We start from the raw sequence: 109614 nt of genomic DNA on the forward strand, positions 1-109614 counted from the left end.
TTCAGATGGATAAAGCCGCGCTTTTCACTCTCCTCGTAGGCGATGTTCATGGCTTCGAATAGCGTCTTGATGCCGTTACTGGCGCTCCACAGTGCGACGGCAAGGCCGAACATGAAGCCGAAGCTGAGCGCGCCAGTCTTCTGAGCGGCCAAGGACGCAAGCTGAGATCTGATAATGTCCAGACCGTCCGAAGGCAGTACGCCGCCAAGGAACGCAATGTGCTCAGCGATGGTCTGAGGATCGGCGACAAAACCGTAGATGGACACGAACGCGGCAAGCGCGGGAAAGAGCGCAAGGAGCAGATAGAATGCGGCCCCGGCCGCGATCAGCATAACACGGTCCTCGTTTACTTCAGCAAAGACCCGCCACAGCACGTCTTTCCAGCCCCGGCTGGGAATCTGTGAGGGCCATTCGGCATCGCGTCCGCGGCCCTCCCGCTCGGCCCGCCGCTCAAGCTGCACTTGATCTTCGTAAGCGTCGTCGGTTGTTTTTTTCGACATGGCTGCCGGCCCGGAGCATCTTCTTCGCGGGCAAACGTATGAAAGCGCCAAAGGATGCAGGTGCAGACCTGCGCCCGCAAACAAACATCCGCCGTCTGCAGAAACACTGCGCCACCCCATGCGACGAGTTCATGTGATAGCGATACTGCCCTGCCCAGGACCTCAGTGGCTGTTCCAGCGACCAATCAGAATAACCAGCTTTCTACCATCTCAGCCAATCGTGGTGGTCGGCTGATTGCGTTTTAACTTTGGCGCGGCCGGCCGGCGGGGATTCTGGGCGTGGGCGGTCGGGAGCTGGTGCCTCTTGGCGTCCAGCCGCTCCAGCATGCAACCGACGATAGCCTGAAAGCCGGGCTCCATGGCCTCTTGGCAATCGATCTCCCGATCCGCGTATTCGCCCTGTCGTCTTGGCGGTCTGATCATCCAGGCGTCCTCATAGATATCCCTCGCCGTCGGACTCGCGTCGCCGGATCAAGCCAGGCGATGCGCCCTCACTATCCAAAGCGAAGCCCATTCGCCTCCTGTGTATTTCAACCAGCTCGCGGTCGCATTCGGGCACGCAGCGGTCGCTGCAACCGACATTCACAACTACCTGTGCGAAAGCGACGGCGAGCGCCCACCACGCGGTTGACCCGCAGACATCACCGCTGGACGTTGTTCCTTGGTCTTCCCCAGCGCGCCAATTCGAAAAACGACCGGACGTCTATTTCGCCGTGGGCATTGTTGGCCGCCAGGGAGCAACCGGATCGGAGGCCAGGCGGTGTCACGATTGGCGGGAGGCATCGTTCTCGCAGAGAATTCTTTTAGGTGGAAGGGCTGGTCTCGCCGCCGGCGACTTTGGCGAGCAGCATCCCCAAGGTCAGGCGCGCTCGTTCATGGCTGCGCCGACAAAAATATTCTCAAGAAGCTCGACAGATACAGACGCCAAGTATCAGAGCAGGATGCGATCCTCGATAGCGAAATGCCTGGCGGAGCGGGAAGTGAATTGAACCAGGGGTTGACCCCACGAAGTCAGAGTGACGTGCAGCGAGACGTCTCAAGGGAACCTTTCCGGCGTTGTGCGCTTGTTGAGCATGCGTTTCACAACCCCGTGAGCGACAACAAAAAACGCTGGAACCAAAAGGAAATCCGCCATGGCGAAAGAAAAGACATTGGATGATCTCTTCCTCGATACGCTCAAAGATATCTATTACGCGGAAAAGAAGATCCTGAAGGCGCTTCCCAAGATGGCGCGCGCCGCCTGATCGGCCGATCTGAAGGCAGCCTTCGAGAAGCACAAGGACGAAACCGACGGTCATGTCGAGCGCCTGCAGCAGGTTTTCGAGCTCCTTGGCAAGCGGGCACAGGGCAAGACGTGTCCCGCGATCGACGGCATCATCGAGGAGGGCGAGGAGATTATGGAGGAGTTCAAGGGAACTCCCGCACTGGACGCCGGTCTGATCTCCGCTGCCCAGGCTGTCGAGCACTACGAGATCACCCGCTATGGCACGCTGAAGCGCTGGGCCGAGGTTTTGGGCATGAGCGACGCCGCCAAGCTGATCGAACAGACGCTCGGCGAAGAGTCTATGACAGACGAGGCGCTCACCGGATTGGCGGACGCCTCGGCCAACGAAATGGCCAAGGCCGCCTGATCACACACCAGCCACCCCAACTGTGTTGGGGTGGCTATTTTACTTCCAACATCCGTCTTTCGATAGGAGGCAATCATGGGTCGTGGCATTCTACTCTGGCTGCTCGGAGTTCCTATTCCGATCATCATCCTTCTCGCGCTGTTCATGCGGTAGGAGGAATCCATGGCATCAACCATCCTGGCGACCGACGGTGCCGCGCCGGTCGAGTCCTCGTCATCCGCAGTCAACTGGGGACCGATCATCGCCGGCGCCTTCGCTGCCTCGACCCTGACGTTCATCCTGATGCTTCTCGGGTCCGGCCTCGGGCTCACGATGGTGTCTCCATGGTCCAACGAAAGCGCCAGCGTCACCACCTTCGCTGTGTCCACTGCGATCTGGCTGGTCATCGTGCAATGGTTGTCATCCGGGCTCGGGGGTTACCTCACCGGGCGCCTTCGCACCAAATGGGTCGGCATTCATACGGACGAGACGTTCTTCCGGGATACCGCGCACGGATTCATGGCCTGGGCGCTGGCGACGCTTCTGGTCGTGTTCGTGCTCGGTTCGGCGCTGTCCGCGGCAATCGGCACCGGCGTCAAGGCGGCCTCGACAGTGGCCTCGGGAGCAGCAATGGGTGCCTCGGCAGGGGCGACCGCAAACGCCGGGAACGACGGAGGCAGCGGCGCGGCGTCGTATTTCGTCGATGCGCTGTTCCGCCCGAACGATCCTTCCAGGCTGGCGGCGCCGGGCGCGGAGGGCGATGCGACAGCAGCCGCACAAGCCTCCCGCATCCTCATTACGAGTGCAGCGGCCGGCGAAGTCTCGGCCGACGACAAGACTTATCTGGGCCAACTCGTGGCCGCTCGCACTGGCTTGTCGCAAGCGGATGCTACTGCCCGGGTTGATGCGGTGCTTGCTCAGGTCGAGGCGGCCAAAGTCCAAGCACAGGAAGCAGCCGACCCAGCTAGAAAAGCCGGCGCCAGCTTCGCGCTGGTTGGCGCGCTTTCTCTCATGATCGGTGCGTTCATCGCCAGCGCAGCGGCAGCGTTAGGCGGCAAGCAGCGCGACCACGAAGAAGACGCGCTCCATCTCACAGCCACTCGAAGCTGAAGACGTCTACTCCAGGCCGACCGAGAGGATCGGCCGGACTCCATTCTCCCGCCGCGTTCCCTTGTTTTTGTGCAACGCAGCAACGATATTGCTGCACGTGCGTTGCACGGATGGCCGTCCATTCCGGGCGTCACAACAGGGACGGCTCCATTGCGAAAAATCTCTGATACCATCGCCCGCCTTGCCGCGCTGCAGGCGCGACTTGCCGCACATCCCGCCGACCTCGGTGCGTCAGACCACCTCCGGACGCTGGCCGACTTCGGTATCAATCCTGGCGGGTTGGAAGCGAAGTTCTACATTCCCAATGACCTATCCAAGGGCACCCCGCTCGTCGTCGTGCTGCATGGCTGCACCCAGAACGCGGCCGGCTATGACCATCATTCCGGCTGGTCCCAACTCGCCGACGAGGCTGGCTTCGCGCTGCTCTTTCCCGAACAGCAACGCGGCAACAATCCGAACCTCTGTTTCAACTGGTTCCAGCCTGGCGACACCAAACGTGGTTCGGGCGAGGCGCTTTCGATTCGCCAGATGATCGAGACGATGGTCGTCACCCACGGTCTCGACCGAAGGCGAATCTTCATCACCGGCCTCTCGGCCGGAGGCGCAATGGCAGCGGCCATGCTTGCGACCTATCCGGAAGTGTTTGCCGGCGGTGCGTTAATTGCCGGCCTGCCCTACGGCAGCGCAACGACAATCCCGGAGGCCTTCGATCGCATGCGCGGCCACGGCGGTCCTTCGGAACAGGATCTGCAACGGGCCCTCCGCGGCGCATCGGATCATCGGGGACCGTGGCCGAGGATTTCGATTTGGCACGGTGCCGCTGACCACACGGTTTCGCCTTCCAACGCGGAAGCGATCGCAGGCCAGTGGCGGGGAGTCCACCGGCTTGAGAAAGCGCCGACGCGTCGGGAAGCTGCCGGACCGCACGCAAAGCAGGTCTGGCGTAACGGGGCGGGAGATGCCTTGATCGAAATCAACATGATCGCCGGGATGGGCCACGGCACGCCGCTCGGCAACGGCCTCGGCGCTCCGGGGCCTTATATGCTTGATGTCGGCATCGCCTCCACACGCGAGATCGCGCAGTTTTGGGGGATCGCGGCAACCGAGGATAGCGCCTCCCGGAAATCGAGGCCGCAATTGCCCGCCAGCCAACGGCAACTACCCCAGTCACCGGCGCCAAGTATACAAAATGCGAAGACGAAGCCCCCGCAGCCGACTACCATCCATCAATCGCGCCAGCCCGGCGTGAAGAAGATCATTGAAGATGCCCTGCGGGCGGCGGGCCTGATGCGCTAGGCGGACGGCGCGAATCGCTCGCCGACTGTCTCGCCGGCCCCGCGAAGGTCAAGCGGCTCCGACCAGGCAAGGGAACGCGTCGTTCTTTGGAATCGGTGACCGCTTTTCATTGAGCGGTCGCCATGCACCTCGTCCAGATCCTGCTTCCCCGCGCGGACAACACCGGTCGCCCATTTGGCTGGGAAGATTTCGACCGTGTGAAGGAAGACCTGGCCAGCCGTTTCGACGGCGTCACAGCCTACCTGCAGGCGCCCGCGGAAGGTTAGTGGCAGGATGGCGAGCAGTCCAGCACAGATGAAATCGTCATCTTCGAAGTGATGGTGGATGATGTCGATCTGCCGGACTGGCGCAAACGGCGCGCCGAGCTAGAACGGCGGTTCCGGTAGGACACGGTGATCGCCCGCTACATGCCAATGGCGCTCGTATAGAGCGCCGATATCATGCCATCAACGTCAATCCGCAAGACCGAGTACGATCCGGAGACAAGGGTTCTCTCGGTGTGGTTCGTCGCGAGCGGCACGCGTTATGACTACGAGGCTGTGCCGCCGGAGACCTATGCGGCGTTCCGAAACGCCTTCGTAAAGGGCCGGTTCTTCAACGACCACTTTCGCGACCGTTGCCGGCACCGCCCCATTGCCGAAGCATAGCGAGCGTTGCCTGCACGCGGAGACTCATGCGCCGGTTTCGGAGTTTGACGCGCCGGCTGGCTTTGATTCCGGGGAGCCCTTGTGGCGTAGGAAAATCGACAGCAGGACCAGGACGGCCGTCGACATGAATTCCGACTGCCAGTTCTGAAAGGACTCGAACCATAGCTGGGCGTCGAGAAGATAGTCTCCCAGGGATTGAACCTCGCCGCCGTGCCAAAGCGCCTCCTCGTTCGCGGCCGCCAGGCTCGCCCACCAATGCAAGGCAAATGAGATGATGAACAGCAGGGCCAGCGCCAAGCCCAGCGAGTATGAATAGAGCCACGACAGGATCGGGTTGCGCCTGCGGGTGGCGGTCGGAAGTTCGTCCTCGGGCCGGTTGGGATCATCGGGATCACGAGACTCGGCGGAACCGCGCTGGAACAGCATTGCAGTCAGCATGACATAGGCCGACATCTGCAGGAATTCGCTTTCCCAGTTCTCGAACAGCGCCGAGAGGAAGTCGCCGCTCGCAAGATAGGAGAGCAGCCCAATCGATGCCGAACCGTGGTTCTGAAGCTCTTCATTGTAGGCCGTATGACCCGACCAGATCATGCCAGTCGCACTGAACAAGAACATCGCCACCAGGGCGATCGTCAGTCCATTGTCCCGGAAAAAGCTTTTCATGGTCGTCTCCCTCGGCAGCTCCGGCTAACGCCAGTTCTCCAGAACCTCTTCGATCATCACCGCCTCGACTTGCTCGCTGAAGCGAGAGCGGTAGAGCTCCAACGGTGCCTCATGCGTCTGGTCAACCGAACTGCAGATGGCATCGGTCGCAAGGACGACACGAAAACCACGGTCGATGGCGCCGAGGACCGTGGCAAGCACGCAGACGTCGGTTTCGCCGCCGGTGATGACCAGCGTGTCGATCCCTGACCCATTGAGCATCGCGTCGAGCCGGCCTTCAGTCCACGGCGAATAGACATGCTTGTCGAGCGTTCTTGCCGGCGGCACGAACCGCGCCAGAGAAGGCATCAGATCGACGAGGCCGGCATCGATGTTGGCAAGGGTGACCTCGGCCCAACGCTGATAATACCGCGCCCACATGCCCGGTCCTTCGCCAGGCCGAGCGGCCGGAACAAAACGTGTGAACAGCGTTTGCTGCGGATGTCTTGCGGTCAATTCCTCGATGACCGGCAGCACGTTTTGCGCCCACGGCACGGCCCAAGGCCCGCCCGGCGCGAACAGGCGCTGCATGTCAACGCAAAGATGTAGGGAATTCTCACCAAGCGGACCGTGTACCAGGCCTAGGGCGGCCATGATCAGCCGCGGCCGCGGTGGGGTGATGCATAGTCTCTATCTGAGCGCGGGCGTAGCCCGGGAGGTCCCGCCGTAGCCTCGCATCTCTGCCAATCCGCCTTTAGCCGTTGCCGGTTCATGGTCTTGTCAGGCGGGCCGCTTGCGCCTCCTGCACGTCGATGGCGTACAGCAGTTCGCCGTTCTCGTCGCGCAGGCGCACGAGCCAACCTGAAAGATCGTCCGTGCCCGGCTAAAGGTCGACCAGAATATCGATAGCGCATCGAACCGCTTCCTCCCGCGCAGCCTCTAAACTTGGCATCCTGGAGGGAAGAACCTGACGGCCGCGTCCGCCGATACTCGAAGATATAGAGCCCGCCGTTTTCGTCATTCGCCGCTGTGACGGCGACTTCGTCAAAATTGCCATTGCTTCGGGCATCATAGTCGTTCACAGCCAAATCGAAGGTCGCGATCTGGACCAGGATCGCCTTCGCTCGATTATTAGCGGCCTCGTTGTTTCCGCCGTCAACGCGTGCCAGGTCGACGGCAACGCAGTCACCGCCTTCGCCGCAGAAGATCACGCGCAGGATGGGCTGTCCGGTCGGGGCGGTTGCCTGGGTAACTTCGGTTCGAATGATCTGCATGAGAAACTCCGTCACCATCGCTAGAGTTTGACGGCCATTTCCCGGCTCCAGAGACGCAGCTTGCGGCAGCCCTCGATAAAACCGGTAATCGCCTTGGGATCATCGAGACCAATCATGCCTTCATCGGCTTCCGGATCGACGCCGGCCTTCTGCAGCAGCGGGACGGCGCCCGACGTGAAGCCGATGAATTTGCAATGAGCAAAAGCGTCGGCAACGAAATCGCGCGCGGCGGCCTCGCCCGTCAGGCGCTCCGCTCCTTCCTCGGAGAGGATCAGCGCTACTGCGTCGAACAGGACCGATGGCCCGCCGTCGATCATGTGCTTTGCAGCGATGAGACTTCCATCCGCCGCCTCGACGCCGCCCACCTTGGGCGCTATGACCTCCATCACTGCGCCTTCCTTCTCGATCGCTGCCTGGAGGTTCTTCAGCAGCGCTGCATCGGCGCCGGGACTGACAAGCACACCGACCTTGCGGCCAGCAAAACTGTCAGGCCCGTTCCGGATGATGCTGAGCGCCGGCGATGGTTCGAGATCGTCCCTCGGCGCGACCGCCGCATCCGCGGGCTTGGGCAATTGCTTCATGCCAAGCTTGTCAGCGACAGTTTCTGCCAAGCCTTCATCAATGTTGAGGAGATGCGACACCATGCGCTCGCGGATAACCGTTGTCTCGACCTTGGAGAGCTCGAAGGACAGCGCCATGGCGATATGCTTCTGCTCAGGCGCGGTCTGACTGTTGAAGAACTGTCGCGCCTGGCTGTAGTGGTCGGCGAAGCTCTCTGCGCGCAGACGGACTTTCTGGCCTTCCTCCGCCTCGGCGAACGACCGGAAACCGTGCTGCGGCGATTCCCGCGGGCCTTCGCCGAATGAATTCGGCTGGTAGTTCACGCGGCCGACCGGATTGCGCATCGCCATGAGGCCATCCTGCTGGAAGTGGTGGAACGGGCATTTGGGTGCGTTGATCGGGATATGGGTGAAATTGGGGCTGCCGAGACGCTTCAGTTGCGTGTCCAGGTAGGAGAAGTTTCGACCCTGCAGCAGGGGATCGTTGGAAAAGTCGACGCCGGGCGGTACGTTCTGCGTCATGAACGCGACCTGCTCGGTTTCGGCGAAGAAATTGTCGGGCATACGATCGAGCACCAAGCGGCCGACCGGGACCGGCGCGAGGATTTCTTCCGGAATGATCTTGGTCGGATCCAGAACGTCGAAGTCAAAACTGTCCGCGAAGTCCTGATCGAAGAGCTGGAGGTTGAGCTCCCATTCCGGGAAATCACCAGACTGGATGGCATTCCAGAGGTCGCGTCGATGAAAATCGGGGTCAGCGCCGTTGATCTTGACCGCTTCGTTCCAAACGACCGACTGCATGCCGAGCTTCGGCTTCCAGATGAATTTGACGAAGGTGGATTCGTCCTTCGCATTGACCAGCCGGAACGTGTGAACGCCGAATCCCTGCATGAACCGGAAGGACCGAGGTATCGCCCGATCCGACATGACCCACATAACCATATGCATCGATTCGGGCGTCAGGCTGATGAAGTCCCAGAAATTGTCGTGTGCCGATTGCGCCTGCGGGAAGGCACGATCAGGCTCCGGCTTCACTGAATGAATGACGTCGGGAAACTTGATTGCGTCCTGAATAAAGAAAACTGGGATGTTGTTGCCGACGAGATCCCAATTGCCTTCGTTGGTGTAGAATTTGACGGCGAACCCACGCACGTCCCGCGCCAGGTCGAACGAGCCTTTCGAACCGGCCACCGTGGAGAACCGCACGAAGGCCGGCGTCTTCTCGCCGGCACGCTGGAAGATATCCGCGCGAGTGTAAGCCGCTAGCGATTCATAGGTCTCGAAGAAGCCGTGCGCGCCATAGCCGCGTGCATGCACGACGCGCTCGGGAATGCGCTCGTGATCGAAATGAAAAATCTTCTCACGGAAGTGGAAGTCTTCGATTAGTGACGGTCCGCGCTGGCCAATCCTTAAAGTATTCTGGTCATCGGCCACTGGGCCGCCTTGGGCGGTCGTCAGGATCTCGCTGTCGCCTTCGGCGATCTGGTGAAGCTCGCCTCCGTTCCCCCGCACGAGCTTTTGATCATGGATCGTCGCGGGCTTGCCCGACGACTGTCTGGTTGTCTTGGCCATGCTTGAATTCCTTGAAAAGGAGGGGGCGGCTTCAGGTCTCCCTCAATGCTGGGACACCCACTTAAGTTCCTGGTGGGTGTCACGTGGCCCGCATTTCGAAGAATAGCACTCGGCTGCCGGAACATCGGGCCCGCGCTCCGCCAGAGGCGCGGGCTTTTTCGTTGTCTGGGGGAACACGATCTCGCGACGATCGTTCGGGTCGCCAACAGAGCGCCATACCGTCAGATCGAGGACAGGAAATGCGGGAAAGACAAGGCTTAACCCATCAAGAAAAATACGATAGGCAGGAGCGCACGTCGGATGCTGCAAGGGCATTAACAGACATTGAGCGCGCAGCACGAGATGCAAAGACTGCTCGGCTGCGAGAGCAACGACTTAAGGCTGAAACCGCTCCTCCTGCTGCATTGGTAGCGAAACCGAAGAAAAACCGACAAGGCAACAACTAAGTAGTCACCCGGATGCGGCGGATTTCGTGTTCCGTTGTGAGCGTCCTTTTTTGAGCGTTCTCCGACATTGTCAAAGGTAAGCAGGTGGCCGTCGAGCGCAGGAAGGTGCGGGCATGAAGGTCTGCGCCGTTTCCCAAGCCGCCGAAGCCAGAACCCGCTCCAGGGGCCACGCCTGAGATTTGCAACGGTGGTCAAGCTGTTGACGGCTCGGCATGTCATCGACCTCGTGGCCCGCATGCACGGCTGCACGTATGCCATGCACGGCTGCACGTATACCGAGATGAGAGGACCGTCGCGTCAGTATAGTATCGTGGCAACGCGAGACGCGGCCATGTGCGCCGTGATGGTGCTGAAGCCGAGCTTGCCTAGGGGGCAGATAGGGTTGCCGTTCAATCGTGATCCGTCGACGGTGCAACATGCGCTCAGGAAGCGGGGATGCTTTGACCGACCCGCGCGTCCAAGCCCTATGTGATGAGCTCGGCATCAAGATTGTCGACCGGCATCGCTATCCGGAGCCGGGAGAGGCGCGCGCGGTCGAGACGCTGGCTCGCATCATACGCCGGCACGGGGAAGGGCACTTGCGCCTGGTGCTTTCGACCTTGGCCGAGACCGACAACAACAAGGGCCAACTAGACGAGGTTCTATTTTGGGCCGCATCCGACATGGTGCGGGCGTGCCCTGAGATACTCGAGCGCCGCGCCGGCGACTGGCTGACGATGTGGGATTGGCAGCCGCTGGCGTAATTTGGCGCCAGAGACTCCCTCGTGCTTAGCTTCTTGATCAGCCGCCGCTGCCTCCAATTCAAGCCGCGCCAAATGGGCTTTGATCTCCTCAGGCTCGGCGTGCTCCAGCCCGACGACATTGTTTCTCGTTTCCTTCAATGCAACGATGATCTCGTCGAGCTTCGCATGGATGGCAGCGGTGTCGCGGTAACCCTGGATCAGTACGACCCCGGTAATCACTATCGCAGCTACAGAAAGCGCATAGGTGATTACGTTTGTGAGCCCGAAAGGAACCATCGCAGTGCACGCTATCATCGCGACGATCAGCACATAAAAACCGGGCGGACGGGATAGAAAGTCGGCGATCACAAAGAGAAATCGGTTCATGCGAATCCCCAATAAACCACGTAATCCCGATTGGGGCGGCATTTCGGGTGATCGTCAATGGCGCAAATCACGCAGCTTGATTGCGCCGCCTCGCCTCTTGCTGGCATCGGCGCTCATTGCGCTTGGCAGCCCAAGAGAAGTCGTCATGTTCCGATGAAAGGATCTTGGCGAACGCGCCGTCGGCGATCCACGAATTCAGGCTGTCCCGTTCGCCCGCATCTTCCGTGATCGTAGCCGAAACATCCCTAATTTCATGATGCAACAGCCTGATTTCGGCGCTGATCGCGATTTGCTGCAAAGCCCGGTTTTTTCTATCCCGTCCGGTGTTCGGGTGGATGCCCTCCACCTTGAAGCACCAGGTGCGGAATGACCTGCCGCCGACCTTGGATCTGGCCCGGGCGAGGACGCTCGGCGTTCCTTCTCATTGCCAACGGCGAGCAGCCATTCGTTGCAGCGCCTCGAGCTCGCTGATCTCTTGTCCCGATGGCAGGGTGCCGATCCGGTTCCAGAACGCCCTTCGCTCCTACGCTAGCGGGTCTGCCTTAGGGTCGAGCTTGTCGCCCACCTCTTTGCACCACCCGAGCTTATCGGTGTATGTGTGAACATAGGGCGGCTGCTGGGCCGGCCGGCCGACATGTTCATGGCTGGCGCGCTCGATCTCGGCCGCGCGGATGAAGCGCTCCGCGATTTCACCGAAGTTCATGGCGCGCCTCTTTTTCCTGGCTGTTCTGCTCCTCGCCGCCGTCCGTCCGGTTGATTGTCACCGTGCACGTAATCAGGGTGTTCCAGTCCGGGCCGTGTTCAATGACGTTATGGAGCTCGGAAATTTCTTCCAAAAAGTGCTCGATCGTGATGGGGCCGTTCTGGTGGTCGTAGACGAGAACAGCTTTCCAGCGCTTGTCGCCATGAAGCGATACGACGTTACTCATGCCGAATTTCTCCTGCGGTCATCGAACAAATCCGGCTGGATGCTCGCGGGCCAAATGCCTTGACCACCCGCTCGTATAGCATACCGACAAATGCAAATATTGGTGGCACGATGCCGCGCAGATCCTGGGCAATGAACTGCAGCTCGCCGAGCGGGCAAACGGCAGCGGGAAGCGCAGAAGCGGAAGGCCGCATGACCCGAGCTGAGATCAAAGCCGAGCTAGAATGGCTGCTGGAGTCGTACGAAAGCCTTAGCGCGTCAGAGGAAGGTGAGCGGGCCGTTGGTGCCGCAGAACGGGCTGAATACGACGAGCAGAGAACCCGCGCCAAAGCGGCCATCTCGGCAGCAAGCATAACCCCCGAGCGAAAGACCGTGGGGCGGGATGGGCAATACGGCTCATCTCGCCTGCGAGTTTGAATAGACGGCGGAAAATCAAACGGAAATCAAAGCATGGCCACCAACCAGCGCGGCGGCCGGCGCACAGGGGCTGGAAGGCCATCAGGAGCGCGCTCGCGGGCAAGGAAGCAGGCCAAGGCCACACTCTCCGATCTCGCCCGCAAACACACCGCTTCGGCTCTGAAGGTATTGAGGGCATCGAGCGGGAGTTCTTTGACCCCGGCGACAGCGGCAACATTTTTGCCCCGGATGCGTCTCGACCATCATAGACGGGCTGCCGCTGATCGGCGCGATGTATGGCCTGCCCGATATTCTGGTCGTCTGATGGCCCGGTTTTATGACGAGATGCATCAGGAGTTCGCGAGCGAGATGCTCGGCGAGTTCAAGCAGGCGTTGTCATGCTAACCAGCACGGTCACAGCGCCGCCAGATCCGTCGACGCCATGGATACCGGGCGAGCCAGTGACGACGGTCTATCCACTCGATGCGGTGATGCGCCGCGTGTCTCAGAAATACGTCGACGGCACCCTCACTGTGGCGACCGACAACCAGATCACTTTCGCAGTACCCTCGATCGTCTCCGCCATGACGGACACACTCGTCATCGACGGCGTCGAGTTGGTCATGAAGGACCTACGGCCGATCCCGCCGGCCGGGACGCCGGTCGCGTATATCGCTTTCGTGGCGGGTTAGCCGCGGAGCGATATCCCAGAAAAGAGCGACGCCAGCGACGACCGCATGTGAGACTTGGCAACAGCGATGTCCCCTTCGAAACCGGAAAAATCGATCTCCATATGATCGAACGTGGACAGTGCCCGCTCTTCCATGTCAGCCAATGCCCGATCTGGGTCATCCGATTGCTCAGCAACCATTGATGCAATTGCCATGAGTGCGATGCGAAGCACCACAAGCTCCGTCGAATGATGGGCCAAGACATCCATACCAGTCTCCTTTTAAGGTCCGGAACGAATGCTCAAACGCCTATCCCCCCGTGATCGTTTCGAACAGCTTGTCTCGACCTATGAGCCGATGCTGCGGACCGCGTTTTTCGAGGCGATCGACGACATCCGCTCCAACATCGTTCTGCGCCGTGTGGTGGAGAGCTTGGAGCGCGGCGACGTCAAGGACGCCATTGCAGCCATGAACCTCGACGAGGCCGCGTTTCGGCCGCTGGAAGAAGCCATCCGGCAGGCCTACAACGGCGGCGGTGTCGCCACGGTCGAACAGATGCCGGCGCTGCGCGATCCGAGCGGCCTTCAGGTCGTTCTTCGTGGGGATGCGCGCAATCTTACGGCTGAGACCTGGTTGCGCGAGCACTCGGCGCAACTGGTCACCAACATTGTTGCTGATCAACAAGTTGCGATCCGTGCCGCTTTTTCTAAGGGCCTTGCCCGTGGCGCCAATCCAACGAGGGCCGCATTGGAGGTAGTAGGCCGCGTCAACAGGGTGACTGGCCGCGGAGGAGGTAGGGTGATCGGGCTCACCACAGTTCAGAGCGACTATGTTGCCCGAGCCCGCGATGAACTGCTTTCCGGCGAGCCCGACCAGTTGCGGGCCTATCTGAATCGGAAGCGACGCGACAAACGTTTCGACCGCACGATCACAGCTGCGATCCGAGATGGTAAACCAATCCCTACCAACTTGGTGGCGCGGATCATTGGCCGATATTCCGACAGCCTTTTGAAGCTCCGCGCCGACACGATTGGACTGCACGAGACGTTTGCCCCGCTTGGAGCTTCGAAAGACATCGCATTTCAGCAGGCGATCGCCAAGGGCGCGGTGAGGGCGGAAGCCATCACGAAGAGCTGGAAACACACGCCGCAGGATCATCCTCGCGTTCAGAGGGTGGTCGATGCCGATAATTCTCGCTTGGACCGGTTCATAGTCATCGTCTTCGTCCGCCATCGTCCCTCCGTATCGGACAGCGGCGCTCGGAATTCACAACGATGCAACCACTGCCTTGTCTTCGCGTTTAGCCGCCTTCAATCCTGGCGAGCGACAAAGATGCCGGCGTTTATTCCGATTACAATCTACCTGAATGACAGATCGATGCTGATTGCGTCGATCCCCGATGCTGAGACGGCGCTTCAGCAACCATGGCCATTCATGGACAAGCCATCCCGACTTGAAGCAATTCGAATGATCGAGGAATGCCTGGCTGGACACTGCACCCAACAAGCCGCGTTCGATGCCTTCAAGGCGGCCGCAAGTGAACAGGGGCTTCTTAAGCGAAAGCCTCCAAGCATAGGCCTCAGGAAATTCGACGGGGTTGCCGAAGACCTGCTGTGAGGTGATGCTGCCTCGCGACCTTAAACCGCTGACAGGCCTCCTGAGCGGACTTGGTCAGCCGCACGGACCACCCGCCAAATCGAGGAATGGCGGGTGGTCCTTTATCAGCGCAGGAAGGGACTTAGCTGCGCAGATCTCAGTTCGTCGCTCCGTCCAATCGTCAAGTCCGGTCGTTCCTAGAACGATCCCTAACTAACGATTATTCCAATCGCAAGGAATGTGATCGAAACTGTGAAGACCGGAGCGAGTAACCAGCGAGCTTGGTGGACACTATTTTCCATGGGCTCCTTCCCGCGAACTTGCAGGGATCAACGACTATGCGCAGCGGCGGTTCCGGGTGGCGCTATGTCCGGCCTATTATGCCAAAACAGGCGAGACCTAGGTCCTGTCGTGCATCAGCCTGAGGGACTTTTGGGGAACAAATGCAGCTGGCTGGGGTTTGTTAAGTCTGGCGCGAAGACGCGTTCAGCGGAACAGAGCTACACAAAGGAGGCACTTATGAGAATGCATCTTTCCACTGCAGCCGCGGGATTTCTGCTGCTGGCGGGCCTCGGTGCCGCTGCCGCTCAGGACGTAGTCATCGAGCCTGAACAGGAGACGGTCATTAGGGAATACGTGAAAAAGCAGCCGCTCGCATCGGTGAAAATCCCTGGAGTGGAGCTCAATATCGGCTCAACCCTGCCCGAGACTGTCGAACTTCATGAAGTCCCCAACACCAAATACCGCACCGTTGTCGTCGACAACCGGACCGTTGTCGTTGACCCAGGCACACGCAAGATCATCAAGATCATCGAATGACGTAAGCGACTGGGAGGACCGCCCGCCGTGCCGAAAGGGTGCGGCGGGCTTTTCTCTTTCTGGAGGAACGCGATCTGGGGACAATGGTTCGGGTTGCCAACAAGGCGCCGTATCGCCGGATGAGGACAAGCCCGTGCCTTCGTTGTTGGTCCGATTGCCCCAGCGCTACGACACAGAGAAGACACCTTTAGATAAGACTAAGCCAGCAGGCCATTATTGAGGATGCTCTTATGAACCCGACCGAATTGCAGGCGATTAGCGATACGCTGATGCGGGTAGTGACGCCAGAGATGACACCAAAACAGCTCCTAAAGGCTGCAAAAAAGGAGCATCCGGACGCGTCAAAAAAGGACATCGCTCGCGCTGCGTTCTTCTCGATCATTGCGAACGCTGACCAAGCCATTGGCAAATCGAGGAACTTGCAGGCTTTTGCGTTGGCAGAGCGGACACAACAATCTGATTAAGATTGATGGTCGACATGCGTGGCCCTGTTGGTCAAAATTTAACGCTTGGTACCCGGAGTTCCGAAAGCGACCAGAAGCCGACATTTACTGTTCTGCCTCCTATAGCCCTGCGAGGGCATGGGCAGAAGCCGAGACGGCGAAGACTGTCGAGATCAGCTTGGATTGCCAATGCCGCATATCGAAGAGCGCGAACTGTGCAGCCAGGCGAATGGCCCAGAAAGCGGCTCCGAAAAACAGAAGTGGCGGCCAAATTAGCCCCCGGTACCAAAGCCAAAGCAATGTTGCGCCGTAAGACACAAAGGTGAACGTCAGCATGACATTCAGAGTTTGAGTGATTGCTGCGTTTAGGTTGCCCGAACCCTTCAGCCGGGCCGGCCATCCGAAAAGCCGCCAAAATCCTAGATGGAAGGCGGCGAAGGCAAGATCGAGCACAGCAGCGAGCATCAGCATGCGGAAACAATACCGCTAGAAACGTCCGCTCTCCACCCCGACACAGGGACACTCTGGCAATCGCCGGTATGGGTACCAAGCGTTGGATTTTGACCACTAGGTCCCAAACATTCCTGACCCTTGACGGAACCATTCCGTGACCTGCGAGTTGCGGCTCGGGCGGGGTTGGGACATGCAGACATGGCAAAGCGTGACGCAGCGGGCCATAAGACCCTTGCCGATGCCGTTCGCGAATTGATCGGCACCGAAGACAATCGTCGTAACGTACATAAGCTGCTTGGGCTGGAGGTCGAACCAGAACTGCCGCCAACTCTAGCTTCATTGCTTGAGGCGATTGGTAAGGCTGGTCGGGACGAAACCCCCTAGCTGCATGGGTCATCTGGCCGACCTTTAAATTGCCGTGCTGGGAACCAACGGGGCCACAATTCCGCGCCGAACCAAGGCGTGAACGTCATGCCGTCCACCTCGATAAGCAAAACGGAATACGATCCGGATCGTAGGACCCTTTCGGTGTGGTTCGTGGCCAGCGGCAAATGCTACCAGTTTGAGGATGTGCCGCCGGAGACCTTCGCCGAGTTCCGAGCCGCATTCGCCAAGGGCCGCTTCTTCAACGAGCGCATCCGCAATCGATTCCGGTACCGCCTGGTCGGGACCGCCAACAATTCTGGATGACCCCAGCCGTATGCGAAAGCCAACTCACCTATCCATCGAGCTTCAACGGCTCATGGTCGGGGAGATAATGATGCAGCACCTCGCCAAGGTTTCGCTTGTCGAACGTTTGGCCACACACGGGGCAGAACTCGAAATGCTCTGCTTCGTCCTTCGCAGGCGGCCCGTGGCGCTTGCCCTTGATCCGGTTGCGGGGTTGTTGGTTCTATCTCGGCCCACGTTGATCGTCCCGAACTGTGATAGGGACGGCCCGACAGCCGCTGCGGGGTAGGCAACCGACCGTCGGGCCTAACCGGCGGGGGTATGGGCCGTGTCCGCCGGCTGGGACGAATAATATGCCGTTTCATGCATCATTACTAATTTAGTAAAATGGTCACGTTCCGTTCCCCTAGCCGCCAGATCGGACGGACCTAAACTCGAATTCGTGCGTAAACCAGTGAGTGCCGGGCCCGGCCGGCTTGAGTTCATTCCTCCGATGATGCCTACCTTGGTCGCCAAGCCGCCCCAAGGCGACGACTGGATGCATGAAGCCAAATTCGACGGCTACCGCTCCCAAATCATCATCGACGCCGGCGGTGTGCGGATCTTCACCCGCCGCGGCCTAGACTGGACATCGAAGTACCGCGATCTAGCTGCGGCGGCGCGACGCTGGACGTCGAGAATGCCATCATCGACGGCGAAGTCGTCGTCTTGAATGACGCTGGCCTTTCGGATTTTGCCGCGCTGCGCAAGGCAATCACGAGGCGCCAGCACGACCTCTATTTCGTCGCGTTCGATCTGCTGCATCTTAACGGCCACGACTTGCGCGACATGGCACTTGAGGATCGGCGGGAAATCCTGGCCGGCCTTATAGGGTCTGATAGTCGAATCCGGTTCAGCGAGACGATGCCAAGCGAGGCTAATGCGATCTATCATCTGATCGACGCGGCCGGCCTGGAGGGGATGGTATCGAAGCGCCGAGACAGCAAATATCGCAGCGGCCCGACCACCAATTGGCTGAAGACAAAATCCTTCACCGAAAGCGAGTTTGAACTCCTCGGCGTCGAACGCGAGAGGGGCAAGCCGGCGTTTGCTCTGATGGCTGAGCCAGGCACCCGGAAATATGTCGGCAGTGCGTTCGTGAGCGTCAACCGCGAGATGCGGGAGCGGTTGTGGAAGCGCGTGCAGGAACATGCCGGGCCACCGCCCAAGGATATGCCAAAGCGGCCGGCAACGCACTGGGTCAAGCCGGGGCATCAAGGCCCGCGTGAAGCATCTAAGGTGCGAGGAGGATCTTCGGCACGCATCGCTGCAGGATTTCCGGGAAGAGGATTGAAGGCCGCGCCAGATTGAGCGAGGCCGGACTCGCGAAATTCGCAATAAAGCGTACAATCCCAACGTCGTCCGTACCGAATAGAGGCATTGCGGACGCTTGGGAGATGGCAGTGCTTCCGCCCAAGAGGCAGGAGGGCTGAGATGGCGAAACCCCAGGCAGGCGCCCAGGTATCGGTTTTTGACTGCGATATCCTGCGCAGCGCCTTCATAAAAACCGTGATCGAAGAGAAGATCCCTGAAGACAAATGGCGGTCGGTTGCCGCGCTTTTGATCAGCGACTTTACCGGGAGCGATGACGTCGATCCTGACTTGCTGGAATGGATCGTGCGCAAGTAGCCAGAGCTACCCAGCCGTTAGTCTTTTGTCGCCTGCCACGCTCGTTGCTATGCCTTTTTGGGTACTAGAAAGCCAAAGGCAAAGTGAGACGCCTCTACCTGGATTTTCGCGAGGTCGCTAGCAGCCACCCGGATTTCATCGGCAGTCACCTCAAAGAATTGGTGTGTTGCATTTTGCCGGTTGACTGAGAGTTTCTGCCAAGCCTTCTTTTCTCCGAGGTATACGCTCCACGGACCATGAACGACACGATTGCGAAACGTGTTGAGTTCGCGCATCTGCTGGACGAGGCGATCGCGCTCGGCAAGGTCATTCGGTTCGGTGGTGTGTTGGTCGATGATCTGACCATACAGAGTGATTTTGTTATTCAAGTTGTTCGCTTTCCGCAGCTTCGGTTGGTCGGCGCCAAGCGCGGACAGCCAACGATCGATATGGAATTCCAGAAATCCAAACTGCATTATCAAGCGCCCTATCGGCTCGTAAAAATCGCTGTCGTAGCGCTCGATCATCTCCGATACGGATTTTGGACGTTCCATTATCGTGCTCACACTGACGAAAAACGCAACGAGCCGATGAAGCGGATACTTCAAGACGCCGCGCCGTTGCCGCACACGATAGCGAGAAGGTCGCAAAGAGTCCGGCCGAAAGAAATGAGGCCCCTGAGCTAATATCAACCCAATGTCAAAGAGTGGGGGTCCCCTATTGCCGACGCCCTCGTTTTCAGGATTATATTCCTCCCCGTTGCGGCGAGCCCTTCAACGGAGATCGCCATGCCCAAAAAGACCCTCGCCGACACCCTGGCCGCCCGCGAAACCATCTATGTCAATTGCGGACACCCGATGTGCTGCAAATCGATGAAGCTGGATATCCAGGCGCTGATTGACAGGCTCGGCCGTGACCACGGCTCGATGCATGACGACCTGGTCGGGCTCTTTATCTGCTCAAATTGCAAGGCTGCCGGTGGTGATCGACGGCAGGTGTTCTTCTACGAAGGCCAGCAGCGGGCGCGCAATCGCGACTGGAAGCCAACTTTCGAACGAGGGGGCTGAAAGTGGCCGGCGCCACTTGGGGGGGCGTTGGGGTAGATTGCCTTGTCGGGCGCCGGCCTAGCGGATTGGCGTCCGCCGCCTTGATACTACCGAGCTTGGGGAGATCCGAGTAATCCCGTGATCGCGGAAGTCATTGTGGAGGAACTCAGTCCAAATGGTCGCGTTATGCTACCTAAGGATTTTTTCCGATGGCTGACGATAGGGACAGAACACCCAGCGGGGCCCCTGACGACTCTGTCGTTCAGCGCTTGGTTAAAGAGGCGAATATAACCGAAGAGCAGGCTCGCGAGCTTATCGCTCTTCTGGGGTCCGACTGGCCGTCACTTATGCGGGAAGCCCGATTTCTAACTCGAAAACGCTAGTCGCCTCGAAAACGCTAGTCGCAGTGAGTTACGGCAATGGACCCGTGGCAAATCGATAACGTGGACGTAGAGAGGTCGCGGTTGCAGGTTGATGCCACGCGGGCTACGATTGCGGAGATGCGATCCGTCATGGAGGAGAGCCGGCGCATTCTCGCTCGATCCCAAAATCTTTTGCGCCGCCTGGTCTTCATTTCCGCAACCTCACACCGGCGCCGCCGCCGTTCTCGGGGATGAACTCGACGCCGGCCCATTCGAGCGCTGCCTGAAGGTCAAGCAGAGTGCGGTCATACGGCGCCCGCTTCCCAGCTTCAAAATTGTCAAGATCGCCGCCCGCCATTCTTCGCGGATGCAATGCGCGGTCAATGCCGATCGACAAGGTGGTTGAGAACTTCATGGAGTTTCTCGAAGCACCGGCAGAGCGTCACTGACGGGCGGCAAACTCTGCCGCTGCTAGCCCGCTGCCTTCAAGGTGGCGGGCTTTTTGTCGCTGAGGAACCATACGCGGCGGCGGCCGTTGAGCCCCCACCCAAAAGGGAGATCATCACAATGGCCGACGACCCAAACGAAGACGCAAAGCCGACGGAGACGCAGCGCGAAGCGCAGGAGGCCTTGGAGAAGCAAGTTGCGCAACTGAAACGCGAGATCAACAAGATCAATCGGACGCTCGCGGAGCACGCTGAAGAGGTGGTCGAGGAAGCTACTGGTTGGTATGAGGGCGCGGCCGATAGCGTGTCTCGGACAACGCAAGCACTTCGCAAAAGGGCGTCTACTGCTTCCGGTGTCGTTCAAGAAAATCCTGGCACGCTATCGTCCGCCTTCATGCTGGGCGCGGCTGTAGGCTTGCTGTTGGGCCTTGTTCTTGTGGCCGGCGACCAGCGCCGGGAGCGCTGGTTCTAACACGCCCAAATGAGCCCAGAGACTCCGCTGCCCTCACGGTGGCGGTCTATGGGCGGGATCAAATTCCGAATATTGCAGCTAGATAGTCCCCATGCAGGATCAAAGCCGCGCCCGCCGCAATGGATAGGGCAGAAAGCAAACCGCAAGCGATGCTGCCCCAGTTCGTGATGTCCAACGCCCTTTGGAAGGGTGGAGGATCGATCCACTTCTCAGCGTCCATAGCATATCGTATCGTGCCGAGGACGCGTAATTGAACGAGTGCATCGACCAGTTGATCCAAGCGAAGAAACCCTATGCCAGCGCCAGCAGAAGGCCAGCCACGAAGCACCAGACCGGGGCTTTGAGTGCTTCCAGCGTCGCAGGTTGGCTGGCTGGATTGTTCAGCAACGAAAACATGCCGAACAGCGCACCAGAATGGACTAGCACCAGCGACGCGGTCAACCAACGACCTCACTCGGCGGCAACCTGGAAAGTCGCGCGCTGAGACGTTTTGAGATCGTGGTAAACTAATGCAGCCCCGCTATCGCTGTCCATCATCGGCGTTTTAGAGTGCTCAGTTTCGTCATGTAAGAAATCCCGCGTTGATTCCCCGGCGGGATTGTCGCACGGACCTGCCGACAGTCGCAGGAAAAAAATGGGCACCGCAATTGGCACCGGCGAAGGCGCGCTCTCTAGGAACATGGCGGGAACAAATTGGCTGATCCGTGTTGCAATCGTGTTGCATGGACAGAAAGGGACGGGGCGGGACATGCCCGGAATGCAAGGGTTTGCGCGCTACAGGGCAGGAAAACCCATGCAACACGTTTCGGTCGCGATTGTTCTGCATAAGGGGCTGATTTAATTGCGGAAACTGTTGGCTGGGGAACCTGGATTCGAACCAGGACTAACGGAGTCAGAGTCCGTGGGTCTACCGTTAACCTATTCCCCAGCAGGCGCGGCTGTTGAAAACCACGCGGCAGGGCGACGATGGCGCCGCGCGTGCCTTGTAGCCGCCGTCGGAAAATAGTCAAGCCTGCCGAAGGCATTTCAATCGGCACGTTTCATAAGGGCGTGGTTCAAAGCCGCCCCTCAATTCTCCCTTCGCCCGAGCTGCGAGTGCTCGAAATACAGCACGACGCCGAGCGCCATCACCAGCGGGATGATCAGGTAGAACAGCCGGAACACCAGCAGTGCTGCCAGCACGCCGACCGGGTCCATATGCGACAGGCCGGTCAGGAAGACGACCTCGAACACGCCGAGCCCGCCCGGCGCATGCGAGATCTGGGCGACCGAGAACGACATCAGGAAGACGCCGAGCACGACGAGGTATCCGGGATTGCCAGCTTCGGGCAGGGCGAAGAAGATGATCGCCGCCGCCGCCAGCAGCTCGATCGGGCCGATCAGCAATTGCCGCGCGACGATCGGCAGAGCCGGATAATGGACCTGGAACCTTCCGATCTTCAGCGGCCTGAGATGCAGCCAGCTGCCGAAGACATAGGCCGCCACCACGAGCAGCATCGCGAGCCCCGCCGCCTGCGAAAGCCGATGATGCGGCGTGCCGGAAAAACGGTCGACGATCTCCGGTGCGAGCACCAGCACGATGCCTGAAACCAACACCGTCGACAGCACGAAGGTGATCCAGCAGATCGCCACCAGAATGCCGACGTCCTGTCCGGTCAGCCCCCTGGTTCCGTAAGCGCGGTAGCGGATCACCGCGCCTGAAAAAACCGAGCCGCCGATATTGTGCGACAGCGCGTAGGTGGTGAAGGAGCACAGGGTGACGAACAGCCACGACACTTTCTTGCCGATATGCAGGAGCGCGATATGATCGTAGCCGGCCAGCGACGCATAGGCGATGACTGAGCTCAAAGCGGCGAGCACCCAGCCGCGGGCAGGGATGGCGACGATGCCGTCCCAGACGTCGTCGAGCGAGATGCCACGCAGTTCGTGCAGCAGCAGCCATAGCGAGAAGACGACCGCCGCAACGCCGACGACCGGCCAGAAATAACGCCTCCAGTTCATGGCGTGACGATCATGCGTTGCAGCCCCGTTGCCCGTTCGGTTCGCGTCAGGAACTCTGCCCGCGATTTCGAATGTTTCATCCCCGCCATTTCAGAAATGCCTTATCGAAGCCGGCTATTCAACTGCGAAGGCGCGTTGCTGCGGGAGAAGGAAAGGCTGGCGATCCTTCGCGCCCCCCTCTGTCCTGCCGGACATCTCCCCCACAAGGAGGGAGATTGGCAGTTTTGGCGCTCCGCCCGTTTCTGCGACGGTAGGGATTGGCGAAAGCGGCGGTGACGGCCGATCTCCCCCAAGTGGGGGAGATGCCAAGTTTTGGCAAAGAGGGCAGGACAGAGGGGGGCGCTGTCCCGCCATCATCGGGACGAGCGGAGCGGCGAGACAATGCCAGCGACAAATTCGACCCCTGCGCTCTTGGTGATCCGGCCCGGCGCTGCTAGTCTGGCGGCAACTTGGAACACGTGAAAGCGCCTGCTGCGTCCGGTCTCCGGTTCGCGCGGCGCGGAAGGAACTGAAGTGGAAGACCACGACACCGGCGCCGGCGCGCCGGAAGTGGGCGTGTCCAGGGCTTCGCCGCCGCCTTCGGGTCAGGCAAGCCCACCCGCCGGCCGGCACAATGGCCGCCCGGTGCAGCCTTGGTCCGGTCACGGACAGGCAGGCGACGCGTCCCAGCATCAGAATGGCCAGAAGGCCAAGACCAGGAAGCGGCGCAAACGCCGGCGCGGCCGCAAGGTTTTTGCGCGCGACGACGCTCGCCTCGCTGCGGCCGGAGTGGCGTCTGCTGCTGTCAGCGCTCCGGCCAGCCGCCCGCCCGCGGCGATCGTCGCGGCCTTGCCGTCGGTTGCGCCAGGCCGGCCGGAGCCGGCTGCTCGCCGCCCGCCGCTGCAGGAACTGCCGGTGTTTGCGGCACTCGATCTTGGCACCAACAATTGCCGGCTGCTGGTGGCGGTGCCGACGCGCCACGGCCAGTTCCGCGTCATCGACGCTTTCTCGCGCATCGTCAGGCTGGGCGAGGGCCTCACCGCCAATGGCCGGCTCGGGCAGCCGGCGATGGACCGTGCGGTCGAGGCGCTGAAGATCTGCGGTGACAAATTGCGCAACCGCAAGATCAGGAAGGCCCGGCTGATCGCCACCGAAGCCTGCCGCACGGCCGCCAACGGCGCCGAGTTCCTCGACCGCGTCGAGCGCGAGGCGGGGTTGAAACTCGAGATCATCGACCGCCAGACCGAGGCGCGGCTGGCGGTGTCGGGCTGCGGCTCGCTGGTCGACCGCGACACGCAAGGCGTCGTCCTGTTCGATATCGGCGGCGGCTCCTCGGAAATCGCGCTGATCGATCTCACCGGCCACCGCTCGCCGAGGCTCGCCAACCACATCGTCTCCTGGACGTCGCTGCCGGTCGGCGTCGTCTCGCTGGCCGAGCGCTTCGGCGGCCGCGCCGTCACCCGTGAGATCTTTGCCGCCATGGTCGAGGATGTGGCTGTGCGCCTGCACGCCTTCGACGGGCGCGACCGGCTGAGCCATGTGCTCGCCAGCCCGAAATTCCACTTGCTCGGCACCTCGGGCACGGTGACGACGCTGGCCGGCGTCCACCTCGACCTGGACCGGTACGACCGCCGCCGCGTCGACGGGCTGTGGATGGATCGCGACAGCGTCGACCGCATGGTCGAAAAACTGGTCGGCTGGGATTTTCAGCAGCGCGTCGCCAATCCTTGCATCGGCGCCGATCGCGCCGATCTGGTGCTGGCCGGCTGCGCCATCCTGGAAGCGATCCGCGCGGTGTGGCCGTCGGAGCGGCTGCGCGTCGCCGACCGCGGCCTGCGCGAGGGCATATTGAGCGAATTGATGGCCGACGACGGTGTCTGGCGCAACAATGGGCGGGGCAGAGCATGATCCCGAAAAGTGGCAGCCGGTTTTCGGAAAAGATCATGCTCAGACCAGAATGCATGATCCCGAACCGCAGAACCGCGTCAGCGAAAAGTGGCAACCGGTTTTCGGAAAATATCATGCTCAAACAAGAAGTCAGGCAATGACCAGGAAACCGGAAAAACCAGGCTCTGCCGGCATTCGCGTGCTGAAGACGCGGATCAAGAAGAAAAGCGGCCTGAAGGAATCGTCGCGCCGCTGGCTGCAGCGCCACATCAACGACCCCTATGTCCAGCGTTCCAAGGCCGACGGCTACCGCTCGCGCGCGGCCTACAAGCTGATCGAGATCGACGACAAGCACCATCTGCTCAAGCCCGGCATGAAAGTCATCGACCTTGGCGCGGCACCCGGCGGCTGGTGCCAGGTCGCCGCCGCGCGCACGAAATCGACGGCCGAACACCCGCATGTCGTCGGCATCGACTATCTGGAAATGGACGCGGTGCCCGGCGCGCCGGTGCTGTTGATGGATTTTCTCGACCCGCAGGCGCCGCAAAAGCTCGCCGAAACGCTCGGCGGCCAACCGGACATCGTTTTGTCCGACATGGCCGCACCCACCACCGGCCATCGCCGGACCGATCACATCCGCACCATGTATCTGTGCGAGGTGGCCGCCGATTTCGCCCTCTCGGTGCTGAAGCCGGGCGGCCATTTCCTCGCCAAGACTTTCCAGGGCGGCGCCGAGAACGAATTGCTCGCCAGGCTCAAGCAGAATTTCCGCTCGGTCCACCACGTCAAACCGCCGGCCTCGCGCGACGAGTCGGTGGAGCTTTATCTGCTGGCGAAGGATTTTAAGGGTTAGCGTCCTTTCCTTCTCCCCTTGTGGGAGAAGGTGGCCGAGCGAAGCTCGATGGGATGAGGGGTGCTCCAGCTTGACGCAAACTCTCGTATACATCGGCAAAATCACCAACGCCTCATTCCGTCCAACATCCTCAACCGTCTCGGCGCTGCGCGCCGATCCACCTTCTCCCACAAGGGGAGAAGGGAGAGAGCCTACGATCCCGGTGGACCCACTCCCATCGTCGTGGGCGCCGTCAGCCCGCCATGTCCCGATACGGTTGCCGGCATCGGGCGCCAGCCGCATGAATGACAGCGATGCGGCGGCCGACACCGCCGCGACGATGAAGAACGCGATGTGGAAGTCGCTCAGCGTCAGCACCCCGCCATGGATTGTCGCCAAGACTTCCAGAATGCCGCCGGCCAGCGCCACGCCGAGCGCGATCGACAGTTGCTGGAACACTGCGGCGATCGGCGTCGCCCTGCTGGTGTCGGCGGTCGAAATCTCGGCATAGGCTAGCGCGTTGATGCCGGTGAAGAACATCGAGCGGATGAAGCCGCCGGCGAGCAAGGCGGCGAGGATCAGCAGATATGGCGTCTCGGGCGTCAGCAGGCCGTTGATGGCAATCGACGCCGCCGCGATCAGCGAGCCGAAGATCAGCACGCGGCGGAAGCCGGCGACCCGGAAGATCAGCGCGGTGACGAATTTCATGCCGATGGCGCCGATCGCCGCCACGAAGGTGATCATTCCCGACTGGAACGGCGTCAGCCCGAAGCCGATCTGGAACATCAGCGGCAAAAGGAAGGGTACGGCGCCGATGCCGATGCGGAACAGCCCGCCGCCGAGGACCGAGGCGCGGAACACCTGGTTGCGGAACAGTTCGAGCGCCAGCAGCGGATTTTTGGCGCGGCGCGCATGCAGGAGGTAAAGCACGGCAGAAACCAGCCCGACAGCCACGGTGAGGAAGCCGGCAATCGGCGGCAAGGCCGGCAGGCTGACCACCGACAGGCCGAAAACGATGCCCGATGCCGCCAGGCCGCTCAGCACGAAGCCGATGAAATCGAGCGGCGGCGTTGGCGCCGCTTCGGTCTCCGGCAGGAAGCGCGTGGCCAGCCAGATGCCGATCAGCCCGATCGGCACATTGATCAGGAAGATCCAGTGCCAGCTGAAATAGTTGGTGATGAAACCGCCGACCGGCGGCCCGACGAGCGGCCCGACCAATGCCGGAACGGTCAGCCACGACATCGCGGCGACGAGCTCGCTCTTCGGCGTGGCGCGCACCAGCACCAGCCGTCCCACCGGCGTCATCATGGCGCCGCCAATGCCTTGCAGGAAGCGTGAGACGACGAAGGCCGGCAGCGAATTCGACACCGCGCAAGCGACCGATCCGACGATGAACACGGCAATCGCGGCGCGAAACACGGTCTTGGCGCCAAAATGATCGGCCATCCAGCCGCTGATCGGAATGAACACCGCCAGCGACACCAGATAGGCGGTCAGCGCCAGCTTGAGCGCCACCGGGCTGGTCTGGAGGTCGACGGCGATCGCCGGCAGCGACGTTGCGATAACGGTCGAATCCATGTTTTCCATGAAAAGGGCGACCGCCAGGATAAGCGGAATGGTGCGGTTCATGGAGCGCGTCCGGATTCGATTGTTGCCGACCGGGCAAGCCGACAGGCAGGGCGGTTACCACGGGTTGCGTTGGATGTCGCCTTAACTTGCTGTCACATTTGAGCGACCTGGCAGCGGGCATGCCCAACAAAACTCCGGAGCAGCGCCGTCGGCGAGGCGGCCGCTTCGGCTTTCGCCAATCACCAGCGGTGAATGCCGGTCGCCATCCGTCACCGCGAAAGGCATTAAGCTGAGTTCGCGGCCCTGTCGTGCACAAGCAATCGGCTTTTCAACGGCGACGGGACGTGTTACGAGCCAGCGCCAATCCTGAAAGGGAAGAAGACGAGTCGGCGCTGTCCATCCGGTCCAGCGCTTTTCATGCATTCCGAGGGCTGGCCATGGCAAAGATTATCGAAACGTCCACGGGCGCATTGGCGCTGACCTTTGACGATGTGCTGCTGCAGCCGGGTCATTCCGAGGTCATGCCCGGCGAAACCGATATCGGCACCCGCATTGCCGGCGACATCGACCTCAACGTGCCGATCCTCTCCGCCGCCATGGATACCGTCACCGAGGCGCGTCTTGCCATCGCCATGGCCCAGGCCGGCGGCATCGGCGTCATCCACCGCAATTTCTCGCCTGCCGAACAGGCCGAGCAGGTGCGGCAAGTCAAAAAGTTCGAATCCGGCATGGTGGTGAACCCCGTCACCATCGGCCCCGATGCGACGCTCGCCGACGCCCTGGGGCTGATGCGCAACTACAGCATCTCGGGCATTCCGGTGGTCGAGAATGGCGGCGCTGGCGGGCACACGGTCGGACGGCTGGTCGGCATCCTGACCAACCGCGACGTGCGCTTCGCCTCCGACCCGGCCCAGAAAGTCTACGAGCTGATGACCCGTGAGAACCTGATCACGGTCAAGGAAAATGTCGATCAGGACGAGGCCAAGCGGCTCCTGCACCAGCACCGCATCGAGAAGCTGGTCGTGGTCGATAGCGGCGGCAATTGCGTCGGATTGATCACCGTCAAGGACATCGAGAAGTCGCAGCTCAACCCGCACGCCACCAAGGACGTGCAGGGGCGCTTGCGCGCGGCGGCCGCCACCAGCGTCGGCGATGACGGTTTTGAGCGCGCCGAGCGGCTCATCGATGCCGGCGTCGACCTTTTGGTGATCGATACCGCGCATGGTCACTCGCAACGCGTGCTCGATGCGGTGACGCGGGCCAAGAAACTGTCCAATTCGGTCCGCATCCTGGCCGGCAACGTCGCCACTTCAGAAGGCACGCTGGCGCTGATCGATGCCGGCGCCGATGCCGTCAAGGTCGGCATCGGGCCGGGTTCCATCTGCACCACCCGCATCGTCGCCGGCGTCGGCATGCCGCAGCTTTCCGCGATCATGTCGGCGGTCGAGACGGCGCAGAAATCGGGCGTCTCGGTCATCGCCGATGGCGGCATAAAATATTCCGGCGATCTCGCCAAGGCGCTCGCCGCCGGCGCCAGTGCCGCCATGATCGGGTCGCTGCTGGCCGGCACCGACGAGAGCCCGGGCGAAGTCTATCTGCACCAGGGCCGCTCGTTCAAAGCCTATCGCGGCATGGGCTCGGTCGGCGCCATGGCGCGTGGCTCCGCCGACCGCTATTTCCAGGCCGAGGTTCGCGACACGCTGAAACTGGTGCCGGAAGGCATCGAAGGCCAGGTGCCTTACAAAGGACCTGTGTCCGGCGTGCTGCACCAGCTTGCCGGCGGCCTGAAAGCCGCTATGGGTTATGTCGGCGGGCGCGACCTTGCCGATTTCCGCGACCGCGCCACGTTTGTACGCATATCCAACGCCGGACTTCGTGAAAGCCACGCCCATGACGTCACGATCACCCGCGAAAGCCCGAATTACCCCGGCGGAGCCTAACCAGTTCGCACGAAGCCTGACGGCAATGATGCTGCGGCTGTCGCGCCACGCTGCCGCGCTCTGTTTTGTCTGCGCGGGGGTTTTCGTCGCCATGACCGCGATGGAGTTCCTCTATTTCCGCCAGCTGAGCGGCGGCCTGCCGTCGCTCGATTTGCGCTTTGCCGGGTTCACCCCGGACGAGGGCATGGCCTGGCTGACGGCACTCGGGCGTCGCGGCAGCGAGATCATCCTGGTCTGGCATTACCTGACCTTCGACCTGCTATTTCCGGCGCTGCTGTCGCTCACATTGGTCAGCCTGATCCTTGCCGCCGGGCGGCGGCTGAAGAACTTCCGGGCTCTGTCGGCCCAGCTTCAGTCGCTGTTCGCGCTCGTCCTGGTGCTGCCCTACACGCTTGCCGATTATGCGCAGAACATCGCGGTGGCCCGCATGCTCTCCGATTTCCTGTCGGCCAATCCGGACTCGCTGTCCTTCGCCTCGGCGCTGATCGTCATCAAATTCGCGCTTCTGGCGATACCCGTGATCGTCATCGCGGTATTTCACCTGGCCGCTCAGAAACAGCGCTGACTGCCCTTCTCCCCTTTGTGGGAGAAGGTGGCCGAGCCCACGGGTCATGCCTTTGGCAAGCCCGAGGACAGGCTCAACTCGGTCGGATGAGACACATCGCCCGGCGCCGGGCGCCATCGTAGATGAAAGGTGCGCGGGCGCTTTCTCTGATATATCGGCTTTGAAATCGAGCCCTTGGCCCAAGCCGCTATCCGATTGAAATGAAACAGAGTTTGAAGTTACTTTCATGGCAGGGGTGTTGGAAGGATCGCGGCCATTAAATCGTTAAAATCATTCAATATTTTAACGCGGCGTTTCTTCCAGAACCCCTCATCCGTCTCGGCGCTAACGCGCCGATCCACCTTCTCCGCAAGGGGAGAAGGACGTCGCAGACGCTACAAATCGAACAGCGCGATCTTGCGCTTGTCGAACTTGATGGCGAGCTCGCCGCGCACCAGTTTGAGCGCCGCCTCGCCGAACACGGCGCGTCGCCAGCCTTGCAAGGCCGGCACGTCGGCGTCCTCGCCCTCGGCGGCGATGCGGTCGATGTCGTCGCTCGAGGCCAGCACCTTCGAAGCGACGCCCTCCTTTTCGGCGACGATCCGCAACAGCACTCTCAGCAGTTCCGCGGCGGCATTGGAGCCTTCGGGCGGCTGAAAACTCTTCGGCAGCTTCGGCATCTCTTCCCTGGGCAAGGCAAGCGCGCTGTTGACCGCGCCAAGCAGCGCCGTTGCCGTCGCCGAGCGTTCCCAGCCTTTCGGCGTGGTGCGCAGCTTGCCGAGTGCTGCCGCATCGCGCGGCGCCTGCTGCGCCACCTCATAGATGGCGTCGTCCTTGAGCACCCGGCCGCGCGGCACGTCGCGTTCGCGCGCCTCACGCTCGCGCCATGCCGCCACCGCTTGCACGATCGCCAGTTCCTGCGGCTTGCGCAGCCGCATCTTCAGCCGCTTCCAGGCGTCCTCCGGATGCGGATCGTAGGTTTCGCGGGCGGTCAGCACGTCCATCTCCTCGTTCAGCCAGTGGGCGCGGTTTTCCCGCACCAGCTCCGCGCTGAGGTGCTGGTAGACCTCGATCAGATGGGTGACGTCGGCAAGCGCGTAGTCGAGCTGTTTTTCGGAAAGCGGCCGATGGCGCCAGTCGGTGAAACGTGAGGACTTGTCGAGCCGGGCGCCGGTGACCTTCTGGACGAGTTGGTCATAGGAGACGCTGTCGCCGAAGCCGCAAACCATCGCCGCCACCTGGGTGTCGAACACAGGATGCGGCACCAGATCGCCGAGATGAACGATGATTTCGATGTCCTGGCGCGCCGCATGGAAGACTTTGACGACCGCCTCGTTGGCCATCAGCCTGAAGAACGGCTTCAGGTCGATATCGGGTGACAGCGGGTCGATCAGCGCCGTCACCCCGGGTGCTGCCATCTGGATCAGGCAGAGAATCGGCCAAAAGGTCGTCTCCCGAATGAATTCGGTGTCGACGGTGACGAAATCCGACTTTTCGAACGCGGCGAGAGCGGTCTCGAGTTCTTTTTGGGTGGTGATGACGTGCATCAAATCGCTTTTGGCAAAGTGTAAGGTCTCCTTCAATTTCAGCCGCGCGGGCTTTCGTCAAGCCGCTGTCCGGGTTTCAAGACCTGGCGGGCCGTCATCATTGCCTGGCAGGCCCGTCGGAATCATCGTTGCGCTTGGCCAGCCGGGCGAACACCGTCGATGTGCGCAAAAGGCCGATGAAACGGCTGCGATGGCCGGCCGGCACGCCCGATCGCACCTGCATCCGGTACAGGATGACCACGACGAAGATGGCGTAGACGGTGGCGGTGAACACGAACAGCGCGCTTGGCCCGAAATACTGCATCGCCGTCGAGGCGGCGAACGGCCCGCCAATGGCGCCGAAGGAATAGAACAGCATCAGCGCCGCGTTGATCAGCACGAACTCGCCCTTGTCGGCGCGGTCGTTGGAGTGCGCCGCCGACAGCGAATAGAGCGGCATGGCGAAGCAGCCGAAGATGAAGACGATCACGAAGTTGAGGGACGGATCGCTGCGCGCCCAGAACACCAGCGCCAGCGACGCCAGCAGCGCGCAGCACGTCGTTATCAGCAGCACCGAACGCCGGTCCCAGCGGTCGGACAGATAGCCGAGCGGATACTGGATGATGGCGCCGCCGAATATGCCGACGCTGACGAAGGTGACGACGTCGGTGACCGACATGCCGATCTGTTCGGCATAGACCGGCGACAAAGTGCGAAAAGCGCTGTTGGTGACGCCGACGGCAATGCAGCCGAAGCAGCCGAGCGGCGAGATCCGCCAGACGCGGGCGAGGTCGAGCTTGACGTCTTCGGGCGGGGTCGGGTTGGAGCGATCGCCGAGCGACACCGGCACCAGCGAGAGCGTGATCATGATCGACATGACGGCGAAGATGGCGAAACCGCCGGCGCCAACGATCGGGATCAGGAACTGTGCGCCGGTGACCGAACCGATGTCGACCATCCGGTAGATGGCCAGCACCCGCGCGCGGTCCTTGTTGGCGGCCCCGGAATTGAGCCAGGCTTCCATGATGGTGAACAGGCCGGCGAAGCAGAAGCCGCCGGCGAGACGCAACGCGCACCACATGACCGGGTCGACGACCAGCACCAAAAGCAATGTCCCGGCCGAAGCGATCGCCGCCAGCGCGGAAAACGCGCGGACATGGCCGACGGCCTTCATGATGTGGGTGACGGCGAGGCAGCCGAGCAGGAAGCCGGCGAAATAGAACGTCCCCATCAGCCCGATGGTCGAGGCCGAAAACCCCTCCTGCGCCCCGCGCAATGCGATCAAGGTGCTCTGCAGGCCGTTGCCGCCGAGCAGGATGCCGGCGGCAATAAGGAGCGGGATCAGCGGGCGCATGGAGGACATGAAGGAGGGCCTGTCGTTGATCCTTCTTGAACCATCGCCCACGCCAATGCCAGCGGCAATTGCCGGCGGTTAGCAGGCCAGCGCCGGCTATCAACGTATCAGTTTGATTTTAGCTGGGAATCCTTCGCGCTGCCGATGGCGCACTCGGGTGGCTTGCCGCCCTATCGAAGAATTCTGTTTTTCATCAGCCATTTGACGGAGCGGGGCCACGCGTAATTCGCACCCATGCGCAGGTCGGTAAACCCCTGCGAAACAGGTTGCCCGGTATCAGCGTCGAGGATGCGAATGAACATCGTATGCTCTGTTCGGCTGACGCGCGTTACGACGCCCAGCAAGGCAAGAGACGCGCCGTGCTCTTTGGCGATCTTGCTTTCACAGCCGCCGCAATTGCGCAATCCGTGCGGCGCCACCGCCTGCTCATCCCCGGCTGGCACATCAAGCACTGTAAAGCGCCCTGACTGGGAGAGCATGTCCTTCGCCATTTGTGCCGACTCGGACAGATAGCGCCTATCATGTTCATCCGGCGGAATTATGCCTGCGCCAGCGCTCTTGTCTTCCAATTCGAAAGGAAACACCTCGATGGACATCGGCTTTGTCTGTGCGTGTGCAAATGCGCAGGTGCCGACAAGCAGCATCACCAGGACAGTCAATGTGCGAATGCGCATGGTAGTCCTCCCGCCAATGTGACGGCCATTGTACACGGCTCGGCCACGCTGATCACGATCAGGCGGAGGAAATTCTACACTTTGACTGTGGTGCGGAGTTTTCACACAGCCACGGACGAATGCCGAAGTTCGAATCAAGATGCTGCCCGGGCGACGCCTGCCTTGACAAAGGCGGCCTCTCATGTGCTTTTCGCGCAAATTTTCGGGCCGGGCCATCATGCCTTGGCCGCAATCAGACATCCGGACTTATCCATGACAATGCATCGTTACCGCAGCCATACCTGTGCCCAGTTGAGGAAAAGCGACGTCGGCTCTTCCGTTCGCCTTTCGGGCTGGGTGCATCGCGTACGCGATCATGGCGGCCTGCTGTTCATTGATTTGCGCGACCACTATGGCCTGACGCAGATCGTCGCCGACCCGGATTCGCCGGCTTTCAAGATTGCCGAGACCGTGCGCGGCGAATGGGTCGTCCGCGTCGACGGCGAGGTCAAGGCTCGTCTGGCCGAGACCGCGAACGCCAATTTGCCGACCGGCGAAATCGAGGTTTTCGCGCGCGAGATCGAAGTGCTGTCGGCGGCCAAGGAACTGCCGCTGCCGGTGTTCGGCGAGCCGGACTATCCCGAGGACATCCGTCTCAAATACCGCTTCCTCGATTTGCGCCGCGACACGCTGCACAAGAACATCGTGGCGCGCACGAAGATCATTGCCGAGATGCGCAAGCGCATGGGCGAGGTCGGCTTCACCGAATTCTCGACGCCGATCCTGACCGCTTCGTCGCCCGAAGGCGCGCGTGATTTCCTGGTGCCGTCACGTATCCATCCCGGCACCTTTTACGCGCTGCCGCAGGCGCCGCAGATATACAAGCAATTGATCATGGTGTCGGGCTTCGACCGTTACTTCCAGATAGCGCCTTGCTTCCGCGACGAGGACCCGCGCGCCGACCGGCTGCCGGGCGAATTCTACCAACTCGACCTGGAAATGAGCTTCGTCGAGCAGGACGACATTCTGGCGACCATGGAGCCGGTGATGCGGGGCGTGTTCGAGTCCTTTGCCGCCGGCAAGCCGGTGACGCAGGAGTTTCCGCGCATCGCCTATGACGTCGCCATGCGCAAATACGGCACCGACAAGCCGGACCTGCGCAACCCGATCGAGATGCAGGCGGTCTCCGAACATTTCCGCGAGTCCGGCTTCAAGGTGTTCGCCAACATCCTTGCCAACGACCCGAAGGCCGAGGTCTGGGCCATTCCGGCCAGGACCGGCGGTTCACGCGCTTTCTGCGACCGGATGAATTCCTGGGCGCAAGGCGAAGGCCAGCCGGGCCTCGGCTACATCTTCTGGCGCAAGGAGGGCGAGAAGCTCGAAGGCGCCGGTCCGCTCGCCAAGAACATCGGCGAGGAGCGCACCGAGTCAATCCGCCTCCAACTCGGGCTTGCCGATGGTGACGCCGCCTTCTTCGTCGCCGGCGACCCGAAAAAGTTCGTCTCGTTCGCGGGCGCGGCACGCACCCGCGCCGGCGAGGAGCTGAACCTGGTCGATCGCGACCGTTTCGAACTATGCTGGATCGTCGACTTTCCCTTCTTCGAATGGAACGAAGACGAGAAAAAAATCGATTTCGCCCACAACCCGTTCTCGATGCCGCAGGGCGGCATCGATGCGCTCAACGGTGAGGATCTGCTCGGCATCAAAGCGTTCCAGTATGACATGGTCTGCAATGGTTTCGAGATCGCTAGCGGAGGCATCCGCAACCATCTGCCGGAAACCATGGTCAAGGCATTCGAGACTGTCGGGCTCAATCGCGAGACGGTCGAGGAGCGCTTCGGCGGCCTCTACCGCGCCTTCCAGTACGGCGCACCGCCGCATGGCGGCATGGCGGCCGGCATCGACCGCGTCGTCATGCTGCTGGTCGGTGCCAGGAACCTTCGTGAAGTGACGATGTTCCCGATGAACCAGCAGGCCTATGATCTGTTGATGAGCGCGCCGTCGGAAGCCAGCCCGCAACAGCTTCGCGAATTGTCGCTGCGCGTCGCAGTGACCAAGAAAGAGGGTTAAAAACGTCCCGCAACCGACTCTAAACGCTGTCGTTTTGCGCTGCCCTCATCCGCCTGACGGCACCTTCTCCCCGTATAGTGACGGGGAGAAGGACAGATGGCCGCGACGTTGGCACCCGTCTTGCAACGCTGCCAGTTGGCGAAATCATTTGTGACGGTGTCTTTTTCCCCGTCACTATCCGGGGAGAAATGCCCGGCAGGGCAGTGAGGGGCGGCGCTGACGCTCCGAGGCCCCCGCCCCAATCAGTCTTCGTTCGCCTTGACCGTCACGCCAAGCGTCTTCGTCAGGTCCGCCGGGTTGGACATGGCGCCTGCCATGATCAGCGCGAACGGCACCGCTGCCGGCGGCTCGGCCAGGATCTCAATGCTCTGCGGATCGTCGAGATATTTGCCGACCGCAGCCGACACCTGCGCCGTCAATTCCGGATTGTTGAGCTGCGCCATGCCGAAAGGCACGACCGCCTTGGCCTGGTTGGCGACGTCCTTGCCGGACATGCCTTGCTGCTTGCCGACATAGTCCAGCACCTTGTTGGTCAGAGAATCGTCGTCAAAGCGGATCGAAGCGCTGTTGAACGAAAGCTGCTGCAAAACGCCAAGCATGGCCATGCCTTGCGCCGAATTGTCGGCGCCTTCGGGCTGCGCCGCCATCTTCTTCTGCATCTCCTGTAACGACTTGATGACGTCGAGCGTGTAGCCGCCGAAACCGAAGGTCATGCCGAGCGTTCCGGCATTGTCGACGGAGATGTCGTATTTCGACAGCTCCATCTTGCCGTCCGCAGGCTGCCAGGTGCCCTCCATGGCAAGGTTTCCGGTGATGTTCTGGTAGCCGAGCGCGTTGATCACGTCCTTGGACTTCGGGTCCTCGACCAGCGTCAGGTCGGCATTGAACTTTTCCGTGGTGCCGGAAAACGCCATCGCCTTGCCGTCGGCTGGCGGGGTGATTTCGATGGCGAGCCCGTCCATCGAGAAGGCGGTCTTGTCGGCGACCTTGACCGTCATGTTGTCGAGCTCGGCCGATTCATACATCATCATTGAACCGAGCGGGCCTGTGGCGCCGTCGGCCGGAACCGTCATGTCGTGGATGATGAAGGGGCTGAGGTCGAGCGTGACGCCGTTTTCGCTGTGCTGGAATGCCGAAGTCGAGACGGTTTCGATTTCATAACCGCCATTGGCTTCGGTCACGCCTTCGAGCTTGATGTCGCCGATCTTGAGCGCTTCCTTTTCGGCCGCCGGTTTGAGGGCCACGCCCTGCAGCACCATGCTGGAGGCATCGCCCGTCACCCCGGTCCAGGAGATGTCGACGCCCTGCGCGGCGAGAGCCGCCTTCAGCCGGTCGGCGACCGCCGCATCTTGCGCGAGGGCCGCATTCAGCGGCAGCGTCAGCAGCAAGGTCGAAAAAGCGAGTCTGTTGAGTGTCGAGCGTCTGATCGTCATCGCGGTTCCCTGAGAGTGTGCTGAAGATTTTTCAATTTGTTGCGCCGTCACCCTTCCGTGACGAACTGGACGGGAAAAAGGCGTTCCGCCGCACAATGGTGGAAAACCACGGCGAAAGGCAAATCCGATCCATTGTCATAGAAGCGGGATGTAACCGAGTGATGTTGCTGGCATCCGGTTCGTATTGCGCAAGAGGCTGCCCCATTCAGGCGCCTCTTGCCGCGAATCACCCGCTCGGCTAGTCCCAACCTATGGGAAAAAGGCTTTTGCCGCCTGGCGATGGCGGTGGCGACAACATCGAGCCGGTCGATCTGAAGAAAGCGCTGGAAGAGCGCTATCTCGCCTATGCGCTGTCGACCATCATGCACCGGGCGCTGCCGGATGTGCGCGACGGGCTGAAGCCGGTCCATCGCCGCATCATGCATGCCATGCGGTTGCTCAGGCTCAACCCCGACCAGGGCTTCGCCAAATGCGCCCGCATCGTCGGCGAGGTGATGGGCAAGTTCCATCCGCATGGCGACCAGTCGATCTACGACGCGCTGGTGCGGCTGGCGCAGGATTTTTCGATGCGCTATCCCCTGGTCGACGGCCAGGGCAATTTCGGCAATATCGATGGCGATAACGCTGCCGCCATGCGCTACACCGAAGCGCGCATGACCGACGTGGCGACCGAGCTGCTGTCCGGCATCACCGAGAATGCGGTCGACTACCGGCCGACCTACAATGAGGAGGACGAGGAGCCGGTCGTGCTGCCCGGCGCCTTCCCCAACCTGCTCGCCAACGGCTCGTCCGGCATTGCCGTCGGCATGGCGACCTCGATCCCGCCGCACAATGCCGCCGAGCTTTGCGACGCCGCCCTGCATCTGATCGAGCAACCCGATGCGCCGGTGACGACGTTGATGGATTTCGTCCAAGGCCCGGATTTCCCGACCGGCGGCATCATCATCGACAGCCGCGCCTCGATCCTCGAAGCCTACGAGACCGGTCGCGGTGGTTTCCGCGTCAGGGCGAAATGGAGCCAGGAGGACCAGGGCAGGGGCACCTGGAGCATCGTCGTCACCGAAATCCCCTATGGAGTCCAGAAGGCGCGGCTGATCGAAAAGATCGCCGAGCTGCTGATGGCGCGCAAATTGCCGCTGCTCGAGGACATCCGCGACGAGAGCGCCGAAGACGTCCGCGTAGTGCTGGTGCCGAAGAGCCGTTCGGTCGATCCCGGCATCCTGATGGAATCGCTGTTCAAGCTGACCGAGCTCGAAAGCCGCTTTCCGCTCAACATGAACGTCCTGTCGCGCGGCAAGATACCCAACGTGCTGTCGCTGAAAGGCGTGCTCAAGGAATGGCTGGAGCACCGCCGCGAGGTGCTGATCCGCCGCTCCAGGCATCGCCTCGGCGAGATCGAAAGGCGGCTGGAGATCCTCGCCGGCTATCTGATCGCCTATCTCAACATCGACGAGGTGATCAGGATCATCCGCGAGGAGGACGAGCCCAAGCAAGTGATGATGGCGCGCTGGTCGCTCACCGACAATCAGGCCGAAGCCATCCTCAACATGCGGCTGCGTGCCCTGCGCAAGCTCGAGGAATTCGAGATCCGCAAGGAATTCGACGGTCTCACCACCGAGAAGAAGCAGATCGAGGCGCTGCTCGCGTCCGACGCCCGGCAGTGGTCGATGATCAAGTGGGAGGTCTCCAGCATCCGCGAGAAATTCGGACCGGAAACCGCGCTCGGCAAGCGCCGCACCCAGTTCGCCGACGCCCCCGAACATGACCTGACCGACATTGCCCATGCCATGATCGAGCGCGAGCCGGTCACCGTGGTCGTTTCGGAAAAGGGCTGGCTCAGGGCGATGAAAGGTCATCTGACCGACCATTCGTTGCTGACCTTCAAGGAGGGCGACAGCCTCAAGCTCGCCTTCCACGCCCAGACCACCGACAAAGTGCTGGTCTTCACCACCGGCGGCAAGTTCTACACGATCGGCGCCGACCGGCTGCCGGGCGGGCGCGGCCATGGCGAACCGATCCGCATCATCGTCGACATGGACAACGACCAGGACATCGTCACCGCCTTTGTCCATGATCCCAAGCGCAAGCTGCTGTTGGTGTCGCACGACGGTAACGGCTTCATCGTGCCGGAAGAGGAAGTCGTCGCCAACACCCGCAAGGGCAAGCAGGTGATGAATGTCAAGGCGCCCGACGAGGCCCAACGCTGTATGCCGGTCGCCGGTGACCATCTCGCCATCGTCGGCGAGAACCGCAAGATGCTGATCTTCCCGCTCGCCGAAATCCCCGAGATGGGGCGCGGCAAGGGCGTTCGCCTGCAGAAATACAAGGATGGCGGCGTCCTCGACCTCAAGACCTTCACGCTCGCAAGCGGTCTCTCCTGGCAGGATTCTGCCGACCGCACCTTCACCAAATCACGTGAAGAGCTGGTCGAATGGATCGGCGCCCGGGCCTCGGCTGGACGCATGGTGCCGAAGGGATTCCCGAGGACGGGGAAATTCGGGTAGTTGCTAATCTCCCCCTAGAGGGGGAGATGTCGCCGAAGGCGACAGAGTGGGTCGTCGCGCGTGAAGCTCCAGCCTCCTCTGTTAGGGTCGCGTCTGAACGTTCCGACCCCCTCTGGCCTGCCGGCCATCTCCCCCTCAAGGGAGGAGATTAGCAGCTCCATCCAAACATTTGGAATGTCGTCACGATTGCTGCACTATGTCGGTGCATAAGCATCGCTACATTAGGCGCGGACACACGCGTTTGGGAGAAATGGGCATTTGAAAGAAGCCAGGGTTCGGAAACCGGAAGGGCAGCAACGCCTGTTCGGCCTGTCGACGCCGGTCAGATCCGCAGTCATTCCGCCGCTGTCCGCGGCGCGGTGGCTGCTGGTGCTGATCGTTGCCGCCGGGGTCTATTTCTTTCATGGTTTCCTGGTCCCGGTGCTGGCTGCTCTGGTCATCGCCTTTGCCAGCTGGCCGCTCTATCGGCGGTTGCTTGCTGCCGTCGGCGGCAACCGCACGGTCGCCGCGACATTGGCGATCCTGTTCATCCTCGCCTTCCTGGTGGTGCCGATCGCGCTCGCCGGCGCCTACGCCAGCAACGAAGTCCGCGAATGGGTTGGCTGGGCGATCGAGACCAACCGCCATGGTGCGGTGACGCCGCACTGGATCGCCACGCTGCCGGTGGTCGGCGACTGGCTGAACGAGCAGTGGACGCGCAATCTCGGCCATCCCGGCGGCATCGGCGAGCTGATCCAGCTGATCAGCGGCGCCAACATCGGCAGCATCTACCGCGGCGTGCTGGCCGCCGGCGGCAGCGCCTTCGGCCTTCTGCTGGCGCTGCTGTTCATGATGATCGCGCTGTTCTTTGCCTATCGCGACGGCGAGCATTTCGCCGGGCAGGTCGACCGTCTCGGCGAACGCATCCTGCCGACCAGGTGGGAGCGGATTTCACGCGTCGTGCCGGCGACGATTTCCTCGACGGTGACCGGCATGACCATTATCGCCATCGGCGAGGGGGTGGTGCTGGGCGTGGCCTACTGGCTGGCCGGCGTGCCGTCGCCGGTGACGCTCGGCGCCCTGACCGGCATCATGGCGCTGATCCCCGGCGGCGCACCGCTGTCCTTCACGCTTGTTTCGATCTATCTCGCCGCCAGCGGCTCGCCGATGGCCGGTTTGGCGCTGTTCATCTGGGGAAGCGTCGAACTGTTCATCGTCGACAAGACATTGCGGCCGAAGCTGGTCGGCGGCCCGATAAAGCTGCCGTTCCTGCCGACCTTTTTCGGCCTGGTCGGCGGCGTCAAGACGATGGGCTTTCTTGGCCTGTTCATCGGTCCGGTGCTGATGGCGTTGCTGGTCGCGATCTGGCGCGAATGGCTGCGCGAGGTGGAATTGGCCGACGAGCTTGCCCCCGCAGCGCCGGCGGAACTCGAAGGGGCGCCGCCGCAAATCGAAATCGTTGCCGAGAAGAAGTCTCAGGCCGGGTGACGGACTGCAAGGCTGGCGCGGCGTTTTCGCCCCTCACGCAGCTGCCATAGCGAATGGGCGACCAGCGTGACGATCAGGATCGCACCGCCGATCAGGCTGTTGCGCGACGGCATCTCGGCAAAGATCATCCACATCCAGACCGGCGCCAGCACGGTTTCGAGCAGATAGAACATCGCCACTTCCGGTCCCGAAATATATTTCGGTCCGTTGGCGAGGCAGAAGAACGAGATCGGCATGATGACGGCGCCGTTGAAGATGATCCACCACGGCGCGTTCACCTGGAACCCTTCGCCCGAAACCATGAACACCGCGATGGCCAGGGGCAGGATCACGCCGATCAGCGAAGTGAACCCCATGTCCTTGCCGCTGGCGCGCGAGATGGTGATGGCCAGCGCAATGAAGAAAGCCGAGCACAACGCCATGAGATCACCGAACAGGTGGCCGGTGCCGATCGAATCGCCGACGATGATCGCGACGCCGACGATCATGACCAGCATCGCCATCACGGTGACCAGTCGCGGCTGCTCCTTCAGGAACAGCCAGGACAGCAGCGCCGCGAACACGGCGTTGAAGGCCAGGATGAAGACCAGATTGGCGGTCGTGGTGTGATAGATACTGATGACGAAGGTAACCGAGGTCAGGCCGTAGCACAGGGCGACGACGAGCCCTGACCAGCCGGGGATGAGCTGCGGCGCGTTACGGCTCAGCGAGCGCCACACGGCCCAGATGATCAGCGCCGCGACCAGGGTGGTGCCGGTGCGCAGCAGGAGGATCGTCCATGCGCCGCCGTCGGCGAGCCGGATCAATGGAATGTCGATGGTCAGCGTCAGCCCGCCGATGGCGGTGATGAGAAGGCCTTTTTGATGATCGTTGTGGGACGACATGGCAGTTCCCGCAATGAATTTGGAGGCAGGCGCAAAATTGGCCCAGCGTCTGGCGTTTCAGCCACGCAGCCGAAAACCAGAAGCATCCTCCCTTGAAGCAGTTTAAGGATGGTTGGCGAAAGAGCGGATCAGCGCGAAACCGCTTCGTGGTCGTAGCGTTCCCAGCCTTTCGGGCCGAGATGCTCCTGCGGCATGAAGCGCATCTTATAGTTCATCTTGCGCGAGCCGTTGACCCAGTAGCCAAGATAGACATGGGGCAAGCCCATCGCCCTGGCGCGAGCGATGTGGTCGAGGATCATGAAGGTGCCGAGCGAGCGGTCCTCGAAGTCCGGGTTGAAGTAGGAATAGACCATCGACAGGCCATCGGCCATCTTGTCGGTGAGGGCGACTGCGATCAGCTCGCCCTGGCCCTTGCCGGTAATAAAGCTGTCGGGGCCGCGGCGCCGGTATTCGATGACCTTGGTGTCGACATGCGTGTCCTCGACCATCATGGCGTAGTCGAGCACCGTCATGTCGGACATGCCGCCGCGGCGATGGCGAGCATCGAGATAGCTGCGGAACAGCGAATACTGCTCGGTCGACGGTTGCGCGTCGTGCATCGCGCCGATGAGGTCTGAATTGTGCTGTATCACCCGCTTCATATTGCGGCTGGCAGTGAATTCCTGCGCCAGGATGCGCACCGAAACGCAGGCGCGGCAGGTCTCGCAGGCCGGCCGGTAAGCGATGTTCTGCGATCGCCGGAAGCCGCCTTGCGTCAACAGGTCGTTCATCTCCGATGCCTTGTCGCCGACCAGATGCGTGAACACCTTGCGCTCGAACTGGCCCTCAAGATACGGGCATGGCGACGGCGCGGTCAGGAAGAACTGCGGCGACTGGGTTGGATGCTGCGTCATCGACCCTTGGAAACACTCCTGCGAATCATCATACCTTTGGCGCGCACGGCGAAAAATTCAACAGGATTGTGAAAGCGTGGCTACCGGACGCCTTCACTTTGCACATAAATGCTCGCTGGGGCTGGTGAAAAGCTGTTTCAGCGGTCACTGCGGCTGACCACCGTGCCGAGCAGCAGGTCGTGCAGCGTGCGCTTGCGGTCGGCAAACAGCGACACCAGAAGGACCAGCGGCGTCAGGATGACGTTGCCGGCCCAGAACAGAACCGAATGCACCACCGCCGTCAGCCCGTCGATGCGGGTGCCGTCCAGACGGTCGAGCCGGATCCCCATCATCTTCATGCCCGTCGTGGCCTGGTCGGCGCTGCCGAGCGTGTTCCAGATGTAAAGGATGGCGACGGCCGGCACGAGGATGGAAAACAGCATCCAGCCAAGGCCAAGCGTCAAAATCCCGAGGAAGAACACCAGGATCGCGAACGGAATGGTGAGCAGCGCGACGATGCAATAATCGATGATGAAGGCGAGGACACGCCGCGTGCGCACGCCATCATAGGCCCTGACATCATCGAGCCTGCTGATTTCGCCGTCGAGAACGCGCGCGTTCATGTCATTTCCTCGCAATCAGGCCCGGCATAGGGTGCGGGCCGCCTGGTGTTGAAATGGTGAAGTCCTGCGGCGGAATCAAGATCGAGCCTTTTTTCGGCCCTGCTACCGGGCAACGCCGAATGTAGACTGGATCGGTTGAATTTGCAGCACGGATGACGTTAGTTTGCTGCAGCGCAACAAACACGGCAAATGCGCCCAAGGGGCGAGGGACAGGGCCAATATGGACTACGACATGCTGGTCATCGGCAGCGGGCCCTCAGGGCGCCGCGCCGCGGTGCAGTCGGCCAAGCTCGGCAAATCCGTGCTGGTGGCCGACAGGGGCCGGCGCCTTGGCGGCGTGTCCGTGCATACCGGCACCATTCCGTCGAAGACCTTGCGGGAAACCGTGCTCAACCTCTCGGGCTGGCGCGAGCGCGGCTTCTACGGGCGCGGCTACCGGGTCAAGCAGGATATATCGGTCGGTGATCTGATCGAACGCCTGCACAAAACGCTCGATCACGAGGTCGAGGTGCTGCAGCACCAGTTCATGCGCAACACGGTCAAGAGCGCGCGCGCCACAGTCAAGTTTCTCGGTCCCAACAGAGCCAGCCTGACGACGGATACCGGCGACTACAGCGAGGTCGGTTTTGCGCATGCGCTGATCGCGGTCGGCACCCGCCCGCACCGGCCGCGCGACGTGCCCTTCGACAAGATCCGTGTCTTCGACAGCGACGAAATGCTGGAACTCGAGCGCCTGCCGCGGACGCTGACGGTGATCGGCGCCGGCGTCATCGGCGTCGAATACGCGACGATCTTTTCGGCGCTCGACGTGCCGGTGACGCTGGTCGAGCCGCGCGACAGCATCCTCGATTTCGTCGACCGTGAGATCGTCGACGATTTCATCCATCAGATGCGCGACCGCGGCATGACGATCCGGCTCGGCAGTGCGATCAAGGAGATCGCCTCGAAACCAGACTATGCCGAGGTGACGCTTGCCGACGGCCGCAGCATACGCTCGGAGATGGTGCTTTATGCGGCGGGGCGCACTGGCAATGTCGGCGCGCTCGGCCTCGATGTGGTCGGCATCGAGGCCGACTCCCGGGGCCGCATCAAGGTCGACCCGCAGAGCTTCCGGACCAGTGCGCCGAACATCTATGCCGCCGGTGACGTCATCGGCTTTCCGAGCCTCGCCTCGACCTCGATGGAGCAGGGCAGGGTGGCCGCCTGCCATGCCTTCGGCGTGCCGTTGCCACCGCCGCCGGAAACCTTTCCCTACGGCATCTACGCCGTGCCGGAAATCTCGACCGTCGGCCAGTCCGAGGAGCAGGTGCGCGAGGGCGGCGGCGCCTATGAGGTCGGCGTGGCGCGCTTCCGCGAAACCTCGCGCGGCCATATTATGGGCGTCAACACCGGCTTCCTGAAGCTTCTGTTCTCGATCGAAACGCGCCGGCTGCTCGGCGCGCATATCGTCGGCGAGGGCGCAACCGAACTGATCCACATCGGCCAGGCGGTGATCAATCTCGGTGGCACCGTCGATTTTTTCGTAAACAACACCTTCAACTATCCGACGCTGGCCGAAGCCTACAAGATCGCCGGGCTGGATGCCTGGAACCGGATGGGCCGGGCATAGGGCGACGGGCTCATCAATTCGCCAGCGCGATGGCGGCTGCCGGGCCCGCCAGCCACTGCCTGACGATTTCAGCATCCCGGTCGCCGATTTCATGGCCGGAGGCGATGGTGTGGGCCTCGACCGCGGCGCCATGCGATTCGAGCAATGCGACCAACGCCGGGGCGAAGGGCGCGTAGGTCAGGTCATCTGCGCCGGCGATGATCAGCACGCGCGCTTTGGACAGATCGGCCGGGGGCACGTCGTCGAGCACCGGCATCGGGCGCAGCAACGCTGCCCGTTCGATGCGGCCGGAATGCAGCAGCATCACGCTCGAAACCAGATTGGCGCCGTTTGAATAGCCGAGGAAACTCGTCCGGGCGAGATCGAGACCGTGGCGCTTCGCGGCCGCGGTGATGAAGCCGGCGAAAGCGTCCGCCTCGGTGCGGATGCTCTCCTGTTCGAAGCGCGTCGGCGTGATCCGCGCGAACCAGCGGAAACCGTCCTCCTGGGCGATACGGCCGCGCACCGCCACCAGCACGGCGCGCGGTGCGATTTGCCGCGCCAGCGCCACCAGCGTCGTCTCGTCGACGCCGGACCCGTGCAGCAGGAAAAGGCATTCGCCGCTCGCATCCACGGGCCGGTAAAGGCGGTAGAAAAACGGCAGGTCGCGCCGCAAAAAGCCGTCTTCCTGAGGTTTTTCGGCCATATTGCATCCTATTGATTTCGTGTGGTTTTTATTCATTTGCCGGCTTCAAAACGGAATATTTTCGAGCTCCTTCAAAGTTGATTGAACCGGGCGCATTTCAGTCCGTTTGTTTGCCGATATGCTCCTGCGGGAGGAATCGAAGCGGTGCGTCCGGCGGTCGCATCGATCGCGGCATGAACAACCAGCTTTGAGGCCTTTTATCGATGACCATGCCAATTTCACCGGATCGCGGGCCGCGTATCCCGGATCGCGATACGCGCATCGATGTGTTCCGCGCTCTCGCTCTGCTGATCATATTCGTCGACCATGTCCCGGGCACGGTTTTCGAGACTCTGACCTACAAGAATTTCGGCTTTTCGGATGCCGCCGAGGCCTTCGTGCTGATCTCCGGCATGTCCGTCGCGCTCGCCTACGGCTCAAAATTCCAGTCCGGAGACCGGCTCCTGGCGACACTGAAATTGTGGCGCCGCGCCGGAGTGCTCTATGTTGCCCACATCGTCACGACGATGGCGGTGCTGGCCATCTTCTGCGCGGCGGCGATGTTCGCGAAGCGGCCGGACATGCTGACGCTGATCAACATCGAGCCGTTGATCTGGGACCCGCAACATGTGCTGATCGGCATCGTCACGCTTGGCCATCAGCTTGGCTACAACAACATCCTGCCGGTCTATGCGGTGCTGCTGCTGATGGCGCCAACCTTCCTGCTGTTCATCAGCTACCGGCCTTTCACGGCGCTCGCCCTGTCCGGAACTCTGTGGCTGGTTGCCGGGATCTACCAGATCGCCCCGCCAAATTATCCGGAGCCGGGCTTCTGGTTCCTCAATCCGCTGTCGTGGCAGTTCCTCTTCAACATCGGCCTGGCGAGCATGCTGCACATCCGGCGCGGCGGCGTCATTCCGGTCAATCGCTGGCTGGTCGGCGCGTCGGCGGCCTATGTCGCGACGGCGTTGGTCTGGGTGCACAGCCCGCTATGGGGGCACGTGTCGTGGCTGAACCTGCCGGTGGTGCTGACCGGCTTCGACAAGACCTTCCTGTCGCTGCCGAGGCTGCTGCACATCCTGGCGGTGAGCTATCTGATTGTGGCGTTTCCTTCTGTCTCCAACCTGTTCCGCACCAGCCGCGACCATCCGCTCGCCATATTGGGCAAGCGATCGCTGCCGGTTTTCATCACCGGCACGGTGATTGCCATGGCGGCGCAGGTGATGAAACTGATCAACCCGGGCGGATTTGCCTATGACAGCCTGCTGATCGCCGCCGGCATCGCCGTGCAGTTCGCGCTCGCCTATTATCTCGAATGGCTGTCTTCTATTGGCGGCAACAGCAAGCCGGTCCGCAGCCAGGCGCCGCCGATCCATGCATCCTTCGGCGTGGGGACCATGGCGGCAGGCGTTAATAGGTAGACGCCAGGCTCAGGCTGCCTTGGGCGGCGGTCCCGAAGATGCCCTGACGACAAGCTCGACGCCAAGCGTCTCGCGCCGCACCGTGCCGTCGAAATCGAGGATCGTTCGCGCCGCCCGGCGGCCGATCTCGGCGATTGGCTGCGCGACCGTGGTCAGCGGAGGATCGCAAAGTGCGGCGTCAGGCACGCCGTCGAAGCCGACGACGGAGACGTCGCCGGGAACCGCAATGCCACGCGCGGCCAACCATTCGATCGCGACCATGGCGATCCGGTCCGACATCGCCAGGATGGCGGTCGGCTGCGCTGCCGAGGCGAAGATCGTTTCGAGGCCGGCCCTTGTGCTGGCTTCGTCGTTTTCGGTCTCGTATACCGGTATCCCGGCGGTATCGACGCCATACCGGGAAAACGCCTCGAAATAGCCGACGAGGCGATCGCGCGTGCCGGTGTAAAGGGCCGTCCGGACCTTCTCCGGCGAGACAAGGCCGGTGCTGCCGTCGGCGAAGGGCAGCGCCAGCACGGCAAAGCGCCGATGGCCAAGCTCGGCGAGATGCTGCGCCGCCAGGCGGGCGCCGGCGACATTGTCGACGCCGATTGCCGAAACGGTGTCGTCGTCGAAGCCGAGCTCAAGCGCGACAAAGGGGAGTTTGCGTTCGCGCGTCAGTTCGACAAGCCGTGAACCGCCCTCGATGCAGAACAGGATGAAGCCGTCGACGAGCGCGCTCTGGATGTTCCAGGCAAGTTTTTCCTGGTTGCCGGCCGATACCAGCGCTATTCCCGCGCCGGTGGCGTCACAGGCCTCGGAAATGCCGGCCATCATCGCGCGGGCAAAGGGATCGTCGAAGAAATAGGACAGCGGCTCGGTCGTGGCGACGCCGATCGCGTTGACCTTGCCGGCGCGCAGCAGCCGACCCTTCGGGTCGGGACCGGCATAGCCCATCGCCTCGGCCGCCGCCTTGACCCGTTCGCGGACTTCCTCGCGCACGATCTCGGGACGGCTGAACACGTTGGAGGCGGTGCCGTGCGACACCCCGGCGGCCTTGGCGATGTCGGCCAGCCGGATGGGTCTAGTATTGCTTTCGCTGGATGATGCCATTTTTCTGCTCCAGCCTGCTATCTAGCACCTTTGTTGGATCGATTCAAATTTTGCTTGACATCAGCGCGGTCCAAGCCTACTTTTGAATCGATCCAATTGAGTATCGTCATTGGATCGATTCAGCAAGGAGCGAGCCATGCACCCCGTCAATTATTTGTTCGAAGACATCTATCGCAACGACTGGAGCATAATTTCGAAGCCGGAGACCCGGACGCGTCGAGGCAGCGCCGGCTGGATCCGCGATCTGCAATTTCTCGTGGAGCGCAAGCGGAGCTGATCGGCAGCGCTTTTTTCATGCCTGTCGATTGGATCGATTCAAACCTCAAGTCGAAGAGGAAACCAAGCCATGCACCCGATCAACCATCTGTTCGAAGAGATCTATCGCAACTATTGGGGCATCTCGCCGGCCATCGACAGGCCGGAGCGGCGGCGCCTGGCCAAGCCGGCGGCACGCAATCGCGACCTGCCGGTCCGGCCCGAGCGCCGGCAAGAGTGGCCATCGTCTGACTAACCGTCGTTTGGCGGAAGCCGAATCCGGCCGCCTCAGGAGCGCGGGCGCCTCAGCGCCGAGGCCGCAACGGCCAGCCAGCCGGCGATGAGCAAGGTGCCGCCGATCGGCGCCGACATCGAAAAAAGCCGCGAGCCGAGGAAGTCGCGGGCAAGGAGATCGCCGCAGAACAAGACAAGCCCGACGAGAAGAATAAGGCTTGCGGTTCGCATGATCCGGTTTGCGCCAACGAGGCCGACGGCAAGGAAGACCGGTGCATGCATGAGCAGGAAGGTCGCGACCGTGCCGACGAAAGCGCCGCCCAGATGTGCCGCCGCGGCAGAAAGCGCCACACCGGCCGCGCCGCACAGGCCGCCGGCGAAAACAAGGATGCGGCCGATGCCGCTTGCTGGGTGGTCGGCTGTGCTCATGGCTTGGACTCCGTGAAGTGGCCCGCAAACGGTGTCAGGATTTGCCCGCCTGCACCAGCATGTCGCGTGCGCGGCGCGACTGGACCAGCCAGTTATACGCCGCTCCGCCCGCCATCAGCACGGATGTGCCGAGAAACACCGTGCGCATGCCGAAATGACCGCCGACGAAGCCGCCGAGCAGCGGGCCGGCAACCTGTCCGACATACTGCGCCGAGATCGACAGACCGAGCACATTGCCGCCGACGCCGTCCGGAACATTATGGCGGATGACACTGGTGATGCAGGGCAAGAGGCCGCCAAGCGCCAGTCCCATCAGGAAACGCAGGCCGACGAGCTGCCAGCCCTGGGTGACGAAAGCCTGCGGGATCAGCAGCAGCGCCGAAACGGCAAGCGCCGCGATGATGACGTTCCAGTGGCCAACGCGGTCGGCGAGCCTGCCGAGACGCGAGGCCGACAGGATGGCGCCAAGTGCCGCCGCCGACATGACCACGCCGGACATCAGCGTGACCCGGCTTTGGTCCTCGATGATCTGTTGCACATAGACAGCGATGATCGGCTCGATCGACATGGTGGCGAAACTCAGCAGCGTGCCGGTCACCAGCATGGCGACGATCGGGCGCTTGTCCGGGACTTGCGACCAGCCGCCTTTCGGCTTCTCGGTCGATGCCGATTTGTCGGTTTCCGGGCGAGGGTTCTCCTTGATGAGAAAGGTCGTTGCCAGGAACGCCAGGAAAATCATGCCGCCGGCGACCAGGAAGGTGGCGCGGATGCCGATCAAGGGCGGCAGCGCGCCGCCGAGCAGGGGACCGACGAGGGCGCCGCCGGTGATGCCGGCCGACAGCACGCCGAGCGCCCAGCCCGACCGCTCCTTCGGCGTCTGCATGGCGACGAGAATGGTCGAGCCCGAGGAATAGCCACCGGCGAAACCGATCAGCAGGCGTAGCAGCACCAATTGCCAGACGGTCTCCACCATGCCGGTCAGCGACATGCAGACGGCCATGCCGAAACTGGCGCGCACCAGCATCAGCTTGCGGCCGTAGCGGTCGCCAAGCCGTCCCCACAGCGGCGCGACCAGCGCGGCGGCGAAGAAGGTCGCGCCATAGGCGATGCCGGACCACTGCACAACAGCCGCGTGGCCCTCGGCGCCCAGCTGCTCGACGTAAAGCGGCAGGAAGGGCAACAGCAGCGTCATGGCGACAAGCGTGCTGAACGAGCCGGCAAAGCACACGGCGAGATTGCGGCGCCAATGGATATTGTGGGCGCCTTGGGTGGCAGGGTCTTGCGGCATGTCTGTCCTGTCCGGCAGTCTCTCGACGGCATCATTGCACAAGAACTGGCGCAGCCTGCCTGCCAGGGGACTAGCCAGCGTCGCGGGGTGATTGCGGTGGCAACCACTTTCGCACTCGCTTCGCGAGCGGCGATGGCGTAAGAGCGGCGATGGAAAACAACCGATTTGAAACACCCGTGACCGTCAAGGGCGCGGCGGGAACCACTCAGCTCTTGCGCACGGCTCGCGAGGCTTCCGACTACCTCCTCAACAACTGGCCCGGCAAGCGCAGTCCAAAGCATCGCGAAGCGCTGCAGGCCTGCCATGATGCGCTGGCCGGCGACAAACCGGCAATGATCGCAAGGCGTGCCTTCATCGCCGCCGCCCGCGAAGTGAACGTTTTCGTCAGCGACAAGGCGCCGGTCTGAAGACGCAGCGAAATCTGATCTGATCCGCCTCGCGGGCCGGGTGCGCTTTTACTAAGGGGCAATCGCTTCAGCTTGCGCTGCCCCTCTTGCCCTGCCCGTCCTCCGCAGCAGCTGCGCTGCAGCTGCGGAGGGTGGACCGGGCATTTCCCACCGGACGGGAGAAAGCGGCCTGCACCAAGGGTTTCGCCAATCTCCGGCGTTGCAGAAAGCGCGCCAAAGTTGCGGCCAGTTCCCTTCTCGCCGTCACTATGAAGCGATTGCCCTGCAGTTTACTCTGCGGTTTCCGTTTCGGTCTCGGACGTGGTCTCGTCTTCCGGCTTCGAACGTTCCTTGGCTGCAACCTTGGCCGCTTGCTTTTCCGCCTTCTTGGCAGCCTTCTGCCGGTCGCGTTCCTTGCGTTCCTGGCCGTAATTCGGTGCTCGCGCCATATCTCTTCCTTTCGCAATCCAAAGGGTTATTAGCCCTGCCTAGGAGCATTGGGCTCCAAACACAACACCGCAAAGAGCGATCGGCTCCATAGACAGCCGGCAGGCCGGCTGAACACGGTTCCGTGGCTTGCAAGATAGCCGGCACAATGGTGTAGGAGGCACCGGGGGGCAAATCACAAGCCGACTTTTCACCAAGTGACCGATGGCCACCCTTCAAAGAAACGCACAGAAGCTATTCTACTATGCGCGCAATGCCGTGCGCGATATTGCACCGCAGGCGCTGTTCCGCCGCAGGCTCGCCGGGCTGCTCGATCAGGCCAGGCTTTCGGACGGATCGGTCCGCGCGCGTCTCAACTACTACAACAGATTGCAGGACGCTTTCGCGCCGAGCGGCGGGGCCGTGCCGGTCAGCCGGCTACCGAGAGGCCGGAGCATGTATTACTACGATCTGAAGGAATTTACCCGCTACTTCGATCCCGATTTGCGCATCGACCTCGAATTCGGCGACGTCGCCGACGTGCCTGCGATGCCGTCGATCGTCAAGGATCGGCCGATCGCCGGCGACAACAGCAACGGGGTCCTGTTCAAGCTCAACAAGTTCCGCCACTTCCACATGCCCGCCGACGATGTAGCCTTCGCGGACAAGCTTCCGGTTGCGGTGTGGCGCGGCGAGCTCAACAATCCGATAAGGACCTTGCTTCTGGACGCTGCGCGCGATCTGCCCTTTTGCGATGTCGGAACGCCCAAACCGACGGCAGCGCCGGAATATCGCAAGCCTTATCTGAGCATCGACCAGCAGCGGCGCTGTCGCTACATCATTTCGCTCGAAGGCAACGATGTGGCGACCAACTTGAAATGGGTCATGAGTTCGAATTCGCTGTGCCTGATGCCGCCGCCGACATATGAGACATGGTTCGCCGAAAGCGAACTCGTGGCTGGTGTTCACTATGTGCCGCTCGAACCTGATTTCACGGATCTTGCCGAGCGGGTGCAATATCTCGAACGCCATCCGACTGAGGCCGAACGCATCGTTGCCGCCGCCAACGCCTATTGCCGCAAGTTCGCCGACGAGCGGGCCGAGCAGGCGATCTGCTTGCTCGTGCTCTACAAATATTTCGTGCTCAGCGGCCAGATCGAGCCTGATCCCGAGGTCTGGCGTTTTATCTCAGGCTAAGCCCACGGCGACCTTCGACCTGATCCGTTGTCAGATATCTTCTCGGTCAAGAACCAGATCGGCCGGACCAAACCGGTCTTTTGCCGTGAATTGCTGGTGCCAATACGGGTAGAGAACCGGCGGGCGGCTCACAGTGTCGAGGCGTGCGCGCTCATCGCTGGTCAGCACCAGGCTGGCTGCGGCGATATTGTCCTTGAACTGCGCTTCGGTCCGTCCGCCGATCACCAGCGAACTGACCGCGGGCCGGCCGAGCAGCCAGGCAAGCGCCACCTGCGCCGCCGAGACGCCATGGTTCTCGCCGATATGGGCAAGCGCGTCGACGATCCGCCACAGCCGGTCCTCGTCACGGATTGGCGGTTCGGTCCAGCCGCTGAGCTGGCGCGCGGTGGCCTGGTCGCGGTGGTATTTGCCGGACAGCAATCCACCGGCGAGCGGGCTCCACACCAGCACGCCAAGCCCCTGGTCGACCGAGATCGGCAGCAGTTCATATTCGGCTTCGCGCGCTTCCAGCGTGTAGTGGATCTGCTGGGTGACGAAACGCGGCTGGTGCTGGCGGTCGCTGACCCCCAGCGCCTTCATCACCTGCCAGCCGGAATAGTTGGAACAGCCGACATAGCGGACCTTGCCCTGGCTGACGAGTGTGTCGAGCGCGGCGATGGTCTCTTCGAGCGGCGTCGTGCCGTCCCATTCGTGCAGGAAATAGATGTCAATGACGTCGGTCCTGAGGCGTTTCAGGCTCTTCTCGCACTCGCGGATCAGATGGTAGCGCGACAGGCCCTCATCGTTGGGGCCGTCGCCGATCCGCATGCGCGCCTTGGAGGCGATCAGCACATCGCCCTTGCGTTTGCCGCCGAGCGCTTCGCCGATGATCTCTTCCGAAAGCCCGTTCGAATAGACATTGGCGGTGTCGATGAGATTGATGCCGGCGTCGATGCAGAGGTCGATCATCCGGCGTGCCTCGTCGAGATCGGTCTTGCCGACCGCCGAGAATGCGCCGGCGCCGCCAAAAGTCATGGTGCCCATGGTCAGCGTCGAAACCTTCAGCCCGGAACGGCCGAGTGTGCGGTATTCCATGTCAGATCCTCGCGATTGCGTTGAAAAGAGTGTTTTGAAGGTTGCTCGGGGAAACCTGGCATTTGTGGGACAATTCGAGCCGCTTGTCGTGTGTGCCAGGAGGCTGATCGATCCCATCTCGCGGAGTTGGGCGACCGGCGTGCGGGCCGGCTGCAATAAAACCGTCATTGCCGGCCTATATGCAAGTCGGCTCAAGGTGTCCGATCTCGGCCGGCAGGCCGAGGCCGACGCGGGCGTGCACGCGGAGCAGCATAAATGACCGAAGCAAAACAGAATTCTCCCGCCAGGGACTGGCTGGAAGCGGAACTCGCCGACACGCTCGACGAGGACTACGAGCTGGAGATGTCGGAACCGGCGCTGTCGCTGGAAATCGCCAGGATCTACAAGAACGCGCATCCGCCCTCGATGGATCGCCTGCAATATTTTCGCGACCTGATCACGCTGCAATCCGAATTGATCAAGCTGCAGTCCTGGGTGGCTTACACCAGGAAGAAGCTGGTGGTGGTTTTCGAGGGCCGCGATTCGGCCGGCAAGGGGGGCGTCATCAAGCGCATCACCCAGCGGCTCAATCCGCGCATCTGCCGCGTCGTCGCACTTCCGGCGCCGACCGAGCGCGAGAAATCGCAATGGTATTTTCAGCGCTACGTGCCGCATCTGCCGGCAGGCGGCGAGATCGTGCTGTTCGACCGCTCCTGGTATAACCGCTCCGGCGTCGAACGTGTGATGGGCTTCGCCGAGCCGGACCAGGTCGAGGAGTTTTTTCGCGACGTGCCGGAGTTCGAGCGCATGCTGGTCCGCTCCGGCATCACCCTGGTCAAATACTGGTTCTCCATCACCGACGAGGAGCAGCAGATGCGTTTCCAGATGCGCATCCATGATCCGATGAAGCAGTGGAAGCTGTCGCCGATGGACCTGCAGTCGCGCGTGCGCTGGGAACAGTATACCAAGGCCAAGGAAGAGACCTTCGCCCGCACCAACATTCCCGAAGCCCCCTGGTTCATCGTCGAGGGCAACGACAAGAAGCGGGCGCGGCTGAACTGCATCGATCATCTCCTCAAGCAGATGCCTTATGAGGAAGTGCCGCACGAAGAGATCACGCTGCCCGATCGCGTCTTCAATCCAGAATACGAGCGCCAGGTGCTGCCGCGCGAGCTGTATGTTCCGGAGAAGTATTGATTCATGGCCCCCTTCTCCCCGTCACTATACGGGGAGAAGGTGCCGGCAGGCGGATGAGGGGCTGCGCCAACCTCGACAATTTACCCCCCAATGTCACTGCATGGGGACAAAAATTATTCTGATGCATATTGCGAGAGGGCGTATTGTCCAGCAGCTTAACCTTTCATCGATTGCGCCGCCCCTCATTGCCCTGCCGGGCATTTCTCCCCGTATGGTGACGGGGAGAAAGGGGCCTGCACCGAGGCTTTCGCCAACAGAGCAGACGAAACGTCCTAATCGCGCTCGATGGTGACATGCATGGCATTCGGCGTGCCCACCTGCTCGCTGCAGCGGTAGCCGAGTTTGACCATATCGATGCCGGCAAAAAGGTTTTCGCCTGAGCCGAGCAGCATCGGCGATATCGCCAGATGCATGTCGTCGATGAGCTTTTCCCTCAGATATTGCCGGATCGTGGCGACGCCGCCGCCGAGCCGGACATCCTTGCCGTCAGCCGCGGCTTTTGCCTTTTCCAGCGCCGAGTGAATGCCGTCGGTCACGAAATGGAAAGTCGTGCCGCCCTCCATGACGATAGGATCCCGCGGATGGTGGGTGAGCACGAAGACCGGCACATGGTAGGGCGGATTGTCTCCCCACCAGCCCTTCCAGGTGTCATCGGGCCAAGCGCCGCGGATCGGTCCGAACATGTTGCGGCCCATGATCCACCCGCCGATGTTTTCGAAGCTGCGCGTTACGAACGCGCCGTCGGTATCCGTGGTCCCGTCATCTTCGCCGGACATGTTGCGGAAGGTTCTGGTCCCGAACATCCATGTGTGCAGGGCTTCCCCGCCGACGCCCAGCGGTTCTTTCAGGTCCTGGTCGAGACCGGCGCCGAAGCCGTCGATAGATACGGTGAAAGCGTTGACGCGAAGCTTTGACATGAGGACCTCCCTCTAATCCAGTTGTGAAATGCAAGCAGTTGTTTTTAGCCAGACTGATTGCATTTTACAAGCGGTATTTCGCCGCGGAGCATAAGCGGCTCGTTTGGCTCGCATCAGGGTCACCGCAAAGAGGGGTGGTTGCAACAGCAGCTACATGCGCCGCGACGCCTCGAGTATGCGCTCGACAGCTAGGCGGAGCGGAGCGCCGCTATGATCATCTCGGCTAGGATAGGCTCGATCCGGCGGACTGCCATCAGAATACGCGCACGGCCGATTGTTCGATCTCGGCCTTCAACATAGGATGAAGGCTGTCACGCGTGGTGATGTCGATTTCCGTTGACATCTTCTCTTCCAGAAATTGCTTGATCCCGACCATGTCGATCAGAGAAAAGCGCCGCGCCGGATCATAGTCGATGAACAGATCAAGATCGCTGTCCCGCTGCGCATCGTCCCGCGCTGCCGACCCGAACAGATACAGCGAAGTCGCGCCCATGCCTTTGATGGCATCTGCGTTTCTCTGCAACCGTTCGAGGACCTCGTTCCTGCTCATGAGCCGATTCTATCGGATTGCAGCAAAATTCCAAAACGATGCGAGTGCCTACCCCTTAAGCATCGCCGCCACTTCAGGCGCGAAATAGGTGAGAATGCCGTCGCAGCCGGCGCGCTTGAAGGCGAGCAGCGATTCCAGCATTGCCTTGTCGCCGTCGATCCAGCCATTGGCGGCGGCCGCCTTGATCATCGAATACTCGCCCGACACCTGATAGGCGAAGGTCGGCATGCGGAATTCGTCCTTCAGCCTGCGGATGATGTCGAGATAGGGCAGGCCGGGCTTGACCATCAGCATGTCGGCGCCCTCGGCGAGGTCCTGCTCGGCCTCGCGCACGGCCTCGTCGGAATTGGCGTGGTCGAGATAGTAGGTCTTCTTGTCGCCCTTGAGCAGGCCGGCAGTGCCGACCGCCTCGCGATAGGGCCCGTAGAAGGCGGAGGCGAATTTCGTCGCGTAGGACATGATCGCCACATCCTGAAAACCATTGGCGTCGAGCCCATCGCGGATGGCGCCGATACGGCCATCCATCATGTCGGAAGGGGCAATGATGTCGGCGCCGGCCGAAGCCTGGATGACGGCAGCCGCCGTGACCTGCTCCACGGTCTGGTCGTTGACGATGATGCCGTCGCGCAGGATGCCGTCATGGCCGTGCGAGGTGAAGGGATCGAGCGCCGCATCGGTGATGATGCCGATCTCGGGCACTGCGCGCTTGATGGCGCGCGTGGCGCGGTTGATGACGTTTTCCGGATCGAGGATGTGCGAGCCGGTCTGGTCGCGCAGGCCGAGCTCGACATTGGGGAAGGTGGCGATCGCCGGAATGCCGAGCTTTGCCGCGCGCTCGGCCTCCTTGACGGCAAGGTCGAGCGACAGGCGGAAGACACCAGGCATGGCGGCGATCGGTTCGCGGATATTGTTCCCATCGACGACGAAGATCGGCCAGATCAGATCGTCGACGCAGAGCCGGTTCTCCTGCACGAGGCGGCGCGACCAGTCGGCCTTGCGCATGCGGCGCAAACGGCGACTGCCGGTGATCTCGTCGACGCTGCGCGCGCCGGCAGGCTTTGCTGGGGTGAATCTGTTCATCGCCAAACTCCGGATTGGCGGCTTTTAACACGAGCCTCCGCCGCTGACCAATGCGGCACGATAGTGCCAGGCACAAGCTGGATACCGGTATACGAGTTCCTGACCGTTGTTGCCGGACAGGATTGCGGCTTGGCATTGACGCAGCCATGCGCCACGCTTTAGCACATCAGTCCCGGCGGCATTGGGCGAGGGATTCTTTAGGCGATGGATTTTGGCGGCGGCAACGAGATCCGCTTCGAACGACTGGGCAGCGTCGGCGTCGTCACGCTGACGCGGCCGCAGGCGCTCAATGCCGTCACCCATCGCATGGTCAAGGCGCTCGACAAGGCGCTGCGCGCCTGGGAGCGCGACGACGGCGTCGATGTTGTCGTCGTCAAGGCCGAGGGCAGGGCGTTTTCGGCCGGCGGCGACATCCTCCACATCTACGAGGCCGGCCGGGTGGGAAAGCCGCCGGTCGATTACTTCGCCGACGAATACCGGCTGAACGCCCGCATCGCGCGGTTCGAAAAACCCTATGTCGCGCTGATCGACGGCATCGTCATGGGCGGCGGCGTCGGCATCTCGTTCCACGGCTCGCATCGGCTGCTGACCGAGAACGCCCAGTTCGCCATGCCGGAAGTCGGCATCGGCTTTTTCCCGGATGTCGGCGCCAGTCATCTGTTGCCGAGCCTCGGTGGCAGCTTCGGCATGTATCTGGCCCTGACCGGAATCCGCATCCGCTATGGCGACGCTTTGTGGTCGGGCCTGGCGACGAACACGATCAAGGCGCAGGACCAGGCCGGCTTTCTCGACCGGCTGGTTGCGACAGGCGACCCTGAAGCGGCGCTGCGCGGCTTTTCCGTCCCGGCCCGGCGCGAAACGGACAGTCCGACACTGGAAGCCATCGCCCGCCATTTCGCGCAGCCGTCGCTGAGCGACATCATCGGCAGCCTGGAGCGCGCCGCACCCGCAGACGCGTTCGCGGCAAAGACGCTGGCGACGATCCGCACCCGCTCGCCGACCAGCCTGCATGTTGCCTGGCGCGAGATCAGCGCCGGGCTGACGCTGTCGATGGACGAGTGCATGCGGATGGAGTTCCGCATCCTCAACCGCATGCTTGCCGGCCACGATTTCTACGAAGGCATCCGCGCCGCCATCATCGACAAGGGCTCGTCGCCGCAATGGCGGCCGCCAGGCATCGACGACGTCAGTGCTGCCGACGTCGATGCCTATTTCGCTCCGCTCGGCGAACGGGAACTCAAGCTGTGAGCGAGGTCACGTCGAGACGCGTCGTGCTCCAGCCCTCGACGGTCGAGGTCATCTTCGCCTGGTTTCAGCGCGTCATCTCAGCCTACTGTCTGTTGTTCGGGATTTTGTACTGGATCCGGCTGATCGGCTTCTATCCCGGCTCGTTGTGGCGCTTCGACCTGATGCCGGTGCATTGGCAGGTGGCGGCGGTGACGCTCGCCGTCTTCTTTCCCTTCGCCGCCGCCGGTCTGTGGATGCTGGCCTCCTGGGGGCCGGTGATCTGGTTCATCTGCGCGGCGACCGAGACCGTCATGCATGCCGGCTTTCCCGAACTCTTCGGTCACCGGCCGCTGATCCTCGCCTCGCATGCGGCGGTGGCGCTGCTCTACATCGTCTTTCGCGTGGTGATCTGGATGCAGAAGCGCCGGAGCCGGCAATAGAGCATCGGACCGATGCTCTACAAGAATAGCCCACGCCTGCGGTTGGACGGGGCAAATTACCGTCCGCAATCATTGGCTAAATCTTTAGGTTAATCATCCTTGTTGGGGTGACCCTTCGTTAAGCCTCTTTCGAAACCTATTACCGGTAAGCTCTTGTTAGCCCTAGCGTTTAAGTCGAATTTTATGAGTATTCGATAGTGTCGCGATCAAGGTGAAAAACAAAAAATCACCAGGCGACAAACGAGAGGCAAAGACAATGATCAATTCCCGTCCGGCGGCGAAGACCGCCAACGTATCCGATGACCGCCGCGAGGCGATCCGTTCGCTGTACATGGAATCGCTGCAGCTGGTGGAACGGCTGCACCGCCGCCTGCTTGACGTCATCAAGGACGAGTTCGACCGCAACGGCCGTTCCGATATCAACGCCATCCAGGCGCTGCTGCTCTTCAACATCGGCAATTCGGAGCTGACCGCCGGCGAGCTGCGCTCGCGCGGCTATTATCTCGGCTCGAACGTCTCCTACAATCTGAAGAAGCTGGTCGATCTCGGCTTCATCAACCACCAGCGCTCGCGCATCGACCGCCGTTCGGTGCGGGTCTCGCTGACGCCGAAGGGCAGTGAGGTGGCGGAAGTCGTCGCCGGCCTCTACGAGCGCCATGTCGGCTCGATCGAGCAGGTCGGCGGCATCAACACGGAAGAATTCAAGCAGATGAACCGCGCCTTGCAGCGCCTCGACCGCTTCTGGAACGACACCATCGCCTATCGCATGTAAAGCATGTCCATCGCATGCAACCGCGCCACGGGGGCGGTCGGGGGAGTGATCCAAAAGACCGGTGCCGAAAAGCATCGGTCTTTGCGTTTCGTGAGGCCAGCCGATCCAAATCGCGGTCAGGGTCACGTTGCCGCCATATTCCCGGTGGAAGCGAGAACGCGGGTGATGTTGCGGCGCGAGCCAAACCGTCTCCCCGCCAACCGCCTCAGTGAAGGCGCATCGCGCCCGGCGCGTTCTCGCACAGAAGCGATTGGGGCATGGTTGGCTAATTGTTAAGGGCGCCAACCTTAGAGTGGGCCGGGCCTAGCATGCGGGCGGATCGCCCGGTGAAAAAACTGTTACAGGACTATCTGGAGCGTACATGAGAACCAGTCGCCGTTTCTTCCTTTCCGGAGCCTCCGCGTTGGCCGCGACGATGGTTGCCGGTGGCGCCAGCGCGCAGGACGTGATCGCGGACATCCTGAAATCCTCGGGCCGCGGCAACTGGAACGACCAGTTCGACGCCCGCGCCAGCGAGGGCGGCAAGGTGGCCTCGACGCTGCCGATCGTCAGCCTGCAGACCGTTGCGTACACCGAGCAGGCGATCGCGCAGTATCAGAACATCGTCGCGCAGGGCGGCTGGGAGCGGGTCCCGGACACCAAGAAGTTGCAACTCGGCGTCATCGATCCCGACGTGGTGCCATTGCGCAGGCGCTTGATGATTTCGGGCGACCTGGCGCAGAGCGCCGGCCTTTCAGAGGCCTTCGATTCCTATGTCGATGCGGCGGTCAAGCGCTTCCAGGCGCGTCATGGCCTGCCTTCCGACGGGACCCTGGGCCAATATAGCTATGCGGCGATGAATGTCTCGGCGCAGGTCCGGCTTGGCCAGCTGCAGACCAATCTGCAGCGGCTGAACGAACGCGCCGGTACGCTGGGCAACCGCTATGTATTGGTCGATATCCCTGGCGCCCAGATCGAAGCGGTCGAGAACGACCGCGTCGTGCTGCGCCACACCGCCGTTGTCGGCAAGATCGATCGCCAGACGCCGATCGTCGATTCCAAGATCAACGAGATCATCGTCAATCCTTACTGGAACGCGCCGGTCTCGATCGTGCGCAAGGACATCATTCCGCTGATGCGGAAGGACCCTAACTATCTTAAGGACAGCAAGATCCGGCTGTTCGCACCGGATGGCAGCGAGGTCGATCCACTGACCGTCGACTGGTCGACCGACGACGCGGAGAAATACCGCTTTCGCCAGGATCCGGGCGCCGGCAATGCGATGGCCTCGGTCAAGATCAATTTCCCGAGTCCGGACGGCGTCTACATGCACGACACGCCGCAGCAGAGCCTGTTCGGCAAAATGATGCGCTTCGATTCCTCGGGCTGCGTGCGCGTCCAGAACGTGCGCGACCTCGTCACCTGGATCCTGCGCGACACGCCGGGCTGGAGCCGCCAGCATTTCGAGGCGTCGATCAAGAGCGGCGAGAACATCCCGGTGCAGGTCACCAATCCGGTGCCGGTCTTTTTCCTCTACATCTCGGCCTGGTCGACGGGGCCTGGCGTCGTGCAGTTCCGCGACGACATCTACGGGCTCGACGGAGCCAACGAGCTGCAGATCACCTCTGCACTCTAAGCCCCTGATGTTCTTGAGTTGATGAAAGGCCGCCATCGAGGCGGCCTTTTTGACGTGCGCCAGGCGTGGCGCGTGGTGCGCGAGCACCGTTTGGCCGGGATGATAGCCGATCAATGACTTGGAGGTGAAAGTCCTCTGCTGGCCCTGGTGGCGTCGCGAAGCATTGCTGAACGGCCGGCAGGCGAGGAAATAGGTGGCTCTTCGCCTCGCTGCCGCAATCCGACCAGCAAATTTCGCGCCGCAAACGTGGCGGGGCGAAAGCAACTGTGTTAATGGCGCGGCAGACCCCCGGACGACAAGGATCTCAAGCATGGCAACAGCAGCGGCAGTGTCGAACAAATTCGAACCCTTCTTCGAAACCACGCTTGCCGATGCCGATCCGGAGATTTTCGGCGCGATCCGCAACGAACTCGGCCGCCAGCGCCACGAGATCGAGCTGATCGCTTCGGAAAACATTGTCTCCCGCGCCGTGCTGGAAGCGCAGGGGTCGGTCATGACCAACAAATACGCCGAGGGCTATCCCGGCAAGCGCTACTATGGCGGCTGCCAGTTCGTCGACGTGGCCGAGGAACTGGCCATCGAGCGCGCCAAAAAGCTGTTCGGCTGCAACTTCGCCAATGTCCAGCCGAATTCCGGCAGCCAGATGAACCAGGCGGTCTTTTTGGCGCTGCTGCAGCCCGGCGACACCTTCATGGGGCTCGACCTGAATTCCGGTGGCCACCTGACGCACGGTTCGCCGGTCAACATGAGCGGCAAATGGTTCAAGGTCGTTTCCTACGGCGTCCGCAGGGACGATCACCTGCTCGACATGGACGCGATCGAGAAGACCGCCCACGAGACCAGGCCGAAGCTGATCCTGGCCGGCGGCACCGCCTATTCGCGCGTCTGGGACTGGAAGCGTTTTCGCGAGATCGCCGACTCGATCGGCGCCTATCTGATGGTCGACATGGCCCACATCGCCGGCCTGGTCGCCGGCGGCGTGCATCCGTCGCCGCTGCCATACGCCCATGTGGTCACCACCACCACGCACAAGTCGCTGCGTGGCCCGCGCGGCGGCATGATCCTGTGCAATGACGAGGACATCGCCAAGAAGATGAACTCGGCGGTGTTTCCAGGCCTGCAGGGTGGTCCATTGATGCACGTCATCGCCGCCAAAGCGGTGGCCTTCGGCGAAGCGCTGAAGCCAAGCTTCAAGATCTATGCCGAGAGCGTTGCCGCCAACGCCAAGGCGCTGGCCTCCAGCTTGCAGGAGACCGGTCTCGACATCGTCTCCGGTGGCACCGACAACCATCTTATGCTGGTTGACCTCAGGCCGAAGAACGCCACCGGCAAGCGTGCCGAGGCAGCGCTTGGCCGCGCCAACATCACCTGCAACAAGAACGGCATCCCTTTCGATCCCGAAAAGCCGTTCGTCACCTCGGGCGTGCGCCTAGGCACGCCGGCCGGCACCACGCGCGGTTTCGGCCAGGCCGAGTTCCGCGAGATCGGCAAGCTGTTCGCCGAGGTGCTGGACGGGCTCAAGGCCGCGAATTCCGATGAGGGCAATGCAGCCGTCGAAGCAGCGGTGAAGGCGAAGGTGGCCGCGTTGACGGATCGTTTTCCGCTCTATCCCTATCTCGGTTGAGCTCACGCAAGCTGTCGTCCTCGGTTGAGCTCACGCAAGCTGTCGTCCCTTATCGCCGGACGAGAAGCACTTTTTCAGCGGGGACGGAGTCCGGACAGGAGCCTTGACGATGATGCAGATTTTCCGTGTCGCTGGCTTTGGCGCGCTTGGCGTGTTGTTGGTCACATTGACCACCTTGCCGTCCGCCGCCCAGGCACAGTCTGCGCCCACCCCAGCCGCACCGAAGACCGAAACCTTCGGCAACTGGTCCACCACGGTGGACGAGATCGATACCGGTGGGAATCTGCGCAAGACCTGCGTCGCCTCGACCGCCTTCCTCGACGCGAGCGGTACCAGCGGCACGCTCACGCTTGCCATCTCGAACGGTGATGCACTGCCGCCCAATGGCTATCCGACCCTCGTCATCGCCATGAAGAACAAGGACTTGCCGACTGGCGAGAACATTCCGGCGGTGTTCGGCGATGGCGACGGCAAGGTCAAGGCGACCGTCGATGCCATGGCCGGTGGCGGCGGAAAATGGATGTTGAACAACAAGCCCGAGATCAGCCTGGCACTGCTGCGTGCCATGCGCCGCGCCAGCGCGCTCGACGTCATATTCGCCGACACGCCGGTCGCGACCGTATCGATGGACGGCTTCACCAAGGCCTATCGCAGCCTCGGCGTGTCATGTGGGTTCCCGACTGCTGACGTCGCGCCGTAATCGGCCGGTATTGCCGTTGATGCTGGCAATTTTCCCCGCGCCTCGCTATCTCTGAGGCGCGATCCGATACTTTGCCATCGCGGCAAAAACCTCTAAGCCTTCGCTCCACGAGAATCGCGAACACAAGGCTGCCCATGCGCTGTCCCTACTGCCAGTCCGAAGATACGCAGGTGAAGGATTCGCGCCCCGCCGAAGACGGCGCGGCGATCCGCAGGCGGCGCGTCTGCCCCGATTGCGGCGGCCGCTTCACCACCTTCGAACGTGTGCAGTTGCGCGACCTCGTGGTGGTGAAGAAATCCGGACGCAAGGTGCCGTTCGACCGCGACAAGCTGCTGCGCTCGGTCGAGATCGCCGTGCGCAAGCGCAATGTCGATCCCGAGCGCATCGACCGCGCGGTGACCGGCATCGTGCGCCAGCTCGAAAGCTCCGGCGAGACCGAGGTCGCCTCGGGCGAGGTCGGCCGCCTGGTGATGGAGGCACTGAAGTCGCTCGACGACGTCGCCTATGTCCGCTTCGCCTCGGTCTATCGCAATTTCCGCGAGGCCAAGGATTTTCACGACGTGCTGGGTGAACTGAAAGGTGACGAGCTCAAGGAAGAGGACGCCGGCTGAGCATGGCAAGGCGCAGCCAAGCCGAGCAAGAGGTTCTTGATCGCCGCTTCATGGCGGCGGCACTGAGGCTGTCGCGGAAAAACGCCGGACGGACCTCGACCAACCCTTCCGTCGGCACGCTGATCGTGCGCGACGACGGCACCGGGCCGATGATCGTGGGCACCGGCGTCACCGCTGTCGGCGGCCGGCCACATGCCGAGACCGAGGCGCTGGCGGAGGCCGGCGAGCTCGCACGCGGCGCCACCGCCTATGTCACATTGGAGCCCTGCGCCCACCATGGCCGCACCCCGCCTTGCGCCAGTGCACTGGTCAATGCCGGCGTCGCGCGGGTGGTTGGGGCTGCGAGCGACCCCGATCCACGCGTGTCCGGCAACGGCTATGCGATCCTGCGTGCCGCCGGTGTCGAAGTGGTCGAAAAGGTGCTGGTGGCAGAAGCCGCCGAGCAGATGGCCGGCTATCTCATTCGATCCCTAAAAAAACGTCCGGAAGTAATCCTGAAACTTGCGCTTTCCAGCGACGGCAAGATCGGCATGGGAGGCGCGGGGCAGGTCTCGATCACCGGCGACATCGCCCGGCGCGAAGTCTATCTGATGCGCGCCGAAGCCGACGGCGTACTGATCGGCATCGGCACGGCGCTGGAGGACGATCCGGCGCTGACGGTGCGGTTGCCGGGGCTGGAGAACCGCTCGCCGGCGCGCATCGTACTCGACCGCCAGATCAGGCTGCCGGAAACGTCGAAACTGGTCGCCGGCGTCGACCGGGTTCCGCTCTATGTCGCCGCCTGTGCCGAAGCCGATCCGCATCGGCGCGCCGCGCTCGAACGCGCCGGCGTGCGCTTCATCGGCACCGAGACGTATGAAGGCGATATTGCGCTGCCGGAGTTGCTCGAGGATCTGGCCGCACTCGGCATGGCGAGCGTGCTGGTCGAGGGCGGCGCCAAGGTGGCCAAGGCCTTCCTCGCCGAAGGGCTGGTCGACCGCATCGTGCTGTTCCAGGGGCAGGAGCCGATCGGCAGGAGCGGCATTGCATCGCCCATCGACGCCGACCATATCCCGGCAGGATTTCGCAAATTGCGCGACATGCGTTTCGGCGAAGACAGCTACGCCGAGTGGATAAGACCATGATCCCGAAAAGTGGAGCCGGTTTTTGGACAAGAACATGGTCAAACTGAAAGACATGATCCCGAAAAGTGGGAACCGGTTTTCGGAAAAGATCATGGCCAACCAAGAAGCCAGAGTCTGATGTTTACCGGGATTGTCACTGATGTCGGCACCGTCGCTGCCGTCAAGCCGCTGAAAGAGGGCGTCGGCTTGCGCATCGACACCACCTATGACCCGCAGACGATCGCCATTGGGGCTTCGATTTCCTGCGGCGGCGTCTGCCTGACGGTGACGGCGCTGCCGCAAAGCGGCGCCAACGCGCGCTGGTTCGAGGTCGAGGCCTGGGAAGAGGCACTCAGGCTGACGACGGCCATGGGCTGGAAATCCGGCACCAGGATCAATCTGGAGCGGCCGCTGAAGATCGGCGACGAACTCGGTGGCCACATCGTTTCAGGCCATGTCGACGGCATGGCCGAGATCGTTGCGCGCAAGGAGGAGGGCGATGCCGTGCGCTTTACGCTGGAAGCGCCGCGCCGCCTGGCCAAATTCATCGCACCCAAGGGCTCGGTCGCGCTCGACGGCACCTCGCTTACCGTCAACAAGGTCGACGGCACACGCTTCGACGTGCTCTTGATCCATCACTCGCTGACCGTGACCACCTGGGGCGAACGTCAGGTCGGCGACCGCGTCAATCTGGAGATCGACACCATGGCCCGCTACGCGGCCCGCCTGGCGGAGGCCGCGAAAGAGGGGCTTTGATGGTCCTGCCGGAGAGCGGCGTGGATTCATACGGTTGTCCGAACAGGACGAGCACCTCGGATCTGATTGGCGCCTTGTTCCGTTTGGCGTTGCCCCTCACCCGCCTGCCGGCGACCTCTCCCCGTAAACGGGGCGAGGGGCGATTTCATCGATGGTTTCGCCAATCACCAGCGTTGCAAGAAGTGCGCCGGCGATGCGGCCTGCCTCTTTCGCCCCGTTTACGGGGAGAAATGCCCGGCAGGGCAATGAGGGGCAGCGCCGGCTTCGGAGGAAACCAATAATCAGGCACGTCCACATCTCCACCAATCTTCTGCTTGCGATCAAACCGGCTTCGGCCTAAGTCACCGGCGATCCCGGAGACATCTATGGCTGGCACATCCCAACACGGCAAAGCGTTCATTCGCCCGAAGAAGAAGGCCCACCTTCTTGTCATCGAGGCACGCTTCCATGACGACCTTGCCGACGCGCTGCTCGAAGGCGCGACAAGCGCGCTCGAGGAAGCTGGCGCGACATACGACGTCGTCACCGTTCCGGGCTCGCTCGAAATTCCCGCAGTGATTTCCTTCGCCCTCGACGGCGCCGCCGAAGGCGGGTCGAGCTATGACGGCTTTGTCGCCCTCGGCACCATCGTGCGCGGCGACACCTATCATTTCGACATCGTCGCAAATGAATCGAGCCGTGCCCTGATGGACCTGTCCGTCCAGGAAGCGGTCTGCATCGGCAACGGCATCCTGACCACCGAAAATGACGAGCAGGCCTGGACGCGGGCCAGGCGTTCGGAAGGCGACAAGGGTGGCTTTGCCGCGCGTGCGGCGCTGACCATGATTGCCCTCAAGCAACAGTTGGGAGAGCGATCGTGAGCGAGCCCGCATCGCCCGGCCAGCCCGCGGTGCGCCACGCCAACAAGCGCGGTGCAGCCCGTCTGGCCGCCGTGCAGGCGCTCTACCAGATGGATGTGGCCGGCAGCGGCGTCTTCGAGATCACCGCCGAATATGAGGCGTTCAGGCTCGGCAAGGAAGTCGACGGCGCGCTCTATCGCGAGGCCGACGCGCAATGGTTTCGCGCCATCCTCGCCGGCGTCGTCGAGAACCAGAAGACCATCGACCCGATCATCCGCCAGGCGCTGACCGAGGACTGGCCGTTGTCCAGGCTCGATTCGACGCTGCGCGCCATATTGCGCGCCGGCGTCTACGAACTGATGAAGCGCGAGGACGTGCCGGTGGCTGTCATCGTCTCGGAATATGTCGATATCGCCAAGGCGTTTTACGAAGAAGATGAGCCGAAGCTGGTCAACGCAGTGCTCGATCGCGTGTCGCGCCGGGTGCGCGGCGAAGGGCGTGGCAAGGACGCTTCATGACGGCCGTCGCTATCGCCGAGGCCGGCAGGGAAGCGCGCCGCACGGCGCTCATCCTTGCCGCTTCGCAGGCGATCATCGGCTCGGCCGCACCTATCGCCATTTCCGTGGGTGGATTGGCCGGATATTATCTGCTCGGCTCCGACAAGTCGCTGGCGACGGCGCCGATCACCGGCTTCAACGTCGGCGTGGCGCTCGGCGCCCTGCCGGCCGCAGCCATCATCCGCCGGCTCGGCCAGCGCGACGGCTTCATGACCGGGACGATCGTCACTGCGCTCGGCGGTCTGGTCGCCACGCTGGCGCTATTTTACGCCAGCTTCTGGCTGTTCGCCTTCGGCCTGCTGGTGATCGGCATCGGCGGTGCCTTCGTCCAGCAATTCCGCTTCGCCGCCGCCGACAACGCACCGGCTGAATTCAAGGCGCGCGCCATCTCCTTCGTGCTGGCCGGCGGCATCGTCACCGCCATTCTCGGGCCGCAGATCGTCATCTTCACCCGCGAATTGTTTGCGCCGGTGATGTTTGCCGGCTCGTTTGCCTCCATCCTGGTGCTGGCAGCGGTCGGCGCCGCCATCCTGTCGTTGCTGCGCATCCCGGCCAAGGCGACGGGCAAAGCGGAAATCGCCGACAGCGACGCGCGGCCGCTCGCCGAGATCGTCACCAGGCCGCGTTTCGTTGCGGCGCTGTTTTGCGCCGTCGGCAGCTACGCGCTGATGAGCTTCGTCATGACCGGCGCGCCGCTCGCCATGGTCGGCTGCGGCCTGTCGACGGACGACGCCACGCTCGGCATTTCCTGGCATGTCATGGCGATGTTCGCGCCGAGCTTCTTCACCGGCTCGCTGATCTATCGCTTCGGCGCCGAACGGATTGTCGCAACCGGCCTTGTGCTGCTGATCGGCTGCGCCCTGGTGGCGCTGTCGGGCCTGGCGCTGTGGCAATTCTGGACGGCGCTGATCCTGCTCGGCCTTGGCTGGAATTTCGGCTTCATCGGCGCCACCGCCATGGTCGCCGACAGCTACCGCCCATCGGAAAAGGCCAAGGTCCAGGGTTTTCACGACTTCGTCCTGTTCGGCTCCGTCGCCTTCGCCTCGCTGATGTCGGGCGCGGTCTACAACGCCTGGGGCTGGGAGATGCTGAACTGGATCATCTTCCCGGTGACGGTGTTGTGCTTCGTGGCGCTGGGCGTGCTGAAGATGACCGCGCGGCCGACCAGCGCATGACCCCGATCCGAAGGTTCGGAAAGGACCATGCGCAAATCAATAGTGCTACAGCGTCCTTTGCGCGTCCAAACGGACGCGACGCGCTGTAGTGACATGACGCTGTCGGGATCGGACAGCAGCGGATTCACCCGCATCCGAACAAAATTATTGCCCCCATCCCCCTTCTTATGAAACCGTGTGCCCCGACGGGGCATTGAAGCCATGCTCATATGCGGCAGCCGCAGTCCGGTTCTCAGCAAGGGATTTGTGAAATGTTTTCAGTCAAGGTTCTGGCCGGCGCGGCACTGGCGCTCGGCATCACCGCAGCCTCGGCGAGCGCTCAGGTGGTCGTGTCGTCGAAGATCGACACCGAAGGCGGCGTGCTCGGCAACATCATCCAGCTGGTGCTGAACGCCAACAACATCCAGACCACCGACCGCATCCAACTCGGCGGCACCCCTGTGGTGCGCAAGGCGATCACCGCCGGCGAGATCGACATCTATCCGGAATACACCGGCAATGCCGCCTTCTTCTTCGAAAAGGCCGACGATCCGGTGTGGAAGGATGCCGCCAAGGGCTATGAAACGGCCAAGAAGCTAGACTACGACGCCAACAAGATCGTCTGGCTGTCGCCGTCGCCGGCCAACAACACCTGGGCGATTGCGCTGCGCAAGGATGTCGCCGAGACCAACAAGCTGGCGACTCTGTCCGACTTCGGCAAATATGTCTCCGGCGGCGGCCAGGTGGTGCTGGCGGCCTCGGCCGAATTCGTCAATTCGGCTGCCGCGCTGCCGGCTTTCCAGACCACCTATGGCTTCACGCTTAAGCCGGACCAGCTGATCACGCTCTCCGGCGGCGATACGGCGGCGACCATCGCCGCCGCGGCGAACCAGACCAACGGCGCCAACGCCGCCATGGTCTACGGCACCGACGGCGGCATCGCGCCGTCCGGCCTGGTCGTGCTCGAAGACGACAAGGGCGTGCAGCCGGTCTACCAGCCGGCGCCGATCATCCGCGAGGCGGTGCTGAAGGAGCATCCCGAAATCGAGACGCTGCTGAATCCGGTCTTCGCCAAGCTCGACCTCGTCACCCTGCAGGAACTGAACGGCCGCGTTCAGGTCGGCGGCGAGCCGGTCAAAGGCGTCGCCGAAGACTTTTTGAAGAAGAACGGGTTTTTGAAGTAGTCAGCCCGTTTGAAATGACGCCGGTGCGAGGCGCGCCATGACCACCCGCTTCGACAAGCTCGGCGTGGTCATCGCCGCGATCGTTGCCTATGCCGCCTTCGCCGCGCCCTTTGCCACCTTGCGCGCCAATCGCATCGTGCCGGGCGAGGCGCGCTCGATTCTTGAAGCGCTGCCGCCGACGTTGGGGCCGCTGCTGCTTGCAGTCGTCGTCGTTGCGGCGGTCGTCGCCTTGCTGAAAACGCCGCTGGTACCGCGCCTGGCCGCCAGCGTGGTCGCGCTTGCCGCACTGGCGCTGCTGATCGGCGTCGCCGGCAGCTTCCTGACGCCTGAGGGCAACAGCTTTGCCCGCATCTCGCCGGCTTCGGGTTTCTGGCTGCTCATCTTCGCCTTTACGCTGTTGCTCGCCGATGGGCTGACGAGGCTGAACCTGTCGCCATCGGCGCGGATCGGCGTGCTCGTCGTCGCGGCAGCGGCGATCGGCCTGCTGCTGGTCTCGGGCAGCTGGAACAGTCTGTCGATTCTCAAGGAATACGCCAACCGTGCCGACAGTTTTTGGGCCGAAGGCTCCAAGCATGTGACGCTGGCGCTGGGCTCGCTGGCGGCGGCGGTGATAGCAGGCTTGCCGCTTGGCATCCTCTGCCACCGCGTCGAAAAATTGCGGACCGGCGTGCTCAACGTGCTGAACATCATCCAGACCATTCCCTCGATCGCGCTGTTCGGCCTGTTGATCGCGCCGCTCGGCTGGGTCGCCACGCATGTGCCCGGCGCGGCCTCCCTCGGCATTCGCGGCATCGGCACCGCGCCCGCCTTCGTCGCCCTGTTCCTCTATTCGCTGCTGCCGGTTGTGGCCAACACCGTGGTCGGTCTTGCCGGCGTGCCGCGCGCCGCCAACGATGCCGCACGCGGCATGGGCATGACCGAGCGCCAGCGCCTGTTCGGCGTCGAATTTCCACTGGCCTTCCCGGTGATCCTCACCGGCATCCGCATCGTGCTGGTCCAGAACATCGGCCTTGCTACCATTGCCGCGCTGATCGGCGGCGGCGGTTTCGGCGTGTTCGTGTTCCAGGGCGTTGGCCAGACGGCGATGGACCTGGTGCTGCTCGGCGCCGTGCCGACGGTGGCGCTGGCCTTTGCTGCCGCCATCATTCTCGACGCATTGATCGAAATGACCTCCACCCGGCGACGCGAGGCACAACCGGCATGATCGAGATCGAAGGCATTACCAAGCGCTATGACGCGACGACCGTCGTCGACGACGTGTCGATGGTGATCGAGCCGCGCACCATCGCCGTCATTGTCGGCACCTCCGGCTCCGGCAAGACGACGCTGCTGCGCATGATCAACCGGCTGGTCGAGCCGACCGCCGGCGTGATCAGGCTCGACGGCGCCGACAACCGCTCGCTGCCCGGCTACGAGCTGCGCCGCAGCATCGGTTACGCCATTCAGGGCCATGGGCTGTTTCCGCATCGCACCGTGGCACAGAACATCGCCACCGTGCCGGTGCTGCTCGGCTGGGACGCCGCCCGCATCAAGCGCCGTGTCGACGAGTTGATGACGCTCTACCAGCTCGATCCCCAGGCGTTCGGGCCACGCTATCCGCACGAACTCTCCGGCGGCCAGCAGCAGCGCGTCGGCGTCGCCAGGGCGCTTGCCGCGGAGCCGAATGTGCTGTTGATGGACGAGCCGTTCGGCGCGCTCGACCCGATCATCCGCAACAAGGCGCAGGAGGACCTTCTGGCGATCCAGAAGCGCTTCGGCACCACCATCATCCTCGTCACCCACGACATGGAAGAGGCGGTGCATATGGGCGACAGGATCGCGGTGATGGATGCCGGCAAGCTGGTGCAATATGCCAGGCCCGCCGAGATCCTGGCGAAGCCGGCCAGCGCCTTCGTCGAGACCCTGGTCGGCGCCAGCGAAAAACCGTTCAGGCTGCTGTCGCTCGGCCGCGTGCGCGACGCCGTGGAGACGGGCACCGCCGAAGGCGAGGCGATCCCCGCCGACGCCAGCCAGCGCGATGCGCTGGCCGAACTGTTGTGGTCGGGACGCCCGGCGCTGCCGGTGACAGGCGCCGACGGCAAGCCGCTCGGCCGCGTGACTGTGGATGGGCTGGTGAAACGCGCGGCGAGGCCGGCATGAAAGAGGCCGGTGTAAAAGCCTGGCTTCCGTCACTGCTCAGGCTTGCCCTGGTGGTGCTGCTCATTGCGTTCGTGACCAATCCGGGTTGGTTCGAGCCGCTGCTGAAGCCGCTGACCGAGAGCAACGCGCCGGCAATCTACAATCAGGGCAGCCTGTTGACGCTGACGCTGCTGCACCTGAGGACCGTGCTGATCGCGACGGTGGCGGCAACCATCGTTGCCGTGGCGCTCGCCATCCTGGTCACCCGGCCGGCCGGCGTCGAATTCCTGCCGCTGTCGCGCAGCCTGGTCAATATCGGCCAGACCTTTCCGCCGGTGGCGGTGCTGGCGCTGGCCGTGCCGGCCGTCGGCTTTGGCGAGAAGCCGACACTGATCGCGCTGTTTCTCTACGGCCTGCTGCCGATCTTCGAGAACGCGCTGACCGGGCTGACGACGCTGCCGGCCAATGTGGTCGAGGCGGCGCGCGGCGCCGGCATGACCGGCTGGCAAAGGCTGGTCAAGGTCGAGCTGCCGCTCAGCGCGCCGATCATTCTCGGCGGTATCCGGCTTTCGGTGGTCATCAGCCTCGCCACCGCGACGATCGGCTCGACCGTGGCGGCCAGGACGCTCGGCGAGGTGATCATCGCCGGCCTGTTGTCCAACAATCTCGCCTTCGTCCTGCAGGGCGGGCTGATCGTCGCCGCGCTTGCCGTGCTGATCTATGACGGGCTGTCGGCGATCGAGCGCTACACCGCACGCCGCATGAGGCAGGAGACGGCGTAATTAGCAAAACTCAGACATCGCCTTCGCTCATCTCGGCCAGCGCCAAGAGATGTCGCAAGAGTCCTGTTTTGAGCGGCCTGTTGCCGTGAATCGGGATCGAAAGGCGCGCGATGCTGCCTTCCTTGCCGTAGATGTGATGACTGCCGGCAACACGCAAAAGCCTTCGTCCTGCCGCTCGATGGCACGCGCAAGCTCCTTGCCGGAAATGGACTTCAAACAGCGATTTCCATGACCCGGCCGGGTTCTGAAGTGAAAGATAGCGGCTCTACCGAGAGGCAGCCTTCGATTGCTTCACGCAAGTTCTCGACAAGTTCGTCCAAGGTTTCACCCTGGGTCGCGCAGCCGGGAATTGCCGGCACTTCGGCCCAGTAGCCACCTTCTTCGGCTCGTGAATGATCGCCTTGAACTTCATCGGTCATCTCCAAGTCCACCCTGAAGATAGGCTGCCCCGCCGATATTTGCAAAGCTGCATGAGCGCTGTCTATCTGCAAGTTCTGCCTGCCTGATCAGGCTCTCGACGGGTGTGGCAGTCCAACGTCTGCAACGGCCAGCAGAAGGCTTTCATGTTCTACATGACCATGCTGGCGGTGCTGATCTTCGCCGTCAGGCTGGACTGCGACCTGCGCAAAGGCTGACAACCGCCAGCCGATTTCAATCGATCTGATCGGGTGGCGGCACTTGCGAGCGTGTTGCCGCCATTGCTTTTGGGCGAAAGCCGGGGCTTTTGGGCGAAAGCCGGGCAAAAACCGAACAATATCTTGACGTTCGCAGCCCTGTTTCGCATAAGCCGATGGGAGGGGAGCGGATTCGGCGCGCGGAATCCGCTCCCCGTCTCAACGGCCCAGGGAGGGGTTCTTTTGGGTCATCAATCGAGGAAAATCCGGCAATGACCATAATTTTAGCTGTCATCGCCTGCGGTCTGCTTTCAGTCCTTTACGCCATCTGGGCGACAAAATCGGTCCTCGCGGCCGATCAGGGCAATGCACGCATGCAGGAAATTTCCGCGGCCATCCGCGAAGGCGCGCAGGCCTATCTGGCGCGCCAGTACACCACCATCGCCATCGTCGGCGTCGTGGTCCTGCTGCTCGCCTGGTGGCTGCTTTCAATCACCGCCGCCATCGGCTTCCTGATCGGCGCCGTTCTGTCGGGCGCCGCCGGCTTCATCGGCATGCACGTCTCGGTGCGCGCCAATGTGCGCACCGCGCAGGCGGCTTCCAACAGCCTCGCAGCCGGCCTCGAGATCGCTTTCAAGTCGGGCGCCATCACCGGCATGCTGGTCGCTGGCCTGGCCCTGCTCGGCGTCTCGATCTATTATCTGATCCTCACCCAATTCATGGGCCTCCAGCCCAACGACCGCGTCGTCATCGACTCGCTGGTTTCGCTCGGCTTCGGCGCCTCGCTGATCTCGATCTTCGCCCGTCTCGGCGGCGGCATCTTCACCAAGGGCGCTGACGTCGGCGGCGATCTCGTCGGCAAGGTCGAAGCCGGCATTCCCGAAGACGATCCGCGCAACCCGGCCACCATCGCCGATAATGTCGGCGACAATGTCGGCGACTGCGCCGGCATGGCCGCCGACCTGTTCGAGACCTATGCGGTGACCGTGGTCGCCACCATGGTCCTCGCCGCCATCTTCTTCGGCGGCACCGCCGTTCTCAGCGCCACGATGCTCTATCCGCTGGCCATCTGCGGCGCCTGCATCCTGACCTCCATCGTCGGCACCTTCTTCGTCAAGCTCGGCTCCAACGGCTCGATCATGGGCGCGCTCTATAAGGGCCTGATCGTCACGGGCCTGCTGTCGATCGTCGGCCTCGGCATCGCCACCTCGGCAACCCTGGGCTGGGGCGAAATCGGCACGGTCGCCGGCATGGCCATCACCGGCACCAACCTGTTCATCTGCGGCCTGATCGGACTTCTGGTGACCGGCCTCATCGTGGTGATCACCGAATACTACACCGGCACCGACAAGCGCCCGGTGAACTCCATCGCCCAGGCCTCGGTCACCGGTCACGGCACCAACGTCATCCAGGGCCTTGCGGTCTCGCTGGAATCGACGGCACTTCCTGCGATCGTCATCGTCGGCGGCATCATATCGACCTACCAGCTCGCCGGCCTCTACGGCACGGCGATCGCAGTCACCACGATGCTCGGTCTTGCCGGCATGATCGTTGCGCTCGACGCCTTCGGCCCGGTCACCGACAATGCCGGCGGCATTGCCGAAATGGCCGGCTTGCCCAAGGAAGTGCGCCAGTCGACCGATGCGCTTGATGCCGTCGGCAACACCACCAAGGCGGTGACCAAAGGTTACGCCATCGGTTCGGCCGGTCTCGGCGCGCTGGTGCTGTTTGCGGCTTACTCCAACGACCTGAAGTTCTTTGCCGCCAATGGCGACAAATACCCTTACTTCCAGGGCATGGGCGACGTCTCTTTCGACCTCTCCAACCCTTACGTCGTTGCCGGTCTGATCTTCGGCGGCCTGATTCCGTATCTGTTCGGCGGCATCGCCATGACGGCTGTCGGCCGTGCGGCGGGCGCCATCGTCGAGGAGGTGCGCAAGCAGTTCCGCGAGGATCCGGGCATCATGGCCGGCACCTCGAAGCCGAACTATGCGCGTGCGGTCGATCTTCTGACCAAGGCGGCGATCCGGGAAATGATCATTCCGTCGCTGCTGCCGGTGCTGGCGCCGCTGGTCGTCTATTTCGGCGTGCTGCTGATCTCGGGCTCGAAGGCGTCCGCCTTTGCAGCACTTGGCGCCTCGCTGCTCGGCGTCATCGTCAACGGCCTGTTCGTCGCCATCTCGATGACCTCTGGCGGCGGCGCCTGGGACAATGCAAAAAAATCGTTCGAGGATGGCTTTACCGACAAGGACGGCGTCAAGCATCTCAAGGGCTCCGAGGCGCACAAGGCCTCGGTCACCGGCGATACGGTCGGCGATCCCTACAAGGACACCGCCGGTCCGGCAGTCAACCCGGCGATCAAGATCACCAACATCGTCGCCCTGCTGCTGCTGGCCGTGCTCGCGCACGGCTGAGGCGGCTTGGCCTTCCGAGGCCGAGATCCACAACCGAACCCGCGGGAGCGATCCCGCGGGTTCGTCTATTTTGGACGTCCAGCATCAGGGAATTGACGCCCGTGACAGTTCCAAAAGCTCGCGTTCAAGTCGTCTGCGGCCCGCAGCCTGCGACAATGGCTTTCTGGCCCAAGACAAAAACCCGCAGGATCGCTCCCGCGGGTTTTCGGTCGCCTGAGATGTTGCTGCTTCCCCTCGAAGTTAAAAGAAGGGAAGCAAAAAAAGGATGAGAAGCCGATTCTGCCGGGATTGATCAGGTGCCGGGCGAGGCGCCGCCGCCGCCGCCGGGGAGGCCGGGCGCCAGCTTGCTGGCGCCGCCCATGATCTGGCTGAGGAAGTTCTGGTCCTTGCCGCCGGTCGGCGTGGTCCGCGAGATGAAGTCGAACACCTTGCCGTCCTTCAGGCCGTAATTGGCGATCTGGGTAACGCGCCCGTCCTCGCCGAAATAGACGGCCAGCACCTTCTGGTCGACCAGCCTCGGCTTGTCGAAGGCGACGTAACGCTTGCGCGTCTGTGAGATGTAGTAGAAGGCCTCGTTGTCGAAAGTCGCCTTGGTCGACGGGGTGCCGAGCGCCAGAAGCACCTGTTCGCGGCTCGAGCCGACCGGCACCAGGTCGATTGCCTGCTGGTCGATGACGTAGCCCTGCGTCAGCGTCTCGCTCGGATTGAGATCACCGATCATCTTCGACGAGTTGCAGCCGCAAAGCGCCGAAGCGACCACCAGCAGCGAGATCGCGCCGGCGGATCTCGGAAAAGCGGACCTGGGCAGAAAAGTCGACTTGATTTTCAGCGCGCGCAACTACAACTCCATTAGCTGGCCGCAACTTGCGCTGGGCCGCAAAACCGGTAAACCAGCTTGCTCGCCGATGCAACAAGGCCAATTCAAACAAACGGTCCCCGGGAGACCACCCTCAATGTTCCAACGCCTTTTTGGTCGCGAACGTCACGCCAACCGCGCTATCACCGAGGCGCTTTACGCACAAATCGTGGCAGCGGCGCGGCAAACCGTGTTTTATTCCGACTGGGATGTCCCGGACACGCCGCTTGGCCGCTTCGAGATGCTGTCGCTGCACATGTTCCTGTTCCAGCACCGGCTGCGCGGCGAGGGTGGTGTTGCCGGGGAGGTCGCGCAGGTGTTGATCGACGAGTTCTTCATGGATGTCGAGCATTCGCTGCGCGAACTCGGCATCGGCGACGTCGGCGTGCCGAAGCGCATGAAGAAACTGGCGAAGATGTTTTATGGCCGCACCGCCGCCTATGACGATGCGCTGGAACGAAAAGACCAAGACGTACTCGTCGCGGCGCTTGCCCGCAATGTCAGGCCCGATGCCGGCACCTGGCCGCAGGTGACGCATCTGGCCGGCTACGTCGCCGATGTCTCCAGGCGACTCGCGGAACAGCCGACCGAATCGATTGTTTCCGGCACTGTGGCATTCCCCGCGGCCAAACCTATTTAAGAAAACAAGCCTATTTAAAGGAAAATATGAAACACGCCGATTCTCAGAGCCCCGATCGCCAGAGCCCCGTGTACTTCGTGGCCAACGTCGCCCGGCTGCCGCAAAAGGGACTGCCGGTGCTGATCGAGGCCGACGCCGCGCAGCGCGCCGCGCTGGCAGGCGAGCACGAGTTGCTGTCGGTCGAGAACTATCGCGCCGAACTGCTGGTGGCGCCATGGAAGCGCAACGGCGTCAAGGTCAGCGGCCGCGTCGAGGCCGATATCACCCAGGCCTGCATCGTCACCCTGGACCCGATCGAGGCGCATATTGACGAGGCGGTCGACGCACTGTTCCTGCCGGAGCAGTCGAAGCTCGGGCGGCAGGGTTTTGAGGGCGGTGGCGAGATAATGCTCGATGCCGAAGGGCCGGACAGCCCGGAAACATTTTCCGGCAATTCAATCGATGTCGGGGCGCTCGCCGAACAGTTCTTTGGACTGGCGATCGATCCCTATCCGCGCAAGCAAGGCGTTTCGATGGAGGCTGCCGACGATGCCGGGACTGCGGAAAGCGAATTTCAGCAAAAGCTGCGTTCCCTGCTGGGGAAATCCTGAAAACCCGACCCAATCAGAGAAAGCCGGTTGTGCGGCAGCCCAAAAACGCTATTTTCGCCGAACCTTCGCGAGCCCCAAACCCGTTGCCAGCGCCAGGCGCTCGCTCAAGCAAACTGTGAGATGAACACCGCGTGATCAGGATTTCCATCGATGCCATGGGTGGCGATCACGGACCAAGCGTGGTCATCCCGGCGCTCATGACGGTCGCGACCCGGCGTCCCGACATCCGCTTCGTCATCTATGGTCGCGAGGAGGCAGTGCGCCCCGAACTCGCAAAGCTGCCCAAGCTGGCGGAAGTGAGCGAGTTCATCCACTGCGAGATAGCAGTCCGGATGGACGACAAGCCGAGCCAGGCGCTGCGCCATGGCCGCTGGAAGTCGTCGATGTGGAAAGCGGTCGAGGCGGTCAAGGCAGGCACTGCCGACGCCTGCATCTCGGCCGGCAACACCGGCGCGCTGATGGCGATGTCGAGATTCTGCCTCCGCACCATGGCGACCATCGACCGTCCGGCGATCGCGGCGCTGTGGCCGACATTGCGTGGGGAAAGCGTGGTGCTGGACGTCGGCGCCACCATCGGCGCGGATGCGCATCAACTGGTTGATTTTGCCATTCTGGGCACTGGCATGGCGCGCTCGGTTTTCGGCATCGAACGGCCGAGCGTCGGTCTGCTCAATGTCGGCGTCGAGGAGATCAAGGGCCAGGAAGAGGTCAAGGAGGCGGGCCGCATGTTGCGCGAGGCCAACATGGCCTCGATGAACTACCATGGTTTCGTCGAGGGCGACGACATCGGCAAGGGCACGGTCGACGTGGTCGTCACCGAAGGATTTGCCGGCAACATCGCGCTGAAAACGGCGGAAGGCACGGTACGGCAGATCGCCGGTTACCTGCGCGCCGCGATGGACCGCACGCTGATGGCCAGGATCGGCTATGTATTCGCCAAGGGCGCCTTCGATCGCCTGCGCGAAAAGATGGATGTCGGCCGCTCCAACGGCGGGGTTTTCCTGGGTCTGAACGGCGTCGTGGTGAAAAGCCATGGCGGCGCCGATTCGGACGGCTTCGCGGCGGCGATCGAGCTTGGCTACGACATGGTGCGCAACAATCTGCTCGATCGCATCGAAGCCGATCTTGATCTGTTCCATGCGCGCAATCCGCATGCCCAGACATCCAGGAAATCCGACGTCGTTGCCGACGCAGAGGAGTAGGAAAGAGCCTTGATCAGATCAGTCGTGCGCGGCACAGGCTCCGCGCTGCCCCGCCGCATCATGAAGAATGCCGATTTCGAAGGCATGGTCGAGACGTCAGACGCATGGATTGCCCAGCGCACCGGCATCCGCCAGCGCCATATCGCGGCCGACGACGAGACGACGGCTTCGCTCGGCGAGGCGGCGGCGCGCGCAGCCCTCGACAATGCCGGCCTGACGCCGGCCGATATCGACCTGATCGTGCTGGCGACCTCGACTCCCAACAACACCTTTCCGGCGACCGCCGTCGACATCCAGAACCGGCTCGGCATGCATCACGGCTTCGCCTTCGACATGCAGGCGGTGTGCTCGGGCTTCGTCTACGCGGTGACGACGGCCGACCTCTATATCCGCGGCGGCCTCGCCAAACGCGTGCTGGTGATCGGCTCCGAAACCTTTTCGCGCATCCTCGACTGGAGCGATCGCTCGACCTGCGTGCTGTTTGGCGACGGCGCCGGCGCGATGGTGCTGGAAGCAGGCGAGGGGGCGGGCGGCATTGCCGACCACGGCGTGCTGGCGGCCAGCCTGCGCTCCGACGGGGCTCACAAGGACAAGCTGTTCGTCGACGGTGGAGCGTCGACCACCGGAACGGTGGGCCATCTCAGGATGGAAGGCCGCGAAGTGTTCAAGCACGCGGTCGGCATGATCACCGACGTCATCGAAGCGACGTTCTCAGCTGCCGGGATCACCGCTGAAGATCTCGACTGGTTCGTGCCGCATCAGGCCAACAAGCGGATTATCGACGCTTCCGCCAGGAAGCTCGGGATAGCGGAACAAAAGGTGGTGGTTACCGTCGATTTGCACGGTAACACCTCGGCTGCTTCGGTGCCGCTGGCGCTGTCGGTGGCGGTCGCCGACGGCCGCATCAAGAAGGGTGATCTGGTGCTGATCGAAGCGATGGGCGGCGGCTTCACCTGGGGCGCGGTCTTGGTTCGCTGGTAAGTGCCGAACGGACCGGTTCGGTCCTTGACCTTGCCGGATCAATTACTTAGGCTCTATCTTTGCTTATATAGAGTTATGTTTTTTGAGCTGATGGGGACGGTTCGCATGGGGGGAAAGACACTTACGCGCGCCGATCTTGCTGAAGCCGTTTATCGCAAGGTTGGCCTGTCGCGTACTGAATCGGCCGAGCTCGTCGAAGCGGTTCTGGACGAGATCTGTGAGGCGATCGTTCGCGGCGAGACGGTGAAGTTGTCGTCGTTCGCAACCTTCCATGTCCGCTCCAAGAACGAGCGCATCGGGCGCAACCCCAAAACCGGCGAGGAAGTGCCGATCCTGCCGCGCCGCGTGATGACCTTCAAATCGTCGAATGTGCTGAAGAACCGCATCCTACGCGCGCACCAGATCAGCAAGGCCAAGGGCAGCAAATAGCGCCTGCGCTTCAAAGCCCGGTTGAAAACGGTCGACTGCTTTGACGCCGGGCTTGAATATTGTTTCATAAACCGCTGAAATAAGGCTCGATTCGGCAGGACAAGCCGGATCGGAATGACTCTTTGTTGAGCATGATCCTGGCCGAAAACCGTTTCCCACTTTTCGGGACCATGCTCCAGCGTGAGGATTTCGCCCATGGACAAGAGCCCCGACGCTTTCCGCACCATCAGCGAGGTCGCAGAAGATCTCGACCTGCCGCAGCATGTGCTGCGTTTTTGGGAAACGCGCTTCAACCAGATCAAGCCGATGAAGCGCGGCGGTGGCCGCCGCTACTACCGGCCGCAGGATGTCGAACTGATCAAGGGCATCCGCCACATGCTCTACGATCAGGGATACACGATCAAGGGTGTGCAGAAGCTGTTGCGCGAGAACGGCAATCATTTCCTGGTCGCCATCGGCAATGGCGACATGGCGGCCGTCGAGGCGATCTCGCAGCGCCGGCAGGCCGATGCGGTGCCGTTGACGCCGGCGGCCCAGCCGCGCGGCGCCGATGACGAGATGCTGGTCGGCGAGCCCAAGGTGAAACCCAGCCGGCGCTTTTTCGGCCTGGGCAAGACCGAGGAAGAAGGCCCGGTGCAGCCGGGCACGTCGAAACTCTCGCGCGACAATCGCGCTTTGCTGCAGGAGGCGCTGTTCGATCTTCTGGAATGCAAGCGCCTGCTCGATCAGGTGCGCTAGCGCATGGCCCCGGGATAGCGACTGCATAGAACGTCACGCGGGTCGCATGAATCGCTTCTGACGCGACGCGCTCTGGGCCCGATCGGTCGCGGCAAAAACCGGAACCGGTTTTGCGATCGTGCGTTCCTTCGCAAAAGAAGGAAGCCTGTCATGGTATCATTTTCGACCCTCTCCGACATCGATCTTGAAAAACAGGTCGCAGCCCTCTCCAGGGAATTGGCGGCGTTGAGGAAAGCCGTTTCCAGGCGCGGCAGCGCCTATTACGAGGACGGGCGTGACACCGCGTCGGACTATTACTCGGACCTCGCCGAGCGTTTCAGTGACGCTCTGCCTGCGATCAGGAAGCATGGCAGGGTGATAGAGAAGACAGCCCGCGATCATCCCGCGACAGCGGCCGCAGTCGGTCTGGTTGTGGTCGGGCTCGTCGCCAGCCTGTTCCTCAGCCGTCAGCAGAAACCGTCGCGAACGAGATCGAGATCGGCACGTTGAGACAAGAAAATGGCGGCGCGGACGGCCGCCATTTTCGTTGACCAAAAGGTCGATCAGCGCGCGAGCTTGAGCTTGTTCTTCGGGCTGACCTGCGCGGTCTGGCTGCATTTGCCGTAGACGGTGCCGTTGGAGCGGTGGCGTCCGTATAAGTACCCTTGCAGTCGAGCTGCAGCACGAGGCAGTGACCCGCGCCCTTGCAAACCGCGCCGCCGCCGCTCGGATGCGTGCCGTTGGCGAAGGCCGAGCCCGGCAGTGAAATCGAGCCGAAGGCCGAGACGACGATGGCAGCGGCGAGCGACAGGCGCTTGAAGTTCGAGATGTTGGTCATTTGAGCATTTCCTTCTCTTGATCGAGGATCGCCGTCAGGGCGTCCTTCCAGTTGGGACCGCCTTTGTGGCGTCCATGCCGTGTTGGTGCGGCCCGGAGAGAAAAGGTTCACGCGTCGGTTCAAGAAAATTCGCGGCCCCTGGCGCGTTCAGCGTCCTCCTGCCGCTGAGGTTCGATCCGCTCAAAACCGCTGACGGGCCAGCGACAGCCGCTTGACAAGGGAGCGGCTCAGAACCGTCGAACAATTCGGCGATCGGCCAGGTCAAAGACCCCGATCGAGATGACGGTCCCGTGCCGGTGCCGCCGAGGCCTGTGCCGGGCTGCGCCGATCGGAATCACGATGCCGTGACGGCGTTTTTGGCGCTTGGCAAATCACCATCGAGAGGGCATTCTCTGCGCCGTCTCAGGCAACTTCTTGATTTGATCAAACTCTTTAAATCCACGGAGTTGCCAAATGCCCCAAATAGCAACAAGCGAAGCTTTTTCCGAACTGTCGGCGACCGAAGCTGCGCCCGACCACAGCGCCCTCAAGGCCATCCGAGAAACCAGGGGATACAGCATGGAAGAGCTGTCTCTGACCTGCGGACTGTCGGTCGATGAGATCGCGGACATCGAGAACGGCAGGAATGCCGATGTGTCGAAGCTCAGGCGAATAGCCTCTGCGCTCCGGCTCCCGGAAAGCGCGCTGATCGATACGGCCGCGCTGACACATTCCGTGGAAAATCCAAGACCCGTCTCATAGCAGCGACGCCAGAGGATCAAGCCAGACAAGTGAGCTGTGTTCTGGATTTGAAGTTCCTGAATGCTGACGACATCCACCAGAGCAGGAACTTCAAATCCACCATGCGGGGCATCGGCGCGACGGCCGCCGAATTCGGTTGACCCGAACCGGGTTATCACGATACATCGCGACCGGTCCGGAGTGTAGCGCAGCCCGGTAGCGCACTTGACTGGGGGTCAAGGGGTCGTCGGTTCGAATCCGGCCACTCCGACCAAATAAGCCCTTAGAACCCTAAGGCTTATTTGAAATCCGGGGAAACTAGCTGAGCCGCGAAAACGAGAAATTGGGGCCTTTCTGGGCCCTTTCCTTTTCTGGGCCGTGCCAGTCTGGGGCCATGCCGCCCGAATCGCGGCGTGAACGGGCCGACGATCGGCGGCCAAGCGCTGATCGACAGGCTCGGATCAGATCGCGGATCGATGCATCAGGATCTGGTCGGGCTGTTTGGCTGCTCAAATGCAAGGCCGAAGGCCGCGACCGTCTCGGTGTTCTTCACGTTCATTCCCGACGACAAATGCCAGCAGCGAGAGCGGAACCGCACCTGGAAGCCGACCTTCGAAAGTGAAGGGCTCGAAACGCGGGAACCTTTCATCCGCGAGCCGCTTTGTGTGCATGTCCCAAGCCGTGCAACCACCCATCTTGCCAAAGGGTAGCCCAGATCGGGACGTCAACTGTGAAGTCGCCTTGGAAGCCGCATTTGCAGCCTTGGTGACTACCTCGGAAGCGAAGGGGTGGACGCCGCGCGAAACGGCTGCAGCCCTACTGAAAATCGCAACGGAGCATGCTCAGCGGTTCAGGCTTGTGCCGGCTGAGCCGCCAAGGTGGCGAAGGCGAAGAGGTATGTTCATCGCGTGTGCCACGCTCGTGTTTTTGCTGTGTGCAGCCATCGTTGGTGGGGTGCTTAGATGACGATCAACGTTTCGCCCCCGGATACGGCCGTTGCCGCGGTCGTAGTGATGGCGTTGCCGGCTATACGTTAGATTGCGCAACGCTCGCCTAAGTTCATCCGGCCAGCGCCATGCCGACGGCTATGCCTATGCCCATCGCCAGCCCTGCAGCGAGTTCCCGCCATATTCGACGGCAATGGCTAAGACCACCACTCGCTACCCCACGTGCTGGACTCCGACCATTTTCAAGGGACTTAGACTGCCCCAGAAATCCATCATGCTCCAGCCGCCGGCGAACACAGCGCCGCCGGCCGCAACTGCCGCTGCTGGCGATATTCGAGAGCGATCGCGCCCCAGATCAGCCCGAGCAGCAGATAGACGTGGCGCCAGTGATCGATGTCGATGAAGGTGCCCAGCGCGATATTGCCGATGAAGGCGACATAGGCGCACAGAAGGTAGGGCTGCCACGGCCTGTCGCGCAGGAGAATGCGGAAGCCGGCTGCCATCGTCCAGCAGGTCAGCGTCAGGACCGAGACGAAGCCGAGCCAGCCATAGTCCAGCAGCATTTTCAGCCAGATGTTGTGCGTGTCCTCGCCGAAAATCGTGCCGAAGACGAGCGGGCCGATGCCGAGCGGATGCTCCAGCGCCATCTGGAAACCGAAGATATAGCGGGCGAAACGGCCGAGGCGGGCGGTATCGTAGCTCTGTTCCAGCTGGGCGCGGCTGGAGAACATTTCCGAGACGCCCGGCAGCTGCAGGATGACGAGCATCGCGATGACCAGCAGCGAAATGGCGGCGATGGTCATGACGACGACACGCAGCCGGAATTTTCCGCTGGCGCTCTGCAGGAACAGGGCGCCGGTGAGCAGGATCGCCGAAACGCCGAACATGCCCCAGGCGCCGCGCGAGAACGAGAAGAAAATCCCGGCGGTGATGATCAGCAGCGGCATCGCCAGCAACGGCATGCGTGAGACGGGGCCGGTCAGCAGGAGATGGAGCAGGTAGATGCCGGGCAGCACCAGGAACGGCCCGAACACGTTCGGATCCTGGAAGGCGCCGGTGGCGCGGTCGTATCTGGTGAAGATCTCCGCCCCCGGGAAGGCATGGAAATAGCCGGCGATCCCGAGCAGCGAGGTCAGCACCGCCGACATCACATAGCCCCGGAAGATCACCCGGTAGAGATTTGGCTGGACCGATGTCACCGAGGCGAAGAACACCGCGGTAAGCGCCAGGAACAGCGACACGGCGAGATAGAGCGGGGTGCCGGCAATATCCGACATCTGGGTCATCGCGATCATGCCGCCGATGTTCATGACCACCAGCAGCACCAGCAGCGGCGCCGCCGCGCGCGATATGCGCAGGCCGAACAGGGCCCACACCGCCATCAGCGCGACCATATAGAGGTCGTATGGCGCCGGCTCGGCGATGACGAAGCCGGACAGGAAGACGCCGAGGAAAACCGCGCCCGACGCAATCAGCGCGATCAGCTTGGCGTTGACCGCGGCCGGCGACAGTTCATGCGCGACTGCGCTCAATAGGCATTTTCCGTATTGAGCAGCCGGATCGGTGTCAGGAACAGGATCCTCAGATCGAACAGCAGCGACCAGTTCTCGATATAATAGAGGTCGTATTCCGTCCGCATGCGGATCTTCTCGTTGGTATCCATCTCGCCGCGCCAGCCATTGATCTGCGCCCAGCCGGTGACGCCGGGTTTGACCTTGTGGCGTGCGAAATAGCCGTCGACCACCTCATTGTAGAGAAGGTTGTGCGACTGGGCGGCAATGGCGTGCGGGCGCGGGCCAACCAGCGACAGCGAACCGAAAAGCGAATTGAAGAACTGCGGCAACTCGTCGATCGAGGTCTTGCGGATGAAGCGGCCGACGCGGGTGACGCGCGGGTCGTTCCTGGTCACCGTCTGCTTGGCCGTCGGGTCGGCCTTGTCGGTGTACATCGAACGGAACTTGTAGACCTCGATGATCTCGTTGTTGAAGCCATGCCGCTTCTGGTGGAACAGCACCGGTCCCTTGCTGTCGAGCTTGATGGCGATCGCGGTCGCCAGCATGACCGGCGAGAACACGATGATGCCGATGATCGAGAAGACGATGTCGAAGGCGCGCTTGGCGACCGAATCCCAGTCGTTGATCGGCCTGTCGAAGATGTCGAGCATCGGCACCGAGCCGATGTAGGAATAGGCGCGCGGCCGGAATTGCAGCGCGTTCGAATGCGCCGAGAGCCGGATGTCGACAGGCAGTACCCACAGCTTCTTCAAAAGCTGCAGGACGCGCGTTTCGGCGGTCAGCGGCAGCGATACGATCAGCATGTCGATACGGGCGATGCGGGCGAACTCGATGAGCTCGGAAACGGTGCCGAGTTTTGGATAGCCGGCGACGATGGGCGGCGAGCGCTTGTCGCCGCGGTCGTCGAAGATGCCGCAGATGCGGATGTCGTTGTAGGGCTGCTTTTCGACGGAGCGGATCAGGACTTCCGCCGTCGTGCCGCCGCCCACGATGACGGCGCGGCGCTCCATGCGCCCGTCGCGCGCCCAGCGCCGGATCAGCTTCGACATCAGCAGCCTTAGGCCGAAGATCAGCATGAAGCCGACGACGAACCAGGTGCCGAAAACCAGGCGCGAATAATCTTGCGACATCTTCACGGCGAATGCCGTCAGCGCCATCAGGGCGAAGGTGCCGGCCCAGACCATCAGCAGTCGGCCGAAATTGGCGAGCGGCCGCATAAACGAGACGATCTGGTAGCAGTCGGTGACATCGAGCAGCACCACGGCGAGCGACGAAGCGGCGGCGATCGCCAGCGGATATTGCCAGGCGAGATGGTTGAAGAAGCCGACATAGTAAAAATAGATGCACAGGCCCGACAGGAACAGCAGTGCGAATTCGACCATCCGCAAGACGCCGCTGACCATGATCGGCGACATGGTGTCGCGCCGGTATTGCGACGCCACCTGACGGGCGACGTCGTTCATGCCGCCGGGGCTATCGTCGCCGGCCGGGCCGTTGAAATTGCGCACCGCGTCTTTCGAAAAGCGGCGTTTGGGATCGAAGTCGCTCATGATGCATCCGCAAAGCTTCACGCAAGTGAATAGCGAAAGAGAGCTAAGAAACCCTTGAAACAACAATAGGTTTTGGAGAAGCTTTGAAGTCAGCGCCGTTTTGGGGTTAGCGCCCATTTCGGGTTGCGCTTGAGCGCGGCGAAATAGGCCGTCTCGATCGCGGCGGCCATCACGTCGGCGCCGAATCGCGCCTTGAGGTCGGCGGTATCGGGCATCAGCCTGCCATAGGCATCGGGGTCGGCCAGCGCCGCGCTCATCTTGTCGGCAAGCTCGCGCGGATCGGGCCGGATCAGGGCAGGGGAGCCGGCGCCAAGAATTTCCGGGATGCCGCCGACGCCGGTGGCGATCATCGATTTGCCGGCGGCGAGCGTCTCCAGCACGATGTAGGGCATGGCTTCCGCGCGCGAGGGCACAACAACCAGTTCGGCCAGCGCGAAGGCCTTGCGCGCCGGCATCGGCGGCAGGAAGCGCATATGGCCTTCGAGCCCGAGCCGCTTCACTTGCGCATGGTAGCGCGGCAGGTCGTCGCCGTCGCCGACCATCACCGCATTCACCGGGCGGCCGAGCCGCGTTCCGGCAAGAACCAGCGCATCGATGAAGATGTCCGGTCCCTTGAGGTCGCGCATCATGCCGATATAGAGGGCATCGGCCGCATTCGGCTCGGTTCGCACCGGCTCGAACTCGGCGGCGCTCAGTCCATTGTAGACAAGGTTGTTCGGGATCGGTGGTTCGCCGACCTTCCTGCGATAGGTCTGCCTTTCATAGTCGGAGACAAACAGAAGATAGTCGGTGAAGCGCGCCATGAACCGCTCGAGCGCGAAGAACAGCTTCCCCGTGGCGGTGGTCTCGTCGTAGTGAAGAGAGCCGCCGTGCGGCGAATAAAGGCGGGCTACGCGAGACCTTGATGCCCGCAACAATGAGCCGAACAGGCGGGCATAGGCGCCACCCTTGGCGCCGTGCCCGTGGAGCACGTCCGGCCGCAATTCCTTGATGATCTCAAATGTGCGCCAGGCCGAGGCGATGTCGCCCGGTCCGACATGCCGCTGCATCGGCGTGCGATGGATGCCGAGCGCCATTATGCCCTTCATCTGTTCGAACAGATGTTCCTCGAAGTCGCCGCCCGTCGTCGAATCGCAGACGATGCCGACGGCATGCCCGGCGGCGACCTGCGCCTCGGTCAGGTCGCGAACGTGACGAAAAATCCCTCCGACAGGTGAGCGAAAGCAGTGGACGATCCTGAGTGTGTCCGCCACGTGGTCTAGAACAGGCGTTCGCGAACATAGACCGTGTCGCCGGGCAGAAGCGGGTCGGAGGTGGCAACGCGGCCGGTCATGACCTTGCCGTTGATGTCGCGGGTGATGTCGACGCTTCCCTGGTTGGCGCGCGGGCTGAAACCGCCGGCGATGGCAATCGCCTTTTGCACGGTCAGGCCGGGAACATAGGAGTACTGGCCCGCAGCACCGACTTCGCCCATGATGAAGATCGGCCGGTAGCGGTCTATCTCGACCGAAACGTCCGGATCACGGAGATAACCCTGGCGTAGTTTGTCGGCGATCTCGCCTTCGAGTTGCTGTGCGGTGTGGCCGCGCGCCGGCACGGCGCCGACCAGCGGGATGGACAGATAGCCGGATTGGTCGACACTGTAGACGTTGGTCAATCCTTCCTGCTCGAATACGGTGACGCGGACCCGGTCGCCGGCGCCGAGGCGATAGGGCTGATCGAGCATTTTATGAAAGGCCGCCGGCGCCGGCCGGTAGCTGGAGCAACCGGCAAGCAATGACACGGCGAGCAGCGCACGGAACAGGGGAGCAGTGCTTTTCATGACCGGACATGTACCTTCGACTGGCCGCCGCTACACCGCGGCAAACGCTGGAGATCGAGGCCCGTTATCATCCGGTTAGGGTTAATGGCCGGTAAAGGCGGGCGGCCCAAGCGATGGCAACCGACAACAGACGGCCGGTTCCGGTGCTTTTAGCTGCCGCTTGCGCGTAAAACCTGAGAGGTGCTTACCGTAATATTAACGGCTGAGTTACCATATTTGTTTACGGTGTATACTGACTAAAATACCGGAGCAGGATGCATGTCCGTTCAATCCGCGGCCGCAGATGTCGACGTCGATCTCAGGCAGCTCTTTGCCAGCCTTGCGAGGAATTGGCTGCGCATTCTTGTCGTCGCGCTGGTTGTAACCGGCCTGGCGTTCGCGCTCACCTGGCTCGCCACGCCGCATTACCGGGCCGAAACCCGGCTTTTGATCGAAACGCGCGAATCGGTCTACACGCGCCCCGACGGCACCAATGACAACGACAAGCCTATACTCGACGAGGAAGGCGTGACCAGCCAGGTCGAGGTCATTTCCTCGACCGACATCCTCAAGCAGGTGGCGCAGAAGCTTGATTTGTCGCGGCTGCCCGAGTTCGACGAGACGGCGGATATGCCGGCGTTGAGCCGTCTGCTTGTCGTCGCCGGCCTGAAGAGCGACCCCAACGAGATTCCGCCGGAAGAACGCGTGCTGACGATGATGCGTGAGAAGCTCAACGTCTATCGGGTTGAAAAATCTCGCGTTATCGTCATCGAATTCTCCTCGGAAGATCCCCGGCTCGCCGCCGCAATCCCGAACGCCATCGCCGACGCCTACATCTCCGTCCAGGGCAATGCCAATATCGAATCGAATTCCGCCGCAACCGACTGGCTTGCGCCGGAGATCGCCGACCTGTCGAAGCGGGTGAAGGATGCCGAGGCCAAGGTGGCAAGCTACCGCGCCCAGTCCGATCTTTTGATGGGCGGCAACAATTCGGTGCTCGCCACGCAACAGCTTTCCGAACTGTCCAGCGAATTGTCGCGGGTGCGGGCCAATCGCGCCTCGGCGGCAGCGACTGCCGACAGCGTGCGCAGGGCGCTGCAGAATGGCAGCTCGCTGGATGCGGTACCGGAGGTGCTGTCGTCCGGACTGATCCAGCGGCTGCGCGAGCGGCAGGTCGAGCTCAAGACCAACATCGCCGACCTTTCCACCTCCTTGCTCGACAATCATCCGCGAATCCGGGCGCTGAGGTCGCAGCTTGCCGATCTCGACCGCCAGATCCGGAACGAGGCGGAAAAGATCATGACAGGGCTGATGACGCAGGCGCAGACCGCCCAGGCCCGCGAAAACCAGCTTGTCGCCGACGTCAACACGCTAAAGGCCGCATCGGCGCGCGCCGGCGACCAGCAGGTCGAACTGGACGCGCTGCAGCGCGAAGCGACCGCCCAGCGCCAGCTGCTCGAATCCTATCTCACCCGTTATCGTGAGGCGTCCTCGCGCAAGGACAGCAACTATCCGCCGGTCGACGCCCGTGTCTTTTCCCGCGCGGTGGCGCCGTCCCAACCCTATTATCCAAAAATCCTGCCGATCATCGGTGCGGCCTTCGTCGGCTCGCTGCTGGTCATGGCGATCGTGACGCTTCTGCAAGAGCTGTTTTCGGGTCGCGCCATGCGGCCGGCCGCCGGCGCCCGCTTCGAGCGGATCGAACAGGTCGCGATGCCGGTTGCCCGCGAACCGCCCAATCACGAACCGTCCTATCACGAACCGCCCGATCACGAGCCACCCAATCAGGAATCGGCCGATATCGAAGACCTTGGGGATCGGATGGCGGAAGTCCAGGCAGAGCCGCAAGCGGCTGCCGCGGCGCCAGCAACTGGCCCCGCAACTGGTGACGACGTCGGGCCGGCGCGCCGCAGCCTTGGCGAGGTCGAAATCGACAAGGCGGTGGAGAAACTGATCACAAGCGGTGCGGCACGCGCCATATTCGTGTCGCCGGAAGGCGACGAGGCGGCCGCCTCGGCGGTGCTGGTGGCGCGTGAGGTTTCCGACACCGGCCTGCGCGTGCTCCTGCTCGATCTCACCGCTTCGGGCGCCGCTTCGCGGCCGACGCTGGACAGCAGGCTTTTCCCGGGCATCACCGATCTGCTCGCCTCCGAAGCGCAGTTCAGCGACGTGATCCATGCCGATCTCTATTCGGACTGCCACGTCATTCCCGTCGGCAACGCCGATCCGGTTCGCGCCATGCGCGCCGCCGACCGGCTGCCGATCATCATGCAGTCGCTGACCACCGCCTACGATCTGGTCGTGGTCGAATGCGGACCCACCGACGCGCAAGGCATCAGCCGCCTTGTCGGCGAGGGCACAGAAGTCTTCCTGTCGCTGCTGGAGCCGAACGACGAGGTGGCGCAGGCCGCCGTCGAACTGATCGAGAGCGGCTATCCCGACCTGACGCTGGTGACGCCGGTCGGCCATCAGACGCCAGGGACGCCGCTACCCGGACGGCGCTCCGCCGCCTGAGACAGTTCGATAATTCTCTTGAACGTTGTCGACCAGAGTTTGCAGCCGTGGCGGCAATAGCGTGCTCTTGCCTTCTCCCCTTGTGGGAGAAGGTGGATCGGCGCGCAGCGCCGAGACGGTTGAGGGGTGTTGGCCGGATCGCTGTTGGTGCCAAGCTGGAACACCCCTCATCCGACCGAGCTTCGCTCGGCCACCTTCTCCCACAAGGGGAGAAGGTGGAGCCAATCGCGAACGTCAGCGATTTGCGTGACGATGGTGCTGGACGCGCGCCAAGGCCGGGTAATCTCGCCCGATGCCGCATCAGCCCGTCGCTCCGACCAAACGTCGTTTCGCCCGCTCGATGCGCCGCGAGTCAACGGAGGCGGAGGACCGCCTGTGGCACGAACTGCGCGGACGCAGGCTCGACCGCATCAAATTCCGGCGTCAGGTTCCTATCGGCAGATTCATCGCCGATTTCGTTTGCGCCGAGGCCAGGCTGATCGTCGAGATCGACGGCAGCCAGCATGCGGATTCAAACTATGATCGGGAGCGAGACGCCGAATTGAAGGCGAGGGGCTTTCGTGTGCTGCGCTTCTGGAACGACGACGTGCTGCGCGATTTGAACGCCGTCTGCGATACCATCATCGCTTATGTCGGCGACCAGAGTTTGCAGCCGTGGCGGTAATAGGGGAGCCAAATCACTTACGTCCCGGAATCTCGGCAGCGTTCAGCTGTCGTCTTCGCCCGTTGCTGGCACAGCCTGTCCGGCCGTCTTGCGGCGCAGCATCTTGGTCAGCTTCCAGATCGTAGGGCTGTTCTTGACGAAGGCTTTCAGGCGCGCGCCCTGCCGCAGGACAAACACCAGCGCGCGGCCTTTTGCCGTCAGCGGAATCAGGACCTCGAAATGCCGGGTCTCGATATCGCACCACAGCCGCTTGTAGGGTTCGTCGCCGACCGAGAAATCATAGACATCGAACCCGCTCTCGCAGGCTTCCTCGATGTTGTCGAAGAACAGGAAGTCGCCGGGGCTGGTATGGGCAAGGTCGTCGTCGGCGATCGCTCCGAATTCGCAGATCAGGCGTTTTCCCGAGCGGCTCGATCCGGTGACGGCGCGAAGCTTGCCGGCGACTTCGAGCCCATGCAGCACGAAGGACGGCTTTTCGTCGGAAAGCGCTTCGACGAACAAGGCGCGGAAGAAAGCGCGAACCTGTGGCTCGCCGAAGACGTTGGCGATGCCCATCTTGCGGAAGCGGAACTCCTTCATCTCGAAAAACGTATCGAGCAGCCTGTTCACCTCGTCCGCCGTCCGGGCCTCGATGCGGCGGTGGCTGCCGACGGCCCCAAACTTGCGCGCCTGCGAGCGGTGCCTCTTGCGCCTGCGCTTGCCGCTCGCGCGCGAGAGCAGCGCATCAAAACCTCCCGCCAGGTCTACGGCCAGCGACAGGTTGGGGCTGGGAAAATGCGGGAGGGATAGAAGCGGATTGGCAATGCCGTCGAGATCGGGCAGCAGCCGTTCCAGCGCGACGAGGTCGATGTCCGGCCGTGCCCTGGCGATCGCCGCCAGCATCGAGCGGATTGCTGCAGCATCCGCCTTGGTCAGCCAGGACGGGTCGGCGGCGGCGAAATTGCCGTTGGCATGGCGGCCGCCCATGAAACGGGCGACGCGTAACGGACCACGGCTGGTGACTTCCAGCGCCAACCAAAAAACCGGCCGGCCGTCGCCGCTCAGCGTCGCCAAGACGGTGTCCGCTTCGGCATGTCTGGCCCAGTTCAGGATCCAGGCCGGGCTCTGCGCCGGCGCGAACAGCGCCGAACCGCAGAACTCGGCATAGGCCGCAAGTGCCGCACCGTCAGCGACCGACACCGACAGGCCGGCATGATCCGCAGGCAACGCGCGCGGCGCCGCCTGCATGGCCTCGAGCCGATTGCCGTCAAATGACGCGGTGGCGTCAACCATACCTCAATCCTTTAGGGCGTATTCACCGCGATTGGGGCGCGCATAGGCGCATTTCGTGCTTGGATAAGCCTAGGCGCAAAAGGTGAATGAATGATCGACGGGGGTGAGGCAATCCGGAAACTGGCGCTCAATGTCGTGCGCTATACCGGTCTTGCCCCGCTGGCCAAGCCGTTTGTCGGCGGCATCGGCGCCGTCCTGATGCTGCATCGGGTCACCGCCACGCCGGAAAAGCCTGATAGCGTCAACCGGCATCTCAACATCGCGCCTGAGTTCCTCGACGCTGTCATCGCCGACATGAAGGCGCACGGCTATGCATTCGTCACCCTGGACGAGGCGATCGAGCGCATCAAGGCCGGCGGCAAGGGTGGCCAGTTCGCGGCGATCACCGCCGACGACGCCTATCGCGACAACAAGACCGAGGCGCTGCCGGTGCTGGAAAAGCACGGCGCGCCGATCACCATCTATGTCGCGCCGGGGCTGATAAACGGCGCCGCCGATCTATGGTGGGAGGTGGTCGAGGACATCGTCAGCGCGCGCAACCGGCTGGTTTTGACGACAGCGAACGGTCCGGTGACGATCGACTGCTCGACCCCGGGCAAGAAAATCCAGGCCTTTGCGCGCCTGCACGATTATCTGACGCTGGAGGTCCGCGAGGAGGACCAGCGCGCGGTGCTGCGCGAATTGGCGCGGTCGAACGGTATCGAGTTGGGCGCGCGCCAGAGCATGTTGATGAACTGGGACGAGATCCGCGCCATGGCAGGGCATCCGCTGGTGACGATCGGCGCGCACACCGTCAATCATCGCAATCTGAAGCGGCTTTCCGAAGCCGATGCTCGGCACGAGGTCGATGACGTCAGGGGCATATTGCAGGCCGAGCTTGGCAAGGCGCCGCGCCATTTCGCCTATCCCTATGGCTATGCCAGCGCCGTTGGTGACCGCGAAGTCGGCTTTGCCCGCGACGCCGGCTATGTCTCGGCGGTGACGACACGCCACGGCGTGCTGCGCGCCGAACATGCCGGTTTCCTGCACGCGCTGCCGCGTATTTCGGTCAACGGTCGCTATCAGAGCGTTGCCCATATCCGCACGATGCTGTCGGGCGTGACGACGCCGCTGGCCAACGCCGGAAAGATGCTCGTCACCATCTAGTGGTGAGACACTCCGGTGGACCGCAAGAACAGAGCCCTGAGGGCCATCCCTGATGCGCGCCTTCGTCGCCTCCGGGTTCTCAAGCCTGCACTCGGAAAGCCCCGGACGCACATCCGACGATCGTCCCTTGCATGTGCCGCTCGGTTTCTCCCACACGAGGTCCTGACCCAGGTCGGACTCCGGAGCCGGAAGTTCGCGATAGGCGTCGAAATTCTGCTTGAAGACGCTACTGTCGACCACGACCAGGGCGTATTGCATTGCGGCTATTTCCCGAGGACTTCCAGCGTGTCAGCGACGAAGCTCCAGCCGTCCGGCGTGACCACGAATTCCTGCGCGCTCTCGTCGACGGTCAGGTAGCCCTTCTTGACGAGCGCACCCGCGACCAAGACGTCGGGCCGGAAATAGGTCCCGTGCATCTCGATGCCGCGCAGCGGGATGCGTCCGCCGGAGAAGACGAGGTAAGGGCGCGGGCAGCCTATGTGATGGGTTTCGGTAGCCGGCACCGGCGCCAAGCCAACACGTGGATGGCCGGCATCCGAAACCCATCACATAGGCTGCCATCGGGTTGCTACTGGCAGAACGCACACTTTCTCCCCCGTTGCGGGCGGTTTCGAGATCGATCGTGGCTGGGATGCTTTGTGCCGACGGTTCGACGGGTCGTATCGTCCGCAAGAGACCGGAGTGCATCTAAAGCTAGTCTGGCCGACCGAACCACCGCACGATTTCATAGGCAGGCATTGGGCGGCGAAAACCCTTCAGCGTCAGATCGCCAACAAGAACGGATTCGACCAGCGCCTCGACAGCGCCGAGGACCCGTTGGCTAACGAGAATCTGGCGGGACTTGGCGGCCTCGCACAATCGGGCGGCATGGTTCGACACGGTGCCAATGACGGCATAGTCCGAGCGCCGATCAAAACCAATGCGCCCGATGGTTGCGTGGCCCCTGGCAATGCCGATCCCAAAGCCAAGCAAATAGTCCCGCTTGCGCCATCGTTCTGAGTGCCCGTCAATCGCGTCGCGCATCGCAGCCGCCATTGAGACAGCTCTCTCGCTGTGGTCGGCGCATGGCAGTGGATCGTTGAAAACCACGACGATACCGTCGCCCACGAACCTCTCGAGAGTCCCCTCGTGGCGGACAATTTGTTCACCAAGACAGGAATGATACTCGGCAAGAACTGTCATGACTTCTTCGGGTTCGGCGGTCTCCGCGAAGGCTGTAAAGCCGCGCAAATCGCAAAAGACAACGGTCACCTCGCGACGGTGGCTCTGCAAGAGCGCATCTCCATTGCCCGCCGCAACGATGAGGTCGGCGACCTGCTCGGGCAGGAACCGCCTAAGCCGCGCCATTCGCTCGAGCTCCGTCACCTGCTCAGCCACGGTTTGCTCGAGCGAGCGATTCCAGTCGGAAAGCTGCGCGGCTTGGTCCTCAAGGCGTTTGGCTTGGCTCGCGACAGTGTCGTGAAGCGCCTTCTGGCGCAGCATCGAGCGCACCCGTGCTAACAGCGCCCTGTGCTCGAAGGGCTTAGTCAGGTAGTCGTCGCCACCGGCGTCCAGCCCCTCGACCACGTCGCGCGTGTCGGCTTTCGCGGTGACCAGAATAACGGGGATCGATCGCAGCGAATGATCGTGCTTGAGCATGCGTACCACACTGATGCCGTCGAGCTTCGGCATCATGATGTCAAGCAGGATCAGATCCGGCGTGAGTTCGCGGGCTTTCGCAAGCCCCTCTTCACCATCGGCGGCGGTTGCAACTTCGTAGCCATTCGCCTCGAGGCGCATGCGCAGGATCTCGAGGTTTTCCGGAGTATCGTCGACCGCGAGAATGCGAGGCGGATCGTGCACGGCGCTGCCTCCCTCAAGAAAGGAACCCGCGAATCTCGGAAAGCAGCTGACGCGGACTGAATGGCTTGGCAATGTAACCATCGCACCCAGCAGCAAGGGCCTTCGCCTCGTCGCCCGACAACGCATAGGAGGTGACGGCGATAATCGGAATGTGCCGGAGCGCCGGGTCGGCCTTGATGCGGCGAGCCGCTTCGTACCCGTCAATCACAGGGAGCTGAATGTCCATAAGGATCAGGTCTGGCTTGTGCACTCCGGCTGCAGCGATGCCGGCGGCGCCGTCCGCCGCTTCGATCAGTTCGTATTCGGTGGTGGCAATGAGATCGCGGATGATCTGGCGGTTGTCCTCGGTGTCTTCCACCATCAGGATTCGTTTGCTCATGCGGCCCTCACGTCCTCATTCACCCGGATTGGTACCTTCAGACGGAATGTCGACCCCGACCCAATCACGGACTCGACGTCTATGGTTCCGCCATGCATTTCGACGATGCGCTTCGAGATCGCCAGGCCAAGACCCGTACCGCCCTTCTGCCTGGTACTGCTGTTGTCGACCTGCTGGAATTCTTCGAAGATGAGAGCCTGGTCCTTGGACGCGATGCCGGGACCGGTGTCTCGGACGGTCATCTCGAAGTGCCCGTCAACCGCATCGGCAAGAATGTCGACCGCGCCCGTTTCGGTGAACTTGACGGCATTGCCTGCAAGATTGAGCAGGACCTGCGTCAAACGGCGTTCGTCCCCGCGGCCGATTGGAAGGTTCTCGGCAACAGTCGTTGAAAGCTCAAGACCCTTCGCTCGTGCCAGCGGCTCTACAGCCGTAAAGGTCGATCGAACAATCTGCGCGACGGAGTAGTCCTCAATCGCCAGCGTGAGCTGGCCGGCTTCGATCTTGGAAAGGTCGAGTACGTCGTTGATGAGCCCGAGGAGGTGACGGCCGTTTGCCTGCACGCGCGCGACGGTCGTCTTTGCCTTGTCGGGGAGTTCGCCGTAGATGCCGTCGACCAGCAGTTCTGTGAAGCCCAAGACCGAATTGAGCGGTGTCCTGAGCTCGTGGCTCATATTCGCGAGGAACTGGGACTTGTGGCGGCTGGCTGCCTCCAGCTCCCGGCCTTTCTCCTCGATCTCGCGGAACAGCTTGGCATTCTGGATCGCGAGCACCGATTGGGCTGCGAAGGTCTCCAGCAGGTGGACAACTTGCTCATCGAAGGCACCTGGCTTGTGGCGCCTGACGACCAGTGCACCGACGATCTTGTTGGGCCTCAGCAGCGGAACGATCAGGATACCACGATATCCGGCGTCGACGATCGTCTTTCTTACTAGGAAGGATGAGGTCTCCTCGCTGAGGTCGGGAAACTGCACCGGCATGCAGCGCCCGGGCGCGTCGCCGATCCCCATGTCGGGCAGCCCGATCGTCTGGTGCGAGACTGCGGCGATAAGCTCATCGCTCATACCGAAGTTTGCGCGCGGACGGAATTGCTGCCGCGTGCTGCTGAACACGTAGATGGTGCCAGCATCCGTTGCCGACAACTGGACCGCCTTGGCAACGATCGTCTTCAGCACCGTGTCGAGATCCAGCGTCGAATTGACCGCCTTGCTCACCTCACCAAGAGCCTCGAGCTCACCAACAGACGCGGCAAGCTCGCGAGTCCGTGACTGCACCGCCTCGAAGAGCCGCGCATTCTCGATGGCGATCACGGCCTGGTCGGCGAATGTCTCGACGAGGGCGATCTCCTTGGGATTGAAAGGTTGCGGCTCAACCCTCGTCATGACGAATACGCCAACGAGATCACCTTCCCGCAACAGCGGGGCAGCGAGGACGGTGCGGAAGCCGCCTGCCTCGGCGATCAAGGCAACGCGGTAGTCCGGATCAGCGGTCACGTCTTCGATTTGGACGATCCGCCGTTCTTCGATTACGCGCCCTACGGCGGAGCCTCGGCCTGCGGCAAGGGCCGGAGTTGGATTGGCGTCCACATAAGCACGGAAACTGGGCGGGTAGCCATGCGCCGACACATAGCGGAATACGCCATCCAGCGACTGCACGATACCACCCTTGTCGGCACGGCAGAGCCTGACAGCCGATTCCACCAACGTATCGAGCACGACCTGCAGATCGAAGGTAGAGCGGCTGATGACCTTCAGAACGTCTGCGGTGGCTGTCTGCTGCTGAAGGGCTTCGTCGAGCTGCTGGGTGCGCGTCTCAATCTCCTGATACAGGCGCCCCAGACGGTCGGAAGTCTGGTTGACGTTAGCGGCGAGTACTCCAAGTTCGTCGCGATTGGCGACGGCAACCTGTTGGGCGAAGTCGCCGGCCGCTATCTGGCTGAGACGCGTCTCGATCTTCTTGACCGGTTCGATCAACGACCAGGAGATAATGTAGCCGAGCCCCAACGCCAGCAGGATACTGCCCACCGCGAACGAGACCACGATCAGTCTGGACGTGCCGTACGCACCCTCGGTCATTTCGATGGCCGCCACCATGTCGGCTTCGGCCATGTTGACCAGCTGGTTTGTCAGCCGCTCTAGGCTATCAGCCGACGGTATGATTTCATCAAGCTGAACCTTGCGCGCCTCCTCAGTGCGGCCGGCGCGGACGAGCTCTGCCACGTGCGTCACCCCGGCCGTCAGCCGCTCGTACTCTTGCCTGACCTGGCCAAGCACTTCCACCTCGGCTTTGGCGACGAACTCCATGCGGTCGAGGTCGTAGCCAAACTGATTGAGCTGGCGCAGCGCCGCATCCAGCATCCTGTCGTCCTGAAGCAACAGGGCGGTGGAGATGCCGTAGAGCTGGGTGGTCGTATCGTGCTGTACCTGGCGGTAGGCCGCGATCCTGCGCTGCAGCTTGATCAGCTCGTTGGTCTGATCGTTCACCCCACTCAGCACCTGCAACCCGACGGCCCCGAGCACGATCAGCAGGCCGACGATCGACAGGAACGCGATCAAGAGCTTGGTCTGGACGCGCGCCGGCAGCCGGGCAACCCAGCCAACGAGCCGGTTCGTTATGCTATTTGGATTCGTCCAAGAGGCTGAGAAGGTCATCCCGGAACTCCTCCAGGTCGAACCGGACACCAAGATACTGTACTCGCAAGATGCCACCGGGGTCCACGAGCGACGTCAACAAGGTATGGTCGATTTCTCCGTTCGCCGCCTTCTTCGCGATGACCCCGTATTTCCGTCCCACCTCATGGACGACCGCCGGATCACCGGTAAGAAAGGACCAGCCCTTCAGGTCGGCGCCAAAACTCTGCGCATATTCCTTCAGGACATCGGGCGTATCGCGCTCCGGGTCGACGGTGATCGAAACGAAGGCGATTTTGGGTCCGAATGCACTATCCAACTTTTCCTGCACGCTGGCCATATGGGCGGTCAGCATGGGGCAGACATCGGTACAGTACGTATAGATGAATGAGACGGCGACCACCTTGCCGCGAAAGTCGTGCAGCGACACTCGCACACCGTCCTGCGATACCAAGGTAAAGTCCGGCGCCTGTCCGATCGTCGGCAGGCGCTCGTCGTGCGGCGCGTCGTGCGCGTGTGCCGGCCCGGCCATCAGCACCAGCAGCAAGATGCGCGCCGGCCACTCGCTCACGTTTTCATCTCGCGCTTGACCTCGTTGAAAAGGCGCCAATCCGTGCCGTTCGCGATGATCTCGTTTGGGCTCGATTTGACAATCCCGGCCTCATGCAGCCGCAGCGAGAAGAACCTCATCGTGTCCTCGGGATCGAAGTCGCGCCAATTAGAGTATGGGAGCTCGCGGAGCGACTGCACGGCGTAGTCGTATTGTTCGGTGTGTCCGCCATCCACCAGGAGGCGTGCCACCCGTTCCGGTTCGGCCGCGCAGATGTCGGCCGATTTGATGATGGCCCGGATGACGCGCTTGGTGGCAGCTGGATTTTTCTCGGCATAGGCGGCATTGACCGCCAGCATGCAGCAGTAATATTGCGACCACGGCCGGTCCTTGGAACTGTCGAGGATGACGTGACCGACTTTGCGAGCGCGGAGGTCTTGAGCCTCAGGCGGAAAAGCCAGGAAGGCGTCGACCTTGCCTTCGGCGAAGAGCTCCGCCGGCTTTGCTTCGCCGACGATCCATTCGATGTCGCGTTGCGGATCGAGGCCGACATAGGTCGCCATCGCACTGACGAAGATATGCGGATCCGACGACAGATTGCCGCCGACGCCGACTTTGCGGCTCTTGAGATCCGCGATGCTCTTGATGTCCTCCCGTCCGAACAACTCGTAGCAGCCGACATGTACTCCGGAGATCACCTTGATCGGGGCGCCAGTGTCGACCGGAATGATTAGGGCCGTGGCAAAGTCTATGCCGAAATCGATGTCGCCGCGCGCCAGCATCTCGGTCTGGGCGATGCCGGCCTCGGCGGCCACGAAGCCGAAATCCGAGAACCCCTCTGCGCGGATAAGATCCTCGGCGACGTACTGCGGAGCGATGCAGATACCAGGCGCCGCCGCAAAGCGGGCGACCGTGGTTTCAGGTGCCGCTTCGGCGGCGGTCGCGTTGCGGCCCCTTACAAGGCCCGCACCTGCGAGCGCGGACAGGCCTGTGAGGAAACGGCGACGGTTCTGGACAATCTGCACGAGTCTCTCCTTCCCTTGAAAAAGGCACCGCGTGTCGGCGATAGTTCTACGTCTTCAGCTCACGCTTGAGCTCGGCGGTTCCGGATGATCTGCATTAGCCTCTCCTTCCCTGATGGGGCACGGCGTGTCGGCGATCGCCTACGTCTTCAACTCCTGCTTTAGTTGATCGAGAAAGCGCCAATCCGTTCCGGTGGCGATTATCTCTTGCGGGCTCGACTTGATCATGCCCGTTTCGTACATGCGCAGCGCGTAGAAGCGCATCGAGGCTTCGGCATCGAAATCCCGCCATCTGTCGTACCGGATGTCGGCAAGCGTTTGCAGCGCGAGTTCGTAGCTGGGGACGAAACCTCGATCGACCATCTGCCCTGCAGTCCATGACGGATCTGAGACACAGAGGTCGGCGCCCTTGAGAATGGCCCTGAGCACGCGCTTCGTCGCCACCGGATACCTGTCGACATAATCCGCAGTCGCGGAAATCATGCAGCAGAAATGCTGCGACCAGGGCGGGTCGGTGGTCGAGTTGAGGATCGTGTGGCCTACTTTCCTGGAGCGAAGTTCCTGCGTGCGGGGCGGTTGGCCGAGCACTGCATCGTACTTTCCTTCGACGAAGCCTTCCGCAAAATTGTGCTCTTCGATGACCCATTCGATGTCGTTGACGGGATCGAGCCCAACATAGGCGGCCATCAGAGAAACCAACACGTATTGCGGCGAATCAAGCGTAAAGACCCCAACCCGCTTTCCCCGCAGGTCCGAGATGCCTTTGACGCTGTCGTTGGCGATCAGTTCGAGGCACCCGGAGTGCAGTCCGCTTAGTACCCTGATCGGCACTCCTGCATCGATCGACGCCAGATGAATCGGCACGTAGTTCACACTGAAATCCGTCTCGCCGTTTGCGATCCACGCCGAATGATCAACCTTCTTGTCACCTTGCACGTAGCGGAGATCGGTGAACCCCTCGGCGCGCAGCATCTCTCCGGCGAGGTACAGGCCCGCCCAGCAATAGGCGCCGCCGATGTACCGCGGCAGGCGGACCGAGGTGGTCTCCGGCAGCGGCTCAGCCCAGGCGGGTGTCGAGGTGCCGATGAGGCCCGCGGCGCTGGCGGCCGCAGCGCCGGCTAGGAAACGGCGGCGGTTCTGGATGAACTGCATGTCTACGTCTCCCCTTGAGACAAATGGGATCAGGTTTTCAGCTCACGCTTCAACTCTTCGAGGAAGCGCCAGTCCGTTCCGTCGGCGATGATCTGTTGCGGGCTCGATTTGATCATGCCCGTCTCTTGCATGCGCAGTGTGTAGAACCGCAGGGAGTCTTCAGGATCGAAGTTTCGCCAGCGGTCGTACCGGATATCCTTTAGCGTTTGCAGCGCGTAGTCATACGACGGGACGAAATCGCGATGGACCATCTGCCGGGCCACCCACTGCGGATCCGACACGCAGAGGTCGGCAGCCTTGAGGATGGATCGCAAGACCCGTTTGGTCGCCACCGGGTGCCTGTTCACGTAGTCCGTCGTCGCGGAGATCATGCAGCAGAAATACTGTGACCATGGGCGGTCGACGGCATTGTTGAGGATCGTATGGCCGATCATCTTGGCGCGCAGCTCCTGCGGCTGGGGCGGCGTGCCGAGGAATGCATCGATCTTTCCTTGGACGAAGAGCTCCGTCGGGGTGGCGTCTTCCGTAAGGACCCATTGGATATCGTTCACGGGATCGAGCCCGACATAAGCGGACATGAGAGTCAGCCACACGTGTCGCGAGTTATTGAAACCATCCACGCCCACCCTCTTGCCCCGCAGATCCGCGACGCTGCGGATGCTCTCCTTGGCGATCAGTTCGAGGCATCCCGAGTGCAACCCGGTCAGCACCTTGATCGGCACGCCGGCATCGATCGACGCGATCTGGTTCGGTGGAAAGTTCACAGAGAAATCGGTCTCACCGCGTGCGATCCATTCCGATTGGTCGACGCTTCTGTCGGCTTCGACGTAGCGAACGTCGGTGAAACCATCTGCGCGCATCAGTTCTCCGGCGATGTACGCGCCTGCCCAACAGTAGGAACCACCAACCCACCGCGGCAGACGAACCGTGGTCGTTTCCAGCGGCGGTTCCGCGTGGAGTGACTCGGGAAGGCCGACGATACCGGCAGCGCCTGTCATTGCAGCGCCGGCCAGGAATCGGCGGCGGGTTTGCATGATCTGAATCGGAACGCTCCTCTCTTCCGAACTGCAAAAAGGCAATTCTGGCCGAAACCGAGCAAAAGAGGTTTCGGCAGAGGCAGGTGGTCTCGTGAGCGCGACGAGTAGTTGATCTAGCGCGCTCAGTCCGATGCGGGAGTCTTGCGCTCTCAGTCGTCGGCTCATCTATTAGCAATCGACGATATGCCACGATACGCCCAATTTGCGTTGGTTGCGAGCGCAAAACTTACTCCGCCAAAGGTCCTGCCACTGTCTCGCGGCCAGGAGACCGTTTGCGCGGTTGCGAATGCCACTTCGAGTTTACCGCGCGGCCGGATCGAGTCATCGACGTTGAGTCCCAAGAGACTTGCCGCCATCTGGGAAGATGCGTTTCGATCTTAAGCTCAAGTCCGTTGGCCAATGGGACGATCTGGGCCATTTGCGCCTGCGCGCCTCGTCCGTATGTACCGCGCGGGACAAGGTATACCACATGCGTCACTTCGTCTGTGAACCGGTCGTAGTCCTGTCGGACTTGCCCGAATAGTTCCGCATCTTGCGTAGCGACGAGCTCCATGCGGTCAAGGTCGTACCCAAACCGGCTGAGCTGGCGGAGGGCCGTGTTCAGCACCCTGTCGTCCTGAAGCAAAAGCGCGGTCGCGATGCTGTAGAGCTGGTTTGTCGTGTCGTGCCGAACCTGGCGATAAGCTGCGATCTTGCGCTACAGCCTGGTCAGCTTCATTTGTTTGATTATTGACCCCGCTCAGCACACGACGAACGGTTTCTGATGATTGCGCCAGCGCCCAATCGCATTCTTGTCGATCGTCGGCCTTCTGATCGCACTTGGGGCCGTCAGCCTGCAGGCGCCGCGTCATGTGAATGCGCCGGCCAAGCAATGAGCAGGGCCAATAACAAGACGCGTGCCGGCCACATATTCATGTCTTCAACTCGCGCTTGAGCTCATTGAGGAAGCGCCAATCCGTGGCCTTGGCGATGATCTCCTGGGGACTCGCGGCGATAGCGCCGGCCTCGCGCAGGCGCAGTGCATAGAAGCGCACCGTGTCTTCCGCGTCATAGTCCCGCCACCGCTTGTAGGGGACCTCGCCAAGGGCTTGGAGCGCATAGTCATAATTAGCGGTGAATTTTCCCTCGACGAGACGGCGCGCGACCATGGCGGGGTCGGCCACGCACAGATCGGCTGCCTTGAGAATGGCACGCATCACCCGCTTCGACGCGACGGGATTGGCGGCGACGAAGCCGGGATTGCCGGCCAGCAGGCAGCAGAAATACTGCGACCACGGCCGATCGAGTGCACTGTTGAGGAGGACGCGGCCAGCCCCCTTGGCGCGCAGCTCCTGCGGCTCCGGCGGAAAGCCGAGAAAGGCATCGACATCACCACGCAGGAATAATTCCTTCGGCTTCACGTCGGGATCGCTCACCCAAACGATGTCGCGCACCGGGTCCAGCCCGACATGGGCCGCTATGCTGACGATGAATAGATGCGGACTGGATCCGAGTGCCTGGACACCGACTTTCCTGCCCCTGAGTTGGAGGATGCTGTCGATGCCTGGCTGGACGAACAGCTCGAAACAGCCCGGATGAACGCCGCCCATCAGTGTCAGCCTGTGCCCCTGATCGACGGCGACAATCGTGGGCGCGACGAAGTTCAGGCCAAAATCGATCTTGCCGCTCGCTGTGTCTGTCGCCATCACAGTGCCAGGCTGGGTCTCGACATAATCCACATGCGTGAAACCCTCGGCATACAGCAGATCCTCCGCGACAAATTGCGGTGCGAGGCAGATGCCGAAAGTCTTGCTCAGACGAATCCGGCTGGTCTCGGGCGGCGGCTCGGCGCTGGCCGGGGTCGCGGCGCCGACGACGCCGACAGCACCGGCTGCCGAGAGGCCGGCCAGAAAGCGGCGGCGGCTTTGGATGATCTGCATCAGAACGCTCTCCGAACCGCGAAAATGGACCGGAATCGAGCAAAGAAATCCGGCAGAGGGTGACATCTTGTCGGCGCGCCCGAAGGCTTGTGAGCTAGAGCGCGCTAGCCAGCGATAAACATTCATACGCCTTATTTCGGCTTCTGTCAGTGGCGGCTTCGAGCTGCTTCTGGACGGCCGAGCTTACCCATCCCGGAACGACCGGATCGGATCACGTCACGACAATTTTCCCACCGAGCTGAGGGTCCGCTATTTAAGATCCCGGACCCAAAGCTGTCGGTCTGCAATCGTTTTTCGGAAGCCAGAAGTTGCCACTCCGCTTCGCCCCCCAAACGGGACGTCTGAGTAGTGGTTCGGCAATAACCACTCTGGCGCTACCTGTGCGTTCCGATCGGCGACACGGAAGGCAGAAAACCATCCTGAGCTGCCCTACACGTCGGGTAGCAAGCGTCAGACTTTCACCGCGGCGGCGAGCAAACCTCAGTTCTTCGGCCGCGGCGGCTCCAGGATCAGCCATTTGATGATGCCCATGGCCGGCAGCACCCAGAGCATGCCGCTGAGCAGGAAGAACAGGAAATGCGCCCACGGTCCCGATTCCGCCAGTTGCGCAACCGCCACGATCGATGCGACCAGCGCATAGACGATGACCAGCGCCACCAGCAGGATTGTTCCGATCAGCTTTTTCAGGCGAATGGGCATTTCGCGATCCGGTTGATCCCTATCGCTTAGGCCCAACGGAAGAGGCACGCAACAGCCAAGAAGCGGCGCGACGGCGTGCCGCGCTGTCCGGTCTTGCCAGTTGGATTGCGATGGTTCACCAATCCGCGACTGCAACCTGCCGGGACAAGACCATGGCTGCCATAGCTGCCGCGCCTTTCGTGACCCGCGACCGCGACCTGCGCAACCGGGCGCTGGTGCGCGGCTGGCTCTACGTCGTGCTCCTGGTGCTGTTTGTGCTGGTGCTGGTCGGCGGCGCCACCAGGCTCACCGAATCCGGCCTTTCGATCACCGAATGGAAGCCGATCCACGGCATCATCCCGCCGCTCAACGACGCCGAATGGCAGGAGGAATTCCAGCGCTACCAGCAGATCCCGCAATATGCCGAGCTCAACAAGGGCATGAGCCTCGAAGCGTTCAAGTCGATCTTCTGGTGGGAATGGTTGCACCGGATCCTGGCGCGCGGTGTCGGCGTGGTTTTCGCCGTGCCGCTGGTGTTTTTCTGGGCGACGCGCCGCATCGAACGCGGTCTTGGTCCGAAATTATTGGGCATTCTTCTTCTCGGCGGCCTGCAGGGCGCGATCGGCTGGTGGATGGTGGCGTCCGGGCTGGTCGACCGCGTCTCCGTCAGCCAATACCGGCTGGCGACGCATCTGACGCTGGCGGCGCTGATCTTCACCGCGACCATGGTGGTCGCGCGTGGATTGGCCCCGCATTCCGAGCCCGCGGCCGACCGCTCGACCCAGCGTCTGGCCGGCTTTCTGGTGCTGCTGGCGCTGATCCAGATCTATTTCGGCGGGCTGGTCGCCGGGCTCGATGCCGGCCTGAGCTACAACACCTGGCCGCTGATGGACGGCAAGCTCATCCCCGGCGACCTGTTGATCCTCGAGCCGGCATGGCGCAACTTCTTCGAGAGCCCGAAGACGGTCCAGTTCATCCACCGGCTCGGCGCCTACGCTATTTTCGTCGCAGCACTTTGGCACATGATCGCCACGCACCGGCGCCAGCCCGGCACCACCCATGCGCGCCGCGCGACGCTGCTGTTTGTGCTGGTGCTGCTGCAGGCTCTGATCGGCATCGGCACGCTGCTGATGCAGGTGCCGCTGCACATGGCGCTGACGCATCAGGCTTTCGCGCTTGTCCTGTTGGGCTTTGCCGCAGCGCATTGGCGCGGCACCAAGGGCGCTTATCCCATGCCCAACCAGATCGCCGTCAGAGGCTGAGCCGCACCGTCCTGATCGCCGTGGCAATGGACAATTCGCGGCTTTCCTCGACCGCATTGCCGTCTTCATGATGCCATGACGCCGACAGGCAGCCATAGGCGATGGCGTGATCCAGAATGGCTGGCGGCGTCTGGCCGAGCGTTCTGGCGAAAATCTCGGCCATGTCGGCAATCCGCCGGGGATCACGGCAAAGCTCGTCGCGGCCGAGCGGATTGTAGAACATGTTCGCCGCGTCGAAGCCGGGATCGCCGAGAACGCCCTTCGGGTCGATCGCCAGCCAGCCGCGCGCTCCCAGCATGATGTTGTCGTGATGCAGGTCGCCATGCAGCGGCAGCACCTCGACAGGATTGGCCAACAGCCGTTCCGCGGTCGCAGCCGCTTCGACGTAAAAGCTCTTTTCGCCGGCGTCGCGATCGATCTTCGCCTTGTTGAACAGACTGGAAAACCGCACCCGCAACGGCTGAAGGTCTGGTGGGGCAGGGTGGTCGGATGGCGAGAACAGTCTTGCCATCACTTCGGCCGCGATTGCTGTGGCGGCATTGTCGCCCTGCTCGGCGAGAACCTGTGACAGCAAGGTTTCACCGGCATATTCGAGCAGCATGCAGTGGCCGTCGCGGCCGAGCAGCCGTACCGCGCCTTCGCCGCGCCGCCAGGCGAGGAAATGCTCGCCGCAACTCGTCCTCGACGTCGTCGAAAGCTTTGAGCGCCTTGACGATCGCCGGCGAGCCGTCCTCGCGAACAACCTTCCAGATGCGGCTGCTGAACGTCTCGGCAATCAGTTCTGGCGCGTCGACCTTCCAGCGGCCTGGGAATGCCGGCGCGTCCATTCAGTTCTTGAGGCCGAGCATCAGATCCATGTTCTGCACGGCAGCGCCCGAGGCGCCCTTGCCGAGATTGTCGTAGACGGCGAACAGCAGCGCCTGGGCCCTGTCGTCGTTGGCGAAGACATGGAGCATCATCCGGTTGGTGCCGTTGTAGACTTCGGGATCGATCTCCGGCACGCGCTCCAGATGCGCATAGGGCGCCACCTCGACCACGCCGCCATCGATGGCGGCGAAATGGTCGGCGATCGCCGCATGAAGCTCGGCGCCGGTCGGCACATAGTCGAGGCCGCCGAGCTGCAGCGGCACCACGGTGATCATGCCTTGCGCGAAATTGCCGACCGCCGGCTGCATGATCGGATCATGCGACAGCTTCGCATAGGTCCTGAGCTCCGGCACATGCTTGTGCTGCAGGGTCAGCCCGTAGGGCAGGAATTCCGAGGCATCCTCGCCCTTGGCGACATAGTCCTCGATCATCGGCCGGCCGCCGCCCGAATAGCCAGTAATGCCGTTGACGGTGACCGGAAAATCCGCCGGCAACAGCCCGGCCGCCACCAGCGGCCTCAGCGTCGCGATCGGCCCTTGCGGCCAGCAGCCTGGATTGGTGACGCGCTTCGCCGAAGCGATCTTGCGACCCTGAGCCTTGTCCATTTCGGCAAAACCATATTCCCAACCTTCTGCCACGCGATGCGCCGTCGAGGCGTCGATAACCCTTGTCGTGTCGTTGCTGATCAGCGAGACGCTTTCCTTCGCGGCTGCGTCCGGCAGGCACAGGATCGCGACATCGGCGGCGTTGAGGAACTCGGCTCTGGCTGCCGGTTCCTTGCGGCGCTCGGTCGGAATCGAGATGATCTCCAGGTCGCCGCGCTCGGCAAGCAGCGCCCTGATCTGGAGACCGGTGGTGCCGTGCTCGCCGTCGATGAAGATTTTCGGTTTCATTTGCCTGCCTGAACTCCCTGATAGTTCGAAATTATATGCCACTTGCCTGGTTCAATCCGGCAACAATGTGATTGCCGTTGTTCAGCTCTTCGAGCCGGGCCTTTCGCTCCGCCAGCAGCCCGAGATAGTGCATGGCCACCGTCGACCCGGCAATTGCCGTTATATCGGCGTGATCATAGGCCGGCGCAACCTCCACGACATCGGCGCCGACGATATCGAGCTGATTGATCTGGCGCAGCACCGACAGGATCTTTGCCGAGGACGGCCCGCCGGCGACCGGTGTGCCGGTGCCGGGCGCGAAGGCCGGGTCGAGGCAATCGATGTCGAACGTGACGTAGGCCTTCTTGCCGCCGGTGCGGTCGACGATGGCATAGGCGATATCGGACGCCCGCATGTCCTCGATTTCGTGGCCGTACAGGATCTTGATGCCGAAGGTGTCAGGCGCATGGGTGCGGATGCCGATCTGGATCGAACGGTCGGGATCGATAATCCCCTCCTTGACCGCACGGCCGACGAAGGAGCCGTGATCGATGCGCTTGCCGTCGTCCGGCCAGGTGTCCTGGTGGGCGTCGAACTGCACCAGGGCCAGCGGACCGTGGATGGCGGCATGCGCCTTGAGCAGCGGCCAGGTGACGAAATGGTCGCCGCCGAGCGATAGCAGGAAGGCGCCGGATTTCAGGATCTTTGCCGCCTCGCGCTCGATCGTCCCCGGCGTCTTCTGGTGGTTTCCGCTGTCGAGCAGGCAATCGCCATAGTCGACCACGGCGAGATATTCGAACAGATCGCGCGAAAATGGGTATTGCGGGTCGTTGTCGAGGATGGTCGAGGCGCGGCGAATCGCCTGCGGTCCGAAACGCGCGCCCGGCCGGTTGGTGACGGCGGCGTCGAAGGGGATGCCCCACACCACCGCGTCCGCGCCCTTCACGTCCTTCGAGTATTTGCGTCGCATGAACGACAGCGCGCCGGCATAGGTCGGCTCGAAGGACGCACCCGTCCTGGCCCGGGCGGTGAAGGCGTGGTCGATGTTGGTGTTCGGCATGAAGCGATCTCCTGTGCGTCGAGGCGCAACCTTATTGGATATAATTCCAGGAAATGCGACCCCTTCCGAGGGCCATGGCCGTTCGAGCTCGGTCACAACTTCTTGCTTGCCAGGTGAGCCCGCATGGCCAACCCGGAATTTGCGTAGATATGCATGAATACAACCGAAAGTAGCCAGCCGTCCTTACGCGGGATGGTTGTCAGCCGGGGAACGCAGCAGATTTCAGCACGCCAAGCCGGCCACCGACCGCCAGGACGGCGGTACTTGATCTCGGCAAGTCGATTGCGTCGTTCGAATTGAAGAACAGGCGCTTCAGCCGGCATTGACCTCACTTTCCGGCATTTGCGAAGCCGGCTTCGTTCACTGGGCTGTCACGCGCGTCGCTTATCCGGGTTTGCATCCGGTAGGAGCGATTCTCATGCGAACGACCTGGCTGAAACTTGTGCTTGCCGCCGCCTCGGTGCTGCTCACTGGCTCGGCATTGGCTGGCGAAACACGCGCCAAGCAGATTCTCGACCGTTTCGAACACGCCAACCAGTGGCGCGACCATGTCATGGTGGCGGCACACCGCGCCGGCAGCCTGCAGGCCCGCAAGACGCTCTTTGCCGAAAACTCGATCGCCGCCCTCGAGGCCTCGATCGCGCTTGGCGCCGAAATCGTCGAGGTCGATGTCAGGCGCTCGAAGGACGGCGAGTTCGTCGTCATGCATGACAGCTGGCTCGACCGCACGACGAACTGCAGGGGCGAGGTGGTCAAGCGCACGCTGGCCGAACTCAAAACCTGCAGGCTGGTGATCGAGGGCA

Annotated in this window: 112 protein-coding genes, 2 tRNA genes and 6 pseudogenes (1 of these 120 only partly in view); 64 read left to right on the forward strand and 56 right to left on the reverse strand. The window is 62.2% G+C overall.

What is annotated here, in order from left to right:
* Both AC0L3D_RS08465 and AC0L3D_RS08470 read right to left on the reverse strand, forming a co-directional pair.
* Positions 1 to 500 (reverse strand): YihY/virulence factor BrkB family protein (locus tag AC0L3D_RS08465; RefSeq protein ID WP_473643890.1); only part of this gene is annotated, 500 nt, incomplete at its 3' end.
* Between the two features lie 210 nt (positions 501 to 710).
* Positions 711 to 923 carry a hypothetical protein gene (locus AC0L3D_RS08470; RefSeq protein WP_023803175.1) on the reverse strand — a complete coding sequence of 71 codons (213 nt, stop codon included), beginning with the start codon at positions 921 to 923 and terminating at the stop codon, positions 711 to 713.
* A 710-nt stretch (positions 924 to 1633) separates the two neighbouring features.
* On the opposite strand from AC0L3D_RS08470, the pseudogene AC0L3D_RS08475 reads away from it, so the two are divergent.
* The 5 genes and pseudogenes from AC0L3D_RS08475 (at position 1634) to AC0L3D_RS08495 (ending at position 5163) form a co-directional block, all read left to right on the forward strand.
* Positions 1634 to 2131, forward strand: a pseudogene (locus tag AC0L3D_RS08475) (YciE/YciF ferroxidase family protein).
* 162 nt (positions 2132 to 2293) lie between these two features.
* Positions 2294 to 3220: a hypothetical protein gene (locus tag AC0L3D_RS08480; protein ID WP_473629770.1), complete on the forward strand. Its 927-nt coding sequence runs from the start codon at positions 2294 to 2296 to the stop codon at positions 3218 to 3220.
* Positions 3221 to 3370: 150 nt separating this feature from the next.
* Entirely contained in the window at positions 3371 to 4516 is a 1146-nt protein-coding gene (locus AC0L3D_RS08485; RefSeq protein WP_473643956.1) for an extracellular catalytic domain type 1 short-chain-length polyhydroxyalkanoate depolymerase, read from the forward strand.
* Between the two features lie 122 nt (positions 4517 to 4638).
* On the forward strand, positions 4639 to 4782 hold the full coding sequence (locus AC0L3D_RS08490; protein ID WP_473629771.1) for a hypothetical protein: 144 nt from the start codon (positions 4639 to 4641) through the stop codon (positions 4780 to 4782).
* Between the two features lie 174 nt (positions 4783 to 4956).
* Entirely contained in the window at positions 4957 to 5163 is a 207-nt protein-coding gene (locus AC0L3D_RS08495; protein ID WP_287066081.1) for a KTSC domain-containing protein, read from the forward strand.
* Between the two features lie 24 nt (positions 5164 to 5187).
* On the opposite strand, the gene AC0L3D_RS08500 is transcribed toward AC0L3D_RS08495, so the two are convergent.
* The 7 genes and pseudogenes from AC0L3D_RS08500 to AC0L3D_RS08530 form a co-directional block, all read right to left on the reverse strand.
* Entirely contained in the window at positions 5188 to 5826 is a 639-nt protein-coding gene (locus AC0L3D_RS08500; RefSeq protein ID WP_473629773.1) for a DUF6766 family protein, read from the reverse strand.
* A gap of 24 nt (positions 5827 to 5850) precedes the next feature.
* Entirely contained in the window at positions 5851 to 6459 is a 609-nt protein-coding gene (locus AC0L3D_RS08505) for a cysteine hydrolase family protein (RefSeq protein ID WP_473643892.1), read from the reverse strand.
* A gap of 640 nt (positions 6460 to 7099) precedes the next feature.
* Positions 7100 to 9211, reverse strand: coding sequence for a catalase (katE, locus tag AC0L3D_RS08510; protein WP_287229628.1), 2112 nt, complete (start codon positions 9209 to 9211; stop codon positions 7100 to 7102).
* A 1216-nt stretch (positions 9212 to 10427) separates the two neighbouring features.
* Positions 10428 to 10766 (reverse strand): annotated as a pseudogene (locus AC0L3D_RS08515) (low affinity iron permease family protein); the annotation flags it as partial.
* Positions 10767 to 10833: 67 nt separating this feature from the next.
* Positions 10834 to 11112: a hypothetical protein gene (locus AC0L3D_RS08520; protein ID WP_473629774.1), complete on the reverse strand. Its 279-nt coding sequence runs from the start codon at positions 11110 to 11112 to the stop codon at positions 10834 to 10836.
* A gap of 177 nt (positions 11113 to 11289) precedes the next feature.
* The gene (locus AC0L3D_RS08525) at positions 11290 to 11469 is read right to left on the reverse strand and encodes a hypothetical protein (protein ID WP_473629775.1); all 180 of its coding nucleotides are present in this window, start codon (positions 11467 to 11469) and stop codon (positions 11290 to 11292) included.
* A complete protein-coding gene (locus AC0L3D_RS08530; protein ID WP_473629776.1) occupies positions 11456 to 11695 on the reverse strand; it encodes a hypothetical protein in 240 nt (79 codons plus the stop codon). Before AC0L3D_RS08530 ends, AC0L3D_RS08525 begins: the two co-directional genes overlap by 14 nt.
* Before the next feature lie 449 nt (positions 11696 to 12144).
* Between AC0L3D_RS08530 and AC0L3D_RS08535 the strand changes: the two genes are divergently transcribed.
* Both AC0L3D_RS08535 and AC0L3D_RS08540 read left to right on the forward strand, forming a co-directional pair.
* Positions 12145 to 12495, forward strand: coding sequence for a hypothetical protein (locus AC0L3D_RS08535; RefSeq protein WP_473643894.1), 351 nt, complete (start codon positions 12145 to 12147; stop codon positions 12493 to 12495).
* Positions 12489 to 12782: a hypothetical protein gene (locus tag AC0L3D_RS08540; RefSeq protein ID WP_473643896.1), complete on the forward strand. Its 294-nt coding sequence runs from the start codon at positions 12489 to 12491 to the stop codon at positions 12780 to 12782. Before AC0L3D_RS08535 ends, AC0L3D_RS08540 begins: the two co-directional genes overlap by 7 nt.
* Here the strand turns inward: AC0L3D_RS08540 and AC0L3D_RS08545 are convergent.
* Positions 12779 to 13030: a hypothetical protein gene (locus tag AC0L3D_RS08545; protein WP_023803162.1), complete on the reverse strand. Its 252-nt coding sequence runs from the start codon at positions 13028 to 13030 to the stop codon at positions 12779 to 12781. The two genes, AC0L3D_RS08540 and AC0L3D_RS08545, sit on opposite strands and share 4 nt — an antisense overlap.
* A gap of 88 nt (positions 13031 to 13118) precedes the next feature.
* Here AC0L3D_RS08545 and AC0L3D_RS08550 point away from each other — a divergent pair, with 88 nt between their 5' ends.
* The 3 genes from AC0L3D_RS08550 (at position 13119) to AC0L3D_RS08560 (ending at position 15640) form a co-directional block, all read left to right on the forward strand.
* Positions 13119 to 14378 carry a DUF982 domain-containing protein gene (locus tag AC0L3D_RS08550; protein ID WP_287257733.1) on the forward strand — a complete coding sequence of 420 codons (1260 nt, stop codon included), beginning with the start codon at positions 13119 to 13121 and terminating at the stop codon, positions 14376 to 14378.
* 498 nt (positions 14379 to 14876) lie between these two features.
* Entirely contained in the window at positions 14877 to 15176 is a 300-nt protein-coding gene (locus AC0L3D_RS08555; protein ID WP_023803161.1) for a DUF1236 domain-containing protein, read from the forward strand.
* Between the two features lie 230 nt (positions 15177 to 15406).
* Positions 15407 to 15640 carry a hypothetical protein gene (locus AC0L3D_RS08560; protein ID WP_023803160.1) on the forward strand — a complete coding sequence of 78 codons (234 nt, stop codon included), beginning with the start codon at positions 15407 to 15409 and terminating at the stop codon, positions 15638 to 15640.
* 99 nt (positions 15641 to 15739) lie between these two features.
* Here the strand turns inward: AC0L3D_RS08560 and AC0L3D_RS08565 are convergent, their stop codons facing one another.
* Entirely contained in the window at positions 15740 to 16090 is a 351-nt protein-coding gene (locus AC0L3D_RS08565; RefSeq protein WP_023803159.1) for a hypothetical protein, read from the reverse strand.
* A gap of 180 nt (positions 16091 to 16270) precedes the next feature.
* On the opposite strand from AC0L3D_RS08565, the gene AC0L3D_RS08570 reads away from it, so the two are divergent.
* The 4 genes and pseudogenes from AC0L3D_RS08570 to AC0L3D_RS08585 all read left to right on the forward strand — a co-directional run bounded on the left by AC0L3D_RS08570 (position 16271) and on the right by AC0L3D_RS08585 (position 18409).
* Positions 16271 to 16456: a hypothetical protein gene (locus tag AC0L3D_RS08570; RefSeq protein WP_128170739.1), complete on the forward strand. Its 186-nt coding sequence runs from the start codon at positions 16271 to 16273 to the stop codon at positions 16454 to 16456.
* A gap of 87 nt (positions 16457 to 16543) precedes the next feature.
* Positions 16544 to 16762, forward strand: coding sequence for a KTSC domain-containing protein (locus tag AC0L3D_RS08575; RefSeq protein WP_023803157.1), 219 nt, complete (start codon positions 16544 to 16546; stop codon positions 16760 to 16762).
* A 472-nt stretch (positions 16763 to 17234) separates the two neighbouring features.
* Positions 17235 to 18074, forward strand: a pseudogene (locus AC0L3D_RS08580) (ATP-dependent DNA ligase).
* 140 nt (positions 18075 to 18214) lie between these two features.
* Positions 18215 to 18409, forward strand: a complete 195-nt coding sequence (locus tag AC0L3D_RS08585; protein ID WP_128170737.1) for a hypothetical protein — start codon at positions 18215 to 18217, stop codon at positions 18407 to 18409.
* A gap of 47 nt (positions 18410 to 18456) precedes the next feature.
* On the opposite strand, the gene AC0L3D_RS08590 is transcribed toward AC0L3D_RS08585, so the two are convergent.
* On the reverse strand, positions 18457 to 18942 hold the full coding sequence (locus tag AC0L3D_RS08590; protein ID WP_128170736.1) for a hypothetical protein: 486 nt from the start codon (positions 18940 to 18942) through the stop codon (positions 18457 to 18459).
* A gap of 234 nt (positions 18943 to 19176) precedes the next feature.
* Between AC0L3D_RS08590 and AC0L3D_RS08595 the strand changes: the two genes are divergently transcribed.
* Positions 19177 to 19455: a hypothetical protein gene (locus AC0L3D_RS08595; protein WP_128170735.1), complete on the forward strand. Its 279-nt coding sequence runs from the start codon at positions 19177 to 19179 to the stop codon at positions 19453 to 19455.
* A 549-nt stretch (positions 19456 to 20004) separates the two neighbouring features.
* Here AC0L3D_RS08595 and AC0L3D_RS08600 read toward each other — a convergent pair.
* Positions 20005 to 20136, reverse strand: a pseudogene (locus AC0L3D_RS08600) (XRE family transcriptional regulator); the annotation flags it as partial.
* Between the two features lie 227 nt (positions 20137 to 20363).
* Between AC0L3D_RS08600 and AC0L3D_RS08605 the strand changes: the two are divergent.
* Complete coding sequence (locus AC0L3D_RS08605; RefSeq protein ID WP_023803151.1) at positions 20364 to 20714, forward strand: hypothetical protein; 351 nt, start codon at positions 20364 to 20366, stop codon at positions 20712 to 20714.
* Positions 20715 to 21005: 291 nt separating this feature from the next.
* Here AC0L3D_RS08605 and AC0L3D_RS08610 read toward each other — a convergent pair whose 3' ends face one another.
* Positions 21006 to 21155, reverse strand: coding sequence for a hypothetical protein (locus AC0L3D_RS08610; protein ID WP_023803149.1), 150 nt, complete (start codon positions 21153 to 21155; stop codon positions 21006 to 21008).
* Positions 21156 to 21348: 193 nt separating this feature from the next.
* Between AC0L3D_RS08610 and AC0L3D_RS08615 the strand changes: the two genes are divergently transcribed.
* Positions 21349 to 21555, forward strand: a complete 207-nt coding sequence (locus AC0L3D_RS08615) for a hypothetical protein (RefSeq protein ID WP_128170734.1) — start codon at positions 21349 to 21351, stop codon at positions 21553 to 21555.
* Between the two features lie 13 nt (positions 21556 to 21568).
* Here AC0L3D_RS08615 and AC0L3D_RS08620 read toward each other — a convergent pair.
* Positions 21569 to 21642 (reverse strand) — tRNA-Gln (locus AC0L3D_RS08620).
* 140 nt (positions 21643 to 21782) lie between these two features.
* A complete protein-coding gene (locus AC0L3D_RS08625) occupies positions 21783 to 22715 on the reverse strand; it encodes a lysylphosphatidylglycerol synthase domain-containing protein (RefSeq protein WP_128170733.1) in 933 nt (310 codons plus the stop codon).
* Positions 22716 to 23228: 513 nt separating this feature from the next.
* Between AC0L3D_RS08625 and AC0L3D_RS08630 the strand changes: the two genes are divergently transcribed.
* Positions 23229 to 24602, forward strand: coding sequence for a Ppx/GppA phosphatase family protein (locus AC0L3D_RS08630; RefSeq protein ID WP_128170732.1), 1374 nt, complete (start codon positions 23229 to 23231; stop codon positions 24600 to 24602).
* 136 nt (positions 24603 to 24738) lie between these two features.
* Positions 24739 to 25434, forward strand: coding sequence for an RlmE family RNA methyltransferase (locus AC0L3D_RS08635; protein ID WP_027154665.1), 696 nt, complete (start codon positions 24739 to 24741; stop codon positions 25432 to 25434).
* Between the two features lie 191 nt (positions 25435 to 25625).
* Here AC0L3D_RS08635 and AC0L3D_RS08640 read toward each other — a convergent pair.
* Positions 25626 to 27042, reverse strand: a pseudogene (locus AC0L3D_RS08640) (MFS transporter).
* 377 nt (positions 27043 to 27419) lie between these two features.
* Between AC0L3D_RS08640 and guaB the strand changes: the two are divergent.
* Positions 27420 to 28922 (forward strand): IMP dehydrogenase, encoded by a 1503-nt coding sequence (gene guaB, locus AC0L3D_RS08645; RefSeq protein WP_128170730.1) that lies wholly within the window; start codon positions 27420 to 27422, stop codon positions 28920 to 28922.
* Between the two features lie 25 nt (positions 28923 to 28947).
* Positions 28948 to 29487 (forward strand): hypothetical protein, encoded by a 540-nt coding sequence (locus tag AC0L3D_RS08650; protein WP_031254642.1) that lies wholly within the window; start codon positions 28948 to 28950, stop codon positions 29485 to 29487.
* A gap of 374 nt (positions 29488 to 29861) precedes the next feature.
* Here AC0L3D_RS08650 and rnd read toward each other — a convergent pair whose 3' ends face one another.
* The 3 genes from rnd to AC0L3D_RS08665 form a co-directional block, all read right to left on the reverse strand.
* Positions 29862 to 31013 carry a ribonuclease D gene (rnd, locus tag AC0L3D_RS08655; RefSeq protein ID WP_473643898.1) on the reverse strand — a complete coding sequence of 384 codons (1152 nt, stop codon included), beginning with the start codon at positions 31011 to 31013 and terminating at the stop codon, positions 29862 to 29864.
* A gap of 97 nt (positions 31014 to 31110) precedes the next feature.
* Positions 31111 to 32355: an MFS transporter gene (locus tag AC0L3D_RS08660; protein ID WP_023798438.1), complete on the reverse strand. Its 1245-nt coding sequence runs from the start codon at positions 32353 to 32355 to the stop codon at positions 31111 to 31113.
* A 161-nt stretch (positions 32356 to 32516) separates the two neighbouring features.
* Positions 32517 to 33020: a DUF3280 domain-containing protein gene (locus AC0L3D_RS08665; RefSeq protein ID WP_023798437.1), complete on the reverse strand. Its 504-nt coding sequence runs from the start codon at positions 33018 to 33020 to the stop codon at positions 32517 to 32519.
* A gap of 258 nt (positions 33021 to 33278) precedes the next feature.
* Here AC0L3D_RS08665 and aspS point away from each other — a divergent pair, with 258 nt between their 5' ends.
* Positions 33279 to 35069, forward strand: a complete 1791-nt coding sequence (gene aspS / locus AC0L3D_RS08670; protein ID WP_287176264.1) for an aspartate--tRNA ligase — start codon at positions 33279 to 33281, stop codon at positions 35067 to 35069.
* Positions 35070 to 35311: 242 nt separating this feature from the next.
* On the opposite strand, the gene AC0L3D_RS08675 is transcribed toward aspS, so the two are convergent.
* The gene (locus tag AC0L3D_RS08675) at positions 35312 to 36502 is read right to left on the reverse strand and encodes a hypothetical protein (RefSeq protein ID WP_473643900.1); all 1191 of its coding nucleotides are present in this window, start codon (positions 36500 to 36502) and stop codon (positions 35312 to 35314) included.
* Between the two features lie 251 nt (positions 36503 to 36753).
* Between AC0L3D_RS08675 and parC the strand changes: the two genes are divergently transcribed.
* Positions 36754 to 39006 carry a DNA topoisomerase IV subunit A gene (gene parC / locus AC0L3D_RS08680; protein WP_287229646.1) on the forward strand — a complete coding sequence of 751 codons (2253 nt, stop codon included), beginning with the start codon at positions 36754 to 36756 and terminating at the stop codon, positions 39004 to 39006.
* 258 nt (positions 39007 to 39264) lie between these two features.
* Entirely contained in the window at positions 39265 to 40473 is a 1209-nt protein-coding gene (locus AC0L3D_RS08685) for an AI-2E family transporter (RefSeq protein WP_023798433.1), read from the forward strand.
* Here the strand turns inward: AC0L3D_RS08685 and AC0L3D_RS08690 are convergent.
* The 3 genes from AC0L3D_RS08690 to AC0L3D_RS08700 all read right to left on the reverse strand — a co-directional run bounded on the left by AC0L3D_RS08690 (position 40461) and on the right by AC0L3D_RS08700 (position 42852).
* Positions 40461 to 41357, reverse strand: a complete 897-nt coding sequence (locus AC0L3D_RS08690) for a DMT family transporter (RefSeq protein WP_473643902.1) — start codon at positions 41355 to 41357, stop codon at positions 40461 to 40463. The two genes, AC0L3D_RS08685 and AC0L3D_RS08690, sit on opposite strands and share 13 nt — an antisense overlap.
* A gap of 128 nt (positions 41358 to 41485) precedes the next feature.
* The gene (locus tag AC0L3D_RS08695) at positions 41486 to 42250 is read right to left on the reverse strand and encodes an arginyltransferase (RefSeq protein WP_027154654.1); all 765 of its coding nucleotides are present in this window, start codon (positions 42248 to 42250) and stop codon (positions 41486 to 41488) included.
* 137 nt (positions 42251 to 42387) lie between these two features.
* Positions 42388 to 42852: an RDD family protein gene (locus AC0L3D_RS08700; RefSeq protein ID WP_023798430.1), complete on the reverse strand. Its 465-nt coding sequence runs from the start codon at positions 42850 to 42852 to the stop codon at positions 42388 to 42390.
* A gap of 220 nt (positions 42853 to 43072) precedes the next feature.
* Between AC0L3D_RS08700 and sthA the strand changes: the two genes are divergently transcribed.
* Positions 43073 to 44461 (forward strand): Si-specific NAD(P)(+) transhydrogenase, encoded by a 1389-nt coding sequence (sthA, locus tag AC0L3D_RS08705; RefSeq protein WP_091591857.1) that lies wholly within the window; start codon positions 43073 to 43075, stop codon positions 44459 to 44461.
* A gap of 13 nt (positions 44462 to 44474) precedes the next feature.
* On the opposite strand, the gene AC0L3D_RS08710 is transcribed toward sthA, so the two are convergent.
* Positions 44475 to 45146 (reverse strand): alpha/beta hydrolase, encoded by a 672-nt coding sequence (locus tag AC0L3D_RS08710; protein ID WP_128246720.1) that lies wholly within the window; start codon positions 45144 to 45146, stop codon positions 44475 to 44477.
* A gap of 203 nt (positions 45147 to 45349) precedes the next feature.
* Here AC0L3D_RS08710 and AC0L3D_RS08715 point away from each other — a divergent pair, with 203 nt between their 5' ends.
* Positions 45350 to 46546 carry an OpgC family protein gene (locus AC0L3D_RS08715; protein WP_473643904.1) on the forward strand — a complete coding sequence of 399 codons (1197 nt, stop codon included), beginning with the start codon at positions 45350 to 45352 and terminating at the stop codon, positions 46544 to 46546.
* A 9-nt stretch (positions 46547 to 46555) separates the two neighbouring features.
* Here the strand turns inward: AC0L3D_RS08715 and AC0L3D_RS08720 are convergent, their stop codons facing one another.
* Entirely contained in the window at positions 46556 to 47638 is a 1083-nt protein-coding gene (locus AC0L3D_RS08720; protein ID WP_023798425.1) for a LacI family DNA-binding transcriptional regulator, read from the reverse strand.
* A 136-nt stretch (positions 47639 to 47774) separates the two neighbouring features.
* Between AC0L3D_RS08720 and AC0L3D_RS08725 the strand changes: the two genes are divergently transcribed.
* Positions 47775 to 47915: a hypothetical protein gene (locus AC0L3D_RS08725; protein ID WP_023798424.1), complete on the forward strand. Its 141-nt coding sequence runs from the start codon at positions 47775 to 47777 to the stop codon at positions 47913 to 47915.
* 69 nt (positions 47916 to 47984) lie between these two features.
* On the forward strand, positions 47985 to 48149 hold the full coding sequence (locus tag AC0L3D_RS08730; protein WP_091591593.1) for a hypothetical protein: 165 nt from the start codon (positions 47985 to 47987) through the stop codon (positions 48147 to 48149).
* 32 nt (positions 48150 to 48181) lie between these two features.
* Here the strand turns inward: AC0L3D_RS08730 and AC0L3D_RS08735 are convergent, their stop codons facing one another.
* Positions 48182 to 48556 (reverse strand): DUF423 domain-containing protein, encoded by a 375-nt coding sequence (locus AC0L3D_RS08735; RefSeq protein ID WP_023798422.1) that lies wholly within the window; start codon positions 48554 to 48556, stop codon positions 48182 to 48184.
* A 34-nt stretch (positions 48557 to 48590) separates the two neighbouring features.
* Positions 48591 to 49844 (reverse strand): multidrug efflux MFS transporter, encoded by a 1254-nt coding sequence (locus tag AC0L3D_RS08740; protein WP_023798421.1) that lies wholly within the window; start codon positions 49842 to 49844, stop codon positions 48591 to 48593.
* A gap of 149 nt (positions 49845 to 49993) precedes the next feature.
* Here AC0L3D_RS08740 and AC0L3D_RS08745 point away from each other — a divergent pair, with 149 nt between their 5' ends.
* Positions 49994 to 50251 (forward strand): DUF982 domain-containing protein, encoded by a 258-nt coding sequence (locus AC0L3D_RS08745; protein WP_023798420.1) that lies wholly within the window; start codon positions 49994 to 49996, stop codon positions 50249 to 50251.
* 269 nt (positions 50252 to 50520) lie between these two features.
* Here the strand turns inward: AC0L3D_RS08745 and AC0L3D_RS08750 are convergent, their stop codons facing one another.
* Positions 50521 to 50679 carry a hypothetical protein gene (locus AC0L3D_RS08750; protein ID WP_023798419.1) on the reverse strand — a complete coding sequence of 53 codons (159 nt, stop codon included), beginning with the start codon at positions 50677 to 50679 and terminating at the stop codon, positions 50521 to 50523.
* Positions 50680 to 50881: 202 nt separating this feature from the next.
* On the opposite strand from AC0L3D_RS08750, the gene AC0L3D_RS08755 reads away from it, so the two are divergent.
* Positions 50882 to 51853: a glycosyl transferase family 90 gene (locus AC0L3D_RS08755; RefSeq protein WP_473643906.1), complete on the forward strand. Its 972-nt coding sequence runs from the start codon at positions 50882 to 50884 to the stop codon at positions 51851 to 51853.
* 30 nt (positions 51854 to 51883) lie between these two features.
* Here AC0L3D_RS08755 and AC0L3D_RS08760 read toward each other — a convergent pair whose 3' ends face one another.
* Positions 51884 to 52927 carry an aldo/keto reductase gene (locus AC0L3D_RS08760; protein ID WP_128246717.1) on the reverse strand — a complete coding sequence of 348 codons (1044 nt, stop codon included), beginning with the start codon at positions 52925 to 52927 and terminating at the stop codon, positions 51884 to 51886.
* On the opposite strand from AC0L3D_RS08760, the gene AC0L3D_RS08765 reads away from it, so the two are divergent.
* Positions 52926 to 53186, forward strand: coding sequence for a hypothetical protein (locus tag AC0L3D_RS08765; RefSeq protein ID WP_287394952.1), 261 nt, complete (start codon positions 52926 to 52928; stop codon positions 53184 to 53186). The two genes, AC0L3D_RS08760 and AC0L3D_RS08765, sit on opposite strands and share 2 nt — an antisense overlap.
* Complete coding sequence (ppk2, locus tag AC0L3D_RS08770; protein WP_236389674.1) at positions 53183 to 54103, forward strand: polyphosphate kinase 2; 921 nt, start codon at positions 53183 to 53185, stop codon at positions 54101 to 54103. The genes AC0L3D_RS08765 and ppk2 overlap by 4 nt, the downstream gene beginning before the upstream one ends.
* 272 nt (positions 54104 to 54375) lie before the next feature.
* Here the strand turns inward: ppk2 and AC0L3D_RS08775 are convergent, their stop codons facing one another.
* The 3 genes from AC0L3D_RS08775 to hemB form a co-directional block, all read right to left on the reverse strand.
* Positions 54376 to 55020, reverse strand: a complete 645-nt coding sequence (locus AC0L3D_RS08775; RefSeq protein ID WP_473629978.1) for a dihydrofolate reductase family protein — start codon at positions 55018 to 55020, stop codon at positions 54376 to 54378.
* Between the two features lie 253 nt (positions 55021 to 55273).
* Positions 55274 to 55570 (reverse strand): nucleotidyltransferase family protein, encoded by a 297-nt coding sequence (locus AC0L3D_RS08780; RefSeq protein WP_473629979.1) that lies wholly within the window; start codon positions 55568 to 55570, stop codon positions 55274 to 55276.
* Positions 55571 to 55618: 48 nt separating this feature from the next.
* Positions 55619 to 56650: a porphobilinogen synthase gene (gene hemB / locus AC0L3D_RS08785; protein ID WP_473481833.1), complete on the reverse strand. Its 1032-nt coding sequence runs from the start codon at positions 56648 to 56650 to the stop codon at positions 55619 to 55621.
* 204 nt (positions 56651 to 56854) lie between these two features.
* Between hemB and AC0L3D_RS08790 the strand changes: the two genes are divergently transcribed.
* From AC0L3D_RS08790 to AC0L3D_RS08865, 16 genes are all read left to right on the forward strand, one after another.
* On the forward strand, positions 56855 to 57898 hold the full coding sequence (locus AC0L3D_RS08790) for an enoyl-CoA hydratase/isomerase family protein (RefSeq protein WP_473643908.1): 1044 nt from the start codon (positions 56855 to 56857) through the stop codon (positions 57896 to 57898).
* The gene (locus AC0L3D_RS08795; protein WP_128175993.1) at positions 57895 to 58317 is read left to right on the forward strand and encodes a DUF6163 family protein; all 423 of its coding nucleotides are present in this window, start codon (positions 57895 to 57897) and stop codon (positions 58315 to 58317) included. The genes AC0L3D_RS08790 and AC0L3D_RS08795 overlap by 4 nt, the downstream gene beginning before the upstream one ends.
* A gap of 256 nt (positions 58318 to 58573) precedes the next feature.
* Positions 58574 to 59089 carry a transcriptional regulator LdtR gene (ldtR, locus tag AC0L3D_RS08800; protein WP_027154640.1) on the forward strand — a complete coding sequence of 172 codons (516 nt, stop codon included), beginning with the start codon at positions 58574 to 58576 and terminating at the stop codon, positions 59087 to 59089.
* Between the two features lie 361 nt (positions 59090 to 59450).
* Positions 59451 to 60704, forward strand: a complete 1254-nt coding sequence (locus AC0L3D_RS08805; protein WP_091591574.1) for a L,D-transpeptidase family protein — start codon at positions 59451 to 59453, stop codon at positions 60702 to 60704.
* 310 nt (positions 60705 to 61014) lie between these two features.
* A complete protein-coding gene (gene glyA, locus AC0L3D_RS08810; RefSeq protein WP_473643910.1) occupies positions 61015 to 62328 on the forward strand; it encodes a serine hydroxymethyltransferase in 1314 nt (437 codons plus the stop codon).
* Between the two features lie 109 nt (positions 62329 to 62437).
* Positions 62438 to 63028: an invasion associated locus B family protein gene (locus tag AC0L3D_RS08815; RefSeq protein WP_473629982.1), complete on the forward strand. Its 591-nt coding sequence runs from the start codon at positions 62438 to 62440 to the stop codon at positions 63026 to 63028.
* 134 nt (positions 63029 to 63162) lie between these two features.
* Positions 63163 to 63639: a transcriptional regulator NrdR gene (gene nrdR / locus AC0L3D_RS08820; RefSeq protein WP_023798407.1), complete on the forward strand. Its 477-nt coding sequence runs from the start codon at positions 63163 to 63165 to the stop codon at positions 63637 to 63639.
* 2 nt (positions 63640 to 63641) lie between these two features.
* Positions 63642 to 64763: a bifunctional diaminohydroxyphosphoribosylaminopyrimidine deaminase/5-amino-6-(5-phosphoribosylamino)uracil reductase RibD gene (ribD, locus tag AC0L3D_RS08825; protein WP_473629983.1), complete on the forward strand. Its 1122-nt coding sequence runs from the start codon at positions 63642 to 63644 to the stop codon at positions 64761 to 64763.
* A gap of 117 nt (positions 64764 to 64880) precedes the next feature.
* On the forward strand, positions 64881 to 65498 hold the full coding sequence (locus AC0L3D_RS08830; RefSeq protein ID WP_473629984.1) for a riboflavin synthase: 618 nt from the start codon (positions 64881 to 64883) through the stop codon (positions 65496 to 65498).
* A 365-nt stretch (positions 65499 to 65863) separates the two neighbouring features.
* Entirely contained in the window at positions 65864 to 66358 is a 495-nt protein-coding gene (ribH, locus tag AC0L3D_RS08835) for a 6,7-dimethyl-8-ribityllumazine synthase (protein ID WP_036263097.1), read from the forward strand.
* Entirely contained in the window at positions 66355 to 66855 is a 501-nt protein-coding gene (gene nusB / locus AC0L3D_RS08840; RefSeq protein ID WP_023798402.1) for a transcription antitermination factor NusB, read from the forward strand. Before ribH ends, nusB begins: the two co-directional genes overlap by 4 nt.
* On the forward strand, positions 66852 to 68069 hold the full coding sequence (locus AC0L3D_RS08845; RefSeq protein WP_473629937.1) for an MFS transporter: 1218 nt from the start codon (positions 66852 to 66854) through the stop codon (positions 68067 to 68069). Before nusB ends, AC0L3D_RS08845 begins: the two co-directional genes overlap by 4 nt.
* Before the next feature lie 251 nt (positions 68070 to 68320).
* The gene (gene osmF, locus AC0L3D_RS08850) at positions 68321 to 69232 is read left to right on the forward strand and encodes a glycine betaine ABC transporter substrate-binding protein OsmF (protein ID WP_473629938.1); all 912 of its coding nucleotides are present in this window, start codon (positions 68321 to 68323) and stop codon (positions 69230 to 69232) included.
* A gap of 37 nt (positions 69233 to 69269) precedes the next feature.
* On the forward strand, positions 69270 to 70436 hold the full coding sequence (locus AC0L3D_RS08855) for an ABC transporter permease (protein WP_473629939.1): 1167 nt from the start codon (positions 69270 to 69272) through the stop codon (positions 70434 to 70436).
* Positions 70433 to 71371, forward strand: coding sequence for an ABC transporter ATP-binding protein (locus AC0L3D_RS08860; protein ID WP_473643912.1), 939 nt, complete (start codon positions 70433 to 70435; stop codon positions 71369 to 71371). The genes AC0L3D_RS08855 and AC0L3D_RS08860 overlap by 4 nt, the downstream gene beginning before the upstream one ends.
* Entirely contained in the window at positions 71368 to 72132 is a 765-nt protein-coding gene (locus tag AC0L3D_RS08865) for an ABC transporter permease (RefSeq protein ID WP_473629941.1), read from the forward strand. The genes AC0L3D_RS08860 and AC0L3D_RS08865 overlap by 4 nt, the downstream gene beginning before the upstream one ends.
* 10 nt (positions 72133 to 72142) lie before the next feature.
* On the opposite strand, the gene AC0L3D_RS08870 is transcribed toward AC0L3D_RS08865, so the two are convergent.
* Positions 72143 to 72289, reverse strand: coding sequence for a type II toxin-antitoxin system HicA family toxin (locus AC0L3D_RS08870; RefSeq protein ID WP_287175876.1), 147 nt, complete (start codon positions 72287 to 72289; stop codon positions 72143 to 72145).
* 55 nt (positions 72290 to 72344) lie between these two features.
* On the reverse strand, positions 72345 to 72551 hold the full coding sequence (locus AC0L3D_RS08875; protein ID WP_473643914.1) for a type II toxin-antitoxin system HicB family antitoxin: 207 nt from the start codon (positions 72549 to 72551) through the stop codon (positions 72345 to 72347).
* 102 nt (positions 72552 to 72653) lie between these two features.
* Between AC0L3D_RS08875 and AC0L3D_RS08880 the strand changes: the two genes are divergently transcribed.
* Positions 72654 to 72767 (forward strand): DUF2165 family protein, encoded by a 114-nt coding sequence (locus tag AC0L3D_RS08880; RefSeq protein WP_156941596.1) that lies wholly within the window; start codon positions 72654 to 72656, stop codon positions 72765 to 72767.
* 251 nt (positions 72768 to 73018) lie between these two features.
* Positions 73019 to 75160 carry a sodium-translocating pyrophosphatase gene (locus AC0L3D_RS08885; RefSeq protein WP_473629942.1) on the forward strand — a complete coding sequence of 714 codons (2142 nt, stop codon included), beginning with the start codon at positions 73019 to 73021 and terminating at the stop codon, positions 75158 to 75160.
* Between the two features lie 292 nt (positions 75161 to 75452).
* Here AC0L3D_RS08885 and AC0L3D_RS08890 read toward each other — a convergent pair whose 3' ends face one another.
* Complete coding sequence (locus AC0L3D_RS08890; RefSeq protein WP_023798392.1) at positions 75453 to 75998, reverse strand: outer membrane protein assembly factor BamE; 546 nt, start codon at positions 75996 to 75998, stop codon at positions 75453 to 75455.
* Positions 75999 to 76113: 115 nt separating this feature from the next.
* On the opposite strand from AC0L3D_RS08890, the gene AC0L3D_RS08895 reads away from it, so the two are divergent.
* The 7 genes from AC0L3D_RS08895 to AC0L3D_RS08925 all read left to right on the forward strand — a co-directional run bounded on the left by AC0L3D_RS08895 (position 76114) and on the right by AC0L3D_RS08925 (position 81085).
* Positions 76114 to 76656 (forward strand): ubiquinol-cytochrome C chaperone family protein, encoded by a 543-nt coding sequence (locus tag AC0L3D_RS08895; protein ID WP_473629966.1) that lies wholly within the window; start codon positions 76114 to 76116, stop codon positions 76654 to 76656.
* 26 nt (positions 76657 to 76682) lie between these two features.
* Entirely contained in the window at positions 76683 to 77246 is a 564-nt protein-coding gene (locus tag AC0L3D_RS08900; protein ID WP_473629943.1) for a YceD family protein, read from the forward strand.
* 131 nt (positions 77247 to 77377) lie between these two features.
* Entirely contained in the window at positions 77378 to 78448 is a 1071-nt protein-coding gene (plsX, locus tag AC0L3D_RS08905; RefSeq protein ID WP_023798389.1) for a phosphate acyltransferase PlsX, read from the forward strand.
* A gap of 9 nt (positions 78449 to 78457) precedes the next feature.
* Complete coding sequence (locus tag AC0L3D_RS08910; RefSeq protein ID WP_023798388.1) at positions 78458 to 79429, forward strand: beta-ketoacyl-ACP synthase III; 972 nt, start codon at positions 78458 to 78460, stop codon at positions 79427 to 79429.
* 105 nt (positions 79430 to 79534) lie between these two features.
* Complete coding sequence (locus tag AC0L3D_RS08915; protein WP_023798387.1) at positions 79535 to 79858, forward strand: integration host factor subunit alpha; 324 nt, start codon at positions 79535 to 79537, stop codon at positions 79856 to 79858.
* 195 nt (positions 79859 to 80053) lie between these two features.
* The gene (locus tag AC0L3D_RS08920) at positions 80054 to 80596 is read left to right on the forward strand and encodes a MerR family transcriptional regulator (protein ID WP_023798386.1); all 543 of its coding nucleotides are present in this window, start codon (positions 80054 to 80056) and stop codon (positions 80594 to 80596) included.
* Positions 80597 to 80746: 150 nt separating this feature from the next.
* Positions 80747 to 81085 carry a hypothetical protein gene (locus AC0L3D_RS08925; protein WP_473523609.1) on the forward strand — a complete coding sequence of 113 codons (339 nt, stop codon included), beginning with the start codon at positions 80747 to 80749 and terminating at the stop codon, positions 81083 to 81085.
* Here AC0L3D_RS08925 and AC0L3D_RS08930 read toward each other — a convergent pair.
* Positions 81036 to 81413 carry a hypothetical protein gene (locus AC0L3D_RS08930; RefSeq protein WP_473643916.1) on the reverse strand — a complete coding sequence of 126 codons (378 nt, stop codon included), beginning with the start codon at positions 81411 to 81413 and terminating at the stop codon, positions 81036 to 81038. The two genes, AC0L3D_RS08925 and AC0L3D_RS08930, sit on opposite strands and share 50 nt — an antisense overlap.
* Positions 81414 to 81784: 371 nt before the next feature.
* Entirely contained in the window at positions 81785 to 82312 is a 528-nt protein-coding gene (locus AC0L3D_RS08935) for a hypothetical protein (protein WP_473629944.1), read from the reverse strand.
* 18 nt (positions 82313 to 82330) lie between these two features.
* On the opposite strand from AC0L3D_RS08935, the gene AC0L3D_RS08940 reads away from it, so the two are divergent.
* Both AC0L3D_RS08940 and AC0L3D_RS08945 read left to right on the forward strand, forming a co-directional pair.
* Positions 82331 to 82407 (forward strand) — tRNA-Pro (locus tag AC0L3D_RS08940).
* 139 nt (positions 82408 to 82546) lie between these two features.
* A complete protein-coding gene (locus AC0L3D_RS08945) occupies positions 82547 to 82843 on the forward strand; it encodes a hypothetical protein (protein WP_473643918.1) in 297 nt (98 codons plus the stop codon).
* A 509-nt stretch (positions 82844 to 83352) separates the two neighbouring features.
* Here AC0L3D_RS08945 and AC0L3D_RS08950 read toward each other — a convergent pair.
* The 4 genes from AC0L3D_RS08950 to AC0L3D_RS08965 all read right to left on the reverse strand — a co-directional run bounded on the left by AC0L3D_RS08950 (position 83353) and on the right by AC0L3D_RS08965 (position 87966).
* The gene (locus AC0L3D_RS08950; RefSeq protein WP_473643920.1) at positions 83353 to 84612 is read right to left on the reverse strand and encodes an O-antigen ligase family protein; all 1260 of its coding nucleotides are present in this window, start codon (positions 84610 to 84612) and stop codon (positions 83353 to 83355) included.
* Positions 84609 to 86144, reverse strand: coding sequence for an undecaprenyl-phosphate glucose phosphotransferase (locus AC0L3D_RS08955; RefSeq protein ID WP_023798379.1), 1536 nt, complete (start codon positions 86142 to 86144; stop codon positions 84609 to 84611). The genes AC0L3D_RS08950 and AC0L3D_RS08955 overlap by 4 nt, the downstream gene beginning before the upstream one ends.
* Before the next feature lie 89 nt (positions 86145 to 86233).
* Entirely contained in the window at positions 86234 to 87397 is a 1164-nt protein-coding gene (locus AC0L3D_RS08960; protein WP_473643922.1) for a glycosyltransferase family 4 protein, read from the reverse strand.
* Positions 87398 to 87402: 5 nt separating this feature from the next.
* Positions 87403 to 87966, reverse strand: a complete 564-nt coding sequence (locus AC0L3D_RS08965) for a polysaccharide biosynthesis/export family protein (RefSeq protein WP_091591533.1) — start codon at positions 87964 to 87966, stop codon at positions 87403 to 87405.
* 258 nt (positions 87967 to 88224) lie between these two features.
* Between AC0L3D_RS08965 and AC0L3D_RS08970 the strand changes: the two genes are divergently transcribed.
* Together AC0L3D_RS08970 and AC0L3D_RS08975 are read left to right on the forward strand one after the other, a co-directional pair.
* The gene (locus AC0L3D_RS08970; RefSeq protein ID WP_473643924.1) at positions 88225 to 90459 is read left to right on the forward strand and encodes a GumC family protein; all 2235 of its coding nucleotides are present in this window, start codon (positions 88225 to 88227) and stop codon (positions 90457 to 90459) included.
* A 292-nt stretch (positions 90460 to 90751) separates the two neighbouring features.
* Entirely contained in the window at positions 90752 to 91123 is a 372-nt protein-coding gene (locus AC0L3D_RS08975; RefSeq protein ID WP_023798374.1) for an endonuclease domain-containing protein, read from the forward strand.
* A gap of 42 nt (positions 91124 to 91165) precedes the next feature.
* Here the strand turns inward: AC0L3D_RS08975 and AC0L3D_RS08980 are convergent, their stop codons facing one another.
* A complete protein-coding gene (locus AC0L3D_RS08980) occupies positions 91166 to 92395 on the reverse strand; it encodes a GNAT family N-acetyltransferase (RefSeq protein ID WP_473643926.1) in 1230 nt (409 codons plus the stop codon).
* 90 nt (positions 92396 to 92485) lie between these two features.
* On the opposite strand from AC0L3D_RS08980, the gene AC0L3D_RS08985 reads away from it, so the two are divergent.
* On the forward strand, positions 92486 to 93541 hold the full coding sequence (locus AC0L3D_RS08985; RefSeq protein WP_473643928.1) for a polysaccharide deacetylase family protein: 1056 nt from the start codon (positions 92486 to 92488) through the stop codon (positions 93539 to 93541).
* A gap of 263 nt (positions 93542 to 93804) precedes the next feature.
* On the opposite strand, the gene AC0L3D_RS08990 is transcribed toward AC0L3D_RS08985, so the two are convergent.
* The 10 genes from AC0L3D_RS08990 to AC0L3D_RS09035 form a co-directional block, all read right to left on the reverse strand.
* Complete coding sequence (locus AC0L3D_RS08990) at positions 93805 to 94044, reverse strand: hypothetical protein (RefSeq protein WP_128169998.1); 240 nt, start codon at positions 94042 to 94044, stop codon at positions 93805 to 93807.
* A gap of 190 nt (positions 94045 to 94234) precedes the next feature.
* A complete protein-coding gene (locus AC0L3D_RS08995) occupies positions 94235 to 95479 on the reverse strand; it encodes an adenylate/guanylate cyclase domain-containing protein (RefSeq protein ID WP_473643930.1) in 1245 nt (414 codons plus the stop codon).
* The gene (locus tag AC0L3D_RS09000) at positions 95397 to 95762 is read right to left on the reverse strand and encodes a response regulator (protein WP_128175946.1); all 366 of its coding nucleotides are present in this window, start codon (positions 95760 to 95762) and stop codon (positions 95397 to 95399) included. Before AC0L3D_RS09000 ends, AC0L3D_RS08995 begins: the two co-directional genes overlap by 83 nt.
* A complete protein-coding gene (locus AC0L3D_RS09005; RefSeq protein ID WP_287375949.1) occupies positions 95759 to 98317 on the reverse strand; it encodes a GAF domain-containing protein in 2559 nt (852 codons plus the stop codon). Before AC0L3D_RS09005 ends, AC0L3D_RS09000 begins: the two co-directional genes overlap by 4 nt.
* 61 nt (positions 98318 to 98378) lie before the next feature.
* On the reverse strand, positions 98379 to 98930 hold the full coding sequence (locus tag AC0L3D_RS09010; protein ID WP_473643958.1) for an SCO family protein: 552 nt from the start codon (positions 98928 to 98930) through the stop codon (positions 98379 to 98381).
* 29 nt (positions 98931 to 98959) lie between these two features.
* The gene (locus AC0L3D_RS09015; RefSeq protein WP_473643932.1) at positions 98960 to 99967 is read right to left on the reverse strand and encodes an ABC transporter substrate-binding protein; all 1008 of its coding nucleotides are present in this window, start codon (positions 99965 to 99967) and stop codon (positions 98960 to 98962) included.
* Between the two features lie 138 nt (positions 99968 to 100105).
* Entirely contained in the window at positions 100106 to 101116 is a 1011-nt protein-coding gene (locus AC0L3D_RS09020) for an ABC transporter substrate-binding protein (protein WP_128170004.1), read from the reverse strand.
* A 29-nt stretch (positions 101117 to 101145) separates the two neighbouring features.
* Positions 101146 to 102150, reverse strand: a complete 1005-nt coding sequence (locus AC0L3D_RS09025) for an ABC transporter substrate-binding protein (protein WP_287375954.1) — start codon at positions 102148 to 102150, stop codon at positions 101146 to 101148.
* Positions 102151 to 103064: 914 nt separating this feature from the next.
* Positions 103065 to 104072, reverse strand: coding sequence for an ABC transporter substrate-binding protein (locus AC0L3D_RS09030; protein ID WP_473643934.1), 1008 nt, complete (start codon positions 104070 to 104072; stop codon positions 103065 to 103067).
* A 480-nt stretch (positions 104073 to 104552) separates the two neighbouring features.
* Positions 104553 to 104771, reverse strand: coding sequence for a DUF2842 domain-containing protein (locus AC0L3D_RS09035; protein ID WP_023798362.1), 219 nt, complete (start codon positions 104769 to 104771; stop codon positions 104553 to 104555).
* Between the two features lie 152 nt (positions 104772 to 104923).
* On the opposite strand from AC0L3D_RS09035, the gene AC0L3D_RS09040 reads away from it, so the two are divergent.
* Positions 104924 to 106012, forward strand: a complete 1089-nt coding sequence (locus AC0L3D_RS09040) for a COX15/CtaA family protein (protein ID WP_128170007.1) — start codon at positions 104924 to 104926, stop codon at positions 106010 to 106012.
* Here AC0L3D_RS09040 and AC0L3D_RS09045 read toward each other — a convergent pair.
* From AC0L3D_RS09045 to speB, 3 genes and pseudogenes are all read right to left on the reverse strand, one after another.
* Positions 106002 to 106764: pseudogene (locus AC0L3D_RS09045) on the reverse strand (aminoglycoside phosphotransferase family protein). The gene AC0L3D_RS09040 and the pseudogene AC0L3D_RS09045 overlap by 11 nt on opposite strands.
* Positions 106765 to 106839: 75 nt before the next feature.
* The gene (gene argC, locus AC0L3D_RS09050; protein ID WP_287120408.1) at positions 106840 to 107772 is read right to left on the reverse strand and encodes an N-acetyl-gamma-glutamyl-phosphate reductase; all 933 of its coding nucleotides are present in this window, start codon (positions 107770 to 107772) and stop codon (positions 106840 to 106842) included.
* A gap of 31 nt (positions 107773 to 107803) precedes the next feature.
* On the reverse strand, positions 107804 to 108811 hold the full coding sequence (gene speB / locus AC0L3D_RS09055; RefSeq protein WP_287175255.1) for an agmatinase: 1008 nt from the start codon (positions 108809 to 108811) through the stop codon (positions 107804 to 107806).
* A 418-nt stretch (positions 108812 to 109229) separates the two neighbouring features.
* Between speB and AC0L3D_RS09060 the strand changes: the two genes are divergently transcribed.
* Positions 109230 to 109614: the 5' portion of a glycerophosphodiester phosphodiesterase family protein gene (locus tag AC0L3D_RS09060; RefSeq protein ID WP_473643936.1), read on the forward strand. 674 nt of this gene lie beyond the right edge of the window; only the first 385 of its 1059 coding nucleotides appear in the window; its start codon is at positions 109230 to 109232; the stop codon falls past the right edge of the window.

The organism is Mesorhizobium sp. WSM4837, from assembly GCF_055811435.1.

Excerpts from the sequence above, each read along its gene's own strand:
- AC0L3D_RS08470 (WP_023803175.1), bottom strand. The coding sequence starts at position 923 with ATGATCAGACCGCCAAGACGACAGGGCGAATACGCGGATCGGGAGATC.
- AC0L3D_RS08480 (WP_473629770.1), top strand. The coding sequence starts at position 2,294 with ATGGCATCAACCATCCTGGCGACCGACGGTGCCGCGCCGGTCGAGTCC.
- AC0L3D_RS08490 (WP_473629771.1), top strand. The coding sequence starts at position 4,639 with ATGCACCTCGTCCAGATCCTGCTTCCCCGCGCGGACAACACCGGTCGC.
- AC0L3D_RS08495 (WP_287066081.1), top strand. The coding sequence starts at position 4,957 with ATGCCATCAACGTCAATCCGCAAGACCGAGTACGATCCGGAGACAAGG.
- AC0L3D_RS08500 (WP_473629773.1), bottom strand. The coding sequence starts at position 5,826 with ATGAAAAGCTTTTTCCGGGACAATGGACTGACGATCGCCCTGGTGGCG.
- AC0L3D_RS08505 (WP_473643892.1), bottom strand. The coding sequence starts at position 6,459 with ATGGCCGCCCTAGGCCTGGTACACGGTCCGCTTGGTGAGAATTCCCTA.
- katE (WP_287229628.1), bottom strand. The coding sequence starts at position 9,211 with ATGGCCAAGACAACCAGACAGTCGTCGGGCAAGCCCGCGACGATCCAT.
- AC0L3D_RS08525 (WP_473629775.1), bottom strand. The coding sequence starts at position 11,469 with ATGAACTTCGGTGAAATCGCGGAGCGCTTCATCCGCGCGGCCGAGATC.
- AC0L3D_RS08530 (WP_473629776.1), bottom strand. The coding sequence starts at position 11,695 with ATGAGTAACGTCGTATCGCTTCATGGCGACAAGCGCTGGAAAGCTGTT.
- AC0L3D_RS08535 (WP_473643894.1), top strand. The coding sequence starts at position 12,145 with ATGGCCACCAACCAGCGCGGCGGCCGGCGCACAGGGGCTGGAAGGCCA.
- AC0L3D_RS08540 (WP_473643896.1), top strand. The coding sequence starts at position 12,489 with ATGCTAACCAGCACGGTCACAGCGCCGCCAGATCCGTCGACGCCATGG.
- AC0L3D_RS08545 (WP_023803162.1), bottom strand. The coding sequence starts at position 13,030 with ATGGATGTCTTGGCCCATCATTCGACGGAGCTTGTGGTGCTTCGCATC.
- AC0L3D_RS08550 (WP_287257733.1), top strand. The coding sequence starts at position 13,119 with ATGCTGCGGACCGCGTTTTTCGAGGCGATCGACGACATCCGCTCCAAC.
- AC0L3D_RS08555 (WP_023803161.1), top strand. The coding sequence starts at position 14,877 with ATGAGAATGCATCTTTCCACTGCAGCCGCGGGATTTCTGCTGCTGGCG.
- AC0L3D_RS08560 (WP_023803160.1), top strand. The coding sequence starts at position 15,407 with ATGAACCCGACCGAATTGCAGGCGATTAGCGATACGCTGATGCGGGTA.
- AC0L3D_RS08565 (WP_023803159.1), bottom strand. The coding sequence starts at position 16,090 with ATGCTGATGCTCGCTGCTGTGCTCGATCTTGCCTTCGCCGCCTTCCAT.
- AC0L3D_RS08570 (WP_128170739.1), top strand. The coding sequence starts at position 16,271 with ATGGCAAAGCGTGACGCAGCGGGCCATAAGACCCTTGCCGATGCCGTT.
- AC0L3D_RS08575 (WP_023803157.1), top strand. The coding sequence starts at position 16,544 with ATGCCGTCCACCTCGATAAGCAAAACGGAATACGATCCGGATCGTAGG.
- AC0L3D_RS08585 (WP_128170737.1), top strand. The coding sequence starts at position 18,215 with ATGGCGAAACCCCAGGCAGGCGCCCAGGTATCGGTTTTTGACTGCGAT.
- AC0L3D_RS08590 (WP_128170736.1), bottom strand. The coding sequence starts at position 18,942 with ATGGAACGTCCAAAATCCGTATCGGAGATGATCGAGCGCTACGACAGC.
- AC0L3D_RS08595 (WP_128170735.1), top strand. The coding sequence starts at position 19,177 with ATGCCCAAAAAGACCCTCGCCGACACCCTGGCCGCCCGCGAAACCATC.
- AC0L3D_RS08605 (WP_023803151.1), top strand. The coding sequence starts at position 20,364 with ATGGCCGACGACCCAAACGAAGACGCAAAGCCGACGGAGACGCAGCGC.
- AC0L3D_RS08615 (WP_128170734.1), top strand. The coding sequence starts at position 21,349 with ATGGGCACCGCAATTGGCACCGGCGAAGGCGCGCTCTCTAGGAACATG.
- AC0L3D_RS08625 (WP_128170733.1), bottom strand. The coding sequence starts at position 22,715 with ATGAACTGGAGGCGTTATTTCTGGCCGGTCGTCGGCGTTGCGGCGGTC.
- AC0L3D_RS08635 (WP_027154665.1), top strand. The coding sequence starts at position 24,739 with ATGACCAGGAAACCGGAAAAACCAGGCTCTGCCGGCATTCGCGTGCTG.
- guaB (WP_128170730.1), top strand. The coding sequence starts at position 27,420 with ATGGCAAAGATTATCGAAACGTCCACGGGCGCATTGGCGCTGACCTTT.
- AC0L3D_RS08650 (WP_031254642.1), top strand. The coding sequence starts at position 28,948 with ATGATGCTGCGGCTGTCGCGCCACGCTGCCGCGCTCTGTTTTGTCTGC.
- rnd (WP_473643898.1), bottom strand. The coding sequence starts at position 31,013 with ATGCACGTCATCACCACCCAAAAAGAACTCGAGACCGCTCTCGCCGCG.
- AC0L3D_RS08660 (WP_023798438.1), bottom strand. The coding sequence starts at position 32,355 with ATGTCCTCCATGCGCCCGCTGATCCCGCTCCTTATTGCCGCCGGCATC.
- AC0L3D_RS08665 (WP_023798437.1), bottom strand. The coding sequence starts at position 33,020 with ATGCGCATTCGCACATTGACTGTCCTGGTGATGCTGCTTGTCGGCACC.
- aspS (WP_287176264.1), top strand. The coding sequence starts at position 33,279 with ATGCATCGTTACCGCAGCCATACCTGTGCCCAGTTGAGGAAAAGCGAC.
- AC0L3D_RS08675 (WP_473643900.1), bottom strand. The coding sequence starts at position 36,502 with ATGACGATCAGACGCTCGACACTCAACAGACTCGCTTTTTCGACCTTG.
- parC (WP_287229646.1), top strand. The coding sequence starts at position 36,754 with ATGGGAAAAAGGCTTTTGCCGCCTGGCGATGGCGGTGGCGACAACATC.
- AC0L3D_RS08690 (WP_473643902.1), bottom strand. The coding sequence starts at position 41,357 with ATGTCGTCCCACAACGATCATCAAAAAGGCCTTCTCATCACCGCCATC.
- AC0L3D_RS08695 (WP_027154654.1), bottom strand. The coding sequence starts at position 42,250 with ATGACGCAGCATCCAACCCAGTCGCCGCAGTTCTTCCTGACCGCGCCG.
- AC0L3D_RS08700 (WP_023798430.1), bottom strand. The coding sequence starts at position 42,852 with ATGAACGCGCGCGTTCTCGACGGCGAAATCAGCAGGCTCGATGATGTC.
- sthA (WP_091591857.1), top strand. The coding sequence starts at position 43,073 with ATGGACTACGACATGCTGGTCATCGGCAGCGGGCCCTCAGGGCGCCGC.
- AC0L3D_RS08710 (WP_128246720.1), bottom strand. The coding sequence starts at position 45,146 with ATGGCCGAAAAACCTCAGGAAGACGGCTTTTTGCGGCGCGACCTGCCG.
- AC0L3D_RS08715 (WP_473643904.1), top strand. The coding sequence starts at position 45,350 with ATGACCATGCCAATTTCACCGGATCGCGGGCCGCGTATCCCGGATCGC.
- AC0L3D_RS08720 (WP_023798425.1), bottom strand. The coding sequence starts at position 47,638 with ATGGCATCATCCAGCGAAAGCAATACTAGACCCATCCGGCTGGCCGAC.
- AC0L3D_RS08725 (WP_023798424.1), top strand. The coding sequence starts at position 47,775 with ATGCACCCCGTCAATTATTTGTTCGAAGACATCTATCGCAACGACTGG.
- AC0L3D_RS08730 (WP_091591593.1), top strand. The coding sequence starts at position 47,985 with ATGCACCCGATCAACCATCTGTTCGAAGAGATCTATCGCAACTATTGG.
- AC0L3D_RS08735 (WP_023798422.1), bottom strand. The coding sequence starts at position 48,556 with ATGAGCACAGCCGACCACCCAGCAAGCGGCATCGGCCGCATCCTTGTT.
- AC0L3D_RS08740 (WP_023798421.1), bottom strand. The coding sequence starts at position 49,844 with ATGCCGCAAGACCCTGCCACCCAAGGCGCCCACAATATCCATTGGCGC.
- AC0L3D_RS08745 (WP_023798420.1), top strand. The coding sequence starts at position 49,994 with ATGGAAAACAACCGATTTGAAACACCCGTGACCGTCAAGGGCGCGGCG.
- AC0L3D_RS08750 (WP_023798419.1), bottom strand. The coding sequence starts at position 50,679 with ATGGCGCGAGCACCGAATTACGGCCAGGAACGCAAGGAACGCGACCGG.
- AC0L3D_RS08755 (WP_473643906.1), top strand. The coding sequence starts at position 50,882 with ATGGCCACCCTTCAAAGAAACGCACAGAAGCTATTCTACTATGCGCGC.
- AC0L3D_RS08765 (WP_287394952.1), top strand. The coding sequence starts at position 52,926 with ATGTCAGATCCTCGCGATTGCGTTGAAAAGAGTGTTTTGAAGGTTGCT.
- AC0L3D_RS08760 (WP_128246717.1), bottom strand. The coding sequence starts at position 52,927 with ATGGAATACCGCACACTCGGCCGTTCCGGGCTGAAGGTTTCGACGCTG.
- ppk2 (WP_236389674.1), top strand. The coding sequence starts at position 53,183 with ATGACCGAAGCAAAACAGAATTCTCCCGCCAGGGACTGGCTGGAAGCG.
- AC0L3D_RS08775 (WP_473629978.1), bottom strand. The coding sequence starts at position 55,020 with ATGTCAAAGCTTCGCGTCAACGCTTTCACCGTATCTATCGACGGCTTC.
- AC0L3D_RS08780 (WP_473629979.1), bottom strand. The coding sequence starts at position 55,570 with ATGAGCAGGAACGAGGTCCTCGAACGGTTGCAGAGAAACGCAGATGCC.
- hemB (WP_473481833.1), bottom strand. The coding sequence starts at position 56,650 with ATGAACAGATTCACCCCAGCAAAGCCTGCCGGCGCGCGCAGCGTCGAC.
- AC0L3D_RS08790 (WP_473643908.1), top strand. The coding sequence starts at position 56,855 with ATGGATTTTGGCGGCGGCAACGAGATCCGCTTCGAACGACTGGGCAGC.
- ldtR (WP_027154640.1), top strand. The coding sequence starts at position 58,574 with ATGATCAATTCCCGTCCGGCGGCGAAGACCGCCAACGTATCCGATGAC.
- AC0L3D_RS08805 (WP_091591574.1), top strand. The coding sequence starts at position 59,451 with ATGAGAACCAGTCGCCGTTTCTTCCTTTCCGGAGCCTCCGCGTTGGCC.
- glyA (WP_473643910.1), top strand. The coding sequence starts at position 61,015 with ATGGCAACAGCAGCGGCAGTGTCGAACAAATTCGAACCCTTCTTCGAA.
- AC0L3D_RS08815 (WP_473629982.1), top strand. The coding sequence starts at position 62,438 with ATGATGCAGATTTTCCGTGTCGCTGGCTTTGGCGCGCTTGGCGTGTTG.
- nrdR (WP_023798407.1), top strand. The coding sequence starts at position 63,163 with ATGCGCTGTCCCTACTGCCAGTCCGAAGATACGCAGGTGAAGGATTCG.
- ribD (WP_473629983.1), top strand. The coding sequence starts at position 63,642 with ATGGCAAGGCGCAGCCAAGCCGAGCAAGAGGTTCTTGATCGCCGCTTC.
- AC0L3D_RS08830 (WP_473629984.1), top strand. The coding sequence starts at position 64,881 with ATGTTTACCGGGATTGTCACTGATGTCGGCACCGTCGCTGCCGTCAAG.
- ribH (WP_036263097.1), top strand. The coding sequence starts at position 65,864 with ATGGCTGGCACATCCCAACACGGCAAAGCGTTCATTCGCCCGAAGAAG.
- AC0L3D_RS08845 (WP_473629937.1), top strand. The coding sequence starts at position 66,852 with ATGACGGCCGTCGCTATCGCCGAGGCCGGCAGGGAAGCGCGCCGCACG.
- osmF (WP_473629938.1), top strand. The coding sequence starts at position 68,321 with ATGTTTTCAGTCAAGGTTCTGGCCGGCGCGGCACTGGCGCTCGGCATC.
- AC0L3D_RS08855 (WP_473629939.1), top strand. The coding sequence starts at position 69,270 with ATGACCACCCGCTTCGACAAGCTCGGCGTGGTCATCGCCGCGATCGTT.
- AC0L3D_RS08860 (WP_473643912.1), top strand. The coding sequence starts at position 70,433 with ATGATCGAGATCGAAGGCATTACCAAGCGCTATGACGCGACGACCGTC.
- AC0L3D_RS08865 (WP_473629941.1), top strand. The coding sequence starts at position 71,368 with ATGAAAGAGGCCGGTGTAAAAGCCTGGCTTCCGTCACTGCTCAGGCTT.
- AC0L3D_RS08875 (WP_473643914.1), bottom strand. The coding sequence starts at position 72,551 with ATGACCGATGAAGTTCAAGGCGATCATTCACGAGCCGAAGAAGGTGGC.
- AC0L3D_RS08885 (WP_473629942.1), top strand. The coding sequence starts at position 73,019 with ATGACCATAATTTTAGCTGTCATCGCCTGCGGTCTGCTTTCAGTCCTT.
- AC0L3D_RS08895 (WP_473629966.1), top strand. The coding sequence starts at position 76,114 with ATGTTCCAACGCCTTTTTGGTCGCGAACGTCACGCCAACCGCGCTATC.
- AC0L3D_RS08900 (WP_473629943.1), top strand. The coding sequence starts at position 76,683 with ATGAAACACGCCGATTCTCAGAGCCCCGATCGCCAGAGCCCCGTGTAC.
- AC0L3D_RS08915 (WP_023798387.1), top strand. The coding sequence starts at position 79,535 with ATGGGGGGAAAGACACTTACGCGCGCCGATCTTGCTGAAGCCGTTTAT.
- AC0L3D_RS08920 (WP_023798386.1), top strand. The coding sequence starts at position 80,054 with ATGGACAAGAGCCCCGACGCTTTCCGCACCATCAGCGAGGTCGCAGAA.
- AC0L3D_RS08925 (WP_473523609.1), top strand. The coding sequence starts at position 80,747 with ATGGTATCATTTTCGACCCTCTCCGACATCGATCTTGAAAAACAGGTC.
- AC0L3D_RS08930 (WP_473643916.1), bottom strand. The coding sequence starts at position 81,413 with ATGACCAACATCTCGAACTTCAAGCGCCTGTCGCTCGCCGCTGCCATC.
- AC0L3D_RS08955 (WP_023798379.1), bottom strand. The coding sequence starts at position 86,144 with ATGAGCGACTTCGATCCCAAACGCCGCTTTTCGAAAGACGCGGTGCGC.
- AC0L3D_RS08965 (WP_091591533.1), bottom strand. The coding sequence starts at position 87,966 with ATGAAAAGCACTGCTCCCCTGTTCCGTGCGCTGCTCGCCGTGTCATTG.
- AC0L3D_RS08970 (WP_473643924.1), top strand. The coding sequence starts at position 88,225 with ATGTCCGTTCAATCCGCGGCCGCAGATGTCGACGTCGATCTCAGGCAG.
- AC0L3D_RS08975 (WP_023798374.1), top strand. The coding sequence starts at position 90,752 with ATGCCGCATCAGCCCGTCGCTCCGACCAAACGTCGTTTCGCCCGCTCG.
- AC0L3D_RS08980 (WP_473643926.1), bottom strand. The coding sequence starts at position 92,395 with ATGGTTGACGCCACCGCGTCATTTGACGGCAATCGGCTCGAGGCCATG.
- AC0L3D_RS08985 (WP_473643928.1), top strand. The coding sequence starts at position 92,486 with ATGATCGACGGGGGTGAGGCAATCCGGAAACTGGCGCTCAATGTCGTG.
- AC0L3D_RS09000 (WP_128175946.1), bottom strand. The coding sequence starts at position 95,762 with ATGAGCAAACGAATCCTGATGGTGGAAGACACCGAGGACAACCGCCAG.
- AC0L3D_RS09020 (WP_128170004.1), bottom strand. The coding sequence starts at position 101,116 with ATGCAGTTCATCCAGAACCGCCGCCGTTTCCTAGCCGGCGCTGCGGCC.
- AC0L3D_RS09025 (WP_287375954.1), bottom strand. The coding sequence starts at position 102,150 with ATGCAAACCCGCCGCCGATTCCTGGCCGGCGCTGCAATGACAGGCGCT.
- AC0L3D_RS09030 (WP_473643934.1), bottom strand. The coding sequence starts at position 104,072 with ATGCAGATCATCCAAAGCCGCCGCCGCTTTCTGGCCGGCCTCTCGGCA.
- AC0L3D_RS09035 (WP_023798362.1), bottom strand. The coding sequence starts at position 104,771 with ATGCCCATTCGCCTGAAAAAGCTGATCGGAACAATCCTGCTGGTGGCG.
- AC0L3D_RS09040 (WP_128170007.1), top strand. The coding sequence starts at position 104,924 with ATGGCTGCCATAGCTGCCGCGCCTTTCGTGACCCGCGACCGCGACCTG.
- argC (WP_287120408.1), bottom strand. The coding sequence starts at position 107,772 with ATGAAACCGAAAATCTTCATCGACGGCGAGCACGGCACCACCGGTCTC.
- speB (WP_287175255.1), bottom strand. The coding sequence starts at position 108,811 with ATGCCGAACACCAACATCGACCACGCCTTCACCGCCCGGGCCAGGACG.